We start from the raw sequence: 111,958 nt of genomic DNA on the forward strand, positions 1-111,958 counted from the left end.
CCGCGCGGGTCGAAGGCCTTCCGGTCGCCGACTGGGTGCTGATCGACGCGGGCGACGTGATCGTCCACCTGTTCAAGCCCGAAGTGCGCAGCTTCTACAATCTGGAACGGATGTGGGGCTTCGTCGACGCGCCGGTGGCCGGGACCGCCTGACGCCGCAGTCCGGACCGGCCCCTTCGACAGGGGCGCGATGACGGGCTAGGGGAGGCGCCATGCTCCTCCACATCATCGCGCGCGGCAAGATCGGGCGCTCGCCCGAAGCCGACCTTGTCGACCGCTATGCCAAGCGGCTGACCATGCCGTTCAGGGTGACCGAACTGCCCGACCGGGGCGGCAAATTGCCGCCCGTCGGTCCCGGCGCGGTCACGGTCATGCTGGATGAAAAGGGCAAGCAGCTCGGGTCGATGGACTTTGCCCGCCGGATCGAAGGCTGGCGCGACGCGGGTACGCGCGAATGCCGCTTCCTGATCGGCGCGGCGGACGGATTCGATGATACCGAGCGGGCCAATGCCGACCTGCTGATCGCCTTCGGCGCCATGACCTGGCCCCACATGATGGCCCGCGCGATGCTGGCGGAACAACTCTGGCGCGCCTGCTCGATCCTGGCGGGGCACCCCTATCATCGCGAAGGCTAGAATCGCTCGGCCTTTTTGCCTAGGCAGGCTTGGAAACGGGCGGGACGGCAGGTGAAACGCGACATCCTCATTGCGGGCGGACTGGCGGGGCTGATGGCCCTTGCGGCCACGCGCCTGCCCGCGGCGGATGGCGATGCGATCATCCTGCAGGGAACGGCGGGCACGACGCTGGCGCAGGAGCAGCAGGCGCTCAAGGATGCGCGGCGCCAGTCGGTCGAGGCGCGCGCCCGGTCCGAGCGGCTGGAGCAGCAGGCGGGCGCGGCGCGCGACGAAGCGGAGCAGGCGCGCCGTCGCGCCGCCGCCGTCGCCGCCCGCATCCAGCAGGCCGAAGCGGACATCGCGGCCGCGCGGGCACGCATCGCCATCGTCGCGCGCCGCCAACGGGCGCAGGCGGCGCGGCTGGCCGAAAAGCAGGAACCGGTCGTCCGGCTGACCGCCGCGCTTCAGATGATGGCGCGGCGGCCGGTCGCGCTCGCCCTGGTGCAGCCGGGCAGCGTCACCGACGCGGTCCACATGCGCGCCGTGCTGGGCCAGGTGCTGCCGGTGATCGAACAGCGCACGGCGGGGCTGCGCGCGGAACTGGCCGAAAGCCGCAGGCTGCGCGCGATCGCGCAGCAGGCCGCCGATGCGCTGGCGCAGGCACAGGACGATCGCAAGCGGCAGCAGACCGAACTGGCGGCGCTGGAATCGCGCAAGCGCCTCGACGCGCGCGACTATCGCGCCAATGCGGGGCTGGAAAGCGACCGTGCGCTGGCGCTGGGCGAACGGGCGCGCGACATTGTCGACCTGATGGACCGGCTGGAGGAAGCGGGTGACCTGCGCGATCGGCTGGCGGCCCTGTCCGGCCCGCTGATCCGGCCCGCCCGCCCCGAACGGGCGGGCGCCGCCGCACCGGAGCGCGCGGTCGCCGACAGCGGCCCGCCCCCCTATCGCCTGCCCGTCATCGGCCAGCTCGTGACCGGCATGGGCGAGGTGAACGACAGCGGCGTGCGATCGCGCGGCCTGACGCTGGTGACGCAGCCGGACGCGCAGGCGATCGCGCCGACCGCCGGCCGCGTCGCCTTCGCCGGCCCCTATCGCGATTACGGCCAGATCCTCATCATCGACCATGGTCAGGGCTGGACCACGCTGATCACCGGCCTGCACCGTGTCACCGTGAATGTCGGCGACACCGTGCGGCAGGGCGATCCGGTCGGTATCACCGGCGCCGAGCGCCCGAACATCACCGTCGAACTGCGCCGCAACGGGCGGCCGGTGGACATCGTGCCACTGGTCGGGCTGGGATAGGCATCGACAGGCGCATCATCTGGTGACGGCACGGCCGGGCGGGTCCCGGCCGCCCTTGGCGTGGCAGGCCGCCCCCGCCCATTAACCCGACGCTCATCGGTCAGGGACGACGCTGGTCGAAGCGCGCTTTTGCGTTGCGGCGCGAATCGGCGTATATCGGGGCATCGATGCGAATTCCTAGGACAGCCATGAAATCCACCTTCCTCCAGGGCGCGGTCGCGCTCGGGGCGCTTGCGCTCATTCCTGCCACCACCGCCGCGCTCGCCGACGGGGAAGCGTCGAGCTACAAGGCGCTCGACGAGTTCATGGACGTGTTCCAGAAGGTCCGCAGCGACTATGTCGAGAAGGTCGACGACGAAAAGCTGATCAAGGGCGCGATCGACGGCATGCTCGCCAGCCTCGACCCGCATTCGAGCTTCCTCGATGCACGCGACTTCCAGAATCTGCGCACCCAGACGGAGGGCAGCTACGGCGGCCTGGGCCTTTCGGTCACGCAGGAGGATGGCGCGGTCAAGGTGATCGCACCGACGCAGGACACCCCGGCCTGGCGCGCGGGGATCAAGGCCGGCGACTATATCACCCATCTGGACGGCCAGCTCATCTACGGCGGCACGCTGGACGAGGCGGTGGACAAGATGCGCGGCGCGCCCGGCACGGCGATCAAGATCACCATCGTGCGGCCGGGCCGCGACAAACCGATCGACCTGACCCTGACGCGCGAGATCATCCAGCTCAAGCCCGTCAAATGGGAAGTGAAGAAGAATATCGGCGTCATCACCATCGTCAGCTTCTCCGCCAATACCGGCGCGGACGTGCGGCAGGCGATCCGCAGCATCGACAAGAGCTTGGGCCACAAGCCCACCGGCTATGTGCTCGACCTGCGCTCCAACCCCGGCGGCCTGCTGGACGAAGCGGTAACGGTCAGCGACACCTTCCTGGAACGTGGCGAGATCGTGTCGCAGCGCGGCCGGCAAAAGGGCGATGTGGAACGCTATTATGCCAAGCCCGGCGACGACGCGAAGGGCCTGCCGGTCATCGTGCTGGTCGACGCCGGGTCCGCATCGGCATCGGAAATCGTCGCGGGCGCGTTACAGGACCAGCATCGCGCGCTGGTCATGGGCGAACGCAGCTTCGGCAAGGGCAGCGTGCAGACCATGCTGCCGCTCAGCAACACGACCGCGCTCAAGCTGACGACCGCGCGCTACTACACGCCCTCGGGTCGCAGCGTGCAGGAAGGCGGCATCCAGCCCGACATCCGCGTGCCGCAACTGTCCGATCCCGACTACAAGAACCGGCCCAAATTCCGCGAAAGCGACCTGCGCCGTCACCTGATCAACGAGATCAAGACCGACGACGCCGCGCTGGAGGAGGATGTGAAGGACGATCCGCGCTTCGCCATGAGCGCCGAGGATCTCAAGAAGCAGGGCATCGAGGATTTCCAGATGGATTATGCGCTGCGGACGATTTCGCGGCTGGCGGGCACGCCGGGCGCCGCGGTCGCGCAGGCGCAGGCCGGGCGCAGGCCGGGCGCGAAATAATCGCCTTGCGACGCGCCGGCCGCGGCAGGTTCAGCATGACGAAAGGCGCACGAGCGTCTAAACCCACGGCATGAACGCCCGCCCCCTCGCCCTTGCCCGCGCGATCGCGCTGCTCACCCCGCTGTTCATGCTGGGTGGCGCCTATGCCTTTCAATATGTCGGCGGCCTGCACCCGTGCGAGATGTGCTGGTGGCAGCGTTATGCCCATATGGCGGCCATCCCGCCGGCCCTGATCGCCTATGCGTTGCGCGCGCGCCCCTGCTGGAGCGCGCTGTTCGCCGGACTGGCCGGCCTTGCCATCGGCGTGGGCGGCGGCATCGGCCTGTTCCACGCCGGGGTCGAATATGGCTGGTGGGAAGGGTTGACCGCCTGTTCCACCACTCCGACAGGGGGCGGCGACATATTGGCGCAGATCATGGCGAGCCCCATCACCCGCTGCGACGTCGCGCCGTGGAGCCTGATGGGCATTTCCATGGCGGGCTATAACGGCCTCTTGTCGGGCGTCGCCGCGCTCGCCATCTTGGGCCTGCTGGCAAAGGCGAGGACGGCATGAGCGCACCGCATGATTTCCCGCGCCCGGGCAAGGGCTCCAGCGCGCGGGACCGCGCGTCGATGCTGCGCGTCGATCAGGCGGGGGAATTCGGCGCGACCCGCATCTATGCAGGGCAGCGCGCGGTGATGGGCGACCGCCATCCCCATGGCCGGGTGATCGCCGGCATGGCGGCGCAGGAGGAACGGCATCGCGAAGCGTTCGATGCGATGATCGCCCGGCGCGGCGTGCGGCCCACGTTGCTGGCGCCGGTCTGGAACGTGGCGGGTTTCGCGCTGGGCGCGGTGACGGCGGCGATGGGGCCACGTGCCGCAATGGCCTGCACCGCCGCGATCGAGACCGAGATCGACCGCCATTATGCCGAACAGCTCGATGCATTGGGTGCCGACGATCCGGAACTGTCCGCCGCCATCGCGGATTTTCAGGCGGAGGAGGTCGAGCATCGCGAAACCGCCATCGCCCATGGCGCGCAGCAGGCTCCGGCCTATCCCCTATTGTCCGGCGCCATCCGTTTGGGCTGTCGTGCCGCCATCGCGCTGTCGAAGCGCATCTGAAAAGGACCGACCGATGAGGAAGACCCCGATGATCGCCGCACTGCTGTTGATGGGGGCGCCCGCGCTGGCGCAGCAGGACAGCGCACCCCCCGCCGCCAGCACCGGCGAGTCCGAAAAGGTGAACCTGGTCATCGTCTATGGCGACGACGCCTGCCCGCAGAGCCAGGGGAACGAGATCGTGGTGTGCGCGCGCAAGGGCGAGGACGAACGCTATCGCATCCCAGAACCGTTGCGCGGCGATCCCAACAAGCCCAGCAACCAGGCGTGGGGAGAGCGGGTGCGGTCGATGGAATATGTAGGCCGGTCCGGCACCGAAAGCTGCTCGCCGTCCGGCTCGGGCGGCGCGACCGGCTGCTTCGCGCAGCTTGCCCGCCTGGCCAAGGCCGAACGGCAGGCCGCCGACAATGCGAGCTGGAAGGATCTGGTCGCGGCCGAACGCGCCAAGCGCCTGTCCACCATCGACGCCGACAGCGAGGCGATCGAGGCACGGGTGAAGGCGGAGGAAGCCGCCGCCGCGAAGGCGGACGAAGCGGCGGCGCAGCAGGACGATACCTCGCCGCCGCAGCAATGACGGCCGGCGCCGTGCCGCGCCGTCTGAACGCATGAACCGCCGGGGCATTGGGCCGCCCCGGCACAGGCTACAGGGGTATGAAGGACCAGGACCGATGCGGCGCCACGTCATGATTTCCCTTTTGCTCGCCGGGCTCGCGCCGGCCCCCGCCCTGGCGCAGGCGCAACCGCCACCCGAACGGATCATCAACCTGCTGGTCTATGGCGACGATCCATGTCCGCAGGGGCAGGGCGACGAAATCGTCGTCTGCGCCCGCCGTCCGGAATCCGAACGCTACCGCATCCCCAAGAAGCTGCGCGAAAAGCCCGCGCCCTCGGGCGGACCGGGATGGGGCAGCCAGGTGGCGACCATGGAGCAGGTGCAGCGTTCAACCTTGCCGGGCAGCTGTTCGGTGAACGGGTCCAACGGCTTTACCGGCTGCACCGCCAAGATGCTGGAACAATGGTTCGCCGAGCGGCGGATGCAGGAAAGCAGGGGCGAACCCTGAGGAAAGGCGCCGCCGCGCGGCTACCCGCACCGAGCCGCCTCCTCCGCCAGCCGGATCATGCAGGCGGCGTGGCGGCGGGCAACGGCCATGCGGTCCGCGCCATAGCCGCCCCCCATCGTGCTGGCGATCGGCACCCCCCGCACCCGCGCCTGCCGCATCACCAGCCGGTCGCGCGCATCCAGCCCGGCGTCGGTCAGGGCTAGCCGGCCCAGCCGGTCGTCCATATGCGGATCGACCCCGGCCTGATAGAGGATGAGGCCGGGCTCGAAATCGTCCAGCACGCGCGGCAGCGTATCGGACAGCATCGCGAGATAGGGGGCATCCTCGACCCGGTCGGGCAGCGCGATGTCCAGGCTGGAACGCGCCTTGCGCGCCGGGAAATTGCGTTCGGCGTGGACCGACAGGGTGAAGATGTCGGCGCGCCCCGCCGTCAGCGCGGCGGTTCCGTCACCTTGGTGCACGTCGAGGTCCAGGATCAGGATGCGGCTTGCATCCCCTTGCGCGATCAGCCGGTGCGCCGCCACCGCCAGGTCGTTGAACACGCAATAGCCGGCCCCGGTATCGGCCAGCGCATGATGGCTGCCGCCCGCCGCGTTGGCGGCATAGCCATGCACCAGCGCCAGCCGCGCCGCCGCCCATGTGCCGCCGGGCGACAATTGCGCGCGGCGCGACACGCGCTGCGTCACGGCAAAGCCGATCCGCCGCTCCTTGGCCGGGGGCACGGCGCACCGCAGCACCTCGTCGACATAATCGGGGTCGTGCACCGCCTCCAGCCAGGGACGGGGCATCGGATCGGGCGCGTGGATCGTCATCGTCACGCCGCTTTCGCGAAGCGCCTCCATGACGAGGCCATATTTGTCGAAACGAAACGCGCTGCCCTGTGTTGCAGGAGAGACATAGGCGGGATGGTGAACAACGTGCAGCATGATCTTTTCCGCTATCCCGATTCCAACCCGTACCGCTTTAGGCTATCTGGTCGCCCATGAACGCACTATCCCACATCCGTTTCCCGCTGCTCGCCATGCTCGGCCTTGGCGCCGCGCCGGCGCTCGCGCAGGACGCCGCCGCCGGAATGCCGCCCCCGGCGGTCGTGCCCACCCTGCCGCCGGAGGGCATGGTCCAGCCGCTGCCCGGTCAGGCCGCGCCGCTGCCGCCCGTCCCCGTGCCCGCCCTGTCGCCCGCGCAGGAGGAATGGGCCAACGCCTGGCTGCGCACCGGCACGCAACAGGGCCTGATGGCGCGCAGCCGTCCGGCAAAGCCCTTGTCCGGCGAAGCCCTGGTCAGCGCCCTGCTGGACCGCGCCCGCGCGCTCAGCACCGGGCGGATCGACGGCGCCGATTTCCTGGAGGTCTGGGCGATGCGGCCCGATCCGTTCAACCCCCGCCCATCGCTGGCGCAGGCGGTTGCCGACGACCGGCTGGCGCAATGGGCCGCCGGCCTGACGCCGCCCTATACCGGCTATGCCTATCTGCAAAAGGGGCTGATCCGCTACGAAGGGATACGCGATTCCGGCGGCTGGCCCACGCTCGCGTCCGGCGCATCGGCCGACGCCATCCGCAGGCGCGTGGGCATAGAGGACCCTGCCGTGACGCCGGGCGAACCGGTCGTGGACGTGCTGCAACGAGCGCAGCGCCGCTACGGGCTCAACCCCACCGGCCAGCTCGATGCGCGGACGCTGACCGCGCTCAATGTGCCGGTGGAAGACCGGATCGCGGCGATCATGGCCAATATGGAACGCTGGCGCTGGATGCCGCGCACGCTGCCGATCAACCGCGTGCAGGTGAACATCGCCGCCGCCGTGCTGACCGTGTTCGAAGGCGATCAGCCGGTCACGTCCATGCGGGCCGTCACGGGCAGCCCGACCAACCAGACGCCGATGCTGTCGTCCAGCATCCATTCCATCGTGGTCAATCCGCCCTGGAACGTGCCGATGTCGATCGCCAATCGCGAACTCTTCCCCAAGGGGCGCGCGACGCTGATCAAGCAAGGATACAAGATCGTCAAGACGCCGGAGGGCGGCGAGCGCATCGTGCAGCCGGCCGGGCCGGGCAGCGCGCTGGGGCGGTTGAAGTTCGATTTCAACAATCCCTTTGCCGTCTATCTGCACGACACACCCTCGCGCGGCAAATTTTCCAGCTACGACCGGCTTGCCAGCCATGGCTGCGTGCGGTTGCAGAAGCCGGTCGAACTGGCCGAACTGATGGTCGCGGGCGATCCCAAGCTTGACGGCCAGATCCAGACGCTGATCGACAGCGGCAAGACCCAGCGTGTGTCCCTGCCCGAACAGGTCGCCGTCTATCTGCTCTACTGGACCGCATTCGCCGGCAGCAACGGGGTGGTCAGTTTCCGCGCCGATCCCTATGGCTGGGACAAGCTGCTGGCGCAGAAGATCGAGGCCTCGTCGGATCGCGCCGACCCGGCCAAGCCATCCACCATCGCTTCGAAGGATTGACGCCCATGCGCAAAATCGCCCTCATCGCCCTCTCTGGCGCGCTCGCTCTGTCAGCCTGCGGCAAATCGCCGGAAGAGGATGCACACGCGGTCAACAACATGGTCGAACCGCCGGTGGAAAATGTCATCGTCCAGGAACCCGATGCCCTGCCCCCGCCCGAGCCGGCCAACAATGCCGTCGCGACTCCGGTTGCGCCGCCCCCGTCCGTATCCGAACAGCAGCAGATACTGGACGATGCCGAAGCATCCGGCATGACGTCGCGCCTGCCGGCCGGCGACGAAGGGAGCCGGCCCGCAGGTGAAGCGAGCACAACGGGGGAATGACCACAGGGGCGCTGGTCTTGGACCGGCGCCCTTCGCCTGTTATATTGGCGGCATGGATCGCCGCAATTTTACCAAGCTCGCGCTCGGCGGGTTCGCTTTAACCTTTCTCTCCGACAGCATCGGCCGCGCCGCGCCGTCGAACATTCCCGACGCAAAACCCGCAACGCCGCCTCCGGTTCCGCCGATGCCGCGCGCTGCTCCGCTCAAACCCTATGCCGCATTGCTGGAGCGGGCGAAGACGGCGCTCGACACCCATGATTTCGCGCTGCGCGATCGGGTCGCCATCGCGGACTTCAACGCCCCGTCCCGGGATTTGCGGTTGCATGTGGTCGACCTGATGAACGGGCAGGCGCTCAGCTATCTCGTCGCGCACGGCCGGGGATCGGACCCGGAACATTCCGGGTGGGTCCATCGCTTTTCCAACGAGTTCGAATCGCTGGCAAGCTGCGCCGGTGCCTTTCGCACCGGCGAATCCTATTTCGGCCAGCATGGTCAGGCGATGCGGCTGATGGGCCTCGACCCGCAAAACTGCAATGCCGAACCCCGCGCCATCGTCGTCCATGGCGCCGACTATGTGACCGAAGATCATGTCGCGACCTGGGGGAAATGCGGACGCAGCGAAGGATGCTTCGCGGTCGCGCCGCACATCGTGCCGCAATTGCTGGGCCTGCTGGGCACCGGACGGCTGCTCTACGCCGACAAGGTCAGCGCTGCCTGAAGGCGCCACCCTGCGGCGGGGAAGGCGGGCGGCGCCGTCACGGCCCCGCCCCCTTCCAGGTCATGATCAGCCGGCGCCGGCGCCGGTCATCACCGCTATCGAAGGCTTGTTGGTCGCGTCGATCGTGCCGTCGGCCATCATTGCCTTGCCCATGGTGATCGCTTCGTCGCGCAATCCTTCCTCCATGGATGTCTGGCTGGCGCCGATCAGAGCGGACAACAGGATATTCTTGCTGACCGCATCGGCCGGCTGCGCCGAAACCGACGTGCGCGCCAAGGCCAGCGCTTCGGTATAATAGGGGTCCGCGCCGTCCGTATCCTGCTTGCCCAGCTTCTGGTTGCCCAGCTGGATCAGGATTCCGGCCAGGATATTGCGGCTGGCGGCATCCTCGGGCTTGGCTTCGACCACCTTGCGCCAATAGGGCAGCGACTGGTCATACAGCGCGATCACCTTGTCCATCTGGCCCAGCGCGCCATAGGCCGCCGCATCGGCATACAGCGCGTTTGCAAGGAAATTGACATTGTCGATCTTCGACGGATCGGCTTCCACCGCGGTGCGGATCGCCGGGATCGCCATGTCATATTTGGCGACGGCGCCGGCATTGTCGCCCGCCTGCTGTGCGCTCTGACCGGCGGTGAAATCGGTCACCGCCTGGTTGAAGGCGGCAATCTCGTCCGGCGTCATCTCGCGTGCCGCCGGTGCCGCCTCGGCCGGTGCCGAAGCCTCGGCAGCGGCATCAGCCTCGGCTGGCGCCTGCTCGACCGGGGTCTGGGCGGCTGGGGTCTGGGCGGCCGGAGCCTGCTGGGCGAATGCGGACGTGGCGATCGCTACCGGCGCGGAAAGGGTCAGCAACGTCAAAATCGCGGTCTTGGCCAAAGTCTCGTCTCCTCGGTGTAGCCATTGGCGGAATCGGTACGGCGCAAAAACAGCGCGTCTCAACTCCTTCAATGATTGAACCATAACCCGGTTCCCGATCCAGTGGGCTCAACTCATCGCGCAAAAGGCTCCGGCCATGGAAAATTCGGCGGCCCGGCGCGCGCTGCGCGCCGCCGCCTCCGCGTCTTCCCCCCATTGCTCGGCCTGCCAAGCCTCGTCGAGCTCCGCCAGTTGCCATATGCTTTCGACGTCATGGCCGCCTTCCACGATCGCAAGGCCGCAAATCAGCGATCCGCTGAGCGTCACCAGCGTCGACAATCCTGTGAGGACGAAAGGATCAAGCGCGACGACGGCGGCTTGCAGCCGGGCCAGCGTCGCTTCGGGCTGGTCGACGGGGATGATCCCCTGCGTCACCGCAAAACGCACCGCATAGCGGCCCTGCGCCCAATCGAGCAGCGGGTCCCATGCCGCCGCCTGCCGCGCCGCCAGCGCTTCCGGCCCGTCCGCGCGATAGCAGAGCAGGTCGCTCTGCGCATAACGGGCTATGCCGGCGGCAAAAGCGGCCGGATCGGGCGCCACATGGTCGATGGCGGCGTTCGCCATGCCGGTAAACGGCATGGACGCGGGATCGACCATGTCGCCCTGCCCGCGCCATTCGGCCGCTACCGCTTCCGCCAGCGCGGGCGTCGGCAGGGTCAGCGGCGCGCGGGCCGGGGTGCGCACGGGCCTTCCGTCCAGGCGGATGCCCCATCCGCCGCCGTCCGGCAGCACCGAAACCTCGGTATAGAATCGCTTCATCGCGGCGGCCTCGTGCGGAACAATGCCAGCAACAGGCGCGGCACAACGATGAACTGGAACAGGCCGGTCACGACCATGATCGCACCGAATGCCTTGGCCTTGTCCCCCTGCACCCAGGAAAAGCGCTGCATGATCGCCAGGAATCCGAACATGACGATGAACGCGCCGGACAGACGGAACAGGCCAATAGCGAAATGGCGCTGGCGTGCGACCTTCTCGGGATCGACGGGATCGGGCGGCGGCGGGGGATCGTCTGTCATGGCAGGCCGATATGGCGGCGCAGATCCGCGCTGTCCACCGCCACCGCATGGGCGCCCGCGCGCACCAGATCGTCGGGCAGGTGATAGCCCCAGCCGACGCCGATGCTGCGCACGCCTGCGGCCCGCCCCATGTCGATGTCGAAACTGGTATCGCCGATCATCACGGTTGTCTCCGGCACGGCGCCCGCCTCCGCCATCGCGGTCAGCAACATGGACGGGTGCGGCTTGGACGGATGCCGATCGGCGGTCTGGAGCGTGACGAAGCGATCGATGATGCCATGGTGGGTGAGGCACAGGGCAAGGCCGCGATCCGACTTGCCGGTCGCCACGCCCAGCAACCAGCCGGCACCGTCCAGTTCGCGCACCAGATCGGCGATGCCGGGATAGAGCGGTTCGGACACCGCATTTTCCCGACGCAGCGCCTGAAAGGCCAGCTTGTAGCGTTCGGACAGATGATTGTGGAAATCCGCGTCCGCATCGGGCAGCAGCCGCGCCATGGCGATGGGCAGCGACAATCCGACCACCGCCAGGATCGCCAGCCGCTGCGGCGGGGGCAGGCTGGCGCCCTCGAACGCCCGGATCATGGCGGTGCAGATATTATGCTGGCTGTCGACCAGCGTCCCGTCGCAATCGAATACGGCCAGCCGGTTGCTCATGAACGGCGGGCACTCCCGCGCGACCGGCGCTCGCCCCGCCGCTCCTTGCGCACCTGCTTGGCATGCTGGCGGGCGACCTTCTTCTCGTCCTCGCGCGTGGGCGTGCGGTCGATCTCGTCGTCCAGCGGCAGCCTGCCCAGTGCCAGGTCGAATCCCAGATCGGCCAGGCTGTCGGCGAAATGCGCCGGCAGTTCCGCCGTCACGTCCACGCGCCCGCCATCGGGATGGTCCACCCGGATGCGACGCGCGTGCAGGTGCATCTTGCGGCTGATGGTGCCGCTCAGGAATGCATCCTTGCCGCCATATTTGCCGTCGCCCACGATCGGATGGCCAATGGCCGCCATATGGACGCGCAACTGATGGGTCCGTCCGGTATAGGGCTGCAATTCCACCCAGGCCGCGCGGTTGCCCGCACGCTCTATCACGCGGTAGCGCGACCGGGCGGGCAATCCTTCCGCCTCGTCCACATGCATCTTCTCGCCCCCGGTGCCCGGTTGCTTGGCGATGGGCAGTTCGACCATCCCGTCCTCGATCGACGGGACGCCGACCACCAGCGCCCAATAGACCTTGCGCGCGGTCCGGCTGGAAAAGCTCTTGGCGAAATGCGCCGCCGAGCGGGCGGTACGCGCGAGCAGCAGCGCCCCGGACGTGTCCTTGTCCAGCCGGTGGACCAGCTTGGGTCGCGCATCGAGGTCGAAACAGAGCGCGTCGAGCAGCTTGTCGACATGCTCGTCCGTCTTGGTGCCGCCCTGCGTGGCGAGGCCGGGCGGCTTGTTGATCACGATGGCCTGTGCGTCGCGGTGGATCACCATGTCCTTGGCGTAGGCGATCTGGTCGGGGCTCAGCTCGACACGGGGTCGCTGCGGCCGCACGCTTTCCACTTTGGGCTCGGCGGGAGGCACGCGGATCTGCTGCCCTTCGGCGATGCGGTCGCCCGGCGCGGCCCGTGCGCCGTCGACGCGCAACTGGCCGGTGCGGGCCCAGCGCGACACGAGATTGAAGCTGACGTCGGGCAGGTGCCGCTGGAACCAGCGGTCTAGGCGGATGCCGTCGTCGTCCGCCGCGACGCGAAACTGGCGCACGTCCGGCGCCGCGCCTTTGGGCGGCGCAGCACGGGGGGCGGCGGGCCGCGCCGGCGCGACCTTCTGTGCCGGCGCCTTCAGTGGTGGCGCCTTTGCTCCGGCGGCGGGTCGGGCGCGGGGCTTGTCGCCTTCGGGCTGGCGGGCGCGGGCAGCCTTGGCCGCGCCGCGCGCGCGACCGGGCGCGGGCTTGCGCGCTTCGGGCTTGCCGCCCCGCGACGTCCCGCTTCCCTTGCCGGGCGGCCGGCCCTTCATGCGACGCTCCGCATGATCTGAAGCCCCAGCGCCAGCGCGACGACCGCACCCACCAGCGACGCCAGCGCATAGGCGACGCCCAGCGCCCATTGGCCACGCTCGATCAGCAGCATCGTTTCCAGGCTGAAGGAGGAAAAGGTGGTGAACCCGCCCAGCAGGCCGACGCCCAGCAACAGGCGGATCGGTTCGCCCGTCCCGGCACCGGCATGGGCGCGCGCCAGCCAGCCGGCCAGCAGCCCCATCGCCAGTCCCCCCAGCAGATTGGCGGCGAACGTGCCCCACGGCCAGGACGCGCCGGGCGCCAGATGGCCGGCGATCCGCCCCAGCAGATAGCGCGCCCCGGCCCCCACGGCGCCGCCGCCCATCACGATAAGCAAATTTGTCATGGAATATGCCCTATCGCGAAACCGCGTGGGGGGAAAGCATGCAGGTCCCCCGCGCGCACTATTGCGGCCGCGGGTCGATCCGCAGCCCCGCGAAGTGGGCGAGGAAGGCATAACTGTCGGCATATTCGTCGATCAGCTTGTCGACGGGCTTGCCCGCGCCGTGCCCGGCCCGGCTTTCGACGCGGATAAGGTGCGGCCGGTCGCCGATGTCCGCGGCCTGGAGCGCGGCCGCATATTTGAAGCTGTGCGCCGGAACCACCCGGTCGTCGGTATCGGCCGTCGTGACGAGGATGGCGGGATAATCCTTGCCCGATCCGATATTATGATAGGGCGAATAGCCGTAGAGCAGGGGAAAGTCGGCCGCCTTTTCCGGCGACCCATAATCGTCGACCCAATATCGTCCGGCGGTAAAGCGGTCGAACCGCAGCATGTCCATCACGCCCACGACCGGCAGCGCGGCGGCGAACAGGTCGGGCCGCTGGTTCACGACCGCGCCGACCAGCAGGCCGCCGTTGGACCGCCCCTCGATCGCCAGCCCGTCGGCCGGCGTATAGCCGTTGGCCTTCAGCCATTCCGCCCCGGCAATGAAATCGTCGAACACATTCTGCTTGTTCGCGCCGCGCCCGGCCTCGTGCCACGCCTTCCCGAACTCGCCGCCGCCGCGCAGGTTGGCGATGGCATAGACGCCGCCCTGCTCCAGCCAGGCCATGCGCGTCGCCGAATAGCCCGGCGTCAGCGAAATGTTGAAGCCGCCATAGCCGTACAGGATGGTCGGCGCCGCGATCGCATGGTCGGCCAGCGCCTTCTTGCGCAGGATGGTAATGGGAATGAGCGTGCCGTCCTTCGACGGATAGACGCGCTGTTCTATCCCATATTCGTCCGGGTCGAACGGCAGGTCCGGACGGGCGAACAATGCGCTTTGCAGGGTCGCCGTGTCGAAACGATAGATGCTGGACGGCGTGACGAAGCCGGAAAAGCTGAAGAACGTCTCCGGGTCGCCCGCCCGTCCGCCAAAGCCCGCCGCCGTACCGAATCCGGGCATCGGGACGTCGCCGACCTTGGTCCCGTCCAGTTCCACCAGTTCGGCGATCGTCTGCGCGTCGCGCATATAGGCCAGGATCAGGCGGTTGCCGACCAGCGATCCCCCCGCCAGCGTGTCCGCTCGCTCCGGCACCACTTCGCGCGCGCGCCGGCCCGGGCGCGACGCATCGAGCGTGACGATGCGGCGGCGGACGGCGCGGTCGTCGGTCAGGAAATAGAGGATCGCGCCCTTGCTGCCGATCAGCCGCCAGTCGTGCGCGGGCCCGCGCACCAGCCGGCGCAGCACCGGGACGCCATCCCCCAGCGCGGCGACATGGATTTCGCGGCGCGGATCGATACCTTCGAACGAGGACACGACCAGCCAGGCGCCATCGCCGGTCACCTGCGCCTGATGGCTGAGTTCGGGCCGGTCGGGCGTGGCGTGGATCAGCCGGTCGTCGGCCTGCGCGGTGCCGACGCGGTGGTAATAGAGCTGCTGCCCCTGATTGGCGGAGCGAAAGGTTTCACCCGGCGCCGGGGCGGGAAAGCGCGAATAGAAAAAACCCTCGCCCCGGCCGTCCCAGGCTATCTGAGAGAATTTGACCCATTGCACAGTGTCGTCGAGCGTCCGGCCGCTGTCGACGTCGAGCACCCGCAACGTCCGCCAGTCGCTGCCCGCGTCCTGCACCGCGAATGCCAGGTGACGGCCGTCCGGCGCGGGCGACCATTCGGCAAGCGCCGCGGCGCCGTCCCGCGACCAGCCATTGGGGTCGATCAGCAGGCGCTGCTTCCCGTCCAGCCCTTCGCGGACATAGAGCGGCGTCTGGTTCTCCAGCCCCTTGTTATAACCGAAGAAATAGCGGCCTCCCGCCTTGCGCGGCACGGTGTAGCGGCCATGGGCGTAAAGCGCCTCCATCCGGGCCTTCAGCGCCTCGCGGCCCGGCAGCGCGTCGATATAGCGGCGGGTCAGCGCATTTTCCGACTCCACCCAGTCGCGCACAGCCGGATCGGCACGCACGTCATTTTCCAGCCAGCGATAGGGATCGGCGACCTTGACGCCGAAATGATCCTCCACCAGGTCGAGCCGCGCCGCCGCCGGGTAGCGGGTGACGGCGCGCGTCGGCGCGATGTCCGCGCCGTCCATGGCCCAGGCGGCCGGCTGCATGCCCAGCAGCAGGATCGCCGGCAGGGCCGACCGGATCAGGGTACGCATCCTCTCCACATCTTTTGTCCAAACAAACAGGCCGCAGCTCCAGGAGGAGCCACGGCCTGTCATAGCATGTTTGTCCCGGTAGCGGGACGCCCGGATCAGGCGGCCTCGAATTCGTCCTCGTCGGCGGTCTGTACCGGGCCGCTGTCCTGGCCCTTGGCATCGACGTCGCGATCGACCAGTTCGATGATGGCGATCGGTGCGGCGTCGGACGCGCGGAAACCGGCCTTGATCACGCGGGTATAGCCGCCGTCGCGATCCTTGTAGCGCTCGGCCAGCACGTCGAACAGCTTGGTCAGCTGCGCATCGTCCTGAAGGCGCGAATGCGCCAGGCGACGGTTGGACAGGCCACCCTTCTTCGCCAGCGTGATCAGCTTTTCGACATAGGGACGCAGTTCCTTGGCCTTGGCGGTGCCGGTCAGGATCTGCTCATGCTTGATCAGCGAGGCGGCCAGGTTGCGGAGCAGGGCGGTACGATGGCCGGCGCTGCGCTGAAGCTTGCGATGACCGATTTTGTGACGCATGTCTCATTCCTTCGTTCGTTAAGGGGCCGTTTGAGGTACCCCAGACCAGGCAGTTGTCGGGGGTACTGCCCATATCACCCCATAAGGAACCGGGTCGAAGCGACGCCCCGACCCGCACCTTGTCAACCAAGCAGCTCCTGTTCGAGCTTCTTGGCCATTTCCTCGATATTTTCCGGCGGCCAGCCGGGGATGTCCATGCCCAGGCGCAGGCCCATGGACGACAGCACTTCCTTGATCTCGTTCAGCGACTTGCGACCGAAATTCGGGGTGCGCAGCATCTCGGCCTCGGTCTTCTGGACCAGATCGCCGATATAGATGATGTTGTCGTTCTTGAGGCAGTTGGCCGAGCGGACCGACAGTTCCAGTTCGTCCACCTTCTTGAGCAGGTAGCGGTTGATCTGGTTCGTGTCGCCTTCGCCTTCCGTCGCGGCAGCACCGGCGGAATGGCCGGCGGCAGGTGCGGCGGCGGGCAGCGCGTCCTCGAAATGGACGAACAGCTGAAGCTGGTCCTGCAGGATGCGGGCAGCATAGGCCACCGCGTCTTCCGGCGTGACGGTGCCGTCGGTCTCGACGGTCAGCGACAGCTTGTCATAGTCCAGTTCCTGGCCGACGCGGGTATTGTCGACCTTGTAGGCGACCTGGCGCACGGGCGAATAGAGCGCATCGACCGGGATCAGGCCGATGGGGGCATCGGCCGGACGGTTGGCGACGGCGGGGACATAGCCCTTGCCGACGTCGGCGGTCAGTTCCATGTTCAGGGTCGCGCCCTGGTCCAGGTGACAGATCACCAGGTCCGGGTTCATGACCTCAATGTCGCCCACGACGCTGATGTCGCCGGCCTTCACCACGGCCGGGCCGGTGGCGGAAAGCTGGAGCCGCTTGGGGCCTTCGCCTTCCATCTTCAGCGCGACCTGCTTGATGTTCAGGACGATGTCGGTGACATCCTCACGCACGCCGGCCAGCGACGAGAATTCGTGCAGGACGTTCTCGATCTTGATCGAGGTGACCGCCGCGCCCTGAAGCGAGGACAGAAGAACCCGGCGCAGCGCGTTGCCGAGCGTCAGGCCGAACCCGCGCTCCAGCGGCTCCGCCACGAACGTCGCCTTCCGCCCGCCGTCACCGGCCGGCTTGATTTCCAGCGCGTTGGGCTTCTTCAATTCCTGCCAGTTCTTCATGTTGACAGTCATGTAATTCCCCTGGGGATGGAGGCCGGAACGCTTGAAAATCCTGAACCCGACAGGACGTTCCGGCAATGTAAACGGGTGAACGGGGGGCGCGTCCGCCACCCGCTATGAACGGCGTGCTGCGATCAGACGCGACGACGCTTGGACGGACGCACGCCATTGTGCGGGATCGGCGTCACGTCGCGGATGGACGTGATGTGAAAGCCGACGGCCTGCAAGGCGCGCAGGGCCGATTCGCGGCCCGAACCGGGGCCTTTCACTTCGACTTCCAGCGTGCGCACGCCATGTTCGGCGGCCTTGCGACCGGCGTCCTCGGCGCAGACCTGCGCAGCATAGGGGGTCGACTTGCGGCTGCCCTTGAAGCCCATCATGCCGGCGGAGGACCAGCTGATCGCATTGCCCTGGGCGTCGGTGATGGTCACCATGGTGTTGTTGAAGCTGGCGTTGACGTGCGCGACGCCGGCCGAGATGTTCTTGCGCTCGCGCCGCTTGATGCGCTGGGGTTCGCGTGCCATTTTGCTCTATCCTACTGAAATCGTTGGATGCTGAAGGCATCCCGCTTGGGGGGAACTGCCTCCGGCGGAGTAATTCGTCCCCCGGACGAATTACTTCTTCTTGCCGGCGATCGGCTTGGCCTTGCCCTTGCGGGTGCGCGCATTGGTGTGCGTGCGCTGGCCGCGGACCGGCAGGCCCTTGCGATGACGCAGGCCGCGATAGCAGGCCAGGTCCATCAGGCGCTTGATGTTCATCGCCGTTTCGCGACGCAGGTCGCCCTCGACCGTCAGGTCGGCGTCGATGGCTTCGCGGATCTGGAGCACTTCGGCGTCCGAAAGGTCCTGAACGCGGCGGCTGTGGTCGATGCCCAGCTTGTCGGCGATGTCGACGGCGGTCTTGCGGCCGATGCCGTGAATGTAGGTGAGCGCGATGATCACGCGCTTGTTGGTCGGGATGTTGACACCCGCAATACGTGCCATGGTAACTTGGTCTCCTGCTCCACGGGATGGTTGGCGCCACCCCATCTCAAAGCGTCCGGGCCGTTTTTCCGTAGCGGAAAGGGCGGCCATGATGATCTTCCCCTAGACGCAAAAAAGACGGCCGGTGCAGGAAAGCACCGCCGCTCGCCAACGTCTTGGGGAGCAGGGCCATTACCGATTCGCATGGCTGCTGTCAACCGCAGGGCGGTGCCGATGGCCCCGCCGGCCGGTTACGGCCGTACCCGGATTTCGAACAGGCGCGGCCAGTTCTTGCCGGTCACGAACAGCCGGTCGCGCGCGGCGTCATAGGCGATGCCGTTGGCCACCGCCTCGCTGTCCGTCACCTTCGCGGCCCGCATCAGCGGCGCTATGTCGACCCAGTCGATGACGGCGCCGCTGTCCGGGTCGATCCGGGCGATGCGGCTATCGTACCAGATGTTCGCCCACACCTCGCCCTTCACATATTCCAGTTCGTTCAGGCGATCGACCGGGCGGCCTTTCCAGGTGACGGTGACGCGGCGCCGCTCCGCCAGCGTGTCGGGGTCCAGAAAGCGCAACTGGGCGGTCCCGTCCGACATGATCAGGCTGTGCCCGTCCTGCGTCAGGCCCCAGCCTTCGCCTTCGTACCGGAAATCCGACTGCGGCGCGAAATCGGCCAGCGACCACACGAACCCCCGGCGATGGCGCCATGTGAGGCTGATCAGCCGGTCCTTCCAGTTGACGATGCCCTCGCCGAAATAGGGGCGGTCGACGACGCGGCGTTGCAGGACCCTGCCGGTTCGCAGCGCGACCTTGCGTATCTCCGATCGCCCTTCCAGTCCCGTGCTCTCGTACAGCGCGCCGTCCAGATAAAAGAGTCCCTCGGTAAAGGCTTCCGCGTCGTGGGGATAGGATTTGACCAGCGTCCAGCGTGTCTCGGCCCGCGCCGGCACCGTCAGGATCAGCGCGCCCAGCACCGCGGCAAGCAGCCGCCTCATCCCGCCGCCTGCGCGGCGATGGCGCCGGCCAGCCAGCCGGGGAGCAGCGCCGGGTCGACATCCTCCATCCGCCGCAGTTCGATCGACAGGCCAAGGTCGGGCGCGGTCGCGCGCTGGCGCTTCTCGTCCGCCTGCGCCAGCGGCACGGCGATCAGCCGCCGGCTCACCTTGTTGCGATAATGCATGCGCGCGGTATTTTCCTGCCCGACATAGCAGCCCTTGTCGTAATCCACGCCGTGCAGTTCCTCCGCATTGGTTTCCAGCCACAATATCTGGTCCTGCCCCAGTTCCCCGGCGCCCTCGAATATCCCGAGCGAGAGGCGATGGACGCGAAAGGCGGCCGACGCGTCGCCCCCGTCCCCCGGGGCCAGCCAACGATGGCCCAGCGCGGCCAGGCGCGGGTCGTGCGGCCGGCCCGGCGCATCGGGCGACCAGTGCACCGCCAGCGTCTCCTCGCGCGCGACTACGGCCTTGCGGCGCAGGCGATACAGCGTCAGCCGCTTCGCCAGCGCATCGGCCTGCGCCGCCTCGCAATCGATCAGCACGTCCGCGCCGTCGCCCCACAGGATGAAGTCGAACAGCGCCTTGCCCTGCGGCGTCAGCAGCCCGGACCAGCGCGGCGCACCGTCCGCCAGGGTCAGGACGTCGCGCGTCAGCAGCCCTTGCAGGAAGGGCCGTGCCTCCTCGCCGGAAATTCTGATCAGGGCGCGGTCGGTTAGGGTGGTGCCGGTCATCGGCTTTAGGTAGGACGGCGGCACGACTTAGCCAAGTCGTTCGCGCGACGGCAGCAGACAGGAACGTCCCATGACCCAGACCTATGACATGATCCTTCGCAACGGCACCGTCCATACGCCGGGCGGTTCGGAACAGGTCGATGTCGGCGTGCGCGACGGCCGGATCGCGGCGATCGGCACGGGTCTGGGCGCAGGGTCAGGCGGGGCGGGCGAGGTGATCGACTGCACCGGGCTCGACGTGCTGCCCGGCTGTATCGACAGCCAGGTCCATTTCCGCGAACCCGGGCTTGAACATAAGGAAGACCTGGAATCGGGCAGCCGCGCCGCGGTACTGGGCGGTGTCACCGCCGTGTTCGAAATGCCTAACACCAATCCCAACACCGACACCGCCGATCGCGTCCATGACAAACTCGCCCGCGCCCGTCATCGCATGTGGTGCGACCATGCCTTCTATGTCGGCGCGACGGCCGACAATGCCGAGCAGCTCGGGGAACTGGAACGCATCCCCGGCACGTCCGGGGTCAAGATCTTCATGGGCGCCTCGACCGGCAGCCTGCTTGTCGACGATGACGATGCGCTGTCCCGCGTACTCGCGTCGGGCAGCCGCCGCGTCGCCATCCATGCCGAGGACGAGGCCCGGATGAACGCGCGCAAGGATTTGCGGGTGGAAGGCGACCCGTCGTCCCATCCGGTCTGGCGGGACGATGAAAGCGCGATGATCGCGACGAAGCGGATCATCGCGCTGGCCCGCAAGGCCCGCCGCCGCATCCACATCCTGCACGTCACCACGCCGGCGGAGCTGGACTATATCGCCCGGAACAAGGATATCGCCACCTGCGAGGTGACGCCCCAGCATCTGACGCTGGCGGCCGAGGATGCCTATCCCCGCCTTGGCAGCCATGCGCAGATGAACCCGCCGATCCGCAGCGCCGCGCACCGCGAAGGCCTGTGGTTCTGGCTCAACCAGGGCGTACCCGACGTGCTGGGCAGCGACCATGCGCCCCACACGATCGAGGAAAAGGCGAAGCCCTATCCCGCCAGCCCCAGCGGGATGCCCGGCGTGCAGACGCTCGTGCCACTGCTGCTCGACCATGTGGCGGCGGGGCGGCTCAGCCTGCGTCGCTTCATCGAACTCACCTCGTCCGGGCCACAGCGTGTCTTCGGCCTGACGGGCAAGGGCCGCATCGCGCTCGGCTATGACGCCGACTTCACCGTGGTCGACCTCAAGAAGCGCTGGACGGTCGGCAGGGACTGGCTCGCTTCGCGCTGCGACTGGTCGCCCTTCGACGGCATGGACCTGACCGGAAAGGCGATCGGCACCATCATCCGCGGCCACCGCGTCATGTGGGAGGACAGCCTGGCCGAAGCAGCCGTGGGCGAACCCGTGCGGTTCGAATCGACCCAGTTCGCCTGACCGTCAGGCCGCGGCCACCCGGTTGCGGCGGGCGCTGTTGTAGCTGTCCGTCGCGAACAGGATCAGCCCTGCCCAGATCAGGGCGAAACTGGCCATCTGCCCGGCGCTGAGCGTTTCGCCCAGTACCACGACGCCGCACAGGAATTGCAGGGTCGGGGCCAGGAACTGGAGCAGGCCCAGCGTCGCCATCGGCAAGCGGCGGGCCGCAACGGCGAACAGCACCAGCGGGACCGTCGTGACCACGCCCGACAGGATCAGCAACAGGCTGGTTGCCATGTCCTGCCCGAACCCGATGCCGCCATGGCCCGCTTCCCAGAACAGATAGGCCGTGGCCGGCGGCGCCAGCAGCAGCGTCTCGACCCCCAGCCCCGGCATCGCCGCGACCGGGGTCAGCTTGCGCAGCAGGCCGTAGAAGGCAAAGCTGAACGCCAGCACCAGGCTGATCCACAAGGTGGTGAGCGCCGACGCCGCCAGGATCGCCACACCCACCGCCGCGACCGCGATCGCGACCAGTTGCGGACGGCGCAGCCTTTCCTTCAGCACGATCACCCCCAGCGCCACATTGACCAGCGGATTGAGGAAATAGCCCAGGCTCGCGGCGATGACATGGTCGGCGTTGACGGCCCAGACATAGGTCAGCCAGTTGACGCCGATCATCACCGCCGATCCGGCCAGCGGCAGCACGATGCGGCGGTCGCCCAGTGCCTGGCGCAACGCGGGAAGCGTCCGGCGCGCGGCCAGGATCACCAGGATCAGCAGCAGCGCCCACAGGATGCGCTGGGTGACGATCTCGACCGGATCGACATGGTGCAGCAGGCGGAAGAACAGCGGCAGCAGGCCCCACAGCCCATAGGCCGCGACCCCCGCCAGCAGCCCCCGCCGCGTTTCTGCGTCCGTCCGGGTCAGAGGATGCCCCCGCCGAGGAACAGGCGCAGCGCGCCGAAGCCCGCCACCAGCAGGCAGAAATTCTGCCCGCCCTTCTTAGAGGACATGAGGCCGATCAGGGCGCCGAAAAGCGCTATGGGCACCAGGATCCAGTTGAGTGCGCCCAGCAGCGGAATGACCGCCGGGATCATCAGGATGAGCGTGACAAGGCCGATCAGGGCTGACAATATGTTGAGCATGCCGGCTAGATGGCCCTTTCGCAGGCACGCGGCAAGGACCTGCGACAGGCCAGTGGGACGCAACTGGCCGTGTCGCGCGAAAAGATCCGCGATTCACCAAATATCCTAACGAAAAATTAACGCCTCCTCTTCATGGCTTGTTTACGAAGGAGTGAAGAATGGCGCTGTTCCGGTCTATTTCCGTGCTTTCGCTGGCGCTGGCGCTCGGCGCCTGCGGCAAGGGCGACAAGGAGGCCAATCTGGCCGCGCTTGACGCGCAACTCACCAACAACAGCGCCGATCCGGCGCTCAAGGCGGCGATCTCCGATCCCATCCTCGTCGACCCGCAACTGGTCGGCCAGTCCAATCGCAATGCCGTCCGTCCCGCCGACAAGCCCGCCAACGGCGCCGTGCCCGTGCTCGCCGGCGACGCGGGCGAGGCCCAGGCGGAGGCGATGAAGCTGGCGGGCGGCAAGCTGTTGTCCGCGCCCGCGCCCAGTGAGGGCGCGGCGATGGAATCCACCGTCACGCTGGCCGCCGTCGCCCGCGAACAGGCCACGGCGCGCGGCGGCAATGCGGGCTGCGCGAAGAAACTCGACTATGGCATGGAATGGGCGCAGCGCCTGCCCGAGCCTTTCGTCCTCTACCCCGGCGCGCAGCTTACGGAGGCCGCGGGCGCGCAAGCCGACGGCTGCACCCTGCGCGCGGCCAGCTTCGTGACGCCGGTGCCGCGCCAGGGGGTGATGGACTATTATTACACCCTCGCCCGCCGCGCGGGCTATGACGGCGAACATCGCGTGCTGGGCGGCGACCATGTGCTGGGCGGCACGCGCAAGAGCGACGGCAGCGCCTATTTCATCCTGTTCACCGACGCAGCGGGCGGCAAGACCGGCGTCGACATCATCGCCGACAACGGCGGCTGATTTTAACGCCCCCGTTCAGCCGCGCGACAGCCGGACGCGGATATGGCTCCCTTCGTCGGATCGGGACGGAGGGTGCGATGGGTAACGGGCTTCGCTGGATGACGGGCGCGCTGGTCGGCGTTGCGATGGTGACGGGCAGCATCGGGACGGCGCAGGCCCGTCCGTACCGGGACCGCGGCTGGCACCATCATTACCGGGACCGGGATCGCTTCGGCGTGGGCGACGCGATCGGCGTCGCCGCGCTGGTCGGCGCCGTCGCCATCGTGGCCTCTTCCCTGTCGAAGGACCGCAAGGCCGCGCAGGGCACCGGGCACGACCCCGCCGACCGGAATTATCGCGATCAGCCCGGGGACGACGCACCCCCGACGGACGGCACCGATTATGGCGCGGACATGCGCGGCGACGCCGCGCCGGGCGACGACGGCGATTTTTCCGACCTGGCCGCCGCCCACGACATGGACGACCGGATGACCGACGCCTGCGCGCTCGCCGCGCGGGACGAAGCGCAGGCGCGCGGCGCGGCCTATGCCGAAATCCGCCGTGTCGACGCGCCCCGTGCCGCGACCAGCGGCGGCTATAATGTCGACGGCGAAGTGGAAAGCCGCACGGCCTATCGCGCGGCCGGCGGCGAAACGCGCCGCTTCACCTGCGCGATGAACCGCGACGGCCGCGTGGTCAGCGTCTATCTCAGCCGCGATCTCGTCCTGCGCTGATCGCGCGCCGGTTTTGCTGTCCGCCTGCCCCCCATTGGGTTAGGATCCCCCCCGAATCAGGGGGTTAGGGTGGGCGATTTTCTTTTCGCACCGGGCAATATCATGTTCGTGTCGGCACTGGTGCTGATGCTGCTGATCGGCGGCGTGCAGGCGCTCGGGCTGGACGGCGACATGGATCTGGACCTGGACGGCGATGCCGACCTGCTCGGCTGGCTGGGGTTCGGCCGGATGCCGCTGCTCGCGCTGCTGACCCTGTTCCTCGCCCTGTTCGCGCTGATCGGCCTTACCGGACAGCATCTCGCTCTCGACCTTGCGGGCGGGATGCTGTCCGGATGGGTCGCGGTTCCGGCCGCCGCCGTCGCGGCGCTGCCCGCCACCGGCCTCGCCGCGCGGGTCATCGGCCCGCTGCTGCCGCGCGATCACACGACCGCCATCTCGCTCGACATGCTGACCGGCAGTCACGCCCGGATCGTCACCGGCCGCGCCGCCGCCGGATCCCCAGCGCGCGCGCGCGTGGAGGACCATCATGGCCAGACCCATTATGTCATGGTCGAACCCGACAATGCGGGCCAGGTGCTGGAGGAAGGGGAGGCCGTCCTCCTCGTCCGGCGCGACGGCCCGCTGTTCCGCGCCATATCCCATGGCGATCATTATCTCCCCCGTCTCTAGGAGTATCTCATGACCTTGCCGGCCGTGCAGGACAGTTTCTCGATCGTCCCCTATGTGGCGCTGCCGGGCATCGGCCTTGTCACGCTGCTCATCGTCGGCATCGTGCTCGCCCGCCTGTACAAGCGCGCGTCCAAGGAAGTGGGCTTCGTGCGCACCGGCGTCGGCGGCGAAAAGGTCGTGATGAACGGCGGCGCGCTGGTGCTGCCGATCTTCCATGAAACGATGCCGGTCAACATGAACACGGTGCGCCTTGCGGTCGAACGCAAGAATGCCGACGCGCTGATCACGCTCGACCGGCTGCGCATCGACGTGAAGGCCGAATTCTACGTCCGCGTGAAGCCCGACGGCCAGTCGATCGCCATCGCCGCGCAGACGCTGGGCATGCGCACCATGAACCCGGAAGCGCTCAAGGAACTGGTCGAAGGCAAGTTCGTCGACGCTCTGCGCTCGGTCGCGGCGGGCATGACCATGAACCAGCTGCACGAACAGCGCAGCGAATTCGTGCAGAAGGTGCAGCAGGTGTCCTCGGTCGATCTCGCGATGAACGGCCTCGAACTGGAAAGCGTCTCGCTGACCGGCCTAGACCAGACCTCGATCGAACATTTCAACGCCAACAACGCCTTCGACGCGGAGGGCCTGACCAAGCTGACCGAGCAGATCGAGCTGCGCAAAAAGACCCGCAACGACATCGAACAGGACACCCGCGTCCAGATAGAGACCAAGAATCTGGAGGCGCAGCGCCAGTCGCTCCTCATCTCGCGCGACACCGAATTCGCCCGGTTGGAGCAGGAACGCGAGGTGGAGATGCGCCGCGCCGCCCAGATCGCCGAGGTTGCCCGCGAACAGTCGCTGCGCCAGCAGGAGGCCGACCAGGCCCGGATCGAGGCGAAGAAGCTGGTCGACAGCCAGCAGATCGAGGCCGACCGCGCCGTGCAGCAGGCCCGCATCGAACAGGAACAGGCGCTCGAACTCGCCCGGCAGGAACAGCAGATCGCGGTTCAGAACAAGAGCCGGCTGGAAAGCCAGGCCAAGGCGCAGGCCGACGAAGCCCGCGCCAAGGCCGTGGCCGCCGAGGAACAGGTGGCGACCTCGCGCGAGACGGAGGTGGCCGAACGCATCAAGCGGATCGAACTGATCGACGCCGCCCGCGAGGCCGAACGCGCCGCCATCCAGGTGAAGGTGGAAGCGCAGGCGGAAAAGCAGGCGGCGGCCGACCGGGCCGAAGCGATGCGCCTCGCCGCCGAGGGCGAGGCGGAGGCCGCCAAGCTGCGTGCCGACGCCGACCGCGTGCGTTTCGAGGTGGAGGCGGCGGGCCAGCGCGCCGTGAACGAGGCGGCGAACATCCTCTCCTCCGATCAGGTATCGCTCCAGACCAAGATGGCGCTGCTCAAGGTCCTGCCCGATCTGGTGCGGGAAGCGGCCCGGCCGATGGAAGCGATCGATTCCATCCGCATCGTGCAGGTGGACGGCATCACCGGCCATGGCGGCGGCGGAGACGGCGCGCCTGCCGCTGCCGGCGGCGACCAGAATCTCGCCAGCGCCGCCGTCTCGGCCGCGCTCCGCTACCGGGCGCAGGCGCCGGTGATCGACGGGCTGATGAAGGAACTGGGCCTGGACGGGTCCAGCCTCGACACGCTGGTGAAGGGCGCGGTCGACACCGCCCCCACCGCGCCTGCTCCCGCGCCCGCATCCGTCCCCGCCATGGACAATCCGGACCGCTGATCGCGCGCGGCGGTACGGTCGGGGGAGGGGCACCGCATTGCCCCTTTCCTATCGGGATTTTTGCTGGTCTACCCTGCGGAATGCAGACCGCCATGCCCCGACCCGCCGCCGCACCGACCCGCGCACGCAGCCATGACCCGACGGCAACGCATCCGGCGCGCCGGCATGACGCTGCCGTGACCCGGTCGTGACCCCATGGCGACCTTCCCGGCGCGTGGCGGGCGCGCGCCTGTGACCTTGCCCCCCCGAAACCGCAGGAAAGCATGGCGGCCAGGCCCCTGCGACACCATGAACTTTGCGCCGTGACCTTGGCATTGCCCGTGCGGCACGATAGCGCACCGGCATGACCCTCGCTCCGACCCGCCGCAAAGCCGCGATCGCCTTCATCCTCGTGACCGCGCTGCTCGACGTCATGTCGATGGGCATCACCATTCCTGTCCTGCCCCAGCTGATCGAAACATTGTCGGGCTCGACCAGCGCGGCGGCCCTGTGGAACGGCACCTTCATCGCCTTGTGGGCGACGATGCAATTTCTCTGCTCGCCGGTCATCGGTTCGCTGTCCGACCGCTATGGACGGCGGCCGGTCATCCTGATCTCGGTCGCGGGGCTGGCGCTGGATTATGTGCTGCTGGCGCTCGCGCCCGATCTGTGGTGGCTGGCGCTTGGCCGCATTCTGGCCGGCGTCACCTCGTCCAGCTTCACCTCCACCTTCGCCTACATGGCCGACATCACCCCGCCCGACCAGCGCGCCCGGGCCTATGGCCTGATCGGCGCGGCCTTCAGCGGCGGCTTCGTCGCCGGGCCGTTGCTGGGCGGCATGCTGGGTGAAATCTCGCTGCGTGCGCCCTTCTGGGCGGCGGCGGCCCTGTCGGCGGTCGCTTTTCTCTACGGCCTGCTGGTGCTGCCCGAATCGCTGGCACCCGACAGGCGCATGGCGTTCGACTGGCGCCGGGCCAATCCGTTCGGCGCGCTGAAGCTGCTGCGCTCGCACCCCGAACTCTCCAGCCTCGCGTTCGTCAATTTTCTGCTCCATTTCGCCCACCACGTCTTTTCCGCGGTGTTCGTCCTCTATGCGGGCGACCGCTACGACTGGGGGGCATGGGAAGTCGGCGCGCTGCTGGGCCTTGTCGGCCTGCTGGACATGGGCGTGCAGGGGCTGCTGGTCGGCCCGGTGGTGAAAAGGCTGGGCGACCGGCGCACCATGGTGATCGGCTTCCTGTTCGGCACGGTCGGCATCGTCTGCATGGGGCTGGCGCCGACCGGCTGGCTGATGCTGAGCGCGCTCTTTCCCAACGCGCTCTGGGGCCTCGCCATGCCGACGCTCCAGTCGCTGATGACGCGGCGCGTATCGGAAAGCGAGCAGGGCCAGTTGCAGGGCGCGAACAACAGCGTGGCCGCCATCGCCGGCATCGCCTCGCCGCTGTTTTTCGGCTGGATCTACTCGCTCTCGACCGGCCCCGCGCCCGACCTGCCCTTCATCGGCAGCGCCTTCCTGATCGCCGCCGCCGTACTGGGCGGCGCAGCGCTGCTGGGCTGGATGGCGGGACGCGGCGAGGACGGCGCTGCCGCCGTTCAGGCCTGATCGTCGAAACTGCGATACAGCCAGCCGGGATGTCCCGGCGACGGTTCGGCGCCGCGCGTTGCCGACACGAATATATATTGGCCCAGGCGCCGCCCGCGCCGCCGCGACCAGAGGCCAAATCCTATCTGCGTCAGGAAACCGGCGATCATGCTTCCCATTCCCGAACCTTTCACATTGGCGGTGAAGCCGCGTTCGACCCAGAAGCCGCAATGGGCGAGCAGGCGGACGACCTCGTCCAGCGTATATTCGCGATTGTGCCGGCCATAGGGGCCATAGCCCGAATAGCGGTCGTGCACATTGTCGCCGCGCATCAGCCGCAACAGATTGCGCGCGGACGCGACATTGGGCGTCGTGAGCACTAGGCGCCCGCCCGGTTTCAACACGCGCGCCATTTCCCGCAGGGCGGGAAGCGGATCATGCGTCAGATGCTCCAGCACCTCGCAGAACAGGATGATGTCGAAACTCGCATCGGCATAGGGAAAACGATCGGTCTCGACGTTGAAATGATCATAGGCCAGGACATGCGCCTCGCCGTCCGCCTGCCCCGCGGCGGCATAGCGGATGCGATCCTCCCCGCGCGTCTCCGGCCCGCCGAAGAAATTGGTCAGGGTCAGCGACAGGGACGTATATTCGCGCAGCAGGACCGTGGTGAAATAGGGGCCTGCCCCCAGTTCCAGGCATTGTCCCTCGACGCCCAGGCACAGGTCCAGCGTATAGATGAAGCGCCGCCAGTCCCGAGCCAGATAGCCGTCCAGCTCCCCGCCCTCGACCCCTTCCTGCCGCACGGTGCGCATGAGAGCCAGCAACGCGTCGGGATCGGTTCCATCGGGCGCGGGCAGGCGCGGCTGCGCGATGTTCAGCCAATCGAAGGCGGAGCGCCGGCCAGTCGATGCCGCGCGGACTTGGCTGGTCATGGCAATTCCCCCCGATCGCCGTCCCCTGTCGGCCGGGGGCCTATAGGGCCGCCTCCAGCCGCCCGCCAGCATAAAAGCGTTCCCGGCATAGCTGGACAGGACGGGGCCGGCAGACTAAGCGGGCGCGAATCCCTTCCCTCGATCCAAGCAAAGGCGATTCGATGACGCTGCCCCTTCAGGATTCCATCCTCATTGTGGATTTCGGCAGCCAGGTGACGCAGCTCATCGCCCGCCGTGTCCGCGAAGCCGGGGTCTATTCCGAAATCGCGCCCTTCACCCAGGCGGAAGCCGCTTTCCGGCGCATGAAGCCGCGCGGCATCATCCTGTCGGGCTCCCCCGCCGGCGTGCCGGAGGACGGTAGCCCGCGCGCGCCGCAGATGCTGTTCGACGCCGGAGTCCCCATCCTGGGCATCTGTTATGGCCAGCAGGTGATGAGTCACCAGCTGGGTGGCGAGGTGCGGCCCGGGCACGAAACCGGCGAGGGCGGCGAATTCGGCCGCGCCTTCCTGACCGTGACCGAGCCATGCGCCTTGTTCGATGGCCTGTGGCAGGTGGGCGAACGCCATCAGGTGTGGATGAGCCATGGCGACAAGGTCACCAGATTTGCGCCCGGCTTCAAGATCGTGGCGGTTTCGGACGGCGCGCCCTTCGCAGTGATCGCCGACGAGGAACGGAAATTCTACGGCACGCAGTTCCATCCGGAGGTCGCGCATACACCGGACGGCGGCAAGCTGATCGCCAATTTCGTGCGCCATGTCTGCGGCTGTCCGGGCGACTGGACGATGGCCGAATTCCGACAGGTGAAGATCGCCGAGATCCGCGAGCAGGTGGGCGATGGCCGGGTCATCTGCGGGCTGTCGGGCGGTGTCGACAGCGCGGTCGCCGCCGTGCTGATCCATGAAGCGATCGGCGACCAGCTGACCTGCGTGTTCGTCGACCACGGCCTGATGCGGCTGGGCGAAGCCGAGCAGGTCGTCAGCCTGTTCCGCGAACATTATGGCATCAAGCTGGTGCATGTGAACGCGGAGGATCGTTTCCTGGGCGGCCTCGCCGGCCTCACAGACCCGGAAAAGAAGCGAAAATTCATCGGCGGCGAATTCATCGCCGTCTTCGAGGAGGAAGCGAAGAAGATCGGCGGCGCCGACTTCCTGGCACAGGGCACGCTTTACCCGGACGTCATCGAATCGGTGTCCTTCACCGGCGGGCCTTCGGTCACGATCAAGTCGCACCACAATGTCGGCGGCCTGCCCGAACGCATGAACATGAAGCTGGTCGAGCCCCTGCGCGAACTGTTCAAGGACGAGGTGCGGGTGCTAGGCAGGGAACTGGGCCTGCCCGACATCTTCGTCGGCCGCCATCCCTTCCCCGGCCCCGGCCTCGCCATCCGCATCCCGGGCGAAGTGACCAAGGAACGCTGCGACATATTGCGCAAGGCGGACGCCATTTACCTGGAGGAAATCCGCGCGGCCGGCCTCTACGACGCGATCTGGCAGGCCTTCGCCGTGCTGCTGCCGGTCCGCACGGTAGGCGTGATGGGCGATTACCGCACTTACGACAATGTCTGCGCCGTGCGCGCCGTCACCTCCACCGACGGCATGACCGCCGACATCTACCCTTTCGACGCCGCATTCCTCAGCCGCGTGGCGACGCGGATCATCAACGAAGTGAAGGGCATCAACCGCGTGGTCTACGACTATACGTCGAAGCCCCCGGGCACGATCGAGTGGGAGTGATTTTGGCCGCACGACCGTCATGCCAACGGGATGACCCGGCGTCGGAAAGAAAGACAAAAAGACCTTCGGTCAAATATCCTTGGCCAAGATCCTCTTGTAGATCGCTGCGACGCTTCTTGAAGCTTCGTCCCAGGAATAGACTGAACTCGCTTCGCGCGCGGCAGAGCCCATGGCCGCCCGCAAGGACGGGGCATTCGCCAGCACCGAGACAGACGCGGCGAACGCCTGCGGATCGTTCGGCGTACAAAGCAATCCGGTCCTGAAAGGTTCGATCAGCGCTCGCGCATTGGGAGCATCGGCACTGACGACGGGAACGCCGCTCGCCATCGATTCCAGGATGACCTGGCCGAAGGTTTCGGTGGTGCTGGGCGTTAGCATAATATCGGCGCTCGCCACTGCGCGCGACAGAGCATCGCCTTCCAAATGTCCTAGCAGTACGGCGTTTTCAAGATGATCGAACAGCGGCCGGGCCGGGCCTTCACCGACAACTACCACATGCAGTTTCGCAGTCGCTTCGGCCGCCCGCATGGCCTCGATAAAGACATCGATGCCCTTTTCTAGAACCAGTCGACCGAAAAACAGTATGGCGATCTCATCGTCCGCTATGCCGCGTGAGCGTCTCCACGCCATGTCACGGTGATGGGGACCAAATCGGTTTCGATCGATGCCCCTGCTCCACACGCTGGCGCGATCGTCGCCGCGCATGGCAGCCAACCCCGCAGCCAGTTCGGGGGTGGGCGCCAACACGTGGTCCGCGCGGCGGTAGAATCGGCGCAGATGTGCTTCTGCCAACGGCCTCAACCAGCCTAGCCCGTAGAAATCGAGATAGGTTTCGAACAGGGTATGCATGCTGGCCACAATCGGCACACCATGGCCGATCGCCCAACTCTGTGCGCGCACGCCAAGGATGTCAGGCGTCGATACATGCACGATATGCGGATCGAAACGCTCAAGATCGTCGCGCGCCGATTTGGATATGCCCAGGGCAAGGCGAAATTCGTTGCGCTTGGGCAAGGTGATCGAACGCACCGGCACCAGCGTTCCGGCAGGCTCGAATGCCGGGGTGTCGGTCACGGGCGAATAGGCATGAACGCTCGCCCCCGTTTCGCGCTCCAGATAGTCAACCAGGTGATTGAGCGCACGGTTCGCGCCTTCGCGAAGATAATTATAGTTTCCCGAGAACAGGGCGATGCGCATATCGCTCAGACCTTACGGAAGTTCAACGTCGCGTTGGACAGGAACATGGCCAACCCGGCAACGACCGACACGAGCAACCGGGCCAAGAGATAGTTCATGCCGGTCCAATCGAGCAACAAGGCGTAGAGGCTGACGGTGATAGCCATGCCAAGACCGGCGTTTGCCAAAAATATGACGTAACCGGTTCCCACCGCACGGTCGGATTCAGGAAATATCCAGCCCCGTGCCAGTGCGTAGTGTACGCTTTGCGCGGCGACGAAGCCTATCGCCGCGGCGAGAACCTCGTCCATGTCTGCATAGGTTACGAGCAGCCAGAGCACTCCGATGCTCGCCAGGAAGGACAGCGAACTCGAGACGGTATTGCGCAACAGCATGGCGCCGACCCGGCGATTGAGAAATCGTGTTTTCATGAACGCAGTGCGCCGGGTCAGGAGGTCGGTCGCGGACGTACGGGCGCGGCTTCTCCTCCGTCAGCCCAGCCGCTGCGTCGACGGGTGAAGGGATTGAAGAAAAGGAAGGGCAGCTTCAGGAAGAGCAGTTCGGAATGGATAAACGTGTCGATCCGCCGTTCCCACCACTTTGGTTCGCGCCTGCCATGTTCTCGCAGCCAGCCTTCATAAGGTGCCCAATGACTGGGCTCGTCCTGCCTGATGATCTGGAAGATTTTCATGAGCACCGGGTCGCCTTTTACCAAAGGATGTTTGAGCAGGATCTCCACCTGTCGGTATCCGCGCCTTTCCGTCAGGGCGATCACGCGGCAAAGCTTCTCGAACAGGCGGTCGTCATCGATCACCGCTTGCGTATCCAGATCGTCGATGCGCTTGCGAAAGACGATCTCGATGAAGCGATCAATGTGGCCGAACGTGCGGTCGACGGCCAGCGGCAGGCGATTCTGGCGTTCAAACCAGCGACGAAACATCATGTAGTGCGTTCGCTCGTCGGCCCGGTGTCGTTCGATAGCCTGTATCAACTCCAGATCGTCGGGCGAGCGCGCGCGGACCGCGTCCAGAACCCGGTCTATAGCAGTATAGCCGCGATGTTCATTGTAGATATAAATCGATCCGAGAACGTCGAGATAGCGGCGGCGTAGCAAACCCAGCATCTAAGGGAATCTCTCGTATGGCTGCCTACCCGAGGCGAGAGGCTTTGCGGTCTGGTAGCACAAGCGGTCAACAGCGCGCCAACTGTTCGTTTTGCAACGCCTTTTCAGTGCATTCAGACTGCCCAAAATCACTGAACCTGCCCTGTTCCCAAGTTCGCGGCGCGCGACCGCTGCCTTGCGTTCATCCATGCAAGGAAAGACAAGCACCGCCGGTCATGGCAAACAACCTCCGCTTCGCTGCGCGGCGATGCGAGCAAATGCCAGGGAGCTAACGGCTCGCCTTGCCGCCTTTTACCGCCACCTTCAGGCGCACCGCTTCCGTTCTGCGTAGCGACGGTCATCCCGGCCTGTGGCCGAGGCCGTTGTCCGATAGCCGTCCGGGCTTGTGCAGGACCGTGGCATGTGCCGGCCTGGGCGGAGACGAAGGGCAAGGTCGACAATCGCTTCGCCACGTTCCTCTCGAACGCCGGCGTCTCGCCCCGTCCCCCGCCCTTGCCAGCCGCGCCAGCATCGTTAAAGCCACGCCATGATTTCTCCCGTCTGGCATCCCTTCACCCAGCATGGGCTTGGCGAGCCCATACCGCAGGTCGTGCGCGCCGAGGGCGCCGTGCTGCATCTGCGCGACGGCAGCAGGCTGATCGACGCCATTTCGAGCTGGTGGGTGACGACCCACGGCCATTGCAACCCGCGCATCGCCGCCGCCATCGCCGCGCAGGCAGGTACGCTGGACCAGCTTATTTTCGCCGGCTACACCCACGAACCGGCCGAGGAAGTGGCGCGCGGACTGATCGACATGGCCCCGCGCGCGCCAGGACAGCCGGAACTCGCGCATGTCTTCTATTCCGACAGCGGGTCGACCGCGGTCGAGGTCGCGCTGAAAATGGCGCTGGGCTACTGGTATAATCTGGGCAGCCCCGAACGGCACCGCATCCTCGTCATGGAGCATAGCTATCATGGCGACACGATCGGCACGATGTCGGTTGGCGCGCGCGGCGTCTATAATGCCGCCTGGGCGCCACTGCTGTTCGACGTCGGCACCATTCCCTTTCCCGCTCCGGACGCCGAGCAGGCCTGTCTCGACGCACTGGAGGCGGCCTGCGCCGAGCGGCCTGCGGCCTTCATCGTCGAGCCGCTGGTGCTGGGCGCGGGCGGGATGCTGGTGTATCCCCCGCGCCTACTGCAAGAGATGGCAGCGATCTGCCGCCGGCACGACGTGCTGTTCATCGTCGACGAGGTGATGACCGGCTGGGGCCGCACCGGCACGCTCTTTGCCTGCGAACAGGCCGGCGTCGTTCCCGACATCATGGCGGTGGCCAAGGGCATTACCGGCGGCGCGATTCCCCTCGCGGCGACGCTGGCGATCGCGCCGGTGTTCGACGCCCATGTCTCGACCGACCGTTCGCGGCTCTTCTATCATTCGTCCAGCTACACCGCCAACGCCATCGCCTGCGCGGCGGCGGCGGCGAACCTTGCCATCTGGCGCGAGGAGGATGTTATTGGCCGCATTGCGGCGCTGGCCCGCGGCATCGGCACGCGGCTGGCCGAACTGGCCCGGCACCCCGCCTTCACGAATCCGCGGCAGGCAGGCACGATCGCGGCAATCGACCTGGTGGCCACGGACGCAGGCTATCTGTCCGACCTTGCCCCCCGCCTGCGCGCCTTCTTTCTGGAGCGCGGCCTCTTGCTGCGGCCGCTGGGCAACACCATCTATATCATGCCGCCTTATTGTCTCGATGCCGATCAGCTCGACATGATCTTCGCGGCGCTCGCCGCCGCGGGGGAACGGTTCGGCGCGCAACCCTGACTTTCATTTTCCATCATTTGGCGCTATGGCGGCGCGATTTTTTGCATATTCGGGATATTATGGCCAAAGAAGAACTGCTTGAAATGCGTGGACAGGTCGTTGAGCTGCTGCCCAACGCCATGTTTCGCGTCCGGCTCGAGAATGATCATGAAATTCTCGGCCATACCGCTGGCAAGATGCGCAAGAACCGCATCCGCGTGCTGGTCGGGGACGAGGTGCTTGTCGAACTGACGCCGTACGACCTGACCAAGGGTCGGATCACCTATCGCTTCAAATAAGCCGCCGGTCATGCGGCTCGTCCTGGCTTCGGCATCTCCGCGACGGCTGGCGTTGCTGGACCAGATCGGCGTCACGCCCGATGTGGTGGACCCGGCCGATCTCGATGAAACGCCCGAAAAGGGCGAACTTCCCGCCCGTTATGCCGCGCGCATCGCCGCCGAAAAGGGCGCGGCGGTTGCGGCGCGTCACGTCGGCGCGCTGATCCTGTCGGGCGACACCGTCGTCGCGGCGGGCCGGCGCATCCTGCCCAAGGCGGAAAGCGAAGCGCAGGCGCGGACCTGCCTGTCGCTACTGTCGGGGCGGCGGCACCGCGTGCTCAGCGCCATCACCCTGATCGACGCCCGGGGCATCGCGCGGCACCGGCTGGCCGACAATATCGTTACCTTCAAGCGGCTGGAGCAGGCGGAGATAGACGCCTATATCGCCAGCGACGAATGGCGCGGCAAGGCGGGCGGCTATGCGATCCAGGGTCGCGCGGCCGGGCTGATCCGCGCCATCCAGGGCAGCCACAGCGCGATCATGGGTCTGCCGCTTTACGAAACCCGCGCGCTGCTGAAGGCAGCGGGCTACCCACTGGACTAGAAGGATCGCGGGGGAAATGGCACATTTCCCGGCTCGGCGATCCTGGCGAACAGGAACACAGACATGGCCGAATGGCTTTATGAAGAAGGTATTGGCGAGGCGCGCGCCGCGCTGATCGAACATGGCCGGTTGGTCGAGGCGCTGGTCGAGCGCGACGGCGACGCCGCACGGGCGGGCGCGGTCATGCAGGGACGGCTGATCGCCACGCTGATCCCCAGGAAGCGGGGCATCGTGCGGCTGCTGTCGGGCGAAGAGGCTTTGCTGGAGCCGATTCCGCCCAAGCTCGCGGAGGGCGCCACCGTTCTGGTCGAGATCCTGCGCGAGGCGATCGCGGAGGAAGGGCGCCCTAAGCGCGCAAAGGCGCGCGTCGCCGCACCGGGTATCAAGCCACACCCCGGCCCCAGCCTGCTCCAGCGCATCCGCGCCACCGGCGTGCCGGTCATCCCCTGTCCCGCCCATGAGGAGGACCGGCTGGAAGCCCATGGCTGGAGCGAACTGATGGAAGAGGCGATGCGTGGCGAAGTCGGCACCGAAGCTGCCGCGCTGCGCCTCTATCTGACGCCCGCAATGCTGCTGATCGACGTGGACGGATCGTTGCCGCCGGCGCAGCTTGGCCCCAAGGGCGCCAAACTCGCCGCCCAGACGATTCGTCGCATGGGGCTGACCGGGTCGGTCGGCATCGACCTGCCGACGATGAACAACCGGGACGAACGGATGATCGCGGCGGCGCAGATCGACAAATATCTGCCGCTGCCCTTCGAGCGCACGGCGGTCAACGGCTTCGGCTTCCTCCAGATCATCCGCCGGCGCGAACGCGCGAACCTGATCGAGCTGCTGCGCGAAAGCCCGGTTGCCACCGCCGCGCTGGCGTTGCTCCGCCGTGCCGAACGTCATGGCCAGGGGGGCCCGGCAACGATGACGGCCGCCCCGGCGGTCATCGACCATCTGCGCCAGCGCGCCCACTGGATCGACACGCTGTCCCGCCGACGCGGCGGCGCTGTCACCTTGCGCGCCGACGCGGCGCTTGCCATATCGGCCGGACATGTCGCCTGATCCTTCTCCCTGCCCGGTCTGCGGTCAGCCCGCCGTTCCGGAAAACCGCCCCTTTTGCGGCGCGGCCTGCCGCGACCGCGACTTGCTGCAATGGCTGGGTGAAGGCTATCGCGTGCCGGGTCCTCCCGCCCACGAAGCTGCGCAAAAAAACGGCAATTATGGGCTGGACACCGAACCGGATTGACGCTTATAGGCACGCCTCCATCCGGCGGCTGGCCGCCGCGACCCCGTGCCCGGGTAGCTCAGTTGGTAGAGCATGCGACTGAAAATCGCAGTGTCGGCGGTTCGACTCCGTCCCCGGGCACCATTTCCATATTCGCGATCATTCGCTGACGGTTCCAAAAGATCCAATACGCCTTTATTCCCTCCATCCCTCGGCCACCGATGGACGCAATTGTTCGTCTGCATCCGGTGAAGCTGGAGGCCAAATCAGGGGCCAATTTTATAATGGCCCCTCCGGACAGGATATGTGGCCCCCATGGCTTTGCCCGATACACCGACGCCGGGCTCGTACCAGGGCGCTCATTGCGATGGTCGGCGCATGAAGGCAGCTTTATTTTGTCCATGCCGGTTCAGCCATATTATCCGTCGAGTTTCAGTGGCCTGCCCCCAGGAAGTGACAGCCCCCGTCTTCTTGGCTGTTCCGTTATCAGTCTTTTAGATCGCTTCTGGCTGCCAGCACGAGCGTGACCGCCCAGCCCGCAACCGCCGCTCCGCCGAGCCAGAGAAGCAACGCCGCTGCATCGCCGGACAGGAGGAAAGCCAGACCGGGGAGCAAGGCAGCGACAGCGATCAGGCGGCGTGAGGTTGCACCTTGCCCCGCCCCTTTGCGCGCGGCGCGACGGCGCTTGGGATCGCCCAGTCCGAGCAGCAGAATGAGGCCGGCCGAGAAGAGAATGGCTGCGAGCGTGAGCAAAGGCATCATTCGGCTGGTTGCAGCGCGATGGACGGGCGCGGCCGGTCCGTATTCCTGCGCAATTGCCAGAGCGTCCAGCCGCCCGCGAACAGGAAGGCGATGTCGAGCGTGACAATGATCGGCTGGCCGGCCACGAACGCCGTGCTCCAGCCCGGGCCTCCGGTCAGGAGGCGCAGCAAAGGCAGAAGGAGCAGCATCGCCCCGGTCGCGCCGCGCAACCATGCGCTCAGCCGTTCGGCGTTGGGCGCGATCGCCCCGGCCATGATGGCCAGCGCCGTGCCGATGAGGAAGCCGGCCGGTGTCCACCAGGTTGCGCTGCCCAACGGCATGGCGACGAGGAATACGGCAGTTGACGCGGCAAGCGCGAACGGCAAGCCAAGGCCCACGACGACATTGGTCCGCTCCAGCCAGGCGAAGGAGCGAACGCCCCCCTCCCGCCGGACAAGCCAGAGGCGGATGCCGGTATAGGTGACATAACACATGGCGAAACCCAGGCCGAACCAGATTGCCTTGGACAGCAGGCCGGCGAAATTGCCGAAATGCAGCGGCGACATGATGGCGGCCAGCGTGCCGCCCGTGGACGGCCGGGGTCCGATCAGCGGCTTTTCCTGAAGGAAGGCGGCGGTCGCGCCGTCATAGAGCAGCGACATGGGAGCGATGGCGGCGTCCCTGGGCGGATGATAGGTGGTGACCTTCGCGTCGGCGCGGCCGAAATTCTCGATCGTGACGAAAGTGGGAACGGCGCCGGCCCGGGCGATGGCGTCGGCATTGATGCGGTCCATATTGCCCATCGCGGCGGGCCGGGGATCGGGCTTGCCAGGGGTGCCGTACACCGCTTCGGTCAGGGCCTGCACATCGCCGCCGAACGCCGCCATCGCCACCACCGGCATCCCGACCGTGCCGAAGAAGGAGAAGAAGCTGCCGGTGAAGGCGAGGACGAACGCGAAAGGCAAGCTCCATGTACCAGCGACACTGTGCGCGTCGCGGTTCGCCAGCACGGCGCTGCCCGAGCGGCGCAGGGTGAAGATGTCCTTGAAAAGATGACGATGGATAAGCAGGCCCGATACCGCCGCAACCAGCATCGAGAGGCCGAGGATGCCGGTCAGCAGCAGGCCCCAGGGATTGGGGACGTGCAGCCGGACATGGGTGTCGACCAGAAAGCTGCTCAAGGCATTGTCGTTGCGCGCGCCATAGACATCTTCATTGGTGCCTGCCTGGCGATGGATGACCCGGCCGTCATCGCCCACGACATAGAAGATACCACGGCTGATCAGTTCGCCGCGATCCATTTCATGCCGGTGGAAGAAGACGCCGAGATCATGGTCGCCGGTTTCGAACAGATCTACCGCCTCGCTATAGCGGTCCGGGGTTTTCGCGCCCAGCCGCCGCAGCGAATCCGCCATCGGCCGTTCGAAGGCGGATCGGGTGGCCACATGGCCGGCGGACCATGCGCCAATCTCTTCGGCGAACACGGCGGCTGTGCCGGTCAACACCACTGCGTAGAGCAGCAGGCCGAGCAGAATGCCCGACCAGCCGTGCACGGCGACCATCGCCTTGGTTTCATCCCTGGGCAGGCGGATCATCGATGGGCCTCCGCCGGGGTGGAAATTTTTTCGCGAAATCTGTTGGCGATCAATCCTGAATGGACCAGCAGCAGGACCATCGCAACGATCGCCACCCGGCCCAGGCGACGATCGAGGCAGGCGTGAAAGAAGAGCCCGGCCCAGATGAGCGGCGCAAGGACGAGCGGCAGCACCAGATTATCTATGCCCGCTTTCCCCGCCGGCAGCCACAGCGTCATGCCGGCCATCACGACGAGCGCGATCAGGACCGCGCCCGGCCCGGCAAAGGCGATGCGGACCCAGCGACGCGAGGTTGGGGTCATTCGAATGCTTCCTCCGATCAATATTTCAGGCTGATGGTGCCCAGAATCGTGCGCGGGGCGCCGTAATAACCCTGATCATAGTTGAGCGCGGTCAGATATTTGGTGTTGGTCACGTTCTTGAGGTTCGCACTGATCTGGATGTTATCGGTGAACTTGTAGCTGGCAAGCAGGTCGACCAGCGCATAGCGGGGCTGGGTGATGCGAACCGGCGCGCCGGTGGTGATCGAAACAGTACCCGGTTCGAGATAGATCCGGCTTTGATACTGCACGGCCGCGCCGATCTTCAGCGCCGGAAGCGCGGGGGGCGAATAGGTAAGGGTCAGGCGCCCGAGCTGACGCGGGACAAAGGTGCGGACCGGTTCGTCATTCTCGCCGCGTACCCGCATCACGGTGTATCCGCCCGTCGCCTGAAGTCCCGGGGCGAGCATGCCCGCGAATTCGAATTCGATCCCCTGCGATTTCGCGTCCACGCCGCGGTAGATGGTCTGGCCGATGGTCGCGTCGAACCCGGCAGCCTCGGCGGTGTTCTTTTGCCGCGCCTGGAAGATGGCGATGCTGGCGTTGAGCCGGCCGCCCATCCATTCGCCCTTGAAGCCCGCCTCGATATTGTCGCCCTTGATCGGATCGATCAGTTCGCGGTTGGCGGTCGTCTGGGTCTGCGGGTTGAAAATGGTGGCGAAGCTCGCATAGGCGCTGATGCTGTCGGACAGGTCGAGCGTCGCACCGACGAAGGGGAGGAAGCGCGTCCAGTCGTATGCCATGTCGGCGCCGTAGGAGAAACCTTTGCTGGTGGCATGGGTGAGGTTGCCGCCAAGCATGAGCTTGAAAGGATCAGCGAGGCTGAGGCGGACGAGGCCGTAGCCGGTCTCTCGCTTCGTGGTGCGATCGCCGCTTTCGAGGAAGCTGGTATTGAACACGGTCGGGAAGTCCGGTTCCGGGGTGGTCCCGTTCAGCACGTCGTCGATCGCCAATTCCAGGCCGATCGCGCCGTAATCATAGCCCGACGTCTGGATATAGCGTTGCGCGCTGCGGTTGACGCCGAACATCACATCATGCTCGCGTCCAAAAACCGTTACCTTTCCCGCGACATAGGCGTCGATGGTGAGGTTGCGGGTTTCCGCGCGGAAGGCGCCGGGATAGCTGCGGATATTACCGCCGGTGGCACTCAGGGCCGGGTCGATGCCGTCGGGGAAGACCGCGCTGGGATTGCCATAGACATAGAAGAGCCGGTCATCCTCGCTGACGGCGCGGCGTACGACCGTCAGCTTCGCATGCCAGTCGTCGTTAAAATGATGGACGATATCGCCGAAAATCTGCCGGTCTGTGACGTTCCAGCCGGCCCAGTCGGGCCCGCTGTTGGCCGAGCGCGGCAGGTCGATGCGGGTGCCGTCGGTATAATAAAGCGGGAGCGCGCCCCAGGTCGCACCGCGGCTCTGATGATCCTGGTGCCCGTAGCCGAGCGTCAAAGTCGTCTGCGGACCGAGATCGGCCTCGATAATGCCATAGCCCGTCCAGCGGCGCAGACCATAACGGTCGAGATAGCTGTCTTCATCGAGATAGGCGCCGACCGCGCGGGCGCGAATGCCGCCATCGGCGGTCAGCGGAACGCTCACATCGGCGTCGAGGCGCAAATGGTCATATGAGCCATATTGCGCGCTGCCGCTCGCCTGAAAGGTGCGCGTCGGGCGTTTGCGGATGAAGTTGACGACGGCGGATGGATTGCCGGTCGAGGAGAGAAGGCCAGGGGCGCCGCGGACCACGTCGATATGGTCGTAGATGGCGGTGTCGATCGATCCGGTCTGCACCTCGAAGGCGAACGGCAGGCCGATGCCGTCTATCTGGAAAGTCTGGATATCAAAGCCGCGCGCCGAATAATAGATGCGGTCGGTTTCCTGCGCCTGCACCTGGACGCCGGGAACGGTTTTCAGCAGGTCGTTGATGTCGTTAAGTTGGAAATCCTGGATCTGGGCGCGGGTGACGACGCTGACCGACTGGGGCGTTTCGCGCTGCGACAGCGGGAAGCGCATCGTGGTCGTCTGCTTCTTTACCGCATAGTCATCCTGCCCTTCCGTTCGTTGGCCGGTGACTATGATCTCGTCTGCGCCCGGGGTAGCAGGGGCCTCGGCGGCCGGGACGGCAGCGGCGGTGGCTGCGATGATGGTCAGCAAGGCAGGCATGAGAAAATGGGTCCCCTTTTTTGATTTCCCGCACTCTTATGTGCACCAAAAAGCTTTTGCAAGTCATTTGCAATAGCTTTTTGGTGCACATTTTCGAACCGAAGAAGTGCGAAAGCTGGCTGGAAATCTCCTCGCATGCGTATGATGATCCCATCGGGGAAACGCCAAACCGTGGACGGGATGGCAGGCATCTTCTCAGGGCCTGGCGATACGGCAAAAGCGGTCAGCGAGAGCAAGGTGGAAAAGCTGCATGCCAAGATCGGCCAACGGGGGACGGACCGGGATTTTTAACGAAAGCCTTCGGTCGACGAGCGTGGACCGGAGGCGGGCAATGGCCGAACCTGCGCATCATCGCCCGTCGATCTCGGCACAGTGTGGTTGCTGCGGACCAGCCGTCGTTCGCAGTCGCGCATGGTCAACCGGCCCTAACGCGGCGCTATCTGCCCACATTTCCAGGCGGTCCGGTTCGCCCGATGCGGGCAGGTCATTCCACGCGACGTTGGCGGCCAGTTCGTTGAACAGGCATGCCGCCCAAGCATTCGCCGCGCACCAAGGAAGACATATTTTAGAAGGACAGTGCTGCCCTTGATAAGAAGGATCGGTTCGAAGCCGTCGCGGCCAATCGCGTAGTCAACGCGTATGAGCTGCGATCAAGCCAGAAACGCGGACCGATTGTGTGACGAAAGCATGTGTATCGCAGCATCGTGCCATCAACGCAGGTCAAAGCGAACGGCAAAATTGCCCCGATGCCATTGAGCAGATCGCTGATCGCAGCGCCTGCCCATGACCTGCCCGAGGTCGCCCCCTGTCGGGGTAAGTTCGCTAAGTCTTTGAAAAAATGGTGCTGCCGGTGAGGATTGAACTCACGACCTCAGCCTTACCAAGGATGCGCTCTACCACTGAGCTACGGCAGCACTCTGTTGCGTCTCCGTGCCTGTCCGGCGATGGAGCCGGGCCTATGGCCGCACGGGTTGCGTATGTCAAGGCGGGTTGCGGCCGCCCGCGCATTTTGCTTATGCGGTGTCCATGGATGAGACCCAGGACGAACGCAAGGCACGGTTGGCGCGGGCGCTGCGCGACAATCTGCGCCGCCGCAAAGCGCAGAGCCGTGAGGATGCGGCCGGCAACGCAATGTCCGAAACCCAGCCGGACCGCGCCTAGAGCGGCGCGCAGGCGGCCTTGAGCCAGGCGAGCGCGTCGCCTGAAAGCTGCGGGCCGACGATGGCGAGCACGCTGGCATGATAGGCGTCGATCCACGCGCGTTCGTCGCTTGACAGAATATCGGTGGCGATCAGGTGTCGGTCGATCGGCGCAAAGGTCAGCGTTTCGAAACCCAGCATCTCCTTTTCCGCGCCAGGGATGGCCAGTTCCTGCACCAACACCAGATTTTCGATGCGGATGCCATATTCGCCGGTCTTGTAGTAGCCCGGCTCGTTCGACAGGATCATCCCCGCGGCGAGCGGCTCGTCCCCGCCGCCGAATGTCGCGATCCGCTGCGGCCCTTCATGCACCGACAGGAAGCTGCCGACGCCATGACCGGTGCCGTGGGCATAATCCAGCCCTTGGGCCCACAGATATTGCCGCGCCAGTGCATCTAGCTGGCCGCCCCGCGTCCCCTGGGGAAAGACGGCGCGGGCCAGCGCGACATGGCCTTTCAGGACCAGGGTGAAGCGATGACGCATCTCGTCGGTCGGCGTGCCGATTGCCAGCGTGCGGGTCACGTCGGTGGTGCCGTCGCGATACTGGCCGCCGGAATCGACCAGATATAGCGTGCCCGTCTCTATCGGGCGGTTGGTCCTTTCCTCTACGCGATAATGAACGACCGCGCCGTTCGGGCCTGCGCCGCTGATCGTGTCGAACGACAGGTCTTCCAGGCAACCCGTATCCTTGCGGAAAGCCTCCAGCCGGTTTGCGGCCGTCATCTCGTCCAGCCCGCCCTTGGGTGCCTCCGACGCGATCCAGTGCAGGAACCGGGTCAGCGCAGCGCCATCGCGTGCCTGTGCCGCCTTGTGACCGGCAATTTCGGTCGCGTTCTTGATCGCTTTCGGCAGCACGGCCGGGTCGCGCAGCGCCAGCACGGTCGCGCCGCCTGCGTCGAGGCCGTTGAAGATCGCCGCGACCGCTCGCTCGGGATCGGCGACGACGGTCTTGCCCGAAAAATCGGCGAGCGCGTCCGCGAATGCGGCGCGGTCATGCACGCGCACCGCATTGCCCAGATGCTGGGCGACGGCCTCGTCCATCTTTTCGGGCGCGACATACAGGTCGGCGGTCGCGTCGGCATGGACGACGGCATAGGCGAGCGCGACCGGCGTGCGATCCACGTCCTTGCCCCGGATGTTGAAGGTCCAGGCGATCGAATCGAGCGCGGAAAGGACCACGGCATCGGCGTTCCTGCCGGTCAGCCAATCGGCCATGTCCGCGCGCTTTTCCGCCGCAGATCGGCCGGCGACGTCGTCGCCGTGCACGACCAGCTTCGCGTCGCTGCGCGCGGGGCGGTCTGGCCAGATGGCATCCACGGGGTTGGTGTCGACCGCGACCAGTTCGGCACCTTTCTGGCTCAGCGCCTCGGTCGCCTGCCCGACCCAGGCGCGGGTGTGCAGCCAGGGATCGTAGCCGATACGCGCGCCATTGGCCGCATGGTCCTTCAGCCACGCCGCGATCGACGTCTGCGGCACGCTCTCATATTGCCAGTGCGCTCCATCGACCTGTTCGCGCACCTGGAGCGTGTAACGGCCATCGACGAAGATCGCGGCTTCTTCCGGCAGCACCACCGCGCTGCCGGCCGATCCCTGAAAGCCGGTGAGCCAGGCGAGCCGCTGCGCATAGGCGCCGACATATTCGCTCATATGCTCGTCGGTCAGCGGCACCACGAAGCCGTCGAGTTGCTGGCGCACCAATTGTGCGCGCAGGGCCTTCAGGCGATCTTCATAACTGGACATCGAACTTCCTTGAAATGCATTCGGCCCTTGCACCGGGCATGAAGGCGACAACATAGAGGGGCCGGGCTGCTTATTCCAGCATCCCCCTGTTGTCTGAACCATGGATAGTTAATGACCGATCAAAGCCTGCCCCCCGTCGCCGAACGCCGTGCGCACAGCTTCACCCGTCACGGCATCACGGTGGAGGACCCCTGGGCCTGGCTGCGCGATCCCGGTTACCCCGACGTCCGGGACAAGGATGTGCTTGCCTTCCTGGAGGCGGAAAATCGCTGGTTCGAAGCGGCGATGGCCCCGCGCAAGGACCTGACCGATGCGCTGTTCGCCGAAATGAAGGGCCGCATCAGGGAGGACGATCGTTCGGTGCCGCAGAAGGACGGCGACTATATATACTGGCGCGCGTTCGAAACCGGCGCGCAATATCGCAAATGGTATCGCAGGCCGGTTGCCGGGGGCGAGGATCAGCTCATCCTGGACGAACCGGCCCTTGCGGACGGGCATGATTATTTCCGGCTCGGTGCCATGTCGGTCAGCCCGGACGGGCGCTACCTCGCCTATGCGATCGACATCGATGGGTCGGAACGGTTCGAAGCGCGGATCAAGGATCTTTCCAGTGGAGAGATATTGCCCGACGTCATCTCCGACACGCTGTCGTCGCTGGTGTGGACGGCGGACAGCAAGGGGCTGCTCTACGGCCTTGCCAACGAAAACTGGCGGACGGACAATGCGCGGCTGCACTGGCTGGGACAGGATGTCGCTGACGATGCCGAGCTTTTTCACGAGGATGATGAGGGCTTTCGCGTCTCCATCGGCCTCACCTCATCGGAAAAATGGATCGTCATCGCCACCGGCGACCATGTGACCAGCGAAGCCTGGCTCGTGCCCGCCGACGATCCGACCGCGACGCCGCTGCTGGTGTCCGCGCGTAGCGCGGGCCGGGAATATGACGTCGATGAACATGACGGCACGCTCTACATCCGCACCAACGACGCCCATCCCAATTTCCGGCTGGTGAAAGCGGCGCTATCCGCACCGGGGGAGTGGGAAGAAGTGATCGCGCCCGACGATCATTTCTACCTGACCGATTTCACCCTGTTCAAGGGCTTCTACGTCACCGAAGGGCGACAGGATGGCCTGGACCAGATCGAGCTGCGCGACTATGCGACGCATGAGGCAAGACGCATCCCCTTCCCGGAAGCCAGCTATTCGGCGTCGCTCGACGACAATCCCGAATATGACGTGACGAAACTGCGTATCGGCTATGAATCGATGGTCACGCCCGACACCGTCTACGATTATGATCTGGCCACCGGCGCGCTGGAGGTGCTGAAGGTCCAGGAGATCCCGTCGGGCTATGACGCCGACCTCTATGCGACCGAGCGGCTTATGGTCCCCGCCCGGGACGGGACGCCGATCCCCGTTTCGATCGTCTATCGCAAGACCCTGCCGCGCGACGGCAGTGCGCCCCTGCATCTTTATGGCTATGGCGCCTACGGCATCGCGATGGAGCCGGGTTTTTCCACCAGCCGCCTGTCCCTGCTGGACCGGGGTTTTGCCTTTGCGCTGGCGCATATCCGTGGCGGCGATGACCTGGGCCAGCAATGGTATCTGGACGGCAAGCTCGACAAGCGCACCAACACATTCACCGATTTCGTCGACGTGGCGAAGGGGCTGATCGACCTTGGCTACACCAGCAAGGGCAGGATCAGCATTTCGGGCGGATCGGCCGGTGGCGAACTGATGGGCGCCGTGGTCAACAGCGACCCCGGCCTGTGGGGCGCGGTGGTCGCGCATGTGCCCTTCGTCGATGTGCTCAACACCATGCTGGACGAGACGCTGCCGCTGACGCCGGGCGAATGGCCCGAATGGGGAAATCCGATCGAGGACGAGGCGGCGTTCCGCACGATCCACAGCTACGACCCCTACAGCAATGTCCGGGCGCAGGACTATCCGCCGATCATGGTGACGGCCGGCCTCAACGATCCGCGCGTCACTTATTGGGAACCGGCCAAATGGGTGGCCAAACTGCGGGCGACCAAGACGGACCAGAATGTTCTGTTGCTGAAAACCAACATGGGTGCCGGCCATGGCGGCAAGTCCGGGCGGTTCGAAAGCCTGCGCGAAACGGCCGAGGAATTCGCCTTCATCCTGTGGCAGTTGCGGATGGCGAACTGATGGCGTCCAGCTACACGACCCAGATCACGGCCGGGCCGGAGCATATCGACGTTCTCGGCCATGTGAACAACGCCGTCTGGGTGCAATGGATGGAGCAAGTCGCCACCGACCACTGGATGCGCGACGCCGATCCGGAGCATGTCGCCGCCTACGTCTGGGTCGTGACCCGGCACGAGATCGACTATCGCGGCAATGTGCGGGAAGGGGAAACCGTGACCGCGCGGACCTCCATTCCCGAAGGTCCGCGCGGCGCCCGGTTCGATCGCTTCATCGAATTTGTCGGCCCCGACGGCAAGGTAAAGGTCGCGTCGCGATCGACATGGGCGATCATCGACAAGGCGACCGGCCGCATCCTGCGCGTGCCGGCCGAGGTGGCGGCGAACTTCGTCGACTGACGGGGTCAGCCGGCAGGGTCGAACCGCAGGATACCCGCGCGCCGTGCGACGCCACCATGGTCGTTGGGGTGATGGACGCCATCCAGCACCGGCACGGCGGGGAAATCGAAAGGGCTGACGCCGTCCAGGCAGGCTATGTTGACGCCATATTCCTCCTGGTTCGACCGGCGTTGATGGTGGGTGTAGATGCCGCACACCGAACAGAAATAATGCTGCGCAGCGCCGGTGTTGAACCGGTAAACGGACAGGCGGTCGGCTCCCTGCAATATGTCCAGCCCGCCCAGCCGCGCCGACACGGCGATTGCCCCGCGCATCCGGCAGTAGGAACAGGTGCAGCGCCGCGCCGACGCGAACCCCTCGCTCAGGGTCACCCTGAAGCGCACCGCTCCGCAATGGCAGCCGCCTTCATGCTCTGACTGTTCCCCGCCCATTCCAAGTCTCCCTACGGCTGTGCCACCTCGAACATGTCGTCCACGCTTGCCTCGCCCGGCCGTTCGTCGCGCTCGGTCGCCTGGCGGGCCCACATGGTCGCGTAAAGGCCGTCCGCCCGGACCAGGTCGGCATGACGACCGCGCTCGACGATACGTCCCTGGTCCAGCACGATGATCTCGTCCGCATCGACCACGGTCGAAAGGCGATGGGCCACCACCAGCGTGGTGCGCTGGCGGCTCAGGTCGCGCAGCACGGTCTGGATCTCCGTTTCGGTACGGCTGTCCAGCGCGCTGGTCGCTTCGTCCAGAACCAGCACCGGCGGGTCCTTCAGCAAGGTGCGGGCAATGGCGACGCGCTGCTTCTCGCCGCCGGACAGCTTGAGGCCACGCTCGCCCACCCGCGTGTCATAGCCCTGCGGCAGACCCATGATGAAATCGTGGATCTGCGCGGCCTTCGCCGCAGCCTCGATCGCGTCCTGCGGCGCGCCTTCCCGGCCATAGGCGATATTATAGCCGATGGTATCGTTGAACAGGACCATATCCTGCGGGACGATGCCGATGGCCGCGCGCAGCGATGGCTGCGTCACGCGGGCAATGTCCTGCCCGTCGATGGTCACCGCGCCCGCCTGAATGTCGTAGAAGCGGAACAATATCCGCGCGATGGTGGATTTCCCCGCGCCCGAAGGGCCGACAATGGCCAGCGTCCGTCCAGCCGGAACGGTGAAGCTGACGCCGTGCAATATCTCCCGTTCCGGGTCGTAGCCGAAGCGGACCTGATCGAACCGCACCGTGCCGCCCGCGACGCGCAGCGCTGGCGCGCCGGGCGCGTCGGCGACTTCCGCGGGCGTATCGATCAGCCGGTACATCGCTTCCATGTCGATCAACCCTTGCCGGATGGTGCGATAGACCATGCCCAGCAGGTCGAGCGGACGGAAGAGCTGCGAGAGCAACGTATTGACCAGCACGACGTCGCCGGTCGTGAACTGCCCCCGGCTCCAGCCCCAGACGGTATAGGCCATGGCGCCCGCCATCATGAGATTGGTGATCAAGGACTGGCCGATATTAAGCCAGGCGAGGCTGTTCTCGCTCTTGATCGCCGCCTGCGCGTACCGGCGCATGGCCGTGCCGTAGCGCCGCGCCTCGCGCTCTTCCGCGCCGAAATATTTGACCGTCTCGAAATTCAGCAGGCTGTCGACGGCATGGGCGACGGCATTGGTGTCCATGTCCACCATGTCGCGGCGCAACTGGTTGCGCCATTCGGTTACGGTGCGGGTGAACCAGATATAGAGCGCGACCATCGCCAGCGTAGCGCCCACCAGTCCCGGCCCGAACTTCACCAGGAAGATGGCGCATACGGCAACAAGTTCCAGGATGGTCGGCGCGATGTTGAACAGCAGGAAATAGAGCATCGTGTCGATGCTCTTCGTGCCGCGTTCCACGATCTTGGTGACCGCACCGGTACGCCGGTCGAGATGAAAGCGCAGCGAGAGCCGGTGGAGATGGACGAACACGTCATCCGACAGGCGCCGCCCCGCTTCCTGTCCTACCTTCTCGAAGACGGCGTTGCGCAGATTGTCGAACAGCACGCCGCCGAAGCGGGCCCCTGCATAGGCGGCAACCAGCGCCATGGCGAGCCCGGCTGCGGGCTCCAGCCCCGGCGCCATGCGGTCAATCGCGCCCTTGTAGGCAAAGGGCATGAGCAAGGTCACCGCCTTTGCCAGCGCGACGAAGATCATGGCCAGGACGACCCTGCGCTGGAGGACAGGCGCATCGGAGGGCCAAAGATAGGGCAGGAAGCGTCGCAGGGTCGCCCAGACGGGCGGCAGCGGTGCTGCGGTGGGCTGGTCGGGCGGCATCGCCTCCAATGTAGGCCTTGCGCCTCGTTAATCCAATGGCGTCGTGGAACGCGACAAATACCTCTGACCCCGGGGAATCCCCGGGCTCGACAATGCGTGATCCTGTCCGCGGTAACAGCGGCATCGTGGCGGTGGACCAATCCGTCATCTGCGCGCCGAGGAAGCGAAGAGCGAGCCGCCGATCAGTCGCGACGGTCGCCCCCGCATCCATCGGCGACACCCGCGTCCGCTTCATCCTGTTTTTTATATCGGACCATAAATCAGCCTTTGGCGCGCACATGCGCGCTATTCAAGGCGGCTTACAAGAAGGTAGGCGGTTTACTTCTTTTGATTGCCCGCAAAAGCAGCTGTCAAGCCAAGGCCAATGTAGACGAAACCGCTAGCTGTTTAGTCCGCCGCCTTGGATGTCTGCTTCTGCCAAAAACCTGCTAATGGCATAGCCTCGATGGGCAGCGGGAAGCCTGTTCAGTCTATATTATGTGCCAATGCCACGAGGGGTAGGGGGGGCATGCCTGACCTCGACGACGACGGCGGCCAACGGTCAGTTCTGCGGTACATGCCCGCCAGCCCAGCGACGGATTGGGGCTGCACAAGCGGGGCGTGACGCAGCCTGTTACAGGCCGGAAAACCTAGAACGTATCGCCAGGAATACGTACCCAGCCTTCCATGAGGATACGGGCACTCCGGCTCATGATGGCCTTGGTCACCGACCAATGGCCATCTTCCTGGCGCGCTTCTGCGCCGACCCGCAAAGTCCCGGAGGGATGCCCAAACCGCACCGCCTGACGTTCGCCGCCGCCTGCCGCCAGATTGACGAGCGTACCGGGAACCGCCGCCGCCGTGGCAATGGCGACGGATGCGGTGCCCATCATCGCATGGTGCAGCTTGCCCATGGACAGTGCGCGAACGAGCAGATCGATATCCTCGGCGGTGATCGTCTTGCCGCTCGAGGACGTGTAGCTGGTGGCGGGCGCGACGAAGGCAATACACGGAGCGCGCAGGCTTTTCGCGGCATCTTCGGGCGCCTTGAACAGACCCATCTTAAGCCCGCCGGCGATGCGCAAGGCCTCGAACCGCTGCAGGGCGGCCTGATCGCCATTGATCGCCTCTCGCAGCTCGGTGCCAGCATAGCCGATGTCTGCCGCGTTGACGAAAACGGCGGGGATGCCCGCGTTTATAAGCGTCGCCTTGATCTTGCCGCCTGGAACCACGTCTTCCGGCACGTCGAGTTCATCGATGAGGTTGCCGGTCGGGAACATGGAGCCGCCCTCGTCGCCGTCCTCAGCCGGGTCGAGAAATTCAAGGACGATTTCGGCGGCGGGAAAGGTCACGCCATCCAGTTCGAAATCGCCGGTTTCCTGAACAGCGCCGTCCGTCACCGGGACATGCGTGATGATCGTCTTGCCAATATTGGCCTGCCAGATGCGAACCGTGACGATACCCTGTTCGGCCCGCGCCGGATCGACATAGCCGGCGTGGATGGCAAAGGCTCCCGCAGCGGTCGAAAGATTGCCGCAATTGCTCGACCAATCGACGAAGCCGGTATCGATCGCGATCTGGCCGTAGAGATAGTCGACATCATGACCGGGCTGCGTGCTGGGCGAGACAATGACGCATTTGCTGGTGCTCGAAGTTGCGCCGCCCATACCGTCGATATGCGCGGCATAGGGATCGGGGCTGCCGATCACCCGCTGGAACAGCTTGTCGCGTGCGATGCCGGGGGCCCGCGTCGGCTCGGGCATGTCTTCGAGGCGGAAGAAGACACCCTTGCTCGTCCCACCCCGCATATAAGTGGCGGGGATGCGGATTTGCGGCAGGCCAGACTTAATAGGCGACATCACGCAACGCCTTTTTCGGAAGCCAGGAAATCCTTGGCGAAGCGCTGGAGAACCCCGCCGGCCTCGTAGATCGAGACCTCCTCGGCGGTGTCGAGGCGGCACCTGACGGCTGTGCTGATTTTCTGGCCGTCGCGGCGGTGGATGATCAGGTTGAGCGTCGCGCCCGGTTGGCGCTCACCCAGCACGTCGAAAGTCTCGGTCCCATCCAGGCCCAGGGTCAGGCGCGTGGTGCCCGGTTCGAACTCGAGCGGCAGCACGCCCATGCCGATGAGGTTGGTCCGGTGGATGCGCTCGAACCCTTCCGCCACGATCGCCTCGACCCCCGCGAGGCGCACGCCCTTCGCCGCCCAGTCACGCGACGATCCTTGACCATAATCGGCGCCGGCGATGATGATCAGCGGCTGCCGGCGGTCGAGATAGGTCTCGATCGCCTCCCACATGCGCATGACCTTGCCGTCGGGTTCGACGCGCGCGAGCGAACCTCTCTTCACCGCGCCGTCGACCACGGCCATCTCATTGATAAGCTGTGGATTGGCGAAGGTCGCGCGCATGGCGGTGAGATGATCACCGCGGTGCGTGGCGTAGCTGTTATAATCCTCTTCCGGCACGCCCATTTTCGTGAGGTACTCGCCCGCTGCCGAGCTGGCGAGGATGGCGTTCGACGGGGAGAGGTGGTCGGTCGTGATGTTGTCCGGCAGGATAGCGAGTGGACGCATGCCCTTGAGGCTGCGCGGATTGGCGGCGAGCGCGCCCACGCCCTCGGTGTCCCAATAGGGCGGGCGGCGAATGTAGGTCGATTGCGGTCGCCAGTCGTAAAGGGGATCGGCCTTGCCGGTGTCGCGGGAGGCGAACATCGGTTCGTAGATTTCCCGGAACTGCTCCGGTTTCACGGACGCTGCGACGATCGCGTCGATCTCTTCATCGCTCGGCCACAGGTCCTTGAGACGGATCTCCCTGCCATTGACGAGCCCCAACACATCCTGCTCGATGTCAAAACGCACCGTGCCCGCGATCGCATAGGCGACCACCAGCGGCGGCGAGGCGAGGAAGGCCTGCTTCGCATAGGGGTGGATGCGACCGTCGAAATTGCGGTTCCCCGACAGGACGGCGGTGGCGTAGAGGTCGCGCTCGATGATCTCGTCCTGAATCGCTGGATCGAGAGCGCCGGACATGCCGTTGCAGGTCGTACAGGCATAGGCGACGATGCCGAAGCCGAGCTTCTCCAGCTCTGGCAGCAGCTTCGAATCCTTCAGGTAAAGCCGCGCCACCTTCGAGCCGGGCGCGAAGCTGGTCTTCACCCAGGGCTTGCGGACGAGGCCCAGCGCGTTCGCTTTCTTGGCGAGCAGGCCGGCGGCGACGACATTGCGCGGGTTTGACGTGTTGGTGCAACTCGTGATCGCAGCGATGATGACCGCGCCGTCGGGCAGCAGGCCCTGCTTTTCCTCAGCGACCGCCTTGTCGAGATTGACGGCGATCTCGCGCTCCGCGAGCGCAGAGGTCGGCAGGCGCTTATGCGGGTTGGACGGGCCGGCCATGTTGCGCACGACGCTCGACAGGTCGAACTCCAGAACGCGCTCATATTCGGCAGTCTTGAGCGCATCGGCCCAGAGCCCGGTGTGCTTCGCGTAGGTCTCGACCAGCGCGACCTGTTCCGGCTCACGCCCTGTGAGGCGCAGATAGTCGATGGTTTGGCTGTCGATATAGAACATGGCGGCGGTCGCGCCATATTCCGGGCACATGTTCGAGATGGTCGCGCGGTCGCCAATGGTGAGGCTGTCCGCACCCTCTCCGAAGAACTCGACCCAGGCGCCGACCACACGTGCCTTGCGCAGGAACTCAGTGATGCCGAGAACGATGTCGGTCGCGGTGATGCCGGGCTGGCGCTGGCCGGTCAGTTTTACGCCGACGATGTCGGGCAACCGCATCATCGAAGCGCGGCCGAGCATGACGGTCTCGGCCTCCAGCCCTCCGACGCCGATCGCGATAACGCCGAGCGCGTCGACGTGCGGCGTGTGGCTATCGGTGCCAACGCAGGTGTCCGGGAAGGCGACACCGTCGCGGACCTGCACAACGGGCGACATCTTCTCCAGATTGATCTGGTGCATGATCCCGTTGCCCGGCGGGATAACGTCCACATTCTCGAACGCCTTCTTGGTCCACTCGATGAAGTGAAAGCGATCTTCGTTGCGGCGATCCTCCACCGCGCGGTTCTTCTCGAACGCTTGCCGATCGAAGCCGCCAAATTCGACGGCCAGGCTATGGTCTACGATGAGCTGGGTTGGAACAACGGGGTTCACCTTGGCTGGATCGCCGCCTTCATCGGCTATGGCGTCGCGCAGGCCCGCGAGATCGACGAGTGCCGTTTGCCCCAGAATGTCATGACAAACGACGCGCGCAGGATACCAAGGGAAATCGAGCGTGCGCTTGCTTTCTGCAATTTGCCCCAGCGCTTCGGGCAACAGCGCCGTATCGCAGCGCCTGACGAGCTGCTCGGCAAGAACCCGCGACACATAGGGGAGCTTGTCGTAAGCACCAGGTCGGATGGCATCGATCGCTGCGCGCGCATCGAAATAGGTGAGGTCGGTGCCGGGAAGCGGCTGGCAAAAAGCATCATTCATCGGCGCAAATCTCTACAGGGCAATTTTTCAGAGTCGAAAATCCTTACCCGCACGCGCGAGGGAGCCGACACCTCTGAAAAGGCGAAGATTTGCGAAGGAAAAGCTGCAAATCGGCGAACTTTGCAAATTTCCCGGACGTTCTACGCTTGCTGGCGATAGGGCTTGGGTTTGCCGTGCTCGTCGACCGAAACCATTTCAAACTGGCCCTTCACCGCTTGGCTGCGATGACCGGTCGAAAGGGTTTCGCTGATCATCTCAACCTCGACGGTCATCGAGGAACGCCCGTCCCGCGTTATATAGGCGTGCAATTCTACGAGCTGGCCGACCGAGACGGGATGGTGAAACGCGATTTGTTCGGATCGCGCCATGACTACGGCGGCGCGCGCGTGACGGCTTGCCGCGATGAAGGCAGCCTTGCCCATGAGGCTCAGCGCCGTGCCTCCAAAGAGCGTGCCATAGTGATTGGCCTGCTCGGGAAAGACCATTTCGCACAATCGCGTCTCCGACGCGGCGGGATGTGTTTCCAACTCTGTCATTTTCAGGGCTCCCTCGACAAGAGCGCTTGAAATCACAGCCCCTGGTCGATGACCATGGCTGAATTGGCGAACCCTGTTGAGGGCGATTCAGCGAAGTCGCGAAGATTGCGAAATCCTACGCCGCCTGTGATGTGACGGCGCTAAACTGTTGGTCGGCGTAGCGCCGCGCCAGTACCGCGCAGACCATGAGCTGGATCTGGTGAAAGAACATGAGCGGAAGGATGATGGCGCCCACCTGCGACGTGGCGAACAGGACGCCCGCCATGGGAACGCCAGAGGCGAGGCTCTTCTTGGACCCGCAGAACTGAAGGACCATCCGGTCTTCTCAATTGAAGCCCAGCCAGCGCCCAAGAAAGTGGCTGAAGGAAAGGACGACCGTCAACAGCAGGCCTGACAAAAGCGCTATTACGAGCAGATAGGCCAAGCAATGATCGAACTTGGACACCAGGATCAGGACTTTGACGGGCTGACCGGCTGGCACCAGCTTCCAGTCCATGGCAAATTCATCATCGAGTTTTGCAACCCCGTCTGCCATCACCGATCGTTCGCAATCGCTTTCGAAGACGGTGCTGAGGAAGAAGCGCCCTGTTTCCCTGTCTTCAAACTGGCGCGATTCCACAATATTGCCGCCATGCTCAAAATGAGACCGCTGACATGATGAACAATGCCGGGACGGTCCGGGCAATTGATCACCAGCGTGTACGATCGAGGCATTCAGCGTTCTCCGGAAAGGGAAGCGGCCAGCCTACGTCGCGATCCATCCTGTCCTTTCACAACAAGGCTGGATCACGACGTGCTGACATTGATCGAAACGGATGGGGTTCAGGGCTTGTCGCCAAACGCCAGCGACGTCTCCAACAGCGCCTCAGGCAGCGAGTTCTTGTCGGACGATTTCCGCGCCTGCGCCCAGAGCATCGAGCTTGCCCCTCGCCACACGACGGGACAGTGGCGCCATGCCGCAGTTGGTGCTGGGGTAGAGCTTGTCGGCATCCACGAATTGCAGTGCCTTCCTGAGGGTGTCGGCCACTTCTTCCGGCGTCTCGACGGTATCCGTCGCCACGTCGATGGCACCGATCATCACCTTTTTGCCCCTGATGAGTGCGATGAGATCCATCGGAACATGGGAATGATGGCATTCCAGCGAGATGATATCGATCCTGGACTTCTGCAGATTGGGGAAGGTTTCCTCATACTGCCGCCATTCCGATCCCAGAGTCTTCTTCCAGTCGGTATTGGCCTTGATGCCATAGCCATAGCAGATGTGGACCGCCGTTTCGCACTTTAGCCCCTCGGCCGCCTTCTCCAGAGTAGCGATTCCCCAGTCGTTTGCCTCGTCAAAGAAGACATTGAACGCCGGCTCGTCAAACTGGATGATGTCGACGCCCGCGGCCTCCAACTCCCTCGCTTCCTGATTGAGGATCTTGGCGAACTCCCATGCCAGCTTTTCGCGGCTTTTATAGTGGGCGTCGTAGAGCGTATCGATCATCGTCATGGGGCCAGGCAGCGTCCATTTGATCGGCTGATCGGTTTGTGCTCGCAGAAACTTCGCGTCCTCGACGAAAACCGGATTGGGACGGGAGACAGCGCCAACGACCGTCGGCACGCTTGCATCATAGCGATTGCGGATTCTGACGGTTTCGCGCTTTTCAAAATCGACGCCGCTGAGATGCTCGACAAACGTCGTGACGAAGTGCTGGCGCGTCTGCTCGCCGTCGCCGACGATGGTGATGCCCGCCTGCCGCTGATCTTCCACGGCCAGGCGCAAGGCATCCTGCTTGCCCCCAACCAGTTCCTCGCCCTCCAGCTTCCAGGGCGACCAAAGTATCTCAGGCTGGGCAAGCCAGGACGGCTTTGGCAAGCTGCCAGCGGTGGACGTGGGCAACAATATTTTCATGGATTGGTGACCTTATATTCTCGAATGATCAAAGGGCGAAGGCGGCGGACCATTGCTCAAGCACGGCCCAATGGGGCTTGATGAAGCACTCCTCGGCGAACTTCCCCTGTTCGACAGCCAGCCTGCTCCGTTCCTCCCGGTCATAGACAATGCGGGTGAGCGAATAGTCCTGATACTTCAAGCTGGGCTGATAATGCTCAGCCGCCGCGGAATTGGCGTTGTAAATCTCGGGTCGATAGATTTTCTGGAAGGTCTCCATCACGCTGATCGTGCTGACCAGCTCAAGACTGGTGTAGTCGCCGAGCAGTTCGCCGATATGATAGAAAGCATAGGGTGCCACACTGTTCGGCGGCATGAAGTAGCGAACCTTCATGCCCATCTTTGCGAAATATTCATCAGTCATGGAGAATTTGTCGTTGCGATATTCAATCCCTAAAATGGGGTGCTCGTTTGGGGTCCGGTGATAGACCTCCTTGCTTGACACGCTCAGGCAGATGACTGGCAGCTTGCTGAAATTGTCGCGATAGGCGCGCGAATTCAGGAAATGCTTGAACAGCTTTCCATGCAGGTCACCAAAATCGTTCGGAGCGCCCGCATCGGGGTGGCTCTTCATATACGCCGGCAGAACGACGCTAAAATCATAGTCTCGCACATAAGAGGAGAAATTGTTGCCCACCATGCCGGTGATGCGTTCGCCCGTTTTGCTATCGATAATCGTCGTCTGAAGGATTTCGATCAGAGGGAAGACAGTGTCGCTGTCGTCTGAATCGATGCGCATTTCGGCGGTAATGATCTCAAGCTCGACCGCATATCGGTCGCCTTTGGGGTTGTCCCAATGCGCCAGGGAGTTGAATCGATTGTCGATCATCCGCAACGTATTGCGCAAATTCTCCCGGCGGCTCTCCCCCCTCGCCAAGTTGGCAAAGTTGGTCGTGATGCGCGTATTCTCGGCAGGACGATAATTCTCGTCGAAAGCGATACGGCTGATGCTGAACTCAAAGTCTTGGTGCGCCATGGCGTCATATCCTAATTTCACGCTAGTCACAGGCATGCGAGGTCTCCTTCGGGCCAGCGCGTCGACCGGTCCGTCATGGTTCTGGAATTGTGTGGGATTGGGGCGCGCGCCGCGTCAGCCGAAGATCAGCACGGCACGCAGGCGCATTCGTCGCAAGAGGACGGAGCGAAACAGGACTGAAGACATCGACCGATCACCTGCTTTGCCGGGCGGTAGGGTCGTAGGAAGAGCGCGCTGGACGTAGAAGGCCCGGATGACGATATGCCACGAGCCTGCTTCAAGCGCGATCCACCGGAGGAACCCCCGTCCGAGGAACATTATGCCGTCGAAGGCAGGTCTCCTGGCTTGCGGGTCATCGCAATGGCTCCGGCCTTCCCGAGCCTCGTGCAAAAGCTCAGTGACACAAAATGGAGCCACCACTCGCCGCTTACAGTTGCGGGGGCAGCGCCGGACTCTGCTCGAAGGGCACCACCGGCTTCCCGTCTTAGCCCCGCCGTCATGCCTGAAGCGGGGAACCTCGACAGGCTCCTTCAACAGCATCGGGAGGCTGCTGTCAAGCGACATATAAAGATTTCTTTATATGCTTCTTCTGAGGTGAGTCCTGAGCGCTCTATTTTCGGTTGGAAATGGAGCGCCTTTCAGTTCGATAGGATCAGGCCCCAACCTAGAGGCGGTGGCGATCTCCTGGTCAGGCCTCGGCCATTCGGTCGGCTTCACGCCAGCGATCCAGCATTGCGTGATCGGCAAGAATGCGCTCGGCCGCCAAAACCGAGTAGGTGGGGATGGCGTTCGGAGCGTTCAGCCATTTGAGATGGATTAGGGGCCTTGTCATCACCGTCTCAACAATCATGTAGCTTGCGAATCAGGCTGCGGGATAAGGGGCCAAGGTGCTTCGGTTCTCGTCTACCGCCACCGCCCGCCCAATTGCAGGGAAGGCGCGTTGCGGGCACGCTGGACGTTCACAGACCTTGCAGCCAGCTCCGATCGGCGTCGCCGCTGTTGGATCGTCCAAATCCAGTCCCCGCGAATAGATAAGCCGCGAGGCGTGACGAATGTCGCAGCCCAGTCCGACCGCAAATGTCTTGCCCGGCACGTCGAAGCCTGCGTTGCCACTGCTAACCGTTCGCGCAATCCAAAGGTAGGTGCGGCCATCGGGCATTTGCGCGATCTGGCGAAGCACCCGACCGGGCTGCGTGAAGGCCTCGTAGACCTTCCACAGTGGGCAGCTTCCGCCGACACGGGAGAAATGGAAATCGGTTGCCGATTGTCGTTTGGAGATATTGCCGGCACGATCGACCCGCACAAAGAAGAAGGGGATGCCGCGAGCATCGGCCCGTTGGAGCGTCGAGAGCCGATGGCAGATCGTTTCGAAGCCGACCCCGAACCGGCGCCCGAGCTTTTCGATATCATAGGCCTCGGCCTCGGCGGTGGCGAGGAAGTCACCATAGGGGAGGATGAGTGCTCCCGCGAAATAGTTGGCCAGACCCACTCTGGCCAGTCTCCGCGCTTCGTCGCCAGACAACAGACTGCTATCGGCCAACTGGTCGATGACGCTACCCAGTTCCAGAAATGCCAGTTGGGTCGCCATCTGGAAGGCCTGTTGGCCCTGATGCAGGTGGGCGGAGATGTGCAATGTCCGAGTCGCGGGATCATAGCGGCGCTGAGCCGTATCGCTCTCACCCCAGACAATCTGAACATCGTGACGGTCCTTCAGCCACGCAACGAGTCCAGGGTGGACCGAGTGCGGCGCAAGGCCGGCCTCTCGATATATCCGCTCAGCTGCCTCATCTAGAGGCTCGACATGATTGTGCCGCGCATAGAAAAAGTCCCGGACTTGCTCGAAGGCCATGCGTGCCGGACCGCCGCTGATCCAGTCGTCTCCCAACTGGGCAGCCATCGCTTCGCTGCGCTCGGCGGCCTCCCGATAACGGCGATGCAGGGATATGAGCGTCCTGCCCACCGCGGGCATGTTCGTCGCCAGCTCGCGGATTTCTGCGACCGAGATCGCCTCCGCGCTATCGGACAGCGCGTCACGCAGTTCGGTGATGAGTCGCGCTTCCTCATCCTCTGAAAAGAGCTGGACGTCGACGCCAAAGACCGAGTTGATCTTGAGCAGAACCGGGACGGTCAACGGCCGCTGGTTTTGTTCGAGCTGATTGAGATAGCTCGACGAGATGCCGAGCGCATTGGCCAGGTCGACCTGCTTGAGCTTCCGTTCCTCGCGCAGCCGCCGCAGCCGCACTCCCATAAAGGCTTTCCGCATGTTCCTGCCCAATCTTCGCAAACTTCGCTGATTTGCAGCTTTTCGTCCACAAATCTTCGCACATTCAGCCATTTCTAGCGTAGCAGATATTGCGGATGTTGCGAAGCAGTGAAGAATCCTACGGCAAGGCAGCAATGATGAAGCGTATTCGGCGACTGCGGGCCTCGACGATATCCGCGACCGGCGCGGCCTCGCGTTCCAGTCCATCGAAGAAGGGCGGATTGGCGACATAGGTCGAGGCGGTCGGCCAGTCATAGGTATCGCCTTCCTTCACCTCGAGCGCCTTCCAGCGATCGTCGCCCTCATAGACATTGGCATAGCGGCTCGCGAACATCTCGGCGTCAATGGCCGAGGCGAGGCTGTCACTGCCTATCGCTGTCATCGGATGTCTTTCTCTGGTTTGTGCGGCGAGCGTCGGCCTCCCCGACGCTCGCGAGCGCGGAAAGGCCGACGGTCACCGGTCATTGACAGAATGTCGTCTCAGGTCTGGGGAATGCCTTCCGGCACGATCGTCTTCACGATCGAGGCATCGAGTTCCTCGAAAGCGTGGAGACCGATGGTGTCGTACAGCTCCTGGCGGGTCTGCATGCGCTCGACCTGGTTGTGCGTTCCGCCGTCGCGCTTGATGGCGGCATAGAGTTCGGCCTGCGCCTTGTTGGCGACACGCAGGGACGAGACGGGCCAGATCACCATCTTGTAACCCATCTGCTCGAACTCGGTCGCCGTGTAGAACGGCGTTTTGCCGAACTCCGTCATGTTGGCGAGGAGCGGCACGCCGGGCATGTCTTGCGCGAACTTCTCGAACATATCGCGCGTGATCAACGCTTCTGGGAAGATCGCATCGGCTCCCGCCTCGACATACAGCTTCGCGCGCGCAACTGCGGCATCATAGCCCTCGACCGCAGCCGCATCGGTGCGCGCGACGATGACAATGTCACGGCTCGCCCTCTTGGCTGCCGCCACCTTGGCCGCCATGTCATGCGGCGGAACAAGGTTCTTGCCGTTCAGATGGCCGCATTTCTTGGGCAGGATCTGATCTTCAAGATGCACGGCTCCCGCGCCCGCATCTTCGAAGGTGCGGACCATGTGCATGACGTTGAGTGCCTCGCCATAGCCGGTGTCGCCATCGACCAGGAGCGGCAGGCCGGAGGCGCGCACGATCTGGCGGATAAAGAAGGCGACTTCGTCCACAGTGATGATGCCGAGGTCGGGCAGGCCCATCGATGCGGTCATCGCCGCACCCGAAAGGTACAGTCCCTCAAACCCCGCCTGCTTTCCCTGGATCGCTGCCTGGCCGTTATGCGCGCCGGGAAGCTGATAGATGCCCGGACGGGCGAGCGCTTCGCGGAAACGCTGACCGGCGCTGGTGTTGGGAAGTTCGTCTGCAATCAGATAGGGCATGATGCCTCCTTAAGCGTGCGCTTCGCTACGTTCGGCGAGCGGCACGAATTCGAGATTTTCCGGGCCAGTATAATTGGCCGAGGGCCGGATGATCTTGTTGTCGACCCGCTGCTCGATCACATGCGCCGCCCAGCCGCTGGTGCGCGCGATCACGAAGAGCGGCGTGAACATCGCCGTCGGCACGCCCATGAGGTTGTAGGACACCGCCGAGAACCAGTCGAGGTTCGGGAACATGGTCTTGGCGTCCCACATCACGCTCTCGATCCGCTCCGCCACCGCGAACTGGCGCTGCGCACCGGCTTCGTCGGCCAGGCTCTTGGCAACACGCTTGATAACGACATTGCGCGGATCGGAGATGGTGTAGACCGGATGGCCGAAGCCGATCACGACCTCCTTGGCCTCGACACGGCGACGGATGTCGGCTTCCGCCTCGTCAGGCGTCGCGTAGCGCTTCTGGATCTCATAGGCGACCTCGTTCGCGCCGCCATGCTTGGGACCGCGCAGCGCGCCGATGGCGCCGGCGATCGCCGAATACATGTCCGAACCGGTGCCGGCGATCACCCGCGCGGCAAAGGTCGAGGCGTTGAATTCATGCTCGGCATAGAGGATCAGCGAGGTGTGCATGGCACGCACCCAGCTTGCTGACGGTGCCTTGCCATGGAGGAGGTGGAGGAAATGGCCGCCAATGCTGTCGTCGTCGGTCTCCACCTCGATGCGGCGGCCATGATGGGCGTAGTGATACCAGTAGAGCAGGACCGAACCGAGTGACGCCATGAGCCGATCGGCGATATCGCGCGCGTCGGACAAGTTGTGGTCGTGCGTCTCCGGCAGGACGCAACCGAGGGCGGAAACGCCCGAGCGCATCACATCCATCGGATGGGCGGCCGCCGGGATCGCCTCCAGCGCGCTCTTCACCGAATGCGGCAGGCCGCGCAGGCCCTTTAGCTTTGCCTTATAGGAGATGAGCTGCGACGGCGTCGGCAGTTCGCCATGCACCAGCAGATGCGCGATCTCCTCAAACTCCGCAGATTCTGCAATGTCGAGAATGTCATAGCCGCGATAATGCAGGTCGTTGCCCGACTTGCCCACGGTGCAAAGCGCGGTGTTGCCGGCTGCTACACCGGACAAGGCCACCGATTTCTTCGGCTTGAATGCTACTTCGGCCATAGATTCCTCTTGCGTCAAATAATACCGGCCGAAGCGGTGAAGCTCGGACAGTTGGTCAGTGGAAGGAAAAGGCAGCGGGCGAGCGCCGAAGGGCGAACTGCGCCATCAGGCTGACGCCGGGACGTGCGGATCGCCAGGATCGTCATGCCCGATATTCCCGCTGGCCCGTCAATGTCGTGAAGGTGAAGCGCCCAGTCGCTGCCGTCGTGCGACCGCCATCTTCCCGTGCGCCGGTCGCAAAGACTGAGACGATGATCGCCTGCTGGTCTGCGGATAGAGACCACGCCTCTATCTCGACATCGGGAGCGGAAAAGCCTTCGTTGATCTGCAGGCCGTCGCATTTCGCGAAGCGAATGGCGCCCGGCAGATGCGACGACGCTCGGTCGGCCGCAGCGGTCACCATGGCGTCCAGCAGGTCGAGGCCTTTTTCGGGTCGATTTGAAAGCATCTGCGCATTATCCGCATGCGCGAAGCGCGGAAAACGGCTGAAAAGGCGAAGATTTGCGGACGCAAATCTGCAAATCCGCGAACTTTGCGAAACAGTGCCTGTCTGAGATTGTCGTTCCGCTCCTCGCCAAATCAGATGGCTACGCAGTCCTCCTCCCCTCGGCTCGGAAACGTTGGCCGTAATTCGGGCGAACGCCGCTCTAATAGGTGCGAGAAGGCGAGGTGATGTTGTGGCTTGCGCAATATAGCCTTTAGGGGAATGGTGTCGTTCCGAATGGATTAACTGGATGACGGCTAAGTTCGCGGATACAACCCCGATCAATGATCCCAAGCGCTGAGTGAGGCAGCGATATCTCCAATTGAGCGGAACAAGATCAGCGGATCGTCCTTGGAGGGTAGAAATCCCCACCTTCGCCAGAACGCTGCCGCCTCATCATCCACGGCGTTGACCACCATCGCGCGCCCACCGATCAGCCGGGAGGCGGTCACGCATCGCTGCAATGCATGCTTGAGCAGACCGGCGCCGATGCCTTTACCGACCCAGCTTTGATCCGTGGCAAGTTGCGCCAAAAGCAGGCACGGGACGGGATCGGGCGGTTGCCCGGTTCGGATAGATCGGGGAAGCTGAGCCGGAATGATCGACGTCGGCGCAAGCCCATAATAGCCGATGACCTGCCCACCGTCGTGGACCACCATGACCGCCGTGAAGCCCTTTTCCTGATTGGCGAGTGCTCGTGTCTGCAACCAGCGGTCGAGCGAGGGTTTGCCGCAGGAGAAGCCGGATACGCCATGTGCGGCCGTAAGCGGCTCGGGGCCGGAGATCGCCAAGGATTATTCCCCGGTAGCGGAGTGGTCAGCTTCCCAGGGCGCAACACGGCGGAACAGTTCTGCCATTTCGGGAACGGGAACCGCTGGGCCGGACACGGCGGCCATGAACGCGTCGAACCCTTCAGCGCTCATGCGGATCGGTGTGGTTTCCATCAGCACCTCCTCGGCCGCACGCACGGCGGCATCGCGCACGAAATCGGTGCGCGAACGTCCCCGCAGTCTAGCGGCACGGTCGATGATGGCGATGTCGGTATCCGGTAGCCTCATGGACAGCGGATGTTCCTTGCGTTGTACGGGCTGCGGCATGATTCACCTCCACCAACCTATATGACAGATTGTATTGCATTTTGCAATACAAGATAGCGCGGGCAGCAAGCAATGACCTGATCTGCCCCCCGCTGAGTGGCCCAGAGACTATGATAGTCTGGACCACGAAAGGGACGATGAATGTCGAGCAAGAAGCCCAAGCCGGAAGAGATTATCGGCAAGCTGCGTGAAGTTGAGATTGTGTTGGCGCAGGGAGCCTCGACAGCAGAGGCGTGCCGACGGATCGCGGTCAGCGAGCAGACATACTATCGCTGGCGCAAGGAATATGGCGGGCTGAAGACCGACCAGGCGCGGTGGATGAAGGATCTGGAGAAAGAGAACCAGCGGCTACGCCGGGCGATTTCGGATCTGACGTTGGACAAGCTGATCTTGCAGGAGGCTGCCAAGGGAAACTTCTAAGCCCCGCGCGGCGGCGGCGCTGCATCGATCAGTTGCGACGAGATTTGCCGATCCGGGTGTCCGAGCGATGGATATGCCGGGTGCTGGGGCAGCATCGATCGACACAGCGCAAGTTGCCGCGTGGGGCGGATGACGAACAGGCGCTCACGGAAGACATCATCGCGTTGGCGAAACAATATGGTCGCTATGGCTACCGCCGGGTGACGGCGTTGCTGTGCCATGCGGGGTGGACGGTGAACCACAAACGGGTCGAGCGGATATGGCGACGCGAGGGACTGAAGGTCCCGCTGCGCCAACCCAAACGGGGACGCCTGTGGCTCAACGGGTCGCTTCGCGACGAACTGCTCAACGGCGAGATCTTCTACAGCCTCGTCGAAGCCAAGGTGCTGATCGAAGCTTGGCGGCGGCATTACAACACCGTCCGCCCGCACAGCAGCCTTGGATACCGACCGGCACATGATGCGCCGGAGGATCATCGGCCGATTCAAACGGTCGAAGCAGGGCGGATGGGAAGGCGAGATCAGCACGCTCGCGATCCAGCGGCAGATCCGTCTCGTTCCCAATGACGACCGCGTGAGCAACCGAGCACCATCGTTCCGTGTCATGCTGGGCTGGCACCATCGTTCCGTGTCATGCTGGGCTGGCACCACATAGGCGATGCCTGGGAACGCGCATCGCATAGCGAGCCGCCGCGCGAGTATCTTCGTGTTCGGATCGACGATCCGTTCTATCCAATCAGCGCCATGCTGTTCCCCGATGCCGAGGGGCTGACGGCGCATCTGGTACTGCCACCGTCTGACCCGCGCTCGAAAACGACAAGAGGAGTGGGCAGTGAACGAGGATGAAGGTCTTGGACCCCACGGGAGTTGGCAAAGTTCCTCTCATATTCCGAAACCACCATCTGCCGGATGGTGTCGCAAAGTCCCGAAAAGCTGCCGCCGCGTGTCGCGGCGCTTGCCCGTCCGCGGTGGCTACCGGAGGTCGCTCGTGAATGGGCAAAGGAGAGCAGCGAACTGCCGATCGGGAGAGGCGGGCGGCCCCGGAAAATCCGGTGACGGAGCAGTCAAAACGCCCGTCATCCATCCGGATTTTTGCACCGCTCACAGCATATTCGGGGATGGCAGTGTGCCAAACCCCCAAAAATATCCTTTGTTTTCAAAGGATATTGGTGCGGTCGAGAAGACTCGAACTTCCACGGCCTTTCGGCCACAACGACCTCAACGTTGCGCGTCTACCAGTTCCGCCACGACCGCACTTACAAGGGGAACCGGCAGGGCCGGCACCTGATAGGAGGCGGCCCTTAGCAAAGGGTTTTGCCCCATGCAACAACCGATCAACATTTGCGTTGAGATTGTCCGTGAGAGCATGTGTGCGCCAGCCGAGAGCGCGAAAGGAGGGAGCCGATGCGATTACGGATGTTGTCCACAGGGACGGTGGTGGCGGCCACCGCCATGGGAATAGGCCTTGCTGGCTACGCGACCAGCCCGCAGCGGTCGCCGACCGGCTATGACGATGCACCGTTGCCGGAAATGCCGGTCAGTTTCGCGTCTGGCGAGGCCGACACGGAGGACGTGCGCGGTCCGGTGGTGATCCATTGCACCGGGTGCGGGCCTACACTGGCGGACAGGCGCTTCGCAGCCGACATGGCCGGTCTGGACAGCTACGGAATGGTTTCCGCGACATCGGATCCTGTCGTGCGCGACTATATGGACGATGCACCACCGGAAGCGGAGCCTGCCGCCTATCGCGATCCGGCACCGTCGCCGATGCATTATCTGCCGCCGCGGATCGAACGGTTCATGCGCGGCGAACTGGCGGACGCTCGTGTGACATCCGTGCCCGTCCGCTTCGTCACAGTCGCCCGAGGTGCCGTCGATGACACCGCGCCGGCCGGATCCGGCCGGACCGCGGACGCGGCGCCCGACAGTCAGCCGTCGGCCGGCCCGCCGGGATCGCCGCTGGCACGCGGCGCGCTCGCCGCGGCCGAATGATCATTCCGCGGCGACGACCTCCGCCGCATTGTCGCTGAGCGGATGCGACAGGCGGTTGACCATTTCCTTCGGGCAAACCTGCCAAAAATATCGCCGCCAGCGATCCCAGTCCTCCAGGATGCTGTTCGACCATCGGCTGTCCGTGGCGGCCGCATGCTCGGCTACCAGAGTCCGGACGACATCTTCCCAGTGCGCGCTTTCCAGCCGCTGCCAGACGATGCTTTCAGCATTTGCACGGCTGGGGAAGCTGCCGTCCTCATCCAGGATGAAGGCCATGCCCCCCGTCATGCCCGCGCCGAAATTGGCGCCGGTCCGACCGAGGATGACCGCCGTACCGCCGGTCATATATTCGCACCCGTTCGCGCCGCAGCCTTCGACCACCACCTGTGCGCCCGAATTGCGGACCGCGAAGCGCTCGCCCGCCTGCCCGGCCGCGAACAGCTTGCCGGCGGTCGCGCCATAGAGGACAGTATTGCCGATGATCGTGTTGTCCTTCGACGACAGCGGCGAGGAAACGGTCGTGCGCACCTTGATGATGCCGCCCGACAGACCCTTGCCGACATAGTCGTTTGCGTCACCGAACACTTCGAGCGTGATGCCCTTGCACAGGAAGGCACCCAGAGACTGGCCCGCGCTGCCGCGCAACCGCACCGTCAGATGCCCGTCCGCCAGCGCCGACATGCCGAATTTCTCGGTGATCTTCGCCGAGAGGCGGGTGCCGACCGCGCGATGGGTGTTGCGCACGGTGTAGGTGAGCTGCATCTTTTCGCCGCGTTCGAACACGGCGCGCGCATCCTTCATCATCTGCGCGTCCAGGCTGTCGGGCACCTCGTTGCGATACTGGTCCAGGCTGAAGCGGCGCTGATGATCGTCGGCGTCGACCTTGGCCAGGATCGGGTTGAGGTCGAGATCGTCGAGATGCTCGGCGCCGCGATTGACCTGCTTGAGCAGTTCGGTCCGCCCGATCACCTCGTCCAGGCTGCGATAGCCGAGACGCGCCAGGATTTCCCGCACCTCTTCCGCGATGAAGGTCATGAGATTGATGACCTTCTCCGGCGTGCCGGTGAATTTCTGGCGCAGCTTCTCGTCCTGAACGCACACGCCCACCGGACAGGTGTTCGAATGGCACTGGCGCACCATGATGCAACCCATGGCGACGAGGGAGAGCGTGCCGATGCCGAATTCTTCCGCGCCCAGGATCGCGGCGATCACGATGTCGCGCCCGGTCTTGAGGCCGCCGTCAGTGCGCAGCTTCACCCTATGGCGCAGACCGTTGAGAGTCAGCACCTGATTGGCTTCGCTAAGACCCATTTCCCACGGCGTGCCCGCATATTTGATGCTGGTTTGGGGGGAAGCACCGGTGCCGCCGACATGGCCCGCGACCAGGATGACGTCGGCGTGCGCCTTGGCGACGCCCGCTGCCACGGTACCAATGCCGGCCTGGCTCACCAGCTTCACGCAGACGCGCGCGCGCGGATTGATCTGCTTGCAGTCGTAGATGAGCTGCGCCAGATCCTCGATCGAATAGATGTCATGGTGCGGCGGCGGCGAAATCAGCGTCACGCCGGGCGTCGAATGGCGCAGCTTGGCGATGAACTCGGTAACCTTGAAACCGGGTAGCTGGCCGCCCTCGCCGGGCTTGGCGCCCTGCGCGACCTTGATCTCGATCTCCTCGGCGGACCCCAGATATTCGGCGTGGACGCCGAAGCGGCCCGACGCGATCTGCTTGATGACCGAATTGGCGTTGTCGCCATTTTCATAGGGCTTGAAGCGTGCGGCATCTTCGCCGCCCTCCCCCGACACCGCCTTGGCGCCGATGCGGTTCATGGCGATCGCCAGCGTCTCATGCGCTTCGGGCGACAGCGCGCCCAGGCTCATGCCCGGCGTCACGAAGCGCTTGCGGATTTCCGTGGTGGCTTCCACCTCGTCAATCGGAACCGCTTCGCGGGCGAAGTTGAATTCCATCAGGTCGCGCAGATAGACCGGCGGCAGATCACGCACACCGCGCGAAAATTGCAGATAGGTCGAATAGCTGTCGGTGCCGACCGCCGTCTGGAGCAGATGCATCAGCTGCGCCGAGTAGGCATGGCTTTCCCCGCCGTTGCGCTGGCGATAGAAGCCGCCCACCGGCAGGCGCACGACCGCGCTGTCATAGGCAGCCTGATGACGCAGCATCGCGCTGTAGTGCAGCGACTGATAGCCTTCGCCCGATATTTTCGCAGGCATGCCGGGGAACAGGTCGTTCACCAGCGCGCGGGACAGGCCCACCGCTTCGAAATTATAGCCACCGCGATAGGAGCTGATGACCGCAATGCCCATTTTGGACATGATTTTCAGCAGGCCTTCGTTGATCGCGATACGATAGCGTTCGATGCACTGGTCGAGCGACAGGTCGCCGAACAGGCCGCGCGCGTGGCGATCGGCGATTCCCGCTTCGGCCAGATAGGCGTTCACCGTCGTCGCGCCGACGCCGATCAGCACCGCGAAATAATGGGTATCCAGCGCCTCGGCGCAGCGCACGTTGATCGATGCGTAGGAACGCAGCCCCTTGCGCACCAGATGCGTGTGCACCGCCGCTGCCGCCAGCACGCCGGCGATCGCGATGCGATCGGGACCGATATGCTCGTCGGTCAGGAAGATTTCCGTGCGCCCCTCCCGCACCGCCTGCTCGGCTTCCTCGCGAATGCGGGCAATGGCGGCGCGCAACTGTTCCTGCCCGCCCTCGGCCGGGAAGGTACAGTTTATCTCGGCCACGGCCGAGCCGAAATTCGCCTTCAGCCGCGCCCATTCGGCGCTGGTGATCGCCGGCGATTCCAGCACCAGCACATGGCTGTTCTGCGCACCTTCCTCCAATATATTGTGGAGGTTGGAAAAGCGCGTCTTGAGGCTCATCACATGCCGTTCGCGCAGGCTGTCGATCGGCGGATTGGTGACCTGACTGAAATTCTGGCGGAAGAAATGGCTGACCGTGCGCGGCTTGTCGGAAATGACGGCCAGCGGCGTGTCGTCGCCCATGGAGCCCACGGCTTCTTTGGCATCCTCCACCATGGGGCTGAGGATCAGTTCCATGTCTTCCAGCGTCATGTTGGCCGCGACCTGCCGGCGCGTGAGTTCCGCCCGGTCCCAGTCCGGCAGCGCGCTTGGCGCTTCGGCCAGGTCGTCGACGGTCAGGAAGTCCTTGATCAGTTCGCCATAGGGACGCTCCGCCGCGATCCGGTCCTTGATCGCGCGGTCGTCGAAGATTTCGCCTTCGGCGAGGTCGACGGCGATCATCTGGCCGGGGCCCATGCGGCCCTTCTTGACGACGGTGGTTTCAGGCACGATCACCATGCCCGTTTCCGACCCCACGATCAGCAGATTGTCCCCGGTCAGCGTGTAACGCAGCGGGCGCAGCGCGTTGCGGTCCACGCCAGCAACCACCCAGCGGCCATCGGTCATGGCAAGGGCGGCGGGGCCGTCCCACGGCTCCATGACGCTGGCCAGATATTCGTACATGTCAGCATGCGCCTTGGGCAGTTCGGCGCTTTCGCCCTGCCATGCCTCGGGTACCAGCATCAGCTTGGCGGTCGGGGCGTCGCGCCCGGCGCGGCAGATCGCCTCGAACACGGCGTCCAATGCGGCGGTGTCGGACGCGCCGGCCGGGATTACCGGTTTGATGTCCTCCGACTGTTCGCCGAAGGCCAGCGCGGCCATCTTGATCTCGTGGCTCTTCATCCAGTTCTTGTTGCCGCGGATCGTGTTGATCTCGCCGTTATGGGCGAGCGTGCGGAACGGCTGGGCCAGCCACCATTGCGGAAAGGTGTTGGTTGAATAGCGCTGGTGGAAGATGGCGACGCGGCTTTCGAACCGCTCATCCTGCAAATCGGGGTAGAAGACCGACAGCGATTCCGCCAGGAACAGCCCCTTGTAGATGATCGAGCGGCAGGACAGCGAACAGATGTAGAAATCCTGGATCTGCGCCGCGATCACCTTGCGCTCGATGCGCCGGCGGATGAGGTAGAGATCCTTCTCGAACTCGGCCTGGTCGCGCTCCTCCGGCATCGGGCCGGCGATCATGATCTGCTCGATTTCCGGGCGGGTGCGCTGGGCCTTTTCACCGATGACCGACACGTCGACCGGCACCTGGCGCCACCCATAGATGGTATAGCCGGCGTCGATGATCTCCGCCTCGACGATGGTCCGGCAGGTTTCCTGCGCCGACAGGTCGGTGCGCGGCAGGAAGATCATGCCGACTGCCAGCCGGTTGGGCAGCGGCTTGTGGCCGCTGTCGGCGATGGCGTCATCGAAGAAGCGCACCGGCAGGTCGACATGGATGCCCGCGCCGTCGCCCGTCTTGCCATCGGCGTCCACCGCGCCGCGATGCCACACGGCCTTGAGCGCGTCGATCGCGGAGGCCACAACCCGGCGCGATGGCTTGCCATCGGTCGCGGCGACCAGGCCAACGCCGCATGCGTCGGATTCGAGTTCGGGGTGATACATGCCCTCGGCAGCGATACGCGCGCGCTCTTCGGGGCTGGCCATGAAGTTGATGTCGGTCATCAGCGCTTCCTCATAAAATCGTCCGGTTCGAGCCTGTCGGGTATCCCGTCCCCCGTTCTCGACAAGCTCGAACCGAACGGAGGTATGAAGGGGCTCAGGCGGCTGCGCGCTCGCCCGCCGCCCTGGCTTTCGCCTTCAGGTAGCGGTGCATATGTTCCGTCACGTCGCGGCCGTCGCGGATCGCCCAGACGACCAGGCTCGCGCCGCGCACGATGTCGCCCGCCGCGAACACGCCGTCCATGCTGGTCATCATCGTCTTGTGATCGACGCGCAGCGTGCCCCAGCGAGTGACGGACAGGTCCTCGGCACCGAACAGTTTCGGCAGTTCCTCGGGATCATAACCGAGCGCCTTGATGACGAGATCGGCGTCCAGCGTGAATTCGCTGCCCGGATCGGGTTCGGGCGCACGGCGCCCCGAAGCGTCGGGCGCGCCCAGGCGCATCTTCGTCACCTTGACGCCGGTCACCGCTTCGGTGCCTTCGAACGCCACCGGAGCGGAGAGCCAGACGAACTCGACGCCTTCCTCCTCGGCATTGGCGACCTCGCGCTGCGATCCGGGCATGTTCTGCCGGTCGCGGCGATAGAGACACTTCACCGACCTGGCGCCCTGCCGGATCGCGGTGCGCACGCAGTCCATGGCGGTGTCGCCGCCGCCGATGACGACGACATTCTTGCCGGTCGCCAGCAGCGTGCCGTCCTCATGTTCGGGCACCGCGTCGCCGAAACCGGCGCGATTGGAGGCGGTGAGATAGTCGAGCGCCTTGACCACACCCGGCGCGCCGACGCCGGGGGCGCGGATGTCGCGCGGCTTGTAGACGCCGGTCGCGATCAGGATGGCGTCATGCTTCTCGCGCAACTGTTCCATGGTCGCGTCGCGACCGACCTCGAACCCTTCATGGAAGACGATGCCGCCGTCCTTGAGCCGCTGGACGCGGCGCATGACCACGTCCTTTTCCAGCTTGAAGCCGGGAATGCCGTAGGTCAGCAGGCCGCCCGCCCGGTCATGCCGGTCATAGACATGCACGTCATAGCCCGCGACGCGGAGATATTCGGCGGTGGTCAGGCCTGCCGGACCCGCGCCGATCACACCCACGGACTGGCCGATCGGCGCACCGGGAACCAAGGGTTCGACCCAGCCTTCCTTCCAGGCGGTATCCGTGATGTATTTTTCCACGCTACCGATGGTGACAGCGCCGTGGCCGGAAAATTCGATGACGCAATTGCCTTCGCACAGGCGGTCCTGCGGGCAGATGCGGCCGCAGATTTCGGGCATGGTGCTGGTCAGGTTCGACAGTTCATAGGCTTCGCGCAGGCGCCCCTCTGCAGTCAGGCGCAGCCAGTCGGGAATATGGTTGTGCAAGGGGCAATGGGTCGAACAATAGGGCACGCCGCATTGTGAACAGCGCGACGCCTGTTCCTCCGCCTTGTCCAGGATGAAGCTGCGGCTGATTTCCAGGAAATCGTCGGCGCGATCCTGCGCCGCGCGCTTTTCGGGATAGGCCTGCCCGGTCGCCACGAATTTCAGCATCGGATTGTCAGCCATGGAGCACCCTCTGTTGGACCAAGAAGGGCGCCATAGCAGAAAAACCCGCGGAGTCACGCGGATTCCGACATTTAAGACAGTGAATATGACCTAAATTATCGGTCTTTTCGGCGGTGCGGCGAAATTTCTGTAATAATCTTTCAAATATTATGACCGTACCGGTCCTATCTTAAGGTCAGCCAGATCAGGGCGCCCGCCCCCGCGACGATTCGGTACCATGCGAAGGGAGCAAATCCATGCCGCGATACCAGCCCGACGAAAATTTTGATGACCGCGACCGCAACCACGAAGGAGACCACGAAACCCAGGGCGATACTGTCCCAGCCAACGGCCGCGCTGGTGATCCGGTCGCCCTTCTTGAGCAATTCCAGGGTCGTCGCGCCCAGCATGGTCGGAATGGCGAGGAAGAAGCTGAATTCGGCCGCCGTGCGTCGCTCCACCCCCAGCGTCAGGGCGCCCATGATGGTCGCACCCGACCGGCTGACACCAGGGATCATGGCGAGGCACTGGACCAGGCCGATACCGATGACTCGGGTCATGGGAATATCGGCGATGCCGTGAAAGCGGTCGGTCTTCACCATTCGTTCTATCGCCAGGATCGCAACACCGCCCACGATCAGCGCCCAGGCGACGACCTTCGGCGCACCAAGCAGTATTTCGACATAGTCGTGCAGCGCCAGGCCGATGATGGCGGCCGGAATGAACGCGACGACCAGATTGCGCAGGAAGCGCCAGCTGACCGCCTCGCGCCGAAGCAGGCCCATCGCAACCGCCCAGAAGGTGCGCCAATAGAGGACGACCACGGCCATGATCGCGCCGAGCTGGATCACCACGTTGAACATCGCCCAGGTCGCGGCGTCATAGCCAAGCAATTCGCTCGCCAGGATAAGGTGGCCGGTCGAGGAAACGGGGAGAAATTCGGTCAGCCCCTCGACAATGCCCAGCAGGATGACGGTCAGATAATGGAGGTCCATGCGGCCCGCTCCTGAAAGAAAATCCGGAGGACGGAATGATCCGCCACTGGGGGACACTCCCGGTGCCCGGGAACACCCTCGTCGCTTGCCGGGTCAGGCCTTTGCGCGACCGGCGAAACGGCCGTGCCGACGATAGCGTACCATCCATTTCTCGGCGACCGCCGCCATCGGCGTCGGCGCGACGCCCAGAGCCACAAGACCCGGGGCACCGGACGCGGCGACATTGTCGCGACCTAGCATGGCGAGCTGATCGCGAGTGATGGGACCGCCCGGCAGCATAGCGAGCAGCGAGGCGATACCGGCCGGCACATCGACGAGCGCACGGTCGCGGCCGATCGCCCGGGCGATCCAGCCGTTGATCTCCTTCATGCTCATGACCTGTGGTCCGGCCAGTTCGTAAATCTTGCCGCCATGCGCATCCGGCGCGGTCGCCGCGTTGGCGATCGCAGCGGCAACGTCGGACACGTAGACTGGCTGGAACTTGGTCGCGCCGCTGATCACCGGCACAACCGGCGCCATGCGGATGATCTCCGCGAAACGATTGAGAAACTGGTCCTCCGGCCCGAAGATGATGGACGGCCGCAAGATCGTGGCGGCGGGGAACGCGGCACGGACAGCCGCCTCGCCCGCGGCCTTGGACCGGCCGTAGGCGGACGGGCTTTCCGGGTCCGCGCCGATGGCCGACACATGAACCAGCGCCTTCGCGCCGGCTGCGGCGGCCGCCTGCGCCACATTGGCGGCGCCCCGATGCTGGATGGCATCGAAATCGCCGGACAGGACGCCGACCAGATTGATGACGATGTTGCTACCCTCGACCGCGCGGGCCACGCTGTCGGGCCGGCGAAGGTCGGCTGCGACGAACTGAGTCTGGCCCAGACCGCCGAGCGGCTTGATCCGCATCGCCGCCTGAACATCACGCTGGGCAACGCGCACCCGGGCGCCCCGCGCCATCATCTCCTGCGCAACCTGACGGCCCAGAAAGCCGCCGCCGCCGAACACCGTAACCAGATCGTCCTTCATCTCGCGCGTCCCATATCTGCAGTAGGGTCACCGACCCCGCCCGTTCCCTTGCAACAGCCACCGCCGCCTGACAACCGCCCGGCGCGCCGATAGTTCGATTTTACCCGATCCAGCCGCGAAGCCCCGCGATCATCCACAGGCCCAGCAGCAGGAACAGCAGCGCCGCGCCCAGTTGCAGCGCACGCATCGGCACACGCCGCGCCAGACCTTCGCCGAACAGGACAGCCGGCACGTTGGCGATCATCATGCCCAGCGTCGTCCCCATGGTGACCAGCAGCACATTGTCGAAGCGCGCGCCCAGCGCCACGGTCGCGACCTGCGTCTTGTCACCCATCTCGACCAGGAAGAAGGCGATCAACGTGGTCACGAATACGCCCGCCCCTGACGGCGCGCGGAGCGGTTCGTCCTCGTCGATCTTGTCGGGGACCAGCGTCCATGCGGCCATGGCGATGAAGGACAGGGCGACGGCGTAACGGAACCAGGGCTGCGTCAATATGCCCGCGATCGAATGGCCGACCAGCGCGGCCAGGAAATGATTGGCCACGGTCGCCGCGAAAATTCCCAGGATGATGGGGACCGGCTTGCGAAAGCGGGTGGCGAGCAACATGGCCAGCAACTGCGTCTTGTCCCCCATCTCCGCGAGGGCGACGAGAGCGGTAGAAGTAAGCAATGTTTCCATCATGCATTCCGGGGCCGGGCGTAGAATGGAAAGGCAATGCCACCGTCCCCTTCCGCCCGGCCGGACCTGAAGAAGCCGATGCCATTGGTCTCGCCTGAAACGGCCCTGAAACAAAGGTCCGCATCCCGTTCGCCACGACCTCTCGGTCAAATATGTTGACGAACGGACCATTCCGCGACGGAATGGCTGGCTACTCCCCGGATGACATGGCAGGCTTTAGGTGAGGCATTCCGGGAAGGCAAGCCATGGGGGCATCGGGCAACAAGACCACGCAGACGGATGCAGATGTCGACATGTTCCTCGCAAGTGTCGCGCCGTCCGAAAGAGCCGCCGACGCCCGCGTCGTCGTCGCGCTGATGGCGCGTCTTTCCGGACAAGCGCCGCGCCTGTGGGGGCCGTCCATCATCGGGTTCGGCAGCTACCATTACCGGTATGAAAGCGGCCGCGAGGGCGAATCGATGCGGATCGGCTTTGCCCCGCGCAAGGCCGAACTGGTGCTCTATCTGGCCGGTGTCGCCGACGACGATTGTGCATCGCTCGGCCCACACAGGCGGGGCAAGGGATGCCTGTATGTGAAACGCCTCGCCGCGATCGACATGGTGGTCCTGGAGCGGCTGATCGTCCTCAGTCTCGACCATATGAAAGGGAAATATCCAGAATGATCGTCCGCGCGCTTGTGTGTGCCGCGCTGTTGCTGGCGATACCGCCCGCGCATGCCAAAACAGCGGAGGATTGGACCATCGCATCGCTTTCGGCGGACCTCGCGTCCGGCCGGGCCACCAGCGAGCGGGCGGTGCGTGCCTATCTCGCCCGGATCAGGGCCATGAACCATGCCGGGCCGCGGCTCAACGCCGTGATTGCGATCGCGCCCGACGCGGTCGCCCAGGCACGCAGGCTGGACGCCGAACGGCGCGCCGGAACACTGCGCGGGCCTCTCCATGGCATCCCGGTCCTGATCAAGGACAATGTCGAGGTGGCTGGCATGCCGACGACGGCCGGGTCGCTGGCACTGGCGCGCAACGACGCGGGCCGCGACGCCCCGCTGGTTGCCGCCCTGCGGGCCAAGGGCGCGATCATCCTGGGGAAGACCAACCTGTCCGAATGGGCCAATTTCCGGTCGGAACGGTCGATGAGCGGCTGGAGCGCGGTGGGCGGCCTGACGCGCAATCCCTATGCGCTGGACCGCACGACGTGCGGATCGTCCAGCGGATCGGGCGCGGCCGTCGCCGCTGGATTCGCGCCCGCCGCCATCGGGACGGAAACCAACGGGTCGATCATCTGCCCGTCATCGATGACCGGGCTGGTGGGACTTAAGCCCACGGTCGGCCTCATCCCGCGCACCCATGTCGTGCCGATCAGCCACAGCCAGGACACCGCCGGTCCGATGGCACGCAGCGTGCGCGACGTCGCCATGCTGCTGTCCGCGCTGATCGCCAGCGATCCGGCCGACGCGGCAACGGCGGACGCGATGACCCATGCCCGCGACTATGCCGCGGCGCTCGACCCCGCCGCCGTCAAGGCCATGCGTATCGGAGTGCTGCGCGGCGGCAGCCAGCCGGCGCTGCTCGCGCGGTTCGATGCCGCGCTTGCCGTGCTGAAACGCGCCGGCGCGACGCTGATCGACGTCAAAAGGCCGCCGATGGAGGGGATGTCGGCCGCGAGTTACGAGGTGCTGCAATATGAGTTCAGGGCGGATGTCGACGCCTATCTCGCCTCGACCCGCCCGGATCAGGTAGCGACGCGCGACCTTGCCGGACTGATCGCCTTCAACGATGCGCACGAGGCCCGGGAAATGCCGCTGTTCGGGCAGGATATCTTCCAGATGGCGCTGGCGAAGGGGGGGCTGAACGATCCCGCTTATCGGGCGGCGCGCGAAAAGTCGTTGCGACTGGCGGGGAAGGAGGGGATCGACGCGATGCTGACGGACAACCGCGTCGACCTGCTGGTGACCATCAGCTACGGTCCGGCCTGGCCGTCCGACACGGTGTGGGGCGATCAATATGAAGGACCCGGCGGCTCCACCGGCCCGGCTGCGGTCGCGGGCTACCCGCACCTGACCGTTCCGATGGGCCTGGTGCGCGGACTGCCGGTTGGTCTGAGCTTCATCGGCCCGGCCTATGGAGAGCAACGGCTGCTGGATGCGGGCCTCGCCTTCGAACAGGGCGCGAACCTCCATCTGCGTCCCGACTTCCGTCCCACCGACGACGCCGGCCCGGAACTGGAGCCGGCGACGCAGTGAGCCGTGACGGTCACTCCACTCCGCTGGTCAGGGCGCGGGTTTCCTCCGCCTGCGGATCGCGCGCCATCACGTCCAGCGGTTCCAGCGCGTCGATGTCCTTGCCGCCGGTTTCGATGTCCAGGTCGCGGAACTTGCGCCCGGTCGAGAGGACCCGCGTTTCGAAGCTGCCGATGAAATTATTATAGTGGGACACAGCGTTGCTGAGGCCGGAGCCGAGCTTCTTGAGATGGCCTGCCGCGACAGCCAGCCGTTCGTAGAGTTCCTTGCCAAGCTGACCGACTTGCTGCGCCTGTTCCTGCACCCTGGCCTGCCGCCAGTGGCCAGCTAGCGTGCGGGCAAGCGGCAGGAACGTCGCCGGGCCGCAGATGATGACCCGGTTGCGCGCCGCCCGTTCCCACAAATCCATGTCCGCTTCCAGCGCGGCGGTGACAAAATTGTCGCCCGGTATGTACATGATGACGAAATCGGGCGCCTTGGCGAACTGTTCCCAATAGGCCTTGCGTCCCAGCGCGTCGGCATGGGTGCGCACGGCGCGGGCATGATCGGCCAGATGCCGTTCGCGCAATGCCGGGTCGACCTGGTCCACGGCGTTCAGATAGGCTTCCAGCGAACATTTGACGTCGACGACAAGCTGCTGATCGCCCGGCAGGCGGATAATGAAATCAGGGCGCAGCCGGCCGTCCTCGACCGTCACCGACACTTCTTCCTGGAAATCGACATGCGGCGACAGGCCGGCGGTCTCGATCAGATTCTTGAACTGCTGCTCGCCCCAGCGGCCGCGCGTCTTGGGTGCGGCACGCAGTGCATTGATAAGCTTCGCGGTCTCGTCCCGCACCTGCCCCTGCCCCGCATGAACCTGCGCGATCGCCTCGCGCAGTTCGGCATAGCTGCCCACCCTGTCCTTTTCGACCCGGGCCAGTCCTTCCTCATAGCGTTTGAGTGTCGTTTCAACCGGGGAAAGCAGCGTCTTGAGCTGCGCCTCGCTCTTCTCGTTCGCCTGCGCGAAGCGTTCGTCGGCGCGGTCCAGAAAACGTTTCTGCGCCTCTCCCAGCAGCTTGCCGCCAATTTCGCTGAACTGGGCGGACAATTGTTCCTTTGCGTCCCTGAGCGCCGCGATCTGGGCTTCGAACGCTTCCGCCCGCGCCTGCGTGTCGGAACGGAGCGCGGCCAGATCGCGCAAGGCAACCTCCCGCTCCGCCTGTAGCGCCTCCAGCCGCTCGCCGGCGCTGGCCTGTATCGCTTCCAGTCGGGCGATCTGCGCCCCCGCCTGCGCGACCCGCTCCTGCTCCACCGCCAGTTCGGCGATGGCGCCGTTGCGCTGAGCCATGGCAGTGTCGAGCCGGGCGGCCAGATCGGCGCGTTCGGCGACCACAGGCGCGGTCGCTTTGCCCGCCAGAAGCCACCCGGCCGCCAGACCCGCCAGGAGCGCGACAAGGATGAAGAGGGCGGCGAAGCTGTCCATGCGTGATACCTTTTTGGAACGAAACAGGAACCTAGCTTTGCCGGGAGGATCCCGCAAGCCTCGCCGGCCGGCGCACGGGTTTGACCGCTATCGGTAACGATGCCTCGGTCCCGCCCGCGTTGAGGAAGAAACGCCCTCGTCCCAGGTCGTCGAATTTCGCAGGCATCAGGCCCAGGCCCCGGTCAGAAGGCTGCTTCGATCCCCGCTCGATGGTGCCGAAGACCGGCCTTCTACAGGCATCGTTCATCCAGACGCGGACAGAATCGCCGAGCCGGCGGCTAAAGCGCCGCCTGCCAGTCGCGGATCGCGTCGACAGGCCATGTCAGCATCAGGATGTTGAGGGTCAGATTGTCCCGGATGACGGCAAGCGCAGCCAGTTCCAGCACAATGCCCAGCGCGACGCTGGCCCAAAGCGGCGCCCGCGCCGCGAACAGGAATCCCAGCGTCATCATGCCGATGTCGCTCATCGAATTGAGGATCGAATCCCCCGAATAGCCCAGCGCGATCGTCGCGGTGCGATAGCGTTCTATGATGAAGGGGGAATTTTCCAGTATTTCCCAAGCCGATTCGATCAGCACCGCGAGCGCCAGTCGCCGGCCCTGCGGTGCGCGGCGCAGCACCAATCGCGCGCCGGCATAGAAAAGCAGACCGTGGATGACGTGGCTGAGGCTGTACCAGTCGGCGATATGCTGGCTATTGCCGCTGTCGAGCGCGCCATGCCATAGCTGCACCATGCCGCAGGTGCAGATGGGCGGCCGGTTCATCAGGAACAGGATGGCACAAGTCAGTGCCGCGATGAGGATAGCCAGCAGATAGCCCCGCCGGTCCATCCTCTTGCGCGTCCGGCTCGTCATCCCTTGCCTCCACCCCTTGCAAAATCGCTGTCGCGGCGCCACTAGCGGCCATGGCCGACAGCAATTCCATCGAGACCCCCGACTTCAAGCGCCGCGGCGTCCTGTTCGTCCTGTCATCGCCGTCGGGCGCGGGCAAGTCCACCATCGCGCGCAAGCTGCTCGCTGCGGAAACGGATTTGTCCATGTCCGTCTCCGCCACCACCCGGCAGATGCGCCCGGGTGAGGTCGACGGCAAGGACTATCATTTCGTCGACCTGCCGGAATTTCGACGGATGGTCGCCGACCATGAATTTCTGGAATGGGCGCATGTCTTCGGCCAACGCTACGGCACGCCCCGTGCGCCGGTGGAAGCAATGCTCAAGAGCGGCAAGGACGTGCTGTTCGACATCGACTGGCAGGGTGCGCAGCAACTGCACCAGATCGCCGGGGGCGATGTCGTCCGCGTCTTCATCCTGCCGCCCTCGATGGCGGAACTGGAACGCCGGCTACGCGGGCGGGCAACCGACAGCGAAGCGGTGATCCAGGGACGCATGGACCGCGCGGCGGGCGAGATCGCGCACTGGGATGGTTATGACTATGTGCTCTGCAACGTCGACGCGGATGAATGTTTCGAGCGTGTCCAGACCATCCTGCATGCCGAACGGATGAAGCGCAGCCGCCAGACCGGACTGATCGGCTTCATCCGCAAGCTCAGCCTCTACCATCAGGACGACTGAGCCGTCCCGGGCCTTCCTATCGCTCGAAACCTGCGGGGTCCGCCCAGTCCGGGTGGGTCCAGGCCATTGCCCTGAACAATGTGCCCATCGCGGTCTCATGGGTCAGGCGGGCGCGCGCCGCTTCCACGTCGGCCGCGCGGTCGGGACTCGCCTGTGCCAGTTGCGCCGCGCGCGCGTCTATGCCCAGCCGATGCAGCAAATCGCCCTGCCCGACCGGTCCATGGACGCGCAGGCCCGCCTGTCGCGCGACATTGCCGAGCACGGTGAAATCGACATGGGCGGTAAGGTCGACCTCGCCCGGATCGGCGAACGGGTCGGCGAAAGCATGGGCCCTTACCGCCTGCAACGTGTCACCCAGGGCCGGACCTTCGTATCCATAGTCGATGATGATCGCCCCGCCGCCCTGCCTGGCGATGCGATTGGCGAGCGCATAGGCGATGTCCGCACCGGCGATCGGGGTTTCGACGATCGCACCGTCCTCCGCGTCGTCGGCGATCCGGGGCAGGCCGGATTCGACGCGACGATAGCCCGGCACCGCAAGGAAGCGCCCTTCCTCCTCGCGTGTGACGACGACCCGTTCGCGCCACTCGCCCGATACACGCACGCACTGGCGCACAGGAAGCGCATCGAAAAATTCGTTCGCCACCACCAGCAGCGGTGCGTCGCCGGGCAGATCTTCTATGCCGTCATGATGGGTTACATGGGGCAGCAGGGCCTTTTGCCGTCCGCGCAATATGGGACTGGTTTCCACCATATGCGCGCGCGGCGGCCGCATCACCTTTTCCATCGCCCGCAACGCATCGGCAGCGAGCGTGCCGCGCCCCGGCCCGAGTTCGACATAGACCGGCTCCACCCGCATGGGCGACCGCAGCCACAGGTCCGCCAGCGCCAGACCGACCAGTTCGCCGAACATCTGGCTGATTTCGGGCGCTGTCGTAAAATCGCCTTCCAGCCCGAGCGGATCGCGAGTGGCGTAATAATGCCGGTTCGCCTCCCCCATATAATGCGCGACCGATATCGGGCCGCCCGACGCGATCTGCCGCGCCAGCCTCTGCGCCAGCGGGATGTCGTCAGCTGACACTGGCGCTCCCGGCTACCGGCTCCACGCGAAGGCGACGCCCCCGAGCGGTCGCGATTAGATAAAGCCCGCCCAGGATCATGGGAATGCACAGCCACTGGCCCATGTGCAGCCCCGTGCGCGCGGCGAATTCCATCAACTGCGCATCCGCCTCGCGCACATATTCGATGCCGAAACGGAAAATGCCGTAGCCCAGCAGGAAGAGGCCCACGAGCATGCCCGGCTGATAGCGCGCCTTCGTCTTCCAGAAGGCAAAGGCAAGGATGAGGAACAGGCACACGCCCTCCAGCGCGGCTTCGTAGAGCTGGCTGGGATGGCGCGGATAGGGGCCGCCGGTGGGAAAGACGATGGCCCAGGGCACGTCGGTCACCTTGCCCCACAATTCCCCGTTCACGAAATTGGCGAGGCGACCGAAGAACAGGCCGAAGGGGACGACGCACGCGACATAGTCGTGAATGCGCAGCCAGCTGAGCTTTTCCTTCCAGGCCATGTACAAAATGCCCAGCGACACGCCGACCGCCCCGCCGTGGAACGACATGCCGCCATTCCACAGCTTGAAGATGTCGATCGGGTTCCTGAGAATTTCCGGCTGGTAGAAGATCACATAGGCCAGCCGGCCGCCGATGATGATGCCCAGCGTCGCGTAGAAGATCATGTCGTCGGCATGGCGACGCGCCATCGGTGATCCCGGCTGGGCGACCAGTTTCAGCAGATACCAGTAGCCGATCAGGATGCCCGCCAGATAGGCAAGACTATACCATTTCAGCGTGAAGAAGCCGAGATCGAGGGCGACGGGATCAAGCCCCAGATCGTTGAAATGGATGGCGGTCGAAGCGGCCGCTGCAAGGTCCAGGATCAAATCGGCTTCCCTCATGTTGGACAGGCCTGACCCCATAGAGCAAGGGCCGCGCCAGACCAAGAGGCTGCGCGGAAGCAGGACGCTTTGTCCACCCACCGCCGCCCGTCACTTGACGCCCGTCATCGGGTCAGGCCGAGCGCCCTTGCGATGTCGTCCCATGCGACCAGCTTGAAATTCTGGGCAGCCGCGCCGTTATGGCCGTCCTGCGCGATGAACAGGCCGCCGGGATAGGCCGGCCCGAAATCGCCCAGCGCCACTTCGATGCCGTCTGTTTCCTCCGCCCCGCCTACCGGCCCGTCGATCACGCGAAATCGGCCGACATAGGCGTCGTCGGACAGGCGATAGACGACATAGGCATTGTCGCCCTGGCTGGACACCAGAACATAGCCGTCCCTGTCGCCGACGGGCGCGATGGCGACACCTTCGGCATCGGCGACCAGGTTCCGGCCATCGGCCGCCGCGATCTTCGCGGGCGTCGTCGCGCCGTCGACGCGCGCGTCGAACCGCCACAGCCCGACATCCTCCTCCGCAACATAGAGAATATGCGTGCGGTCATCGACGGCGCAGCCTTCGGCTTGCGTGCCCAGCTTCATCGTGCGGACGATGCGTCCCGCGGGCGTGGCGCCCGATGCGTCGACCAGCACCTGATTGATGGTGCCATCCTTCAGAACCAGGAAGGCCGACAGACCCGCCGCGTCACGGCCAAGGCACATGCCGTAAGCCTCGCCCGCGCCGCCGTCGACCTTGCCCAGCGCGGTGAGTTTTGCTGTGGCCGGATCAAGACGGAACAGCGCGACCTGTGCGCGGGTGACGTCGCTGCGATCGGACGCGACGACCAGGATGCCGGGCGTGCCGTCGATGGTGACGCCGTCCTTCAAGTCGACATTGTTGACTCGGCCAGCGTCCAGAAAATCGCGCGTCCTGCCATCCAGTCCGTACACGTAGAGGCCGGCCTTCTTATCGGTGCCCACGATCAGGCTTTGCGCCGGATCGGCCGCGTTGTGCCAGATCGCCGGATCGTCGGCAGCATCGGCGTTGGCCGTGCCTACCGGCGCGGTTTCGCCCCGGGCCGTGACGTTCACCGCCGGCGCCGCATTGGCAATGCGAACCGAAACCGGCGCCTCGACCTCGCCGGCGGCACAGGCAACCAGCGCCTGCGCAAGGAAAGCAGGAAAAAACAATGAAGAGACGGAAATGCGCATGGCATCCTCCCTGAAATGAGCCTGCCGGCCGCGCGGTACGCAGCCGGCAGGGAAAGAAGGGCAATAACGGATCAGAAGTTGGCCGACAGGCCGAATTTCACCGTCCAGTTATATTCCTCATATTGGAGCAGGCGACGCGACCCGCCATAATTCTGGTAGGCGAAATATTTGGCGTTGTTGACGTTCACCCAGTCGGCGAACAAACGGACGCCGGGCAGGATCTTGTACTTGGCCGACAGGTCGAGCTGGAAATGATTGTCGACGTAGCGGTCGGTATCGGGACCATCGCCCAATTCGTCCAGATATTTGCTGCGATAGGTGCCCGCCGCGCGCAGCGAGACCGGTCCCTTTTCGTAGCCGAGCACCGCGTTGAACGTATGCTTGGACGCATTGGGCAGGCCGATCTTGCGGGTATAGGCGTTGTCGTCGTCATCATAGCTGGTGATGCGGCCGGTGGCGTCGGTGTATGTGTAGTTCAGATTGGCCAGCAGCCCGTCGAGCGGCGCGGGCAGGAAGCTGAACACCTGACTATAGGACAGTTCGACGCCCTTCACCTTGGCGGTGTCGCCATTCACGAAATATTTCGCTTCGCTGTAAGCGATCCCATTGTAGCTGCCGTCGCTGAAGTCGCGGATCTCGGCGGTATAATCCTTGATCGATTTCCAGAAGACGCCGGCGGAAAGGGCGCCGTTGCCGTTGAAATACCATTCCGCCGACGCGTCGAAGTTCCACGCGCTGTAGGGTTTCAGGTCGGGGTTGCCGAACTCTGCGGCATAATCCTCATCCAGGATGAAGCGCGGCGCCAGTTGCGACAGCTTGGGACGAACCAGGCTCTTGTATCCGGCCGCGCGAAGCACAAGACCGCGGCTGGGCTCGAACCGGGCGGTCAGGCTCGGCAGCCAGTCGGTGTAGTTTTTCGTGAAGACATTCGGGGTGGAAACGACGCCGGTGGCTTCCCCTTCATCGTCCAGCGCATATTCGGTCAGGTTCCCGCGCAATTCGTTGCGGGTCTGTTCGACGCGAACGCCGCCGATGATACGGATGGCTTCGCTGTCCCATCGACCCAGCAGGTAGCTGGCAAGGATATCTTCCCGCGCGCTGTAATCCTGCGCGGAAGATTCATACGCGCTGGTGATCGGGTCCAGTTCGAACGCGCCGGGATTGGCATAGAAATAATCGGTCGCCGCGCCCTTGGCCGGTACCGGGCCCAGATTGGCGAGACGATAGGTCTGGTCGCCAAGCACGTCGGCCAGATCCAGATCGCTGTCGCCATAATAGGCCATGTTAAAATCATAGCTTTTCTTGCGCCAGCGCGCCTTCATCCCCGCCTGCACAGTGAAGATACCGCTATCCGCGGCAAATGCGCGCGAAATGTCGCCCTTCAACGCATATTCGCGGTCGCGCGAATCCGACAACAGGGTTTGTTCGACGCGATTGAAGCCATATTCGCCCGGGTCGTTGAACAGGTCCGCGCCGCTGGTCACTTCAAAGGTCGGGACCCGTCGGTTGGCATAGTTGAAATTGACGTCGACACCGTCGCCGTCGAACCGGGCGCGCCAGCGGATGGGGTCGATCGACCCCGCTTCCTTTTCGGTCGATTCCGACCAACTGCCCGAATAGGTGAGCTTCCACGGTCCCGTTTCGGTGGTGCCGCCCAGCACGACCGATTTGATGCGCTGCCGCTCGAACCGGTCCTTGAGATCGCGGCGCACTTCGATGCGGCCATCCTGATCGGTGAAAAAGGCGCTGTCCGCATCGCCAGAGGCCGGCTCTTCGTCCAGCACGAAGGTCAGCCGGCGGCGATATTCATGATCGTCAAACTGGTTATAGACCCCGCGCGCGTAAAGCTTGGTGGTGTCGCTCGGCATCCAGTCGAAATTCAGCGTCGCGCCGATCCGCTTGCGGGTGACGTCATAGTCGCGATATTCCATCGTTTCGGCGTAAACGATGCCGTCATCGCTGGTGGTCCAGTCCGCACCCTCGATATTGTCGGTCTCGAATTTGCGCTTGTAATAGCTCAAGCCGCCCGAGACGCCGAAGCGATCGGTCAGCCGGGTGGAAAAATCGACGCTGGCCTTGGGCGTGACGGTGTCGGCATAGTTGTTGTAGCTGCCCTCCAGCTTGACCGAATACAGGTCTTTCTTGCGGTCGAAGGCGCTGGTGGTGTTGATCTCTATGGACGCACCGATGGTGTCCGCGTCCATGTCCGGCGTCAGCGACTTCTTGACCTCGATCGATTCGATCAGTTCGGACGGGACGACGTCCAGAGCGACCGATCGGACGTCGCTTTCGGGCGCGGGCAGGCGCGCGCCGTTGACCGACGCGGCATTGAGTTCGGGGTCAAGGCCGCGGACCGACACGAAGCGGCCCTCACCCTGGTCGTTCATGATGTTGATGCCGGGCAGGCGCCGCAGCGATTCAGCGACATTCTGATCAGGAAACTGGCCGATGGCGTCGCGGGTCAGAACGCTTTCGACGCCGTCGGCGGCGCGTTGGCGGGACAGGGCCGACGCCTGGTTGGCGACCTGGCCGACGACTATGATGGACGCATCGATGTCCGACCCGATGCGGATGTCGGCATCGACATCGCCCGCCGCGGGCACGACGACCGTGGTCCGCACGGGATCAGCGCCGACATAGCGCGCCTCGATCGTGTATGTGCCCGGCGCCACCTCGGGGAAGCGGTAGGCGCCGTCACGGCCGGCCTCCGCCACGCGGCCCAGTTCGACGATGGTCAGCTGGGTTGATTGCAGCGCACGGGTTCCGGTGCCGTCCGATACGGTGCCACTAATGGTGCCGGCGACCGCTGCGACCGGGGCCACGAGCGCGAATATGACGGCGGCGCGGCTGACGCCACGGAAAAGATGGTTCATGATAGGGCTCCCCTTGTGTTGGGGAGCCCTGTGGCTGGTCCGCCTTACAGCACCGTTGCGAAGCCATGCATTTTAAGTGACATCGACATTACAGTTGGATGACGATGCGTCGCAGCAACGGCGCCTTCGACGCCGCGCCTTGCCTCAGGCGAGGGGCGTGCTGGCCCAGTGCCGCAGACGCGCATAGAGGGCCGCGATGACGCCCGCAAAAAGGACCACCGCCAGCGGAACCGCCCAGGCGTTCTCCGCTATCAGTGCCAGCGGCGCGTCGCTGTCCGTGCTGGCGACGATCCCGGCAAAGGCGACACCGAACAGGCTTTCGCCGACGATGAAGCCAGTCGCCATCAACACCCCCATGCGCTCGGCAAATTCGGGATTGGCCTGACGCGCGGCCCAGCGGTTGTAGACATGGCCTATGATCGCCCCGACGGGGATCAGCAGGGTCAGCGCCATGGGCAGATAGATGCCCATGCCCACAGCCAGGGGCGGCAGGCGCAGCCGACCCGCTTTGCCCAGCAGTTCGTCGATGATGACGACGACGACACCGATGCCCGCACCGATACTGATCAGCCCCCAGTCGAGGTCCCCGCCGAGCACGCCCTTGGCCAAGGCCGAAATCAGCGCCGCCTGCGGCGCGGGCAGCGCATTTGGCCCTGCGCCTTCCGCCCCGGCAAAGCCGAATGCGCTGTTGAGCAGGTCGAGCACCGGCGGGATGACAAGCGCGCCGAACAGGACGCCCAGCACCAGTGCAAGCTGCTGCTTCCAGGGCGTGGCGCCGACCAGCTGGCCGGTCTTGAGATCCTGAAGATTGTCGTTGGAAATGGTTGCAATGCCGAACACGATGGCGGTGGTGAACAGGGCATAGGCGATCAGCGCCTGGGTCTGTGCCGGATCGGCATGGCCCGAACCATATATCGCCGCGAGCATCAGCGAAGCGCCGAGCACGGCGAGGATTCCGACCCCCGAAATCGGGCTGTTGGACGCACCGATCAGGCCCGCCATATAGCCGCAGACCGAAGCAATCACGATACCCGCCACCAGAACATAGGCCAGCGTCAGGCCGATGACCGGCACCGGATTGGCGGCGATCGGTCCGCCCTGTGCAAAGACCCAGAGTAATATGCCGATCGGCACGAGCGCCCCGACGATCGTCCCGGCAACGATTCCGATCGGCAAATCCCGCTCGGTAATATCCAGCAATGCGGCATTGCCCGCCTTGCGCTGCGCATTGGCGGCCAGCGCCGAACGGATGCCGCTAACGATCGGCCCCAGAATCTTGAGAAGCGTCCAGATCGCGGCGACGCCGATCGTGCCAGCACCGATGAACCGGGCCTTCGTGCGGAAGGCGGTGCCCACGATGTCGGCCAGCTCCGCTCCCGCCGGCAGCGGGGAGGTGAGGAACGGAACTAGACCGACCCAACTGATCAGCAGGCCGATGAACATGGCGACGCCGACGGACAGGCCGACCAGATGGCCGACACCGATCAGCGCCATCGAAAAGCTGGTCGACACCGATGTCGCGCCGCTGCCGAAACGAAAGAAGGTCGCGGCTTCCTCGGCGAGGATGCGGGTCTTGGCGATGATCGAAAAGCCGGCTGCCGACAGCGCCGATGCAACGATGGCGGCCAGCCCGCGCTTGTTTTCTTCCAGCCCCTCACGCGATCCGGCGCCGACCTTGAGCACTTCTGCAGCGGCGACCCCTTCAGGATAGGGCAGGTCGGACCCGGTAACGAGCGCGCGGCGCAGCGGAACCGAATACATGACGCCCAATATACCGCCCACGGCGATGGTGAAGGCGCTCAGCCAATAGGGGAAACCCTGCCACCACCCGATGATGACCAGGCCCGGCAGCACGAAGATGATCGCCGACAGCGTGCCCGCCGCCGACGCGATGGTCTGGACGATATTGTTTTCAAGGATGGTGCCGGTCGCGAACAGGCGCAGCACGGCCATGGAAATGACGGCCGCAGGAATCGAGGTGGCGAAGGTGAGGCCGATCTTCAGGCCCAGATAGACGTTCGCCGCGGTAAAGATCAACGTGATCAATCCGCCCAATATGACGCCGCGCAGCGTCAGTTCGGCCATTCCTCTGCCGTGCGCCTGTTCCGTCGTCACATCCTGTCCCCTTGGTTATGGCACCGTCCTCAAACCACAAGTAATAATGTTGCTTGGGCGTGGATCAATCGGAAAGTGATACGGATGCGCGGCGGCGACGCACGTTCAAGGCGCTGAACCAGGGCGGATGCGGCGCGATACCCCCGATACGGCACCGCTGCGAAGCCCACGGGTCAGTGGCGGTGCAGCGGGCGCAGGCGATACCGGCCGTCGGAATAGGCGCCGAACATACCGGTGATCGCGGGATGATTGACCGGTTCGTCGCTGTCGTCCGTTTCCAGATTCTGCTGGCTTACATAGGCGACATAACTGGATTCGCCATTTTCGGCGAGCAGGTGGTAAAAAGGCTGCTGCTTGTCGGGCCGCGCATGTTCCGGAATGGCCTCATACCATTCGTCGCTGTTCGCGAAGACCGGATCGATGTCGAAAACCACCCCCCGAAAGCCGAACATGCGGTGCTTGACCACGTCGCCGATGTTGAACCGGGCATGGACGATCGGGGGAGCGGTGACGCCGGCGCCGAAAATCTGAAGCGTTTCTCTCATATCTCCAATTTAGGGGCGTTGCGGCCGCTTACAAGAAAAATGCGGCTGGCCGCTTGGCAAGCCCCGCCGCATTCGCTAATGGCCGCCGCTCGACCGGAAAGCGGGGCGCCAGCGGTGTCGCGCGGACCTTCTGCGGAGAGGTGGCAGAGTGGTCGAATGCGCCGCACTCGAAATGCGGTTTACGGGTGACCGTAACGTGGGTTCGAATCCCACCCTCTCCGCCATCTTAAAATTTCCGGTTTTCGTAGCCTCTAACATACTGAAAACCGGAGATGTTTTCGGGGTTCGAAATCCTCGATTCCGGGCATAGACAAGACGGCCGGCGAAGACCAGTTTCAGCACGGTTTGACGCTCTTCGAGTCGACCATTTCTCCAAAGATTTGAAGGCTTTGTTACGAACTGCATGGCGAGTTCGAACATTTCATCGAAGGGTCTGGTCGGCTGAGCGGATTTGCCCTGTCTTTCGATCAGCACCAGCTTCTCGCGTTCGAGTGCGTCGATGCGCTTTTCATAGGCGGCGATCACCGATTCATTGCTGGCCGATACGATGCGATCCAGCAGGCGCGCAACTTCCTCATCAGCCTTGGAGATGGCCCGCTGTAACCCTTGCGCGCTGTATTGCGCCTGAGCGCGCTGCAACTCCCATGCATCCTTGAACATCGCCGTGACCACCTTCACCAGCGAAGGCGACGGCTCCAACTCATCGAGCAGTTCGACGAAGCGGCCTTCGATCTCATCGCGGCGAATGGATTTGCGATAGCTGCCGCAGTCCCGGTTGAAGCACATATAATAGCCATGCCGCTTGCCGGTCTTGCTGCGCGACCAGTTGGCGGTCAGCGGGTGCTCGCAGTCATCGCACTGGACGCAGCCGCGCAGCGGAAAGTCAGCACTGATATTCGCACGGGCTGGCGCATAGGCGCGGCCATTCAAGCGCTCCTGTATCTTCTCGAAGGTCTCGAAATCGACCAAGCCTTCATGCTTGCCCTTGCGAAGCGATATGCCCCAATCAGGGCGCTCGACCATGCCCGCGTAGATCACCCGGCTGAAAATGCGATTGACCGCTTGGATGGTAACATGGCCATTGCCGCCCTTGGGAAAGTCGGGTTGGCTTTCGAAGAAGCGGGCGACCTCGGCCTGGGTCTGGAAACGCCCATTCGCATAGCCTTCCATCCCTTCTGCGATGATGGACGCGAAAGGTTCATCGCGCACCAGAAGCTTGCCGTGACCATCGATAAGTTCATAGCGATAGCCCATGCAGGCGATGAAGGGCCAATAGCCCTGCCGTATTCGCGCCTCCATGCGATTGCGCGTCTGTTCGGCATTTTTGCGGCGCTGCTCGCTTGCAAAGGCGGCTTCAACCACCTCCATGAAATCATCTTCGGGATCGTCGCCATAATCACGGCTGGGCGATTCCAGATGGCCGCCCGCCGAGGCAATCGCCGCGCGCAATGCGAAATGGGTTTTAACGCCGCGCGCCAGGCGCGAAATGTCGTCGATAATGACGTGGATACCATCCTTGCGGTGCTGGCGCACATAGGCTAGCAGTGCTTTCATGCCGGGGCGTTCCGCGAGACTTCCGGATACGGCCTTGTCCTCGAACGTACGCACGACCTGATAGCCCTTCAAACGGGCATATTCAGAGCAACGCGTCGCCTGACTTTCCGCGCCATGGCCTTTCTGCACCTGCGCCACCGAGGACACACGCACATAGATGACGGCTTTCTTTTCGTTCGCGCTGGCTGTCATGACTCCCTCATATCGCGTGTGCCGCTAGCGGCCACGCCGTCAAAATGCCCCGTGAGCATGGGAAAGGACGATGATAGCATATCCCGCGACTCGCCCGTGCATTCGTCGGTATGACCGGCAGCTTTTCCACAGCCGATTTCATGCCGTCCGCGCGCGCTCTGTGCCTGCTGAACCGGATGAACGCCCCAGCCGATCTGGGCAAATGACAGGATCATGGACCACAGTGCATTCAGCAGCGCCATCTTGTCGTCGTCGCTGATCGTATCGTCTTCGAACAAGGGCGCATAGATCGACAGATCGATCTCCACCCTTGGCCTTGCCTCTTGTGTCGTCAGGTCGGTGCCGGACATGTTTGCCTCCTTATGGCGTTCCCGCTTTCCTCGCCCGACCTCCTCTCAAATCGAACAGAACAAAAGAGGAACATTAAGCCATAGATCTACAATTGTAGTCAAGGAATATTTTCCTGTTCAGCGGTCGCGGTCGCGCCGATTACCTTGCTCGCGACCCTGGGAACGACCTTCGCGAAAGGCTTCCCGGCGCTGATCGCGGTCTGGCCCTTGTCCGCGTTCTTCGCGGCGCAATTCCTGCGTCCGTTCATAGCTTTTACGGGCAAGCTCGGAGACACGCAGCAGGTCAGGGCCGGAGAAGCTGTGCGTATCGCGCAGCTCGCCATCCTTGTCCTTATAGGTGCGGCTCAGGGTGGCGGAATAATAAGCTCCGTTCTCGGACTCGTTACGCCAGATGCTGGATTTCAAATTTCCATCCCGCAGCGTTTCGCGCGGGCCGTTGCTTTCGCTGTCCATGTCATAGTCTCCTTTCCGTTTGCTCATATGCCGCGAGACTTGGCGCGCGCGGCGCGCCGTTCTTCGTTCCATTGCTGTTCGAAAGCCGCACTGTCTGATCCAAGCGCCAATTCCGGCGATGGACGCAGCACGGGCCGCGCCTGCTGGCGCTTCACCATGAAAGACTCGCGCCGCGCGGCCCGGTCTGAATTGTCATGCACGCTGGCCTCGAATGCTGGGCGCGAGGAGCCTGCCCGCTCGTAGAGCGGATTGTCGGCACGCAGGTCGGGACGTTCATGCGCGAAGGACGCGCGGGTTGGAGGTGTTGTTCTATCTGTCATCATTCCCACCATTTGAGAGGTTCGATATAAGTCCACATGCCGTCCGCAAATTGCGGCAGATCGGCATATTCGGGAGGAACCGGCTCGCGGATCACGCGCTTCCAGGCATGGCCGAAGCGTGTCTTGACGCGCACCCTGTCGAGCGGCGGATAATAGGGATTGGGATGGAATTTCCCTGCCATGAACCGCTGTTCGTAATAAATTTTTCGATCCGCTTCGATTGGATGGAGCAAGCCATCGGCGAAGATGATTTGCTTGCCGGGGGCCATTTGGAGAATCTCAGCAGGCGTGCGAAGCTGTCTTCGCATTTTCGAGCGCATGCCCGCCATTTCGGAATGATGGGCATAATCCATTATGGCTCCGAAACTGTCCGCGCCATCCAACATCCGCTTCATGGCCTGGTCTGCGGCGTGGCGCGACCGCGCCTGTTCCTTCTCATCGTCATAGAACAGAGTCTGCATGCCGAGCATGTTCGATAGCGTGGTCGCGGTCTTCTCGTCGCGGACCGCGAAGTAGCAGCGGACAGGCGCGCTTGCCGTGATGATCGCTTCACCGTTCGGGATCAGGGTATCCAATTGCTTGCTGCTCTGAATCACGCCGACCGGGCGTATACCCATCCCGGCATCGACCGTGTAAAGATCGGCGGCGAGAGCAAAGCCCTTGGAATCCCCGTTCGCGAGGACGGCCATTTCATCGAGCAGCCAGGTTTGCCGGGGTGCCTGCGGTGCGCGGGACTTGTAGATTTTGGCGGCCACGAAATGGCCTTTGAGGGCCGGGTTCCATGGCCCTACATGCCCCGGCTGCACCATCAAACTTATGACGTAGCGAATGTGGGGATCAGTGGTCTGTTCATAGGAGAAGTCAAAGGGAGGTGATACCGCGTCGAGCAGCAAAGGGTCGCTGTAACAGGCAAATGCCTTGAAAAGTTCACCCAATATGCCCTGATAGCCTCCGCTGCTGTCATTGCGCGCGTTAGCGATTTCTTCCTCGATCCTTGCGGATATCGGATAGCCCGCCTCCTGCATCTCGAAGGCGAAGTCGAGCCATTCTTCCCCGCCTTTGGGTATGAGATACATGGCATCGAGAATGTGACGAATTTCAAGCTGGCCATGGATACGAACGCAGGTGAGAATGAGACCTTCCAGGAACTCACGAGCACGCTGCTCGAAAAATGCGCCGTTGGCCGAGCCTGACGCTGATATCATGTTCCGGCAGAACAGCTTGCAGTCGGCGACCAGCGTCGGGCTGTCGGATCGAAGATAGTCCACGATATTGATGCGATGATGCTTGCGCCCATGCATTCCGGTCGGGTTCCAGTTGATGCGATGCTTGCGACGGGTCATTGACCTTCCCCGAGGCAGGTCATTTCACCCTTGATGTCCAACTGGACGACATTGTGATCTTCACAGCCCACGCCACAAGCCGCGAACGCCAGCCATGTCTGCATCTTGCCGCCGCGCCCGCCCGCGCACAGGATCACGCCGCCCAGTCCCGAATGCCACAAAGGTCGATCATCCAGAAAGCCGATCAGCAGAGCGTCAGGCGTTCTCGTAAAATATCCGGCGGCGGCGATTTCATCCTCGTCGGCCCAGTCGGCGGAGCCATGAGGATATAGGGTATTGATATCGTCCATGACATTTGTCTCCTGTAACCAGAGAGGTCAGCGACCGAATAGCTTGCGGGAAATTTTCATCAGCCCGACATGAACGGTCATCGCCATGATCATGACAGAAAGGCCGAACGAGCCGACCGCGCTCCCAATGACCCAGAGGAACCAGAAGAAGCCTGACCATGCCTCGCCATATTTTTCTGCGGCGTAGCTGAGTACAAACCCTTGGGTGAACTCGAACAGCAACGGTCCCATGAAGAAGGCCAGAAGGCCGCCAGCGGCATATTCGAAAAGATCGCCGCCGCGCTTGAATGCGCTCTTGCCCGAAGAACTCGAAGTGCTGGTATCGTGCATGACAATCCTCCTTTCAAAAGCCCGAGGAGATGGAAACGTCGCTTGCGCCAGCGGCGAGGAGCCACGAGCGAACGGCCGATGACAGGGTGGCGATCTCTTGAGAGGTCAACTGGCGCTGTCCTTCCCCGGTGAGGCCCGCGCCGAAAATGCGCGCGCGGCACCCTTTGAGGGGCGTGCCTAGCGGCGCTGGCAGTTGCGCTTTACCCGAAACGAGGCTGCGCCAGTCCGAGAATTCCGGCTCTTCCACCAGAAGATCTGTTGCGGCGATCAGTGCGCCTCGCCCGTCCGGTCCACAATCGAACCCGCCATTGCTCAGCAGGAAGAGGATATTGCTTTCATTCTGGGCCTGTTCGGGATGATCGCCCATCGCCATGATACGCCGATAGACCTCATTCGCGACCGCGAGCGGACGGTGTTGGCGATCAAGGAGCATGATTTGGGGTAGAACCAGTTCGGTGCGCCGACGACCGATGAAGTAGAGTTTCACCTTATCGCCAAGCTGCATGTCGCTGGCGAGCATCTCCGCCCGCATTTTGCGGGCAACACGCTCGCGCAGCATCGCATTTGTGCGAATGCCGAAACTGCCGCTGTCATCGATGGCGAGGACATGTTGCGCGGGACGCATTGGCCTGATGTCAGGCTTGTCATCGCACGCAGCGAGCATGAGGCAGCCCAACCCAATAAGGCGGTGCAGGCTCATTTCGTTTTCCCCTTGGCAGGAGACAGCGCGGCGCGGATGCGCGAATAGATGGCGGATGGCTCTGAGCTCTCTTCCAACCGCTCGATTTTCTTCCGCAGAACGTCGCGGTCGTAGGACAACGCCTCCTCCGTCAATGGGTCAGGAATGAGATTTGGCTTGGGAGCACCATATAGGTCGAGTTGTGTCAGCAGTTTGTGACCCGCAGCAATGGAACCGGCGCACAGCGCCGAGACGCGGCGAGCGGTGATGAGGTCGATATCGGCGAGATCGCGCCGAACTGCCTCAAGTTCATTCTGGCGCGATACCAACGCGGCGGTGTCAGCGAGATGTTCGCGTTCCAGCCGGGCGGCATCAGCCCGCAAAGACAATGACTTTGATAGCTGGCCGAACAGTTCCCTGATCCGGCCCAGCGAATGATGCGAGCCCACCCACGCGAGCAAACCCGCACTGCCGAACACCAGCGCCAGGCCCAGCGAACCGAAGAAGCCAATACCTCCGGTGTCGGTGACATCGAAATTGGCTGCCGACGCACTGTCATACAACGAGCGGAAGATCGCATTACCGACAAAGGCCGCCGATCCCGCAAGAAAGCAGCCAATGGCAACGCGGCTGGCTTTGCGTATCAGCGATTTGGTTCGCTCGCCGGCATCCTGAAATGACCACGCACCGCCGATGATCGCGGTGAAGCATACCAGTGCAAGAATGCCGTTCGACATCGCTTGTGTGGGCGACCCCAGAACCGGCTCCAAGGCGATGTTGAGCGCGCTGTGGAAAAGCACGATCTCGATCGCTACGACAATGCCTGCACTTGTCATATGAGCTACAAGCTTGATTGCATTTGGAACGACAGCACCCGCTTCGCGGCGCGTCTGGACAATGCGCGCCGTTATGGTGCGCGCAGCTGGCGTGGTGGCATTGCCCGCCAGCAGCGTCCCATCGTCCAGCCCGGCAGTGTCGAGAACTCTGACATAGCCCCACAGTCGGGCGGGCTCGGCTCGGACAACTTCCTGGCGCAGGTCCATGCGTGCCAGCAAAGCCTCCGTCTGTTCCAGCAGTCCTCTTTCGCGGTTGGTCAGGCCGTCCCACAGATGACCGCGCAACTCCAGGATCAGCCCCATAGGCGTGGCCACGAAGCTGCGGCCCCCCTCGCGGATAGCGGCTTCGGCTGCGCTCGCCAGCGCGGCATTTTCTAAGGCAAAAGCGTCCTCACGACCGGAAGCAGCCATGCTGTTCCGGTCCCCAAATGGATAGGCCATGACATTGAACTCCTCCGGTGCGAATCACCGATAAAGGAGCTATGCCATAGGTGGCTGACACCATCAAGAAAAAGTGTAAGCCACCTATGGCTGTTGGGAGGGTTCTACATCCGTGTCGGCTTCGAGATCATATTGGGCATCAATCGCAGCTAGCACGACGCTAGCCAGCCAAGTGGCCTTCGGAACGCCTTGCGCTAGCGCAAGGCGCTCAAGCTTATCTAGAGCATCAGGAGGCAGCCGGAAATTTACAAGCTTGGTTTTACGATTGACCTCGGCGCGATGGCCCTTGCTCGGATCAGGTAATTCCGCAGCTTTACGATATATCCTTCTGTGGTCTTCTCGCTTCTTCAGCTTAAATCCATGTCTCCCAAGGAGATCCTCTACTTCCTTAATTGTTACAATTTTCTCAGCTGGATCAGCGGGTTCTGATCCACCCTTGTCGAGTACGCGCCTCAATTCGGCCGAGGTCGCTGCCTCCTCCAACGCAAGGCCGTGCTTCTCAAGCATGCCTTCGATATCCTTCAGTGTAACATGAACCGGCAGAATATTACCAGTTTTCTGAAGCTTATCCGCCATTTGCACCATACTTCCACAATCTGCGAGCGGCTCACTCTCCAGCGCCCGTCTGGGAGAACTCTGCCCACCTGCTCTGGGATCAGGGGGTGGTTTAGCATCTCCTGCCCTAAATGCTAACGCTACATCATTCTGCGCAAATGCAGGCTCTCGAAGACGAATCCGGTCAGACCAAGGGATTTATCGAGGTGTTCAATCGGATTTGTCGATCTATAAGGTCATGCCATTGGAAAGGCCAGACGGGGAAGGTGGCTATGCCCGAGTTCAGAATCATCCAGTTTCACTCGACGGAGCGAGGCATGCTCAATGTCCTTGCCGATGACATCTTGGACAATCATGCCGAGTTCGTGAATGCGCTGGCTGATTTCAAGCTGCTGGAAGGGCGCGCTACTTTTCTCGGCTCTGGCGAATCCGAAATCGAGCGTATAACCCTGAAAATAAGCTACAAAGAGCTTGATAAAGAGAAGATGGAAGAGATCGAGCAAATACTCGAAATCGCAAGGGGGTTCTCATCCATATCAGTAACTTTGCACGATGAATGATCCACATTATGTTCTCTTCTAAAATTGAGATAATTCTTAGAAGTGAGAGCATGATAACTGCTACGACAACCGGAACTGAAAAGACAATAATATAGTCATAAATTGAATTTAAATCACGGTTAAATAATATATCCCATGCCAAGATTGGTCCAGCCGATAATATTAATGAACATAGGTCGAATACATCTCTGTCGAAAATTAACTTCAAATGAGTTGTGAAGTAATTTAAAATTACGATAGACAAGATCCATGTGAGCGTTAGAAGGGGCCAGATAATTATCCAAGAAATGCTAAATTCATTAATATTATCATTTTTAAAAATAAATTCTATTTTGCCAATTATGAAAATTGGTAAAGAAACCGCAATCCAATCGGATATTATAATAATAAACCTGTCTATGAATTTTATATTTGATTGAATAGTTTCAGTTATATTTCTAAATATGGAAAATATCAAAAAAAATGTTGAGAAAATTAAGCACATTGAACCAGTAAATGAATTCGTAATATTCCATTTATCAGAAAAATTATTAAAATCTATTCCCTGTATTGCATTTATTGCTGTTATCCAAAAAATGGACATAAGCAAAATTACAGACAACAGATATCTAAATTTTGGAAAGCTATATTCCAATGTCAAATATCTCACCCTCTTTTTGAATGATGGATGAAACATTTGTTTTAAGAAGTATTCTACGCGGTTCTTGCTTTGTTTAAATCTTTCAGACCGTTCTTGATTCCTGAGAAAATCAACATATGTATCAGAAAGAATATATGCAGCTCGAAAATCTGCTATATATTCTCTTTTATGAATAAGAGACGTTGATAGGAAGATGGCATAGATAAAGAAGAAAAAATTAGCTGAATAATTAATTGATAAATTTTCTCCTGATATCAATATCGTTCCGTAATTATACGACGTTTTAATTGATAATGTATATGATAAAATAGATATGCAGATTATACTCATAGTATATATTGCAAATGAGGAAATAAATATGATAACCATAAAGTCGAGCATCTTGTGATGTCCCAGCTCGTGGTAAACTTTCTCTCTAAAAAATTTGTTATCAAAATTTTCGGGTAGAATGAGAATTGATACAAATGGCATGCTGTACAGAGAAAATTCTGATCCACGGCTTTTTCTGATCTCGACACGTTCCGGTATTGGGAATTTTTTTCTGATAAATTGATCTTCTTCTATCGAAAATGATGGATGCCTCAACTTGATAATCATGTATGAAGCTACGATGGCTATAAGTGCCATCGTAATTGATATTGGTGATGATAAAACAAGGGCAATGGACAATAGGTTTTCAAGGTCATATAGACGATTTATATGTAAAGGCGCAGTATGATCTCTCTCTGTTCGCCTTAACAAATTACCGATCTTCGTAAAAGACGGTTTTGTTCTGTTGATGCGTTTCCGGCGGTAGGCTGAGCTCATCAATCGCGCCTTAGACGTACATATTTCTGTATTTTATAGAAATCTGGGCAGTCCGTCATAATCGGAGTGATCCCTTAACTATTTTTTAAGCGCTGATGTCGCATAATGATCGTGGTTCCAATAGCAAAAAAATACGCCGATGTGAGGGTGCATGGCGCGCGACGATGCCAAATCCGGCGGTCCTGTGACCGCCCTTTCAGACAGGCCGGTTCTGCCAAAAGGCAGGCTCTCCAGTATTTTTTCATCTGTAGATTCATGTAATGAATCTACAGCCCTGCAGGGCAACGAACTGGAACGGCATCAGCTTGGCATGGCGTTCGTCAATGGCGGCGACGGTGACACCACCAATCCCGGATTTTTGCTGAACGGCTCCGCCGCTGCGATCCATCAAGCCCATGTCGAGTCCGTCAAGCGCCGCGAGGACGACAAGGAACGCCAGCACGTCATCCAGCAGATCATCGATCAGATCGAGGCGCGCAATCGCCAGATCGCGGAGAATCTCGAACGCATCGACGCATTGAGCAAACAGGAAACGGCGTTGGACCGCCACCTTGCCGATCTGCGCGAAGGCAGGAAGGCTGAACTGGATGAAAACGGCGCGCTGCGCGACAAGGCCGCCGAACAGGCGGTGCGCGAGTATGAGAAGCGATACGGCGTAAAAGTGGATCGCAACGATCCCGACCAGATCGCGATCATCCTGCAAGGCATCCGCGACGAAAAGCTGCGGATCATCCGCGAGAATGAAGACCTGGCCGCCGACAATGAACGCGACCGCAAGCTCGCCATCGACATGGGCGCGAAGCCGGAATCCATCCCTGCAACAGTTCGGACGCTGGAAACCACCGCCGAAGGACAGCGCTCCGTAAACAGTGCAACGGCCAAGCTTGAGCGCGTCGAAGACCGAACTGCGGTTGCCGACACGATATTGAGCGAAGACGACCGCGAACTGGGCCATGCCGCCGTTGCAGGTGTGGACGAAGGCTTTGACGAAGTCGCCGAAAATGACGCATCGGCCATGGCCGCACCCAAAGCGAAGCCGCCGATGCCGCTCTGATGCCTATTGGCTTCCCGTCAGGCGGGGCCGGACAATCTCACTATATCCGCGTTTCAACTGCGTGACGATTGCCGCCTTGTCGCTTTGATCCGGGTTCAGAAAGGTCGCGGTCAATTGTGCGTCGGCATAAAATTCGATCACCGAAGGCGCATCATCCCGCGCCGGGCCAAAGATGATGCCGCGCAGCGGATAACCTGCCGCCCGCAACTCGCTGGCCGCGCCGAGCGCGGCATTCTTGGCGTTCTCGCTGGCCCCATAAACCGCCAGCATCAACCCTTGGGCCGATTTTTGTGATGCGAAGAACTGCACCGCGCGAATGCTGTTCGTTTCCGCATGTTTGATCGGAACGCCGGTGGAAGTGCCTTGCGCCCCTGCGACCTGCGGCGTGATCGCTGCGCCCAGAAGGCAGGTGCAACCAAGAACGAGACGGGCCGAAGATACCAAGCCGGACAGATGAGCCATGACGCAATTCCTCGAAGGAAAATCTTGCGTCCTTCGCGGCTCTGACAGCGCGCCGCTTCAATAACGGCGGGCTTTCACCCTATTGCAAAAGCGACCCCTTTCGCGCTGGGTGAAAAAGATCATGTGAAACGGGCATCATCGTTTACAAATCCCCGTATTTGACCTATCAAAGGAGCGTCCTTCGGGTCTGGCTCTGCTTAGGCGAAAGGGGTCCCTTTCAAGCGCCGCCGGTGGATTTTCTTCTCACAGAACAGGACCGAATGCGGATAGGCTATGCGCGCGTCTCGACCATAGATCAGGACCTCCAGTTGCAGGTCGATGCGCTGGAAACGGCCAAGTGCGACCGCATTTTCACCGACCATGTATCCGCCACCAGCACCGAGCGACCCGCCTTTCAAGCCGCGCTGCGCGCGTTGAAGGCTGGCGATACGCTGGTAATCTGGAAGCTGGACCGCGCTTTTCGTTCGACCAAGCAGGCTATCATGGTGTGGGAGCGCTTGCGGGCGCGCGGTGTGGAACTGCATATCGTGACCTTGAGCTTCGTCACAGACACGCCCGAAGGGCGGCATTTCTTCCGGGGGCTGGCCAGCACCGCCGAGTTCGAACGGGATTTGATCTCGATGCGAACGCGGGAAGGCATGGCCGCAGCGAAACGGCGCGGCCAGCATATCGGCAGGCCGCCGAAACTTTCGCCCGACAATATCCTGTGGGCGCGGCGCAAGCTCAAATCGGGGCGCTGGACATTGGGGCAACTGGCCGACCAGTTGAACGTCTCGCGCGACACGCTGCGCCGGGCCTTGGCCCGGCCTATGCCGCGCCGCTGATCCGACGATATGGGGTAGTGTGCCATGAGCAGCGGTGACGGCAGCGCCGAAACAGCGACCCAGTTGGGCCTCTTCTTCGCACTGATCGGTGGCCTTTTCGGATATGGTGCGAACCAAGGTGGCGGCGCGGTCATGGGGGCGATTGCTGGCTTCGCGCTCGGTGTGGCGGTCGTGCGCGCCGTTAAATACGCCGCCGTAGTGATCGTCGGTGGGCTGGGTCTGCTATTGGCCGTTGCCGCCATCAAGACCAGTTGGAAGAATGTGCAAGCGGCAGGCACAGCGCCAGCGGATCAGGAAACGACGACGCAAACGCCGCCGGTCGAAACACAACCCGCCCCGCCAGCAGCCACCGGCGCAACCAAGAAGATATGGGTGTCCAACGGCTGCTCGCAGACCGTGAAGGTCTATATAAAATGGCAGGCACCCGGCGAGGGCTGGAGAGTGAACGGGCCTTGGACATTCACCGGCGGTGAAACCGCGTTTCTCGAGACAAGCGCGGGTGCAACCATCCTGACCACGGGGCCGGATTTTTACTTCTATGCCGAAGCGCCAGAGGTAGGCATCACATGGGGCGGCAGTGAGAATGTGGCCTATGAAGGCCGAACGCTGCCGATGCAGAACGCTGATCCTGCAATTACCGAACCAAGTTACGATTTGAAGTTGGTCTGTGACAGCTATGATGGCGATCAGACGATGAGCAATTCGACGAATGCGATGTGATGAACTGGGCTCGTAAAAACCAGAGATAGTTCGAAGTTTGTCCCAGAGACAGAAATCAGGTAACGTCAGACAGAAGCAGGAAGAAGGCGTAAAGAAGAATTACGCAAGCTGTGCGCGTGTCAGACACGCGCGCTTGGCGAACGCCAAATGGCGTTCGGAAGGGGGCGGTGCCCGCCCCCGTTTCACCCCCAAGCAAATGGCGCTTCACCGGCATCGAGCCGGAGAAGCGCCACTAATCAGATTGCGATGACGCATCGCGATAAGCGCGTGCCGCATTCGCCTTCCTTGTTTAAGCCAAGCCTATCGCTGCGCGCCATTCGCCTTCGCTATAATTTCCAGCGATTTGTCGACACGCTGCGTCATTTTGCGCAACGGTGCGCAATTGGGATATGCGCCTATCAGCAATGTTTTCAGGTTGGTCAGAATGTGGATCACACCCTCGGTCGAACCAGCCTGAACAACCAACGGATCACTGTCAGCGATGGCTGCGTAGTATAAATCTACCGGGTCCATATCCCCGAACTGCCGTGCAGGGACATCTGCATACAGCCAATCCACCAGATGTCTCTGCATTCGGTCAATGTGCGCATTGACCGCCCAAGGCTTATGGTTTGATTGCAGTATCGAACGAACCATCCGTCCGGCCAATTCATGTTGGGAAAGTGTCATCGCCCCGTTGGGCTTTCGGGCTGGTCCGATTAACGAGCGCATATAAGGGATGGTGCATTTCGAAGGTCGCGGAACGATCGTTCCCTTTGCCTTCGCCCGTCGCCTGTCCTGTGAAGAAACCGCCAACGGGCTGGTGAAGAGTTTGTGATCGTCAGCGGATTTACCCGTCCAGTGTTCGGCCGTAACTGGCGCAGAGATACCGTCGATTTTTCGCATCATCGCGTCAAAGTCCAATGGGCCGGTTGCTTTCGACGCAACGAACATCGCACACCTGTAAGGAAAATAGATGCCAGGCCACGATGAAGCCCGAAGGTGCCAGTTATTCCGCTTAGCCCACTCGGCCCGTTGTGGGCTGACCACGGCATCCATATATGGCTCGTCTATAAGAATAAATTGGCCCGTTCCCGGATCATACCATTCTGAAATATGATCTTGCTCAGGCAAATCACCATCGAGCCTCTTCGTCGCAATGCGTGCGCGATTGTAGTCGGAGGGACGAAGACCTGTCGCTTCCATGAAGCGAAGCGCACGGACAGTCTGACATACCTGATCCCTTGCGTAATATTGCGACGGGCATAGCATATCCATCACCAGGTGATCTGGAGACGCTAGACGCATGTTGCAGAGCGCCCGCACCAACTTTCGCTCCGGTGCGGTGCAAAGTTCAGTCAGAGACTTTGAAACCTGAATTTCAAGCGTTTCCCGGCCCGATTCATAAGTTTCGCGATCGGTCCAATAGGCCGTCAGAAAAAGCTGAAGTCCTTGCTTGGAAGTTTGGACAACTTTACCGAGGGTGCTGCGCGCATGCTCAAAATTTGAGAAAGAAGCCGCTTGAGCGGCGCGCTGCAATGCCTGATTGAGAGGAACGCCTTCTGCATTCCTTATTTGCCGAGCAAGGCGCTTGATACCAATTAAACTTGAAGGCCGGACATCGTGAATCAACATGATTGTTCTCCCGGCTTGATATGAAGCGTCACCCGTCAACCGCTTCTCAAGCCCGAACGACATGTTGGACGAGAATGTCAGCAATAACAAAGCAGCGCTGTCAACAGCTTGGCAAAGACGGGTGCCGCGCTCCTGCCGAGAGCGTAGCGAAGCAATATCGGATTAATCGCCTTTTTGCAACGCATAGCGCGCTGCATCTTTGTCGGTTGAAGATCAGTCTGCCTCCAAAAGAAAGTCAGGAGTAGTGACCGGCTGCTGCCGAAATATGTGCGATACGACCCCCTCGGTTAGTCCACGTTCCAATGCCGTGCCGAAGTGAGCGATGCTGCGCGTGATCTCAGTGGAACGCAGGACATTTCGCCAACTCGCGCGGTCTTTCGCGCCGCTTTCCCAATCCAGTAATCTAACCAACGCCCTGTGCGCAAACTCGATCCCGTCGGCCCCAACCGTGAAGCTTTGGCGGACATGGGTGGGGAAATGCTCTTCCGTGGATTCCAAGTCCCATGTGGTCAGAAGCTGCGTGGTTTCAATATCAAGGTCGTCGCGGACTTCTCCACCCCGGCCTGTGAAAGAAACGTTGCTTACTCGCATTTGCCACACCTCCTCTGTAAATCCGTCTTCGGTGGGCGTTGTTTCGATCAATTCTTCCTTTGCCAGATCGAGGTGAACACCAGAGCCTTCCGCCAGCTTGAAGGCGACATCTCCGGCTAGCGCGCCCAGCAGATTTTGTCGCATTGCTTCATTGTGGGTGATGTTGAAGTTTCTTCGCGCAAGCGTCAGATGCCCGACATCAAAGAGCGTCCAGAGAGAATGAAATTTCCATGCGATCAACAACGGCAGACCTAGCAGGCTAGCATACCGCGTAAGACGGGCATGATAGTCAGGCTTGAAGGATAAGGTCCTGTCATTGCACACCTTGATTTCAACCAGAAAAGGACCGGCAGATGCAAAGGACACGAGAATGTCAGGCACCTGAAATTCGGCTTTGGACGCGATTGGGGTTTGCTGCTGGTCAAGTTTGTGAAGCAGCGAGACTCGTCCCAGCCATGCGCATATCACGGAAAATTCGTCTTCTGCGGGCAAGCCGTAATTGAGCCTGCGCACACGCCGCGCGACTTCGGCAGGATCAGCATCAAACCCAAGTTCGGCAAGCACATCCTGAATTAGGCGCTCTATATCATTCGGGGGTTCTACCATTCAAATGCGCAGGCGACGAAGGAGCCGCTCCATTTCGTCCACATAGCCTTCCTCTGTCGTAAAATCCGCATACAACTTACCGCGTAGGAAAGCGGGCAGTTCACAGCGCTCGTAGAGCAAGGGCAGCACGACTACCTCACCACGATCAATTTCCTCGTTGATTGCGATGTCCAGCTCTTTACGCACCCAAGGTGCGACAACAGATTTGGCGGATAAGATTACGGCGATGAACCGGCTGAGTTTCATGCCTTCTGCAATCTTGTCCGTGAGCGAGTCACCTACCTGAATTTCGGCCTCGTCGAGCCAAACCGGGACACCACGCGCCATCAGATCATTACGCAGTCGCCGGACAAAGGGTTTGTCAGCGCCAGTATGACTGAGAAACAGGCCATGATATTGCGCCCGCGCTGGATCTTGCCGCTCGACCGCAACAGCATCGATAATCAATTGACGCGCTGCATCGACAGATGTTGGGGGCGTGATGAGCCATCCTTTGGTGCCATCAACCTCAAACCGGCCGCCAAGGCTGGAACCATCCGGCGTAGAGGCGAAGCTTGCGATGGATGCGACGGGCGCGGACAGGCACATATTCCAACTGGTTTTACCCAACAGTTCGAGAGTGGGACGAAATCTCACATCAGGGTCAATCTCAGCAATTGTTCGCCCCTTCTTGAATGTGCACTCGCTTTCATCAACCGCGCGCGCCACGGCGGGTGCGCAGTAGCCCATCCACGTTACCCGATATCCAAACATATTCTGGCGACGAGACGGCGAGAGGCACCAAATGACGGTAGCACCACGTTCAATCGCGGCGACCATTTCTGCTTCTCGTTCCATTGCATCAAATACGCTATCGATGTCGTAAAGGTCACGCTCGGCCTTCAATTGTCGAAGCTCAGTGTCCGAACCTGAATATTGGCCTTCTCTGCCGAACAGAAAGTGAGAAAAACTATGCGGATTGATTATAATAACGTCATACTCGTAGAGTGGAAAAGCGGCCCTCTCCTCATCGACCTCTGCCCGGCACAGTCCTAATGTGTCGATCTCGACACCATCAATGGTGAAGTCGCCTTGCTCCAACCCAACTGCCAGTACACGGACCACTCTATTCTCCCAAACCGATATGATACGACATAAGAACCAAGACCGCACCTATCGCCGTGTTACCTTGACTTCACCAATGATATCAGCATCGGTGATCGTCATCATTTCTCCTTTGAATCCCGTCGCCGCGCGCACTTGGGTCAACAGAGCCATCATGCGCTCAATAGTCTGCACCGCAAAACCCAAGCCGTCGATGCTATCGGCGAAGTACGCGCGGTATTGCTCCAGCGCTGCCTTAATGGCCGCCTCGTCGTTGAAATCCGTATCTTCTCCCGCGTCCTGCCAGATGCAACCATCCTTGCCGAGGACTGCGTAGTGAAGCGCCGGAACTTTGCCATCTGCGCCTACGGCGATCTCCCGCACCTCGCAGTAATGAAACGTCTGAGAACGCCCCACCGGCGCAACATGAACGATGTTGTTGCGTAGCTCCGAAAATGAATGGAGCCAGCCACCATCCTTGCCCGCCTCTAGCATCTCCTTCACCAACAGCAGCCCGCTTCCCTTCGCCTTCTTCAAGAATGTGGCAAGCGTCGTCACCTGGCCGGGTTCCATGAGCACGAAGCGCCAGACGATTTCCGCGACCAGATCACGGAACGACCCAGCATCTGACAGGAAGGCGTGGACGGCGGCATCGACCTCACGCATGTATCCGTTGCTGAAAAAGCCGGGCGGCTTTTTACCATCAAACATCTGTGCCCGGAGTGTCCGACTGTACGCCGCACTTAATTGCAGCAGCCGGATGTTGAGTAGGTCGAGATAGGTCACACATTTCGAGGCAACGAGGCGAATGGCATGTTCACCATCGCGTGAAGCGCTGTGGCGAATGTTCGACCACGCATTGCGCTCATCCATTAGTCGAAAACCCATGCCGGGGAAGAATGCCTGCCAATCCGGTGGCATACGGCCTTCCATCGTCAGCGCGTGCGGGAACTCTACACCAATTGGAGTGAGGTTGAGTCGACTTAAGACGGCATACAGATGCGCATATTCAGGTGTCTTAATCGCCAGCACAGGTAGGTTAGGCGCAATTTGGACGACAATCTGTTCAGCGCGGACATCAATCGCGCGTAAGCCGCCTAGCAGATGAACGACACGCGGTGGCTGTTTCCGGTCGGGCTGATTCATGATGGCTACACTTGTCGCAATTCCTCAAGAAAGCTGGCGAGCACGCTTTCAAGATCGGCGAAAGTAGGATGGGCCTGAAAGTGCTTTTCCAAATCGGACTCAATCCGCGCCACCGATCGGGCATCTTCGGCGCTATCTGCCGCCCAGCTTCTTCCCGGATGCAGCGTATCCCAAGGCGAGCGCTTGTTCGCGCGCGTGGTGGCGGAGTCCCCATGCTTGCCAAGGCCGTAGAGAATATCCGTTTCGCTATTCCAGATCGGACGGAAAAGATGAATGAGGTAATCTTCGGCGGCTGTTTCCCAGCCACTCTGCACGACCAGCGAACGAAACTCGAAGTCATTGAGGTCAAGCGTTCCGCTCGCTTTGCCAATGTTCTTTCTGTGATCGGCCAGACGGGCGCACAAACGCGCGCCCTGCTCCATCGGTGTGCGGGCATTGTTAACCGTGGGCGCGGCCTGCCCCACATAGATCGGAGTCTCTGTCGCGCTTAGCGGCGCGTAAAGTTCGAATGGTCCGCGATAATAGATCGCATAAACACCGGACCCATAGAATTGCGGAATTTCCGCTAGCGGATGCCGTTCTTGCGCCACCAGAGCCAGCGACACAAAACGCCCGACGACCTTGGGATTACTCGGATCGAATACGGACGTTGGCTGTCGAACGGGGTCGAGACGGTTCAGGAATGTCGCCAACTCATCAATGACCAAGCGAATTTCCGCCTCAAGCGCACGGCGCTTGCGGGTTGGCAGTTCCGCCGCTCCCGCCTGTTTGGTCAGCTTGTCCAGCGTCTGGCGAAGTTCCGCAACAGCGATTGTTTCGGCGGAAAGGGTCGTCGGCTTCTTGCTCATGCCGCTTCCCGCAGATGGCGCGCCACGTTTTCGGCGACGACCTTGGCCAGCTTCACGGGAACCGCGTTTCCGAGCTGGCGCATGCACTCCGACCAAGAACCATGCATGCGATAACTATCCGGAAAAGTCTGCAAACGCGCGCTTTCACGCACCGTGAAATACCGTACGCTGCCATCTGGGTAGCAAAGCATGTTCTCGCCCCCAGGAACGCCATGCACACCAGCCTTCAATGTTTTGGCCGGTTCGTCCAGCGGACTCCCCGTGTGGCCCACATAGGAACGTGCACCAGGCTGAAATCTGTGATTATGCCTTCTCGCCGCAGCGATCGGATCACGTTCGGGGTCGGGAAGATCGCCAATAGCGTCCCTCACCGTGCGCCAAGGCAATTCAGCAGGCGCTTCCAGTAGTGACAGCCCACGCCTGTGGAGGCGTAAATCGGGGCGATGGCGCTTCGCCACCTTGTGACGATCCCAATAATCGCCGGAATGGCATTGTTCCCAGAGCAGCGCATCAAGCGAGTGCGTCTCGCGCGGGAATGCCCATTCAATACCGAGATCGTTTCGGAACCCAACGAATACCACGCGCTCGCGGCGCTGCGGAACGCCGTAATCGGCTGCATTCAAAACGCGATAAACGACGTTGTATTCCAGCCCGTCCGTGCGATGCGCGCCCGAAGTATGATGCCGCTCCAGCCGCGCCATGTGATCGGACCAATCTTCGCCGCGCCGCCGCTTGATCTCGGGATGACTGAGTTGGTGGACGATGTAAGAAAGGTATGTGGCGAACGAGGCGCGGGTAAGCCCCTTCACGTTTTCGAACACAAAGGCTTTCGGACGCACTTCCCGCACGACACGCACAGCCTCCGACCACATATCGCGCTCGTCATCATGAGCGCGATGCTTTCCGCCAAGGGAAAAAGGCTGGCAGGGCGGGCCGCCGCTGACCAGTTCCATCTTACCCTCGAAGCCGCTGAAATCGATGTCGCGGATGTCACCCTCGATGGGCTTCGGCCACTTCGCCACGCTCGCCACGCCCGCAGCTCGGTTTTCGCGAATCGTATCGCAGCACCAGCGGTCCCACTCCACGATCCGCGCGGGCTTGAAGCCCGCCTCGCTAATGCCCATTCCGAGACCGCCCGCTCCCGCGAAAAGCTCTATTGCCCGCATGTTAACCCCTTACGCCTCAAGGAAGGCTCTCACTTTGTTCACTAATTGTTCAATATGGCGGGATTCGCATTCCCAGACAACCAGACTTTGCCAACCCTGCTCCCTTAGAGCCTCCAGCACCCTATCATCACGCTCCCTGTTAGCTGTCAGCTTCGGAAGCCAAAAATCAAGGCGTGATTTCGGTAGGCGGGCGAGCTTGCAGGCTGGGTCGGGATGGCGATGCCAGAAGCAACCATGCACAAAAATGACTTTACGCCGGGAGCGAAAAACGAGATCCGGCGACCCTGGCAGGGATCGATCATGGAGCCGGTATCGGAAACCAAGCCGATGGACGAGACGGCGTACCGTCCGTTCTGGGCCGGTGTCCTTGCCGCGCACAAGGCGCATGCGCTCGGTTCGCTGCTCTGGTGAAAGCGTGTCCATATCCCATATTTAGACGAGTGCGGCCTGAATGCCACGCCTACCTATCCCGGCTCGAAGCAATCGGATATGTTGGGCGTATGACAGATCATCTAATTCCGTTTCAGGGCAAAGGCTATTCCGGTGCGATAAACCAGAACCTGTTATGGCGCGATAGTAATATCTACTTGATGGACAATCACCGTGCAGCATTGTGGTGCTGGCAACAGGAAGTTGATCTGTATGACGCACCCCATTCGATCCTTCATATAGATCGCCATACGGATTGCCTTGGCGCGAATCTTGAGCCTCACCTTACAGCGATGCCGGATCTGCGCGGGCTTTCGATCACCGATTACCTTGCCGCACAGGTCGCTCTGCAATGCGACACGGTGCCGCTGTTCAGGTGGGACAATTATCTTTCAATCCATCTGGCTGCCTTCGGGAAGCAGGTCGAGATCATCCGCAGCGTGGATCATGATAACGGCGATGCACCTGAGCATTCACATTGCATCCGGCCACGCGCGGACGAGCTTCCTGAAAACCTTTTCTACTGGCTTCAATCCGCGCATTCACCCTGGATTATAAATGTCGATCTCGATTACTTTTTCTGTCCGACACCCCTCGCGGAAACCGACGAGGAAACATGGATTCCGATATACTCAGACGAGTATATTGAAACTGTATTCACCAAGATGAAGGCCGCTCTCGATGCAAACCTCGTTGCCGTCGTCACGATATGTCTCACACCATCAAACTTCACGCCGGGTTGGGAAGAATGCCTTGAATTGAGCCGAAAGATTTTCAAGATTTTGGGAGCGGGCCATCCCGATATATGAGCCGCCATCAGGCAAGATAAACCCATGTCAGCCCAGTGATTTCATACTTCTTCCCCAGAAACGGCGAAAATTGTGGGCATCCGGGCGCGCTCTATGGCGTTGGCCACTGAGCCGCCGTAGCGTCTCAGCCCGTTCGGGTGACGATCGCTGATGCATATAATTGACCGCCGTCATCTCGGCGGTTGTTTTTTGCTGGCCTGAAGGGGCTTCGCCCCTCGCAGCCGCAAGGCATCCAAACGTCTCCACGCCCCTGCGTACCTTGGGTCGCGGACCCTCGTTCGGAGCCTCCTTGCGTCCGGCACACCCCATCCTCGCCGGAGGGCAACGGGTTGCATGTGCAACCCGAACCTCAAGGAAAAGAAGATGGAGAACAAATCCGAAATCAGAATCTATGTCGCCTGCCTCGCCGCCTACAACAACGGAATTCTGCATGGCCGGTGGATCGATGCCGACCGCGAGCCATGGACCATATACGACGACATCCGCGCCATGCTGGTATCGTCACCTATACCGGACGCGGAAGAATGGGCCATCCATGACCATGAAGGCTTCGAAGGCGTTCACATCGAAGAATATGCCGGGATCGATGGCGTAGCGGAGATCGCGGCCTTCATCGCGGAGCATGGCAAGCTCGGCGCGGAACTGATCGGCCATTATGGCGAGGTCGGCGAAGCGCGGGAAGCGCTGGAGGATCGCTATCACGGGGCATATGCCAGCCTTGCCGATTATGTGCAGGAACTGACCGAGGACTGCACCGCAATTCCCGAAGCCCTACGCTACTATATTGACTGGCAAGCCATGGCCCGCGACGCGGAAATGAGCGGCGACCTGTTCACCATCCAGACCAGCCAAGATCACATCTATGTCTTTGCGGGGGTGTGAGATGGAAGATGAAAAAGCAGTGGGCGAGCGCGGCTATAGCGCCGGTCATCCTTGGTATTATGTGCTCGGCGGTAAACCACCATATCCCCACCAGATCATGGCGGAGGTCCAGCAACGCGGCTATGGCGGCTATCTCGCATCAGAAATTGCCCGTATGGACGCATTGCCGGAGCCGAAGCGATCCCAAGCGCTGCGATCCGCGAGGATCAAGGCGCTTGCGGATTACCGCGCCGATCTGTCGCGCTATCGCGAGGTCGTGCGGGCGCTGCATCGCCATCGCGCCAATCACCCGCACGAAGAAGGGCCGCGTTGCGCCGGGGTGCACCAGTCCGTCAGCCTCAAGCACAACCACCTTTTCAATGATCTGGCGCATTTGCGGACATTGGCGGTTCTACTCGACAAGCAGCGCGATCTGTTCGACTTCTAACGATCCAAATCCCGGCGCGGGCCGCGCGAACGCTGGCGCTCGGCGGACTGCTCACCCCGCTTGGCGCGAAACTCCGCTCGGCGCGCCTCACGATCCGATAGCGTTTCACGCAGTTGCTGCGCCGAAGGCCACTCCGGCATGGGCGCGGCGGGCGGCGCACGGCTCGGAGCCGTGCGGTCGCGCACCGCTTCGCGAACCGGATCGGTTGGCGGGGCGCGGCGTTGAATATCGGCATCCAATTCTTTCTGGCGCTCGCGGATCGCGCGCAGCGCGTCGCGCCTTTGCCCATCAAGCGACCGCCGCTCTTCCAGATGGCGGAAGATGACCGCATCCTTTTCGCGGCGGTCGCGCATCAGGGCCTGATAGGCTTCCGCGATGTTCTGATCGCGCACCCGACCATAGCGCCCCGAAATCCTGTCGATCAGCCCTCGAATGCCGCGATTGAATCGCTGTTGCCGCTCGGCGGTCTCCCTGTCCCAGCGCTGCTTGATCGCATCGGCCTGGCGCATTCGCTCGACCCGCTGGCGTTCGACCAGCGCCTTGCGTTCGGCATCGCGCCGTTCGCGTTCTTGCGCTGCCTTGCGTTCTTCCTCGGATCGCAACTCCTTGAGGCGTGCGGCGATGTCCGCCGAAAATTGCTGCCTGCATTGTTCGACGCTGGGCAGTTGGTCATCTTCCAGACCAAGGCGGGCGCGCACGTCCTTGGTTCTGGTTCCGGCATATTTGGCGACGGCGAAGGGATTGCCGTGCATATCGACCGCGACATAGCCGCGACGATCCCCGCGCGCGAGCTTGAAGCCACGCGATTCCAGCGCCTGCGCGAAGGCGGCGCGGGAGTCGCTGACCGCCCAGCATTCGCTGATCGCTTCGCGCACGCTGTTGGGGTCGGTGTTCGAGCGCTTCGCCTGCTGCCATTC

At 63.0% G+C, this 111,958-nt stretch carries 111 protein-coding genes, 4 tRNA genes, 3 pseudogenes and 2 riboswitches (2 of these 120 only partly in view); of the genes and pseudogenes, 43 read left to right on the forward strand and 75 right to left on the reverse strand.

What is annotated here, in order from left to right; translation table 11 throughout:
- The 8 genes from rsfS to J3E64_RS05310 all read left to right on the forward strand — a co-directional run.
- A protein-coding gene (gene rsfS, locus J3E64_RS05275; RefSeq protein ID WP_253340619.1) for a ribosome silencing factor crosses the window boundary here: on the forward strand, positions 1-152 show its 3' portion. It extends 238 nt beyond the left edge of the window; only the last 152 of its 390 coding nucleotides appear in the window; the start codon falls outside the window, past its left edge; its stop codon occupies positions 150-152.
- A 59-nt stretch (positions 153-211) separates the two neighbouring features.
- Entirely contained in the window at positions 212-634 is a 423-nt protein-coding gene (locus J3E64_RS05280) for a 23S rRNA (pseudouridine(1915)-N(3))-methyltransferase RlmH (protein WP_253340621.1), read from the forward strand.
- 51 nt (positions 635-685) lie between these two features.
- Entirely contained in the window at positions 686-1,921 is a 1,236-nt protein-coding gene (locus J3E64_RS05285) for a peptidoglycan DD-metalloendopeptidase family protein (protein ID WP_253340623.1), read from the forward strand.
- A 188-nt stretch (positions 1,922-2,109) separates the two neighbouring features.
- Positions 2,110-3,459: a S41 family peptidase gene (locus J3E64_RS05290; RefSeq protein ID WP_253340625.1), complete on the forward strand. Its 1,350-nt coding sequence runs from the start codon at positions 2,110-2,112 to the stop codon at positions 3,457-3,459.
- Between the two features lie 70 nt (positions 3,460-3,529).
- On the forward strand, positions 3,530-4,012 hold the full coding sequence (locus J3E64_RS05295; protein ID WP_253340627.1) for a disulfide bond formation protein B: 483 nt from the start codon (positions 3,530-3,532) through the stop codon (positions 4,010-4,012).
- A complete protein-coding gene (locus tag J3E64_RS05300) occupies positions 4,009-4,563 on the forward strand; it encodes a demethoxyubiquinone hydroxylase family protein (protein WP_253340629.1) in 555 nt (184 codons plus the stop codon). Before J3E64_RS05295 ends, J3E64_RS05300 begins: the two co-directional genes overlap by 4 nt.
- A 13-nt stretch (positions 4,564-4,576) precedes the next feature.
- Positions 4,577-5,134, forward strand: a complete 558-nt coding sequence (locus tag J3E64_RS05305; RefSeq protein ID WP_253340631.1) for a hypothetical protein — start codon at positions 4,577-4,579, stop codon at positions 5,132-5,134.
- 94 nt (positions 5,135-5,228) lie between these two features.
- Entirely contained in the window at positions 5,229-5,621 is a 393-nt protein-coding gene (locus J3E64_RS05310; RefSeq protein ID WP_253340633.1) for a hypothetical protein, read from the forward strand.
- Between the two features lie 20 nt (positions 5,622-5,641).
- Here the strand turns inward: J3E64_RS05310 and J3E64_RS05315 are convergent, their stop codons facing one another.
- On the reverse strand, positions 5,642-6,547 hold the full coding sequence (locus J3E64_RS05315; protein ID WP_253340635.1) for a histone deacetylase: 906 nt from the start codon (positions 6,545-6,547) through the stop codon (positions 5,642-5,644).
- A gap of 56 nt (positions 6,548-6,603) precedes the next feature.
- Between J3E64_RS05315 and J3E64_RS05320 the strand changes: the two genes are divergently transcribed.
- From J3E64_RS05320 to J3E64_RS05330, 3 genes are read left to right on the forward strand one after another with little or no spacing between them, the layout of a single operon-like run.
- Positions 6,604-8,073, forward strand: coding sequence for a L,D-transpeptidase family protein (locus J3E64_RS05320; protein ID WP_253340643.1), 1,470 nt, complete (start codon positions 6,604-6,606; stop codon positions 8,071-8,073).
- Between the two features lie 5 nt (positions 8,074-8,078).
- Positions 8,079-8,396 (forward strand): hypothetical protein, encoded by a 318-nt coding sequence (locus J3E64_RS05325; RefSeq protein ID WP_253340645.1) that lies wholly within the window; start codon positions 8,079-8,081, stop codon positions 8,394-8,396.
- Positions 8,397-8,448: 52 nt separating this feature from the next.
- A complete protein-coding gene (locus J3E64_RS05330) occupies positions 8,449-9,114 on the forward strand; it encodes a murein L,D-transpeptidase catalytic domain-containing protein (protein ID WP_253340647.1) in 666 nt (221 codons plus the stop codon).
- 66 nt (positions 9,115-9,180) lie between these two features.
- Here the strand turns inward: J3E64_RS05330 and J3E64_RS05335 are convergent, their stop codons facing one another.
- The 13 genes from J3E64_RS05335 to J3E64_RS05395 all read right to left on the reverse strand — a co-directional run bounded on the left by J3E64_RS05335 (position 9,181) and on the right by J3E64_RS05395 (position 20,047).
- Complete coding sequence (locus J3E64_RS05335) at positions 9,181-9,990, reverse strand: hypothetical protein (RefSeq protein ID WP_253340649.1); 810 nt, start codon at positions 9,988-9,990, stop codon at positions 9,181-9,183.
- Positions 9,991-10,098: 108 nt separating this feature from the next.
- Positions 10,099-10,788, reverse strand: coding sequence for an ATP12 family chaperone protein (locus J3E64_RS05340; protein ID WP_253340651.1), 690 nt, complete (start codon positions 10,786-10,788; stop codon positions 10,099-10,101).
- Entirely contained in the window at positions 10,785-11,048 is a 264-nt protein-coding gene (locus tag J3E64_RS05345) for a hypothetical protein (RefSeq protein ID WP_253340653.1), read from the reverse strand. The genes J3E64_RS05340 and J3E64_RS05345 overlap by 4 nt, the downstream gene beginning before the upstream one ends.
- Entirely contained in the window at positions 11,045-11,704 is a 660-nt protein-coding gene (locus tag J3E64_RS05350; protein WP_253340655.1) for an HAD-IA family hydrolase, read from the reverse strand. The genes J3E64_RS05345 and J3E64_RS05350 overlap by 4 nt, the downstream gene beginning before the upstream one ends.
- Positions 11,701-13,038, reverse strand: a complete 1,338-nt coding sequence (locus J3E64_RS05355; RefSeq protein ID WP_253340657.1) for an RluA family pseudouridine synthase — start codon at positions 13,036-13,038, stop codon at positions 11,701-11,703. The genes J3E64_RS05350 and J3E64_RS05355 overlap by 4 nt, the downstream gene beginning before the upstream one ends.
- Positions 13,035-13,424: a fluoride efflux transporter CrcB gene (gene crcB / locus J3E64_RS05360; RefSeq protein WP_253340665.1), complete on the reverse strand. Its 390-nt coding sequence runs from the start codon at positions 13,422-13,424 to the stop codon at positions 13,035-13,037. Before crcB ends, J3E64_RS05355 begins: the two co-directional genes overlap by 4 nt.
- A 58-nt stretch (positions 13,425-13,482) precedes the next feature.
- Positions 13,483-15,609, reverse strand: a complete 2,127-nt coding sequence (locus tag J3E64_RS05365) for a prolyl oligopeptidase family protein (RefSeq protein ID WP_253341009.1) — start codon at positions 15,607-15,609, stop codon at positions 13,483-13,485.
- A 143-nt stretch (positions 15,610-15,752) separates the two neighbouring features.
- A complete protein-coding gene (gene rplQ, locus J3E64_RS05370) occupies positions 15,753-16,178 on the reverse strand; it encodes a 50S ribosomal protein L17 (RefSeq protein WP_253340667.1) in 426 nt (141 codons plus the stop codon).
- A gap of 122 nt (positions 16,179-16,300) precedes the next feature.
- Positions 16,301-17,365 (reverse strand): DNA-directed RNA polymerase subunit alpha, encoded by a 1,065-nt coding sequence (locus J3E64_RS05375; protein WP_253340669.1) that lies wholly within the window; start codon positions 17,363-17,365, stop codon positions 16,301-16,303.
- Between the two features lie 122 nt (positions 17,366-17,487).
- Positions 17,488-17,877 (reverse strand): 30S ribosomal protein S11, encoded by a 390-nt coding sequence (gene rpsK, locus J3E64_RS05380; RefSeq protein ID WP_004208752.1) that lies wholly within the window; start codon positions 17,875-17,877, stop codon positions 17,488-17,490.
- A 90-nt stretch (positions 17,878-17,967) separates the two neighbouring features.
- Positions 17,968-18,336: a 30S ribosomal protein S13 gene (gene rpsM / locus J3E64_RS05385; RefSeq protein WP_020818664.1), complete on the reverse strand. Its 369-nt coding sequence runs from the start codon at positions 18,334-18,336 to the stop codon at positions 17,968-17,970.
- Between the two features lie 230 nt (positions 18,337-18,566).
- Positions 18,567-19,313, reverse strand: a complete 747-nt coding sequence (locus J3E64_RS05390; RefSeq protein WP_253340671.1) for a glutaminyl-peptide cyclotransferase — start codon at positions 19,311-19,313, stop codon at positions 18,567-18,569.
- On the reverse strand, positions 19,310-20,047 hold the full coding sequence (locus J3E64_RS05395) for a folate-binding protein YgfZ (RefSeq protein WP_253341011.1): 738 nt from the start codon (positions 20,045-20,047) through the stop codon (positions 19,310-19,312). The genes J3E64_RS05390 and J3E64_RS05395 overlap by 4 nt, the downstream gene beginning before the upstream one ends.
- 70 nt (positions 20,048-20,117) lie before the next feature.
- On the opposite strand from J3E64_RS05395, the gene J3E64_RS05400 reads away from it, so the two are divergent.
- On the forward strand, positions 20,118-21,461 hold the full coding sequence (locus J3E64_RS05400; RefSeq protein ID WP_253340673.1) for a dihydroorotase: 1,344 nt from the start codon (positions 20,118-20,120) through the stop codon (positions 21,459-21,461).
- Positions 21,462-21,464: 3 nt separating this feature from the next.
- Here the strand turns inward: J3E64_RS05400 and rarD are convergent, their stop codons facing one another.
- Positions 21,465-22,367 carry an EamA family transporter RarD gene (rarD, locus tag J3E64_RS05405; RefSeq protein WP_253341013.1) on the reverse strand — a complete coding sequence of 301 codons (903 nt, stop codon included), beginning with the start codon at positions 22,365-22,367 and terminating at the stop codon, positions 21,465-21,467.
- Complete coding sequence (locus tag J3E64_RS05410; protein ID WP_253340674.1) at positions 22,364-22,585, reverse strand: hypothetical protein; 222 nt, start codon at positions 22,583-22,585, stop codon at positions 22,364-22,366. The genes rarD and J3E64_RS05410 overlap by 4 nt, the downstream gene beginning before the upstream one ends.
- A gap of 158 nt (positions 22,586-22,743) precedes the next feature.
- Between J3E64_RS05410 and J3E64_RS05415 the strand changes: the two genes are divergently transcribed.
- From J3E64_RS05415 to J3E64_RS05435, 5 genes are all read left to right on the forward strand, one after another.
- Complete coding sequence (locus tag J3E64_RS05415; RefSeq protein WP_253340676.1) at positions 22,744-23,487, forward strand: hypothetical protein; 744 nt, start codon at positions 22,744-22,746, stop codon at positions 23,485-23,487.
- A 77-nt stretch (positions 23,488-23,564) separates the two neighbouring features.
- The gene (locus J3E64_RS05420) at positions 23,565-24,200 is read left to right on the forward strand and encodes a hypothetical protein (RefSeq protein WP_253340677.1); all 636 of its coding nucleotides are present in this window, start codon (positions 23,565-23,567) and stop codon (positions 24,198-24,200) included.
- A 69-nt stretch (positions 24,201-24,269) separates the two neighbouring features.
- Positions 24,270-24,869: an OB-fold-containig protein gene (locus J3E64_RS05425; protein ID WP_253340679.1), complete on the forward strand. Its 600-nt coding sequence runs from the start codon at positions 24,270-24,272 to the stop codon at positions 24,867-24,869.
- Between the two features lie 9 nt (positions 24,870-24,878).
- Positions 24,879-26,591 (forward strand): flotillin family protein, encoded by a 1,713-nt coding sequence (locus J3E64_RS05430; RefSeq protein ID WP_253340681.1) that lies wholly within the window; start codon positions 24,879-24,881, stop codon positions 26,589-26,591.
- Positions 26,592-26,934: 343 nt separating this feature from the next.
- Entirely contained in the window at positions 26,935-28,173 is a 1,239-nt protein-coding gene (locus J3E64_RS05435) for a TCR/Tet family MFS transporter (RefSeq protein ID WP_253340683.1), read from the forward strand.
- Here the strand turns inward: J3E64_RS05435 and J3E64_RS05440 are convergent.
- A complete protein-coding gene (locus J3E64_RS05440) occupies positions 28,164-29,087 on the reverse strand; it encodes a class I SAM-dependent methyltransferase (protein ID WP_253340685.1) in 924 nt (307 codons plus the stop codon). The genes J3E64_RS05435 and J3E64_RS05440 overlap by 10 nt on opposite strands.
- 161 nt (positions 29,088-29,248) lie before the next feature.
- Here J3E64_RS05440 and guaA point away from each other — a divergent pair, with 161 nt between their 5' ends.
- The gene (gene guaA, locus J3E64_RS05445) at positions 29,249-30,820 is read left to right on the forward strand and encodes a glutamine-hydrolyzing GMP synthase (protein WP_253340687.1); all 1,572 of its coding nucleotides are present in this window, start codon (positions 29,249-29,251) and stop codon (positions 30,818-30,820) included.
- Between the two features lie 69 nt (positions 30,821-30,889).
- On the opposite strand, the gene J3E64_RS05450 is transcribed toward guaA, so the two are convergent.
- Genes J3E64_RS05450 through J3E64_RS05460 form a run of 3 tightly spaced genes read right to left on the reverse strand, consistent with a single transcriptional unit; the run spans position 30,890 to position 33,119 of the window.
- A complete protein-coding gene (locus tag J3E64_RS05450; protein ID WP_253340689.1) occupies positions 30,890-32,017 on the reverse strand; it encodes a glycosyltransferase family 1 protein in 1,128 nt (375 codons plus the stop codon).
- Positions 32,018-32,022: 5 nt separating this feature from the next.
- Positions 32,023-32,427: a GtrA family protein gene (locus J3E64_RS05455; protein WP_253340691.1), complete on the reverse strand. Its 405-nt coding sequence runs from the start codon at positions 32,425-32,427 to the stop codon at positions 32,023-32,025.
- A gap of 17 nt (positions 32,428-32,444) precedes the next feature.
- A complete protein-coding gene (locus J3E64_RS05460) occupies positions 32,445-33,119 on the reverse strand; it encodes a ferritin-like domain-containing protein (protein ID WP_253340693.1) in 675 nt (224 codons plus the stop codon).
- A 526-nt stretch (positions 33,120-33,645) separates the two neighbouring features.
- Here J3E64_RS05460 and J3E64_RS05465 point away from each other — a divergent pair.
- The 6 genes from J3E64_RS05465 (at position 33,646) to J3E64_RS05490 (ending at position 37,144) form a co-directional block, all read left to right on the forward strand.
- Positions 33,646-34,923, forward strand: a complete 1,278-nt coding sequence (locus tag J3E64_RS05465) for an adenosylmethionine--8-amino-7-oxononanoate transaminase (protein WP_253340695.1) — start codon at positions 33,646-33,648, stop codon at positions 34,921-34,923.
- Positions 34,924-34,982: 59 nt separating this feature from the next.
- Positions 34,983-35,201, forward strand: a complete 219-nt coding sequence (gene infA, locus J3E64_RS05470; RefSeq protein ID WP_003049127.1) for a translation initiation factor IF-1 — start codon at positions 34,983-34,985, stop codon at positions 35,199-35,201.
- Between the two features lie 10 nt (positions 35,202-35,211).
- The gene (locus J3E64_RS05475) at positions 35,212-35,784 is read left to right on the forward strand and encodes a nucleoside triphosphate pyrophosphatase (RefSeq protein ID WP_253340697.1); all 573 of its coding nucleotides are present in this window, start codon (positions 35,212-35,214) and stop codon (positions 35,782-35,784) included.
- Positions 35,785-35,847: 63 nt separating this feature from the next.
- Positions 35,848-36,837 (forward strand): ribonuclease, encoded by a 990-nt coding sequence (locus tag J3E64_RS05480; protein WP_253340699.1) that lies wholly within the window; start codon positions 35,848-35,850, stop codon positions 36,835-36,837.
- Complete coding sequence (locus tag J3E64_RS05485) at positions 36,827-37,021, forward strand: DNA gyrase inhibitor YacG (RefSeq protein WP_253340702.1); 195 nt, start codon at positions 36,827-36,829, stop codon at positions 37,019-37,021. Before J3E64_RS05480 ends, J3E64_RS05485 begins: the two co-directional genes overlap by 11 nt.
- Before the next feature lie 47 nt (positions 37,022-37,068).
- A tRNA-Phe gene (locus tag J3E64_RS05490) sits at positions 37,069-37,144 on the forward strand.
- A gap of 342 nt (positions 37,145-37,486) precedes the next feature.
- Here J3E64_RS05490 and J3E64_RS05495 read toward each other — a convergent pair.
- From J3E64_RS05495 to J3E64_RS05510, 4 genes are read right to left on the reverse strand one after another with little or no spacing between them, the layout of a single operon-like run.
- Positions 37,487-37,762 (reverse strand): hypothetical protein, encoded by a 276-nt coding sequence (locus tag J3E64_RS05495; RefSeq protein WP_253340704.1) that lies wholly within the window; start codon positions 37,760-37,762, stop codon positions 37,487-37,489.
- On the reverse strand, positions 37,759-39,336 hold the full coding sequence (locus J3E64_RS05500) for a PepSY domain-containing protein (protein WP_253340706.1): 1,578 nt from the start codon (positions 39,334-39,336) through the stop codon (positions 37,759-37,761). The genes J3E64_RS05495 and J3E64_RS05500 overlap by 4 nt, the downstream gene beginning before the upstream one ends.
- Positions 39,333-39,638, reverse strand: coding sequence for a hypothetical protein (locus J3E64_RS05505; protein ID WP_253340709.1), 306 nt, complete (start codon positions 39,636-39,638; stop codon positions 39,333-39,335). Before J3E64_RS05505 ends, J3E64_RS05500 begins: the two co-directional genes overlap by 4 nt.
- A gap of 17 nt (positions 39,639-39,655) precedes the next feature.
- Complete coding sequence (locus J3E64_RS05510; protein ID WP_253340711.1) at positions 39,656-41,815, reverse strand: TonB-dependent siderophore receptor; 2,160 nt, start codon at positions 41,813-41,815, stop codon at positions 39,656-39,658.
- A 135-nt stretch (positions 41,816-41,950) separates the two neighbouring features.
- Between J3E64_RS05510 and J3E64_RS05515 the strand changes: the two genes are divergently transcribed.
- Positions 41,951-42,106, forward strand: coding sequence for a hypothetical protein (locus tag J3E64_RS05515; protein WP_253340713.1), 156 nt, complete (start codon positions 41,951-41,953; stop codon positions 42,104-42,106).
- Between the two features lie 548 nt (positions 42,107-42,654).
- On the opposite strand, the gene J3E64_RS05520 is transcribed toward J3E64_RS05515, so the two are convergent.
- Positions 42,655-42,729: transfer RNA gene (locus J3E64_RS05520), tRNA-Thr, on the reverse strand.
- Positions 42,730-42,841: 112 nt separating this feature from the next.
- Between J3E64_RS05520 and J3E64_RS20640 the strand changes: the two genes are divergently transcribed.
- A complete protein-coding gene (locus J3E64_RS20640) occupies positions 42,842-42,976 on the forward strand; it encodes a hypothetical protein (RefSeq protein WP_301287136.1) in 135 nt (44 codons plus the stop codon).
- Here J3E64_RS20640 and J3E64_RS05525 read toward each other — a convergent pair.
- On the reverse strand, positions 42,973-44,754 hold the full coding sequence (locus J3E64_RS05525) for an aminopeptidase P family protein (protein WP_253340715.1): 1,782 nt from the start codon (positions 44,752-44,754) through the stop codon (positions 42,973-42,975). The two genes, J3E64_RS20640 and J3E64_RS05525, sit on opposite strands and share 4 nt — an antisense overlap.
- 111 nt (positions 44,755-44,865) lie before the next feature.
- On the opposite strand from J3E64_RS05525, the gene J3E64_RS05530 reads away from it, so the two are divergent.
- Together J3E64_RS05530 and J3E64_RS05535 are read left to right on the forward strand one after the other, a co-directional pair.
- Entirely contained in the window at positions 44,866-46,926 is a 2,061-nt protein-coding gene (locus J3E64_RS05530; RefSeq protein WP_253340717.1) for a S9 family peptidase, read from the forward strand.
- Entirely contained in the window at positions 46,926-47,321 is a 396-nt protein-coding gene (locus J3E64_RS05535) for a thioesterase family protein (protein WP_253340719.1), read from the forward strand. Before J3E64_RS05530 ends, J3E64_RS05535 begins: the two co-directional genes overlap by 1 nt.
- 5 nt (positions 47,322-47,326) lie before the next feature.
- Here the strand turns inward: J3E64_RS05535 and J3E64_RS05540 are convergent, their stop codons facing one another.
- The 16 genes and pseudogenes from J3E64_RS05540 to J3E64_RS05615 all read right to left on the reverse strand — a co-directional run bounded on the left by J3E64_RS05540 (position 47,327) and on the right by J3E64_RS05615 (position 63,921).
- Positions 47,327-47,752: a GFA family protein gene (locus J3E64_RS05540; RefSeq protein WP_253340721.1), complete on the reverse strand. Its 426-nt coding sequence runs from the start codon at positions 47,750-47,752 to the stop codon at positions 47,327-47,329.
- 11 nt (positions 47,753-47,763) lie between these two features.
- The gene (locus J3E64_RS05545) at positions 47,764-49,608 is read right to left on the reverse strand and encodes an ABC transporter ATP-binding protein/permease (protein WP_253340723.1); all 1,845 of its coding nucleotides are present in this window, start codon (positions 49,606-49,608) and stop codon (positions 47,764-47,766) included.
- Between the two features lie 629 nt (positions 49,609-50,237).
- A complete protein-coding gene (gene prpF / locus J3E64_RS05550) occupies positions 50,238-51,446 on the reverse strand; it encodes a 2-methylaconitate cis-trans isomerase PrpF (RefSeq protein WP_253340725.1) in 1,209 nt (402 codons plus the stop codon).
- A complete protein-coding gene (gene acnD / locus J3E64_RS05555) occupies positions 51,446-54,064 on the reverse strand; it encodes a Fe/S-dependent 2-methylisocitrate dehydratase AcnD (protein ID WP_253340727.1) in 2,619 nt (872 codons plus the stop codon). Before acnD ends, prpF begins: the two co-directional genes overlap by 1 nt.
- A 140-nt stretch (positions 54,065-54,204) precedes the next feature.
- Positions 54,205-54,600 carry an acyl-CoA thioesterase gene (locus J3E64_RS05560; RefSeq protein WP_253340729.1) on the reverse strand — a complete coding sequence of 132 codons (396 nt, stop codon included), beginning with the start codon at positions 54,598-54,600 and terminating at the stop codon, positions 54,205-54,207.
- Between the two features lie 115 nt (positions 54,601-54,715).
- Positions 54,716-55,015 (reverse strand): annotated as a pseudogene (locus J3E64_RS05565) (bile acid:sodium symporter); the annotation flags it as partial.
- 450 nt (positions 55,016-55,465) lie between these two features.
- Positions 55,466-56,494 (reverse strand): methionine synthase, encoded by a 1,029-nt coding sequence (locus J3E64_RS05570; RefSeq protein ID WP_253340737.1) that lies wholly within the window; start codon positions 56,492-56,494, stop codon positions 55,466-55,468.
- Positions 56,495-56,522: 28 nt separating this feature from the next.
- Positions 56,523-57,509: a DUF1852 domain-containing protein gene (locus J3E64_RS05575; protein WP_253341015.1), complete on the reverse strand. Its 987-nt coding sequence runs from the start codon at positions 57,507-57,509 to the stop codon at positions 56,523-56,525.
- Between the two features lie 312 nt (positions 57,510-57,821).
- Positions 57,822-58,044, reverse strand: a riboswitch (cobalamin riboswitch).
- Between the two features lie 153 nt (positions 58,045-58,197).
- Entirely contained in the window at positions 58,198-58,341 is a 144-nt protein-coding gene (locus J3E64_RS05580) for a hypothetical protein (protein ID WP_253340739.1), read from the reverse strand.
- A 30-nt stretch (positions 58,342-58,371) separates the two neighbouring features.
- Positions 58,372-59,772 (reverse strand): short-chain fatty acyl-CoA regulator family protein, encoded by a 1,401-nt coding sequence (locus tag J3E64_RS05585; protein WP_253340748.1) that lies wholly within the window; start codon positions 59,770-59,772, stop codon positions 58,372-58,374.
- A 118-nt stretch (positions 59,773-59,890) separates the two neighbouring features.
- Positions 59,891-60,154: a hypothetical protein gene (locus tag J3E64_RS05590; protein ID WP_253340750.1), complete on the reverse strand. Its 264-nt coding sequence runs from the start codon at positions 60,152-60,154 to the stop codon at positions 59,891-59,893.
- Positions 60,155-60,252: 98 nt separating this feature from the next.
- On the reverse strand, positions 60,253-61,173 hold the full coding sequence (gene prpB / locus J3E64_RS05595; protein ID WP_253340752.1) for a methylisocitrate lyase: 921 nt from the start codon (positions 61,171-61,173) through the stop codon (positions 60,253-60,255).
- 9 nt (positions 61,174-61,182) lie between these two features.
- Positions 61,183-62,340: a 2-methylcitrate synthase gene (gene prpC, locus J3E64_RS05600; protein WP_253340754.1), complete on the reverse strand. Its 1,158-nt coding sequence runs from the start codon at positions 62,338-62,340 to the stop codon at positions 61,183-61,185.
- Between the two features lie 142 nt (positions 62,341-62,482).
- Entirely contained in the window at positions 62,483-62,788 is a 306-nt protein-coding gene (locus tag J3E64_RS05605; RefSeq protein WP_253340756.1) for a hypothetical protein, read from the reverse strand.
- Between the two features lie 317 nt (positions 62,789-63,105).
- Positions 63,106-63,615, reverse strand: a complete 510-nt coding sequence (locus tag J3E64_RS05610; protein WP_253340758.1) for a GNAT family N-acetyltransferase — start codon at positions 63,613-63,615, stop codon at positions 63,106-63,108.
- Between the two features lie 3 nt (positions 63,616-63,618).
- The gene (locus tag J3E64_RS05615; RefSeq protein WP_253340760.1) at positions 63,619-63,921 is read right to left on the reverse strand and encodes a DUF1778 domain-containing protein; all 303 of its coding nucleotides are present in this window, start codon (positions 63,919-63,921) and stop codon (positions 63,619-63,621) included.
- Positions 63,922-64,062: 141 nt separating this feature from the next.
- Between J3E64_RS05615 and J3E64_RS05620 the strand changes: the two are divergent.
- The 3 genes and pseudogenes from J3E64_RS05620 to J3E64_RS05630 all read left to right on the forward strand — a co-directional run.
- Positions 64,063-64,811: pseudogene (locus tag J3E64_RS05620) on the forward strand (integrase core domain-containing protein); the annotation flags it as partial.
- On the forward strand, positions 64,801-64,995 hold the full coding sequence (locus J3E64_RS05625; RefSeq protein ID WP_253341017.1) for a DUF736 family protein: 195 nt from the start codon (positions 64,801-64,803) through the stop codon (positions 64,993-64,995). The pseudogene J3E64_RS05620 and the gene J3E64_RS05625, both read left to right, overlap by 11 nt.
- The gene (locus tag J3E64_RS05630) at positions 64,974-65,186 is read left to right on the forward strand and encodes a DUF736 family protein (RefSeq protein ID WP_253340762.1); all 213 of its coding nucleotides are present in this window, start codon (positions 64,974-64,976) and stop codon (positions 65,184-65,186) included. The genes J3E64_RS05625 and J3E64_RS05630 overlap by 22 nt, the downstream gene beginning before the upstream one ends.
- 321 nt (positions 65,187-65,507) lie before the next feature.
- Here the strand turns inward: J3E64_RS05630 and J3E64_RS05635 are convergent.
- Positions 65,508-65,594: transfer RNA gene (locus J3E64_RS05635), tRNA-Leu, on the reverse strand.
- A 162-nt stretch (positions 65,595-65,756) separates the two neighbouring features.
- Between J3E64_RS05635 and J3E64_RS05640 the strand changes: the two genes are divergently transcribed.
- Positions 65,757-66,332 (forward strand): hypothetical protein, encoded by a 576-nt coding sequence (locus J3E64_RS05640; RefSeq protein WP_253340764.1) that lies wholly within the window; start codon positions 65,757-65,759, stop codon positions 66,330-66,332.
- Here the strand turns inward: J3E64_RS05640 and gltB are convergent, their stop codons facing one another.
- The 5 genes from gltB to J3E64_RS05665 all read right to left on the reverse strand — a co-directional run bounded on the left by gltB (position 66,333) and on the right by J3E64_RS05665 (position 75,087).
- On the reverse strand, positions 66,333-70,871 hold the full coding sequence (gltB, locus tag J3E64_RS05645) for a glutamate synthase large subunit (protein WP_253340766.1): 4,539 nt from the start codon (positions 70,869-70,871) through the stop codon (positions 66,333-66,335). It lies immediately after the preceding gene.
- Positions 70,872-70,965: 94 nt separating this feature from the next.
- A complete protein-coding gene (locus J3E64_RS05650; protein ID WP_253340768.1) occupies positions 70,966-72,414 on the reverse strand; it encodes an NAD(P)-dependent oxidoreductase in 1,449 nt (482 codons plus the stop codon).
- 164 nt (positions 72,415-72,578) lie between these two features.
- Complete coding sequence (locus J3E64_RS05655; RefSeq protein ID WP_253340770.1) at positions 72,579-73,388, reverse strand: undecaprenyl-diphosphate phosphatase; 810 nt, start codon at positions 73,386-73,388, stop codon at positions 72,579-72,581.
- A 93-nt stretch (positions 73,389-73,481) separates the two neighbouring features.
- Positions 73,482-74,408, reverse strand: coding sequence for a complex I NDUFA9 subunit family protein (locus J3E64_RS05660; RefSeq protein ID WP_253340772.1), 927 nt, complete (start codon positions 74,406-74,408; stop codon positions 73,482-73,484).
- A 100-nt stretch (positions 74,409-74,508) separates the two neighbouring features.
- Positions 74,509-75,087 (reverse strand): TMEM165/GDT1 family protein, encoded by a 579-nt coding sequence (locus J3E64_RS05665; RefSeq protein ID WP_367398604.1) that lies wholly within the window; start codon positions 75,085-75,087, stop codon positions 74,509-74,511.
- Positions 75,088-75,099: 12 nt separating this feature from the next.
- Positions 75,100-75,301: riboswitch (yybP-ykoY riboswitch) on the reverse strand.
- A 31-nt stretch (positions 75,302-75,332) separates the two neighbouring features.
- Here J3E64_RS05665 and J3E64_RS05670 point away from each other — a divergent pair.
- Together J3E64_RS05670 and J3E64_RS05675 are read left to right on the forward strand one after the other, a co-directional pair.
- A complete protein-coding gene (locus tag J3E64_RS05670) occupies positions 75,333-75,749 on the forward strand; it encodes a DUF1801 domain-containing protein (protein WP_253340776.1) in 417 nt (138 codons plus the stop codon).
- Complete coding sequence (locus J3E64_RS05675) at positions 75,746-77,326, forward strand: amidase (RefSeq protein ID WP_253340778.1); 1,581 nt, start codon at positions 75,746-75,748, stop codon at positions 77,324-77,326. The genes J3E64_RS05670 and J3E64_RS05675 overlap by 4 nt, the downstream gene beginning before the upstream one ends.
- Positions 77,327-77,336: 10 nt before the next feature.
- Here the strand turns inward: J3E64_RS05675 and rmuC are convergent, their stop codons facing one another.
- The gene (rmuC, locus tag J3E64_RS05680; protein WP_253340780.1) at positions 77,337-78,788 is read right to left on the reverse strand and encodes a DNA recombination protein RmuC; all 1,452 of its coding nucleotides are present in this window, start codon (positions 78,786-78,788) and stop codon (positions 77,337-77,339) included.
- Between the two features lie 278 nt (positions 78,789-79,066).
- The gene (locus tag J3E64_RS05685; RefSeq protein WP_253341019.1) at positions 79,067-79,618 is read right to left on the reverse strand and encodes a DUF2585 domain-containing protein; all 552 of its coding nucleotides are present in this window, start codon (positions 79,616-79,618) and stop codon (positions 79,067-79,069) included.
- A gap of 74 nt (positions 79,619-79,692) precedes the next feature.
- Between J3E64_RS05685 and gmk the strand changes: the two genes are divergently transcribed.
- Positions 79,693-80,358: a guanylate kinase gene (gene gmk, locus J3E64_RS05690; protein WP_253340782.1), complete on the forward strand. Its 666-nt coding sequence runs from the start codon at positions 79,693-79,695 to the stop codon at positions 80,356-80,358.
- A gap of 16 nt (positions 80,359-80,374) precedes the next feature.
- Here the strand turns inward: gmk and J3E64_RS05695 are convergent, their stop codons facing one another.
- The 6 genes from J3E64_RS05695 to hspQ form a co-directional block, all read right to left on the reverse strand.
- Positions 80,375-81,439, reverse strand: a complete 1,065-nt coding sequence (locus J3E64_RS05695; protein WP_253340783.1) for an SAM-dependent methyltransferase — start codon at positions 81,437-81,439, stop codon at positions 80,375-80,377.
- On the reverse strand, positions 81,429-82,310 hold the full coding sequence (lgt, locus tag J3E64_RS05700; RefSeq protein ID WP_253340784.1) for a prolipoprotein diacylglyceryl transferase: 882 nt from the start codon (positions 82,308-82,310) through the stop codon (positions 81,429-81,431). Before lgt ends, J3E64_RS05695 begins: the two co-directional genes overlap by 11 nt.
- A gap of 104 nt (positions 82,311-82,414) precedes the next feature.
- Positions 82,415-83,497, reverse strand: a complete 1,083-nt coding sequence (locus J3E64_RS05705) for a phytase (RefSeq protein WP_253340785.1) — start codon at positions 83,495-83,497, stop codon at positions 82,415-82,417.
- A gap of 71 nt (positions 83,498-83,568) precedes the next feature.
- Entirely contained in the window at positions 83,569-86,370 is a 2,802-nt protein-coding gene (locus J3E64_RS05710; protein WP_253340786.1) for a TonB-dependent receptor, read from the reverse strand.
- Positions 86,371-86,514: 144 nt separating this feature from the next.
- Positions 86,515-88,455: an OPT family oligopeptide transporter gene (locus J3E64_RS05715; protein ID WP_253341021.1), complete on the reverse strand. Its 1,941-nt coding sequence runs from the start codon at positions 88,453-88,455 to the stop codon at positions 86,515-86,517.
- A gap of 203 nt (positions 88,456-88,658) precedes the next feature.
- Complete coding sequence (gene hspQ / locus J3E64_RS05720) at positions 88,659-89,030, reverse strand: heat shock protein HspQ (protein ID WP_253340788.1); 372 nt, start codon at positions 89,028-89,030, stop codon at positions 88,659-88,661.
- A 134-nt stretch (positions 89,031-89,164) separates the two neighbouring features.
- Between hspQ and J3E64_RS05725 the strand changes: the two genes are divergently transcribed.
- A tRNA-Ser gene (locus J3E64_RS05725) sits at positions 89,165-89,254 on the forward strand.
- Between the two features lie 541 nt (positions 89,255-89,795).
- Here the strand turns inward: J3E64_RS05725 and J3E64_RS20790 are convergent.
- From J3E64_RS20790 to J3E64_RS05775, 10 genes and pseudogenes are all read right to left on the reverse strand, one after another.
- A pseudogene (locus tag J3E64_RS20790) lies at positions 89,796-90,776 on the reverse strand (recombinase family protein); the annotation flags it as partial.
- On the reverse strand, positions 90,773-91,126 hold the full coding sequence (locus tag J3E64_RS05735; RefSeq protein WP_253340793.1) for a hypothetical protein: 354 nt from the start codon (positions 91,124-91,126) through the stop codon (positions 90,773-90,775). The pseudogene J3E64_RS20790 and the gene J3E64_RS05735, both read right to left, overlap by 4 nt.
- Positions 91,127-91,243: 117 nt before the next feature.
- The gene (locus tag J3E64_RS05740; protein WP_253340795.1) at positions 91,244-91,579 is read right to left on the reverse strand and encodes a hypothetical protein; all 336 of its coding nucleotides are present in this window, start codon (positions 91,577-91,579) and stop codon (positions 91,244-91,246) included.
- Between the two features lie 23 nt (positions 91,580-91,602).
- Positions 91,603-91,899 (reverse strand): hypothetical protein, encoded by a 297-nt coding sequence (locus J3E64_RS05745; RefSeq protein WP_253340797.1) that lies wholly within the window; start codon positions 91,897-91,899, stop codon positions 91,603-91,605.
- Positions 91,899-93,242, reverse strand: coding sequence for a type IV secretory system conjugative DNA transfer family protein (locus tag J3E64_RS05750; protein ID WP_253340798.1), 1,344 nt, complete (start codon positions 93,240-93,242; stop codon positions 91,899-91,901). The genes J3E64_RS05745 and J3E64_RS05750 overlap by 1 nt, the downstream gene beginning before the upstream one ends.
- A complete protein-coding gene (locus J3E64_RS05755) occupies positions 93,239-93,532 on the reverse strand; it encodes a hypothetical protein (RefSeq protein ID WP_253340800.1) in 294 nt (97 codons plus the stop codon). The genes J3E64_RS05750 and J3E64_RS05755 overlap by 4 nt, the downstream gene beginning before the upstream one ends.
- A 27-nt stretch (positions 93,533-93,559) precedes the next feature.
- Entirely contained in the window at positions 93,560-93,862 is a 303-nt protein-coding gene (locus J3E64_RS05760) for a hypothetical protein (protein ID WP_253340802.1), read from the reverse strand.
- A 13-nt stretch (positions 93,863-93,875) separates the two neighbouring features.
- Complete coding sequence (locus J3E64_RS05765) at positions 93,876-94,562, reverse strand: hypothetical protein (protein WP_253340804.1); 687 nt, start codon at positions 94,560-94,562, stop codon at positions 93,876-93,878.
- Positions 94,559-95,818: a hypothetical protein gene (locus tag J3E64_RS05770; protein WP_253340806.1), complete on the reverse strand. Its 1,260-nt coding sequence runs from the start codon at positions 95,816-95,818 to the stop codon at positions 94,559-94,561. Before J3E64_RS05770 ends, J3E64_RS05765 begins: the two co-directional genes overlap by 4 nt.
- Before the next feature lie 84 nt (positions 95,819-95,902).
- A complete protein-coding gene (locus J3E64_RS05775; RefSeq protein WP_253340808.1) occupies positions 95,903-96,394 on the reverse strand; it encodes a hypothetical protein in 492 nt (163 codons plus the stop codon).
- A 296-nt stretch (positions 96,395-96,690) separates the two neighbouring features.
- On the opposite strand from J3E64_RS05775, the gene J3E64_RS05780 reads away from it, so the two are divergent.
- Entirely contained in the window at positions 96,691-96,933 is a 243-nt protein-coding gene (locus J3E64_RS05780) for a hypothetical protein (protein WP_253340810.1), read from the forward strand.
- Between the two features lie 1,598 nt (positions 96,934-98,531).
- A complete protein-coding gene (locus J3E64_RS05785; protein WP_253340812.1) occupies positions 98,532-99,434 on the forward strand; it encodes a hypothetical protein in 903 nt (300 codons plus the stop codon).
- Positions 99,435-99,437: 3 nt separating this feature from the next.
- On the opposite strand, the gene J3E64_RS05790 is transcribed toward J3E64_RS05785, so the two are convergent.
- Complete coding sequence (locus tag J3E64_RS05790; RefSeq protein ID WP_253340815.1) at positions 99,438-99,896, reverse strand: hypothetical protein; 459 nt, start codon at positions 99,894-99,896, stop codon at positions 99,438-99,440.
- 260 nt (positions 99,897-100,156) lie between these two features.
- Here J3E64_RS05790 and J3E64_RS05795 point away from each other — a divergent pair, with 260 nt between their 5' ends.
- Together J3E64_RS05795 and J3E64_RS05800 are read left to right on the forward strand one after the other, a co-directional pair.
- Positions 100,157-100,720 (forward strand): recombinase family protein, encoded by a 564-nt coding sequence (locus J3E64_RS05795; RefSeq protein ID WP_253340816.1) that lies wholly within the window; start codon positions 100,157-100,159, stop codon positions 100,718-100,720.
- Between the two features lie 24 nt (positions 100,721-100,744).
- Positions 100,745-101,440, forward strand: coding sequence for an FUN14 domain-containing protein (locus tag J3E64_RS05800; RefSeq protein ID WP_253340818.1), 696 nt, complete (start codon positions 100,745-100,747; stop codon positions 101,438-101,440).
- 300 nt (positions 101,441-101,740) lie between these two features.
- Here J3E64_RS05800 and J3E64_RS05805 read toward each other — a convergent pair whose 3' ends face one another.
- The 7 genes from J3E64_RS05805 to J3E64_RS05835 form a co-directional block, all read right to left on the reverse strand.
- Positions 101,741-103,054 (reverse strand): DUF5623 domain-containing protein, encoded by a 1,314-nt coding sequence (locus J3E64_RS05805; RefSeq protein WP_253340820.1) that lies wholly within the window; start codon positions 103,052-103,054, stop codon positions 101,741-101,743.
- 213 nt (positions 103,055-103,267) lie between these two features.
- The gene (locus tag J3E64_RS05810; RefSeq protein WP_253340822.1) at positions 103,268-104,251 is read right to left on the reverse strand and encodes a hypothetical protein; all 984 of its coding nucleotides are present in this window, start codon (positions 104,249-104,251) and stop codon (positions 103,268-103,270) included.
- Entirely contained in the window at positions 104,252-105,355 is a 1,104-nt protein-coding gene (locus tag J3E64_RS20795) for a toll/interleukin-1 receptor domain-containing protein (RefSeq protein ID WP_253340824.1), read from the reverse strand. It lies immediately after the preceding gene.
- 48 nt (positions 105,356-105,403) lie between these two features.
- The gene (locus J3E64_RS05820; protein WP_253340826.1) at positions 105,404-106,480 is read right to left on the reverse strand and encodes a hypothetical protein; all 1,077 of its coding nucleotides are present in this window, start codon (positions 106,478-106,480) and stop codon (positions 105,404-105,406) included.
- Positions 106,481-106,485: 5 nt separating this feature from the next.
- Positions 106,486-107,328, reverse strand: a complete 843-nt coding sequence (locus J3E64_RS05825) for an Eco29kI family restriction endonuclease (RefSeq protein WP_253340828.1) — start codon at positions 107,326-107,328, stop codon at positions 106,486-106,488.
- A complete protein-coding gene (locus J3E64_RS05830; RefSeq protein WP_301287137.1) occupies positions 107,325-108,494 on the reverse strand; it encodes a DNA cytosine methyltransferase in 1,170 nt (389 codons plus the stop codon). Before J3E64_RS05830 ends, J3E64_RS05825 begins: the two co-directional genes overlap by 4 nt.
- A gap of 9 nt (positions 108,495-108,503) precedes the next feature.
- Positions 108,504-108,917 carry a very short patch repair endonuclease gene (locus J3E64_RS05835; protein WP_367398601.1) on the reverse strand — a complete coding sequence of 138 codons (414 nt, stop codon included), beginning with the start codon at positions 108,915-108,917 and terminating at the stop codon, positions 108,504-108,506.
- Between the two features lie 77 nt (positions 108,918-108,994).
- On the opposite strand from J3E64_RS05835, the gene J3E64_RS05840 reads away from it, so the two are divergent.
- From J3E64_RS05840 to J3E64_RS05850, 3 genes are all read left to right on the forward strand, one after another.
- Positions 108,995-109,732 carry a UPF0489 family protein gene (locus J3E64_RS05840; RefSeq protein ID WP_253340832.1) on the forward strand — a complete coding sequence of 246 codons (738 nt, stop codon included), beginning with the start codon at positions 108,995-108,997 and terminating at the stop codon, positions 109,730-109,732.
- Between the two features lie 363 nt (positions 109,733-110,095).
- On the forward strand, positions 110,096-110,614 hold the full coding sequence (locus J3E64_RS05845) for an antirestriction protein ArdA (RefSeq protein ID WP_253340834.1): 519 nt from the start codon (positions 110,096-110,098) through the stop codon (positions 110,612-110,614).
- Positions 110,615-110,633: 19 nt separating this feature from the next.
- A complete protein-coding gene (locus J3E64_RS05850) occupies positions 110,634-111,041 on the forward strand; it encodes a hypothetical protein (RefSeq protein WP_253340836.1) in 408 nt (135 codons plus the stop codon).
- Here J3E64_RS05850 and J3E64_RS05855 read toward each other — a convergent pair.
- On the reverse strand, positions 111,038-111,958 hold the 3' portion of the coding sequence (locus J3E64_RS05855; RefSeq protein ID WP_253340838.1) for a relaxase. The gene runs 495 nt beyond the window's last position; 921 of the gene's 1,416 nt are visible here — the last part of the coding sequence; its start codon lies off the right edge, out of view; it ends in the stop codon at positions 111,038-111,040. The genes J3E64_RS05850 and J3E64_RS05855 overlap by 4 nt on opposite strands.

It is taken from the genome of Sphingobium sp. OAS761 (assembly GCF_024168485.1).
Classification (GTDB): Bacteria; Pseudomonadota; Alphaproteobacteria; order Sphingomonadales; family Sphingomonadaceae; genus Sphingobium.

Excerpts from the sequence above, each read along its gene's own strand:
- prpF (WP_253340725.1), bottom strand. The coding sequence starts at position 51,446 with ATGTCGCCTATTAAGTCTGGCCTGCCGCAAATCCGCATCCCCGCCACT.
- J3E64_RS05345 (WP_253340653.1), bottom strand. The coding sequence starts at position 11,048 with ATGACAGACGATCCCCCGCCGCCGCCCGATCCCGTCGATCCCGAGAAG.
- J3E64_RS05290 (WP_253340625.1), top strand. The coding sequence starts at position 2,110 with ATGAAATCCACCTTCCTCCAGGGCGCGGTCGCGCTCGGGGCGCTTGCG.
- J3E64_RS05320 (WP_253340643.1), top strand. The coding sequence starts at position 6,604 with ATGAACGCACTATCCCACATCCGTTTCCCGCTGCTCGCCATGCTCGGC.
- J3E64_RS05530 (WP_253340717.1), top strand. The coding sequence starts at position 44,866 with ATGACCGATCAAAGCCTGCCCCCCGTCGCCGAACGCCGTGCGCACAGC.
- rpsK (WP_004208752.1), bottom strand. The coding sequence starts at position 17,877 with ATGGCACGCGAACCCCAGCGCATCAAGCGGCGCGAGCGCAAGAACATC.
- J3E64_RS05435 (WP_253340683.1), top strand. The coding sequence starts at position 26,935 with ATGACCCTCGCTCCGACCCGCCGCAAAGCCGCGATCGCCTTCATCCTC.
- gmk (WP_253340782.1), top strand. The coding sequence starts at position 79,693 with ATGGCCGACAGCAATTCCATCGAGACCCCCGACTTCAAGCGCCGCGGC.
- J3E64_RS05755 (WP_253340800.1), bottom strand. The coding sequence starts at position 93,532 with ATGGACGATATCAATACCCTATATCCTCATGGCTCCGCCGACTGGGCC.
- rpsM (WP_020818664.1), bottom strand. The coding sequence starts at position 18,336 with ATGGCACGTATTGCGGGTGTCAACATCCCGACCAACAAGCGCGTGATC.
- J3E64_RS05840 (WP_253340832.1), top strand. The coding sequence starts at position 108,995 with ATGACAGATCATCTAATTCCGTTTCAGGGCAAAGGCTATTCCGGTGCG.
- prpB (WP_253340752.1), bottom strand. The coding sequence starts at position 61,173 with ATGCCCTATCTGATTGCAGACGAACTTCCCAACACCAGCGCCGGTCAG.
- J3E64_RS05500 (WP_253340706.1), bottom strand. The coding sequence starts at position 39,336 with ATGATCCGCCTGCCCAGGGATGAAACCAAGGCGATGGTCGCCGTGCAC.
- J3E64_RS05795 (WP_253340816.1), top strand. The coding sequence starts at position 100,157 with ATGCGGATAGGCTATGCGCGCGTCTCGACCATAGATCAGGACCTCCAG.
- J3E64_RS05570 (WP_253340737.1), bottom strand. The coding sequence starts at position 56,494 with ATGAAAATATTGTTGCCCACGTCCACCGCTGGCAGCTTGCCAAAGCCG.
- J3E64_RS05455 (WP_253340691.1), bottom strand. The coding sequence starts at position 32,427 with ATGAAAACACGATTTCTCAATCGCCGGGTCGGCGCCATGCTGTTGCGC.
- J3E64_RS05495 (WP_253340704.1), bottom strand. The coding sequence starts at position 37,762 with ATGATGCCTTTGCTCACGCTCGCAGCCATTCTCTTCTCGGCCGGCCTC.
- J3E64_RS05835 (WP_367398601.1), bottom strand. The coding sequence starts at position 108,917 with ATGGACACGCTTTCACCAGAGCAGCGAACCGAGCGCATGCGCCTTGTG.
- J3E64_RS05785 (WP_253340812.1), top strand. The coding sequence starts at position 98,532 with ATGGCGCGCGACGATGCCAAATCCGGCGGTCCTGTGACCGCCCTTTCA.
- crcB (WP_253340665.1), bottom strand. The coding sequence starts at position 13,424 with ATGACAAATTTGCTTATCGTGATGGGCGGCGGCGCCGTGGGGGCCGGG.
- J3E64_RS05625 (WP_253341017.1), top strand. The coding sequence starts at position 64,801 with ATGCGCCGGAGGATCATCGGCCGATTCAAACGGTCGAAGCAGGGCGGA.
- J3E64_RS05410 (WP_253340674.1), bottom strand. The coding sequence starts at position 22,585 with ATGCTCAACATATTGTCAGCCCTGATCGGCCTTGTCACGCTCATCCTG.
- J3E64_RS05395 (WP_253341011.1), bottom strand. The coding sequence starts at position 20,047 with ATGACCGGCACCACCCTAACCGACCGCGCCCTGATCAGAATTTCCGGC.
- J3E64_RS05585 (WP_253340748.1), bottom strand. The coding sequence starts at position 59,772 with ATGCGGAAAGCCTTTATGGGAGTGCGGCTGCGGCGGCTGCGCGAGGAA.
- J3E64_RS05485 (WP_253340702.1), top strand. The coding sequence starts at position 36,827 with ATGTCGCCTGATCCTTCTCCCTGCCCGGTCTGCGGTCAGCCCGCCGTT.
- J3E64_RS05560 (WP_253340729.1), bottom strand. The coding sequence starts at position 54,600 with ATGACAGAGTTGGAAACACATCCCGCCGCGTCGGAGACGCGATTGTGC.
- J3E64_RS20640 (WP_301287136.1), top strand. The coding sequence starts at position 42,842 with ATGGATGAGACCCAGGACGAACGCAAGGCACGGTTGGCGCGGGCGCTG.
- J3E64_RS05770 (WP_253340806.1), bottom strand. The coding sequence starts at position 95,818 with ATGGCCTATCCATTTGGGGACCGGAACAGCATGGCTGCTTCCGGTCGT.
- J3E64_RS05545 (WP_253340723.1), bottom strand. The coding sequence starts at position 49,608 with ATGCCGCCCGACCAGCCCACCGCAGCACCGCTGCCGCCCGTCTGGGCG.
- J3E64_RS05330 (WP_253340647.1), top strand. The coding sequence starts at position 8,449 with ATGGATCGCCGCAATTTTACCAAGCTCGCGCTCGGCGGGTTCGCTTTA.
- J3E64_RS05685 (WP_253341019.1), bottom strand. The coding sequence starts at position 79,618 with ATGGACCGGCGGGGCTATCTGCTGGCTATCCTCATCGCGGCACTGACT.
- J3E64_RS05415 (WP_253340676.1), top strand. The coding sequence starts at position 22,744 with ATGGCGCTGTTCCGGTCTATTTCCGTGCTTTCGCTGGCGCTGGCGCTC.
- J3E64_RS05780 (WP_253340810.1), top strand. The coding sequence starts at position 96,691 with ATGCTCAATGTCCTTGCCGATGACATCTTGGACAATCATGCCGAGTTC.
- J3E64_RS05825 (WP_253340828.1), bottom strand. The coding sequence starts at position 107,328 with ATGAGCAAGAAGCCGACGACCCTTTCCGCCGAAACAATCGCTGTTGCG.
- lgt (WP_253340784.1), bottom strand. The coding sequence starts at position 82,310 with ATGAGGGAAGCCGATTTGATCCTGGACCTTGCAGCGGCCGCTTCGACC.
- J3E64_RS05760 (WP_253340802.1), bottom strand. The coding sequence starts at position 93,862 with ATGCACGATACCAGCACTTCGAGTTCTTCGGGCAAGAGCGCATTCAAG.
- J3E64_RS05430 (WP_253340681.1), top strand. The coding sequence starts at position 24,879 with ATGACCTTGCCGGCCGTGCAGGACAGTTTCTCGATCGTCCCCTATGTG.
- J3E64_RS05670 (WP_253340776.1), top strand. The coding sequence starts at position 75,333 with ATGGGGGCATCGGGCAACAAGACCACGCAGACGGATGCAGATGTCGAC.
- J3E64_RS05355 (WP_253340657.1), bottom strand. The coding sequence starts at position 13,038 with ATGAAGGGCCGGCCGCCCGGCAAGGGAAGCGGGACGTCGCGGGGCGGC.
- J3E64_RS05775 (WP_253340808.1), bottom strand. The coding sequence starts at position 96,394 with ATGGCGGATAAGCTTCAGAAAACTGGTAATATTCTGCCGGTTCATGTT.
- J3E64_RS05765 (WP_253340804.1), bottom strand. The coding sequence starts at position 94,562 with ATGAGCCTGCACCGCCTTATTGGGTTGGGCTGCCTCATGCTCGCTGCG.
- J3E64_RS05365 (WP_253341009.1), bottom strand. The coding sequence starts at position 15,609 with ATGCAGCCGGCCGCCTGGGCCATGGACGGCGCGGACATCGCGCCGACG.
- J3E64_RS05325 (WP_253340645.1), top strand. The coding sequence starts at position 8,079 with ATGCGCAAAATCGCCCTCATCGCCCTCTCTGGCGCGCTCGCTCTGTCA.
- J3E64_RS05710 (WP_253340786.1), bottom strand. The coding sequence starts at position 86,370 with ATGAACCATCTTTTCCGTGGCGTCAGCCGCGCCGCCGTCATATTCGCG.
- J3E64_RS05540 (WP_253340721.1), bottom strand. The coding sequence starts at position 47,752 with ATGGGCGGGGAACAGTCAGAGCATGAAGGCGGCTGCCATTGCGGAGCG.
- J3E64_RS05480 (WP_253340699.1), top strand. The coding sequence starts at position 35,848 with ATGGCCGAATGGCTTTATGAAGAAGGTATTGGCGAGGCGCGCGCCGCG.
- acnD (WP_253340727.1), bottom strand. The coding sequence starts at position 54,064 with ATGAATGATGCTTTTTGCCAGCCGCTTCCCGGCACCGACCTCACCTAT.
- J3E64_RS05745 (WP_253340797.1), bottom strand. The coding sequence starts at position 91,899 with ATGACAGATAGAACAACACCTCCAACCCGCGCGTCCTTCGCGCATGAA.
- J3E64_RS05650 (WP_253340768.1), bottom strand. The coding sequence starts at position 72,414 with ATGGCTGACAATCCGATGCTGAAATTCGTGGCGACCGGGCAGGCCTAT.
- J3E64_RS05640 (WP_253340764.1), top strand. The coding sequence starts at position 65,757 with ATGTTGTCCACAGGGACGGTGGTGGCGGCCACCGCCATGGGAATAGGC.
- J3E64_RS05440 (WP_253340685.1), bottom strand. The coding sequence starts at position 29,087 with ATGACCAGCCAAGTCCGCGCGGCATCGACTGGCCGGCGCTCCGCCTTC.
- J3E64_RS05525 (WP_253340715.1), bottom strand. The coding sequence starts at position 44,754 with ATGTCCAGTTATGAAGATCGCCTGAAGGCCCTGCGCGCACAATTGGTG.
- J3E64_RS05735 (WP_253340793.1), bottom strand. The coding sequence starts at position 91,126 with ATGTCCGGCACCGACCTGACGACACAAGAGGCAAGGCCAAGGGTGGAG.
- J3E64_RS05615 (WP_253340760.1), bottom strand. The coding sequence starts at position 63,921 with ATGCCGCAGCCCGTACAACGCAAGGAACATCCGCTGTCCATGAGGCTA.
- gltB (WP_253340766.1), bottom strand. The coding sequence starts at position 70,871 with ATGACCGACATCAACTTCATGGCCAGCCCCGAAGAGCGCGCGCGTATC.
- J3E64_RS05350 (WP_253340655.1), bottom strand. The coding sequence starts at position 11,704 with ATGAGCAACCGGCTGGCCGTATTCGATTGCGACGGGACGCTGGTCGAC.
- J3E64_RS05750 (WP_253340798.1), bottom strand. The coding sequence starts at position 93,242 with ATGACCCGTCGCAAGCATCGCATCAACTGGAACCCGACCGGAATGCAT.
- J3E64_RS05820 (WP_253340826.1), bottom strand. The coding sequence starts at position 106,480 with ATGAATCAGCCCGACCGGAAACAGCCACCGCGTGTCGTTCATCTGCTA.
- J3E64_RS05280 (WP_253340621.1), top strand. The coding sequence starts at position 212 with ATGCTCCTCCACATCATCGCGCGCGGCAAGATCGGGCGCTCGCCCGAA.
- J3E64_RS05655 (WP_253340770.1), bottom strand. The coding sequence starts at position 73,388 with ATGGACCTCCATTATCTGACCGTCATCCTGCTGGGCATTGTCGAGGGG.
- J3E64_RS05475 (WP_253340697.1), top strand. The coding sequence starts at position 35,212 with ATGCGGCTCGTCCTGGCTTCGGCATCTCCGCGACGGCTGGCGTTGCTG.
- J3E64_RS05790 (WP_253340815.1), bottom strand. The coding sequence starts at position 99,896 with ATGGCTCATCTGTCCGGCTTGGTATCTTCGGCCCGTCTCGTTCTTGGT.
- prpC (WP_253340754.1), bottom strand. The coding sequence starts at position 62,340 with ATGGCCGAAGTAGCATTCAAGCCGAAGAAATCGGTGGCCTTGTCCGGT.
- J3E64_RS05450 (WP_253340689.1), bottom strand. The coding sequence starts at position 32,017 with ATGCGCATCGCCCTGTTCTCGGGAAACTATAATTATCTTCGCGAAGGC.
- J3E64_RS05295 (WP_253340627.1), top strand. The coding sequence starts at position 3,530 with ATGAACGCCCGCCCCCTCGCCCTTGCCCGCGCGATCGCGCTGCTCACC.
- J3E64_RS05460 (WP_253340693.1), bottom strand. The coding sequence starts at position 33,119 with ATGCTGGGTTTGCTACGCCGCCGCTATCTCGACGTTCTCGGATCGATT.
- J3E64_RS05705 (WP_253340785.1), bottom strand. The coding sequence starts at position 83,497 with ATGCGCATTTCCGTCTCTTCATTGTTTTTTCCTGCTTTCCTTGCGCAG.
- J3E64_RS05315 (WP_253340635.1), bottom strand. The coding sequence starts at position 6,547 with ATGCTGCACGTTGTTCACCATCCCGCCTATGTCTCTCCTGCAACACAG.
- J3E64_RS05740 (WP_253340795.1), bottom strand. The coding sequence starts at position 91,579 with ATGGACAGCGAAAGCAACGGCCCGCGCGAAACGCTGCGGGATGGAAAT.
- rplQ (WP_253340667.1), bottom strand. The coding sequence starts at position 16,178 with ATGCGTCACAAAATCGGTCATCGCAAGCTTCAGCGCAGCGCCGGCCAT.
- J3E64_RS05300 (WP_253340629.1), top strand. The coding sequence starts at position 4,009 with ATGAGCGCACCGCATGATTTCCCGCGCCCGGGCAAGGGCTCCAGCGCG.
- J3E64_RS05340 (WP_253340651.1), bottom strand. The coding sequence starts at position 10,788 with ATGAAGCGATTCTATACCGAGGTTTCGGTGCTGCCGGACGGCGGCGGA.
- J3E64_RS05510 (WP_253340711.1), bottom strand. The coding sequence starts at position 41,815 with ATGCCTGCCTTGCTGACCATCATCGCAGCCACCGCCGCTGCCGTCCCG.
- J3E64_RS05805 (WP_253340820.1), bottom strand. The coding sequence starts at position 103,054 with ATGTTGATTCACGATGTCCGGCCTTCAAGTTTAATTGGTATCAAGCGC.
- hspQ (WP_253340788.1), bottom strand. The coding sequence starts at position 89,030 with ATGAGAGAAACGCTTCAGATTTTCGGCGCCGGCGTCACCGCTCCCCCG.
- J3E64_RS05630 (WP_253340762.1), top strand. The coding sequence starts at position 64,974 with ATGCTGGGCTGGCACCACATAGGCGATGCCTGGGAACGCGCATCGCAT.
- J3E64_RS05420 (WP_253340677.1), top strand. The coding sequence starts at position 23,565 with ATGGGTAACGGGCTTCGCTGGATGACGGGCGCGCTGGTCGGCGTTGCG.
- rmuC (WP_253340780.1), bottom strand. The coding sequence starts at position 78,788 with ATGGACAGCTTCGCCGCCCTCTTCATCCTTGTCGCGCTCCTGGCGGGT.
- J3E64_RS05515 (WP_253340713.1), top strand. The coding sequence starts at position 41,951 with ATGCGTATGATGATCCCATCGGGGAAACGCCAAACCGTGGACGGGATG.
- J3E64_RS05800 (WP_253340818.1), top strand. The coding sequence starts at position 100,745 with ATGAGCAGCGGTGACGGCAGCGCCGAAACAGCGACCCAGTTGGGCCTC.
- J3E64_RS05660 (WP_253340772.1), bottom strand. The coding sequence starts at position 74,408 with ATGAAGGACGATCTGGTTACGGTGTTCGGCGGCGGCGGCTTTCTGGGC.
- J3E64_RS05590 (WP_253340750.1), bottom strand. The coding sequence starts at position 60,154 with ATGACAGCGATAGGCAGTGACAGCCTCGCCTCGGCCATTGACGCCGAG.
- J3E64_RS05675 (WP_253340778.1), top strand. The coding sequence starts at position 75,746 with ATGATCGTCCGCGCGCTTGTGTGTGCCGCGCTGTTGCTGGCGATACCG.
- J3E64_RS05575 (WP_253341015.1), bottom strand. The coding sequence starts at position 57,509 with ATGGCGCACCAAGACTTTGAGTTCAGCATCAGCCGTATCGCTTTCGAC.
- J3E64_RS05605 (WP_253340756.1), bottom strand. The coding sequence starts at position 62,788 with ATGCTTTCAAATCGACCCGAAAAAGGCCTCGACCTGCTGGACGCCATG.
- infA (WP_003049127.1), top strand. The coding sequence starts at position 34,983 with ATGGCCAAAGAAGAACTGCTTGAAATGCGTGGACAGGTCGTTGAGCTG.
- J3E64_RS05845 (WP_253340834.1), top strand. The coding sequence starts at position 110,096 with ATGGAGAACAAATCCGAAATCAGAATCTATGTCGCCTGCCTCGCCGCC.
- J3E64_RS05665 (WP_367398604.1), bottom strand. The coding sequence starts at position 75,087 with ATGGAAACATTGCTTACTTCTACCGCTCTCGTCGCCCTCGCGGAGATG.
- J3E64_RS05375 (WP_253340669.1), bottom strand. The coding sequence starts at position 17,365 with ATGACTGTCAACATGAAGAACTGGCAGGAATTGAAGAAGCCCAACGCG.
- J3E64_RS05810 (WP_253340822.1), bottom strand. The coding sequence starts at position 104,251 with ATGGTAGAACCCCCGAATGATATAGAGCGCCTAATTCAGGATGTGCTT.
- J3E64_RS05400 (WP_253340673.1), top strand. The coding sequence starts at position 20,118 with ATGACCCAGACCTATGACATGATCCTTCGCAACGGCACCGTCCATACG.
- J3E64_RS05465 (WP_253340695.1), top strand. The coding sequence starts at position 33,646 with ATGATTTCTCCCGTCTGGCATCCCTTCACCCAGCATGGGCTTGGCGAG.
- J3E64_RS05715 (WP_253341021.1), bottom strand. The coding sequence starts at position 88,455 with ATGGCCGAACTGACGCTGCGCGGCGTCATATTGGGCGGATTGATCACG.
- J3E64_RS05580 (WP_253340739.1), bottom strand. The coding sequence starts at position 58,341 with ATGACAAGGCCCCTAATCCATCTCAAATGGCTGAACGCTCCGAACGCC.
- J3E64_RS05310 (WP_253340633.1), top strand. The coding sequence starts at position 5,229 with ATGCGGCGCCACGTCATGATTTCCCTTTTGCTCGCCGGGCTCGCGCCG.
- J3E64_RS05505 (WP_253340709.1), bottom strand. The coding sequence starts at position 39,638 with ATGACCCCAACCTCGCGTCGCTGGGTCCGCATCGCCTTTGCCGGGCCG.
- J3E64_RS05535 (WP_253340719.1), top strand. The coding sequence starts at position 46,926 with ATGGCGTCCAGCTACACGACCCAGATCACGGCCGGGCCGGAGCATATC.
- J3E64_RS05305 (WP_253340631.1), top strand. The coding sequence starts at position 4,577 with ATGAGGAAGACCCCGATGATCGCCGCACTGCTGTTGATGGGGGCGCCC.
- J3E64_RS05390 (WP_253340671.1), bottom strand. The coding sequence starts at position 19,313 with ATGAGGCGGCTGCTTGCCGCGGTGCTGGGCGCGCTGATCCTGACGGTG.
- J3E64_RS05830 (WP_301287137.1), bottom strand. The coding sequence starts at position 108,494 with ATGCGGGCAATAGAGCTTTTCGCGGGAGCGGGCGGTCTCGGAATGGGC.
- guaA (WP_253340687.1), top strand. The coding sequence starts at position 29,249 with ATGACGCTGCCCCTTCAGGATTCCATCCTCATTGTGGATTTCGGCAGC.